Origin of the sequence: Conservatibacter flavescens, assembly GCF_002795425.1 — a bacterium.
GTDB classification, from domain to species: Bacteria; Pseudomonadota; Gammaproteobacteria; order Enterobacterales; family Pasteurellaceae; genus Conservatibacter; species Conservatibacter flavescens.
On record NZ_PHHA01000009.1, the window covers coordinates 1 to 107,832 of the forward strand.

General features: G+C 39.1%; 115 protein-coding genes, 2 tRNA genes, 2 pseudogenes and 1 CRISPR repeat array. Of the genes and pseudogenes, 59 read left to right on the top strand and 60 right to left on the bottom strand.

Translation table 11 applies throughout. The annotated features are described in order from the left end of the window. From CVP05_RS12600 to CVP05_RS05050, 3 genes are all read left to right on the top strand, one after another. The coding region (locus CVP05_RS12600) for a hypothetical protein (RefSeq protein ID WP_165773123.1) at positions 1 to 339 on the top strand (339 nt) is incomplete at its 5' end. Then, entirely contained in the window at positions 339 to 626 is a 288-nt protein-coding gene (locus CVP05_RS05045) for a hypothetical protein (RefSeq protein ID WP_100288491.1), read from the top strand. The genes CVP05_RS12600 and CVP05_RS05045, both read left to right, overlap by 1 nt. Then, a complete protein-coding gene (locus CVP05_RS05050; protein ID WP_133118703.1) occupies positions 589 to 1,038 on the top strand; it encodes a hypothetical protein in 450 nt (149 codons plus the stop codon). The genes CVP05_RS05045 and CVP05_RS05050 overlap by 38 nt, the downstream gene beginning before the upstream one ends. A gap of 27 nt (positions 1,039 to 1,065) precedes the next feature. Here the strand turns inward: CVP05_RS05050 and coaD are convergent, their stop codons facing one another. Both coaD and waaA read right to left on the bottom strand, forming a co-directional pair. After that, positions 1,066 to 1,548 (bottom strand): pantetheine-phosphate adenylyltransferase, encoded by a 483-nt coding sequence (gene coaD / locus CVP05_RS05055; protein ID WP_100288493.1) that lies wholly within the window; start codon positions 1,546 to 1,548, stop codon positions 1,066 to 1,068. A gap of 17 nt (positions 1,549 to 1,565) precedes the next feature. After that, complete coding sequence (gene waaA / locus CVP05_RS05060; RefSeq protein WP_100288494.1) at positions 1,566 to 2,840, bottom strand: lipid IV(A) 3-deoxy-D-manno-octulosonic acid transferase; 1,275 nt, start codon at positions 2,838 to 2,840, stop codon at positions 1,566 to 1,568. Between the two features lie 87 nt (positions 2,841 to 2,927). Here waaA and CVP05_RS05065 point away from each other — a divergent pair, with 87 nt between their 5' ends. The 5 genes from CVP05_RS05065 (at position 2,928) to CVP05_RS05085 (ending at position 8,284) form a co-directional block, all read left to right on the top strand. Then, complete coding sequence (locus tag CVP05_RS05065; protein ID WP_100288495.1) at positions 2,928 to 3,692, top strand: glycosyltransferase family 2 protein; 765 nt, start codon at positions 2,928 to 2,930, stop codon at positions 3,690 to 3,692. A gap of 206 nt (positions 3,693 to 3,898) precedes the next feature. Next, positions 3,899 to 4,894 (top strand): TRAP transporter substrate-binding protein, encoded by a 996-nt coding sequence (locus CVP05_RS05070; RefSeq protein WP_100288496.1) that lies wholly within the window; start codon positions 3,899 to 3,901, stop codon positions 4,892 to 4,894. A 79-nt stretch (positions 4,895 to 4,973) separates the two neighbouring features. Continuing rightward, a complete protein-coding gene (locus tag CVP05_RS05075; RefSeq protein ID WP_100288497.1) occupies positions 4,974 to 5,600 on the top strand; it encodes a TRAP transporter small permease in 627 nt (208 codons plus the stop codon). Then, positions 5,597 to 6,880: a C4-dicarboxylate TRAP transporter large permease protein DctM gene (gene dctM, locus CVP05_RS05080; RefSeq protein WP_100288498.1), complete on the top strand. Its 1,284-nt coding sequence runs from the start codon at positions 5,597 to 5,599 to the stop codon at positions 6,878 to 6,880. Before CVP05_RS05075 ends, dctM begins: the two co-directional genes overlap by 4 nt. Before the next feature lie 108 nt (positions 6,881 to 6,988). After that, the gene (locus CVP05_RS05085; RefSeq protein WP_100288499.1) at positions 6,989 to 8,284 is read left to right on the top strand and encodes an L-cysteine desulfidase family protein; all 1,296 of its coding nucleotides are present in this window, start codon (positions 6,989 to 6,991) and stop codon (positions 8,282 to 8,284) included. Positions 8,285 to 8,338: 54 nt separating this feature from the next. On the opposite strand, the gene CVP05_RS05090 is transcribed toward CVP05_RS05085, so the two are convergent. The 9 genes from CVP05_RS05090 to CVP05_RS05125 form a co-directional block, all read right to left on the bottom strand. After that, positions 8,339 to 9,754, bottom strand: coding sequence for a basic amino acid/polyamine antiporter (locus CVP05_RS05090; RefSeq protein WP_100288500.1), 1,416 nt, complete (start codon positions 9,752 to 9,754; stop codon positions 8,339 to 8,341). A gap of 29 nt (positions 9,755 to 9,783) precedes the next feature. Next, complete coding sequence (locus CVP05_RS05095; protein ID WP_100288501.1) at positions 9,784 to 10,671, bottom strand: homocysteine S-methyltransferase family protein; 888 nt, start codon at positions 10,669 to 10,671, stop codon at positions 9,784 to 9,786. Between the two features lie 122 nt (positions 10,672 to 10,793). Continuing rightward, the gene (locus tag CVP05_RS05100; protein ID WP_243389202.1) at positions 10,794 to 11,054 is read right to left on the bottom strand and encodes a DUF1294 domain-containing protein; all 261 of its coding nucleotides are present in this window, start codon (positions 11,052 to 11,054) and stop codon (positions 10,794 to 10,796) included. Between the two features lie 16 nt (positions 11,055 to 11,070). Next, complete coding sequence (gene glyA / locus CVP05_RS05105; RefSeq protein WP_100288502.1) at positions 11,071 to 12,333, bottom strand: serine hydroxymethyltransferase; 1,263 nt, start codon at positions 12,331 to 12,333, stop codon at positions 11,071 to 11,073. A 156-nt stretch (positions 12,334 to 12,489) separates the two neighbouring features. Next, on the bottom strand, positions 12,490 to 13,710 hold the full coding sequence (locus CVP05_RS05110) for a DUF711 family protein (protein WP_100288503.1): 1,221 nt from the start codon (positions 13,708 to 13,710) through the stop codon (positions 12,490 to 12,492). Positions 13,711 to 13,765: 55 nt separating this feature from the next. After that, positions 13,766 to 15,052, bottom strand: a complete 1,287-nt coding sequence (gene purD, locus CVP05_RS05115) for a phosphoribosylamine--glycine ligase (protein WP_100288504.1) — start codon at positions 15,050 to 15,052, stop codon at positions 13,766 to 13,768. A gap of 258 nt (positions 15,053 to 15,310) precedes the next feature. Further along, on the bottom strand, positions 15,311 to 15,487 hold the full coding sequence (locus tag CVP05_RS12885; protein WP_165773124.1) for an EexN family lipoprotein: 177 nt from the start codon (positions 15,485 to 15,487) through the stop codon (positions 15,311 to 15,313). 332 nt (positions 15,488 to 15,819) lie between these two features. Continuing rightward, positions 15,820 to 17,421 (bottom strand): bifunctional phosphoribosylaminoimidazolecarboxamide formyltransferase/IMP cyclohydrolase, encoded by a 1,602-nt coding sequence (gene purH, locus CVP05_RS05120; RefSeq protein ID WP_100288505.1) that lies wholly within the window; start codon positions 17,419 to 17,421, stop codon positions 15,820 to 15,822. Positions 17,422 to 17,571: 150 nt separating this feature from the next. After that, entirely contained in the window at positions 17,572 to 18,000 is a 429-nt protein-coding gene (locus CVP05_RS05125) for a PACE efflux transporter (protein WP_100288506.1), read from the bottom strand. Between the two features lie 106 nt (positions 18,001 to 18,106). Between CVP05_RS05125 and CVP05_RS05130 the strand changes: the two genes are divergently transcribed. Next, positions 18,107 to 18,988 (top strand): LysR family transcriptional regulator, encoded by an 882-nt coding sequence (locus CVP05_RS05130; RefSeq protein WP_100288507.1) that lies wholly within the window; start codon positions 18,107 to 18,109, stop codon positions 18,986 to 18,988. Positions 18,989 to 19,033: 45 nt separating this feature from the next. Here CVP05_RS05130 and CVP05_RS05135 read toward each other — a convergent pair whose 3' ends face one another. The 6 genes from CVP05_RS05135 to lptC all read right to left on the bottom strand — a co-directional run bounded on the left by CVP05_RS05135 (position 19,034) and on the right by lptC (position 22,735). Beyond that, positions 19,034 to 19,435, bottom strand: coding sequence for a DoxX family protein (locus CVP05_RS05135; protein WP_243389203.1), 402 nt, complete (start codon positions 19,433 to 19,435; stop codon positions 19,034 to 19,036). Positions 19,436 to 19,570: 135 nt separating this feature from the next. Further along, complete coding sequence (gene rapZ, locus CVP05_RS05140; RefSeq protein ID WP_100288508.1) at positions 19,571 to 20,425, bottom strand: RNase adapter RapZ; 855 nt, start codon at positions 20,423 to 20,425, stop codon at positions 19,571 to 19,573. 49 nt (positions 20,426 to 20,474) lie between these two features. Further along, on the bottom strand, positions 20,475 to 20,927 hold the full coding sequence (gene ptsN / locus CVP05_RS05145) for a PTS IIA-like nitrogen regulatory protein PtsN (RefSeq protein ID WP_100288509.1): 453 nt from the start codon (positions 20,925 to 20,927) through the stop codon (positions 20,475 to 20,477). 4 nt (positions 20,928 to 20,931) lie between these two features. Further along, on the bottom strand, positions 20,932 to 21,657 hold the full coding sequence (lptB, locus tag CVP05_RS05150) for an LPS export ABC transporter ATP-binding protein (protein ID WP_100288510.1): 726 nt from the start codon (positions 21,655 to 21,657) through the stop codon (positions 20,932 to 20,934). A gap of 9 nt (positions 21,658 to 21,666) precedes the next feature. After that, entirely contained in the window at positions 21,667 to 22,179 is a 513-nt protein-coding gene (gene lptA, locus CVP05_RS05155) for a lipopolysaccharide transport periplasmic protein LptA (RefSeq protein WP_100288511.1), read from the bottom strand. After that, positions 22,160 to 22,735: an LPS export ABC transporter periplasmic protein LptC gene (gene lptC, locus CVP05_RS05160; RefSeq protein WP_100288512.1), complete on the bottom strand. Its 576-nt coding sequence runs from the start codon at positions 22,733 to 22,735 to the stop codon at positions 22,160 to 22,162. The genes lptA and lptC overlap by 20 nt, the downstream gene beginning before the upstream one ends. Before the next feature lie 205 nt (positions 22,736 to 22,940). Between lptC and adk the strand changes: the two genes are divergently transcribed. Then, complete coding sequence (adk, locus tag CVP05_RS05165; RefSeq protein ID WP_100288513.1) at positions 22,941 to 23,585, top strand: adenylate kinase; 645 nt, start codon at positions 22,941 to 22,943, stop codon at positions 23,583 to 23,585. A gap of 46 nt (positions 23,586 to 23,631) precedes the next feature. Here the strand turns inward: adk and ubiD are convergent, their stop codons facing one another. The 19 genes from ubiD to CVP05_RS05260 form a co-directional block, all read right to left on the bottom strand. After that, positions 23,632 to 25,107, bottom strand: a complete 1,476-nt coding sequence (ubiD, locus tag CVP05_RS05170; RefSeq protein ID WP_100288514.1) for a 4-hydroxy-3-polyprenylbenzoate decarboxylase — start codon at positions 25,105 to 25,107, stop codon at positions 23,632 to 23,634. Between the two features lie 9 nt (positions 25,108 to 25,116). Next, positions 25,117 to 26,769, bottom strand: a complete 1,653-nt coding sequence (gene ushA / locus CVP05_RS05175) for a bifunctional UDP-sugar hydrolase/5'-nucleotidase UshA (RefSeq protein WP_100288515.1) — start codon at positions 26,767 to 26,769, stop codon at positions 25,117 to 25,119. A 69-nt stretch (positions 26,770 to 26,838) separates the two neighbouring features. Further along, the gene (lpxC, locus tag CVP05_RS05180; protein WP_100288516.1) at positions 26,839 to 27,756 is read right to left on the bottom strand and encodes a UDP-3-O-acyl-N-acetylglucosamine deacetylase; all 918 of its coding nucleotides are present in this window, start codon (positions 27,754 to 27,756) and stop codon (positions 26,839 to 26,841) included. Positions 27,757 to 27,790: 34 nt separating this feature from the next. After that, positions 27,791 to 29,086, bottom strand: coding sequence for a cell division protein FtsZ (ftsZ, locus tag CVP05_RS05185; RefSeq protein WP_100288517.1), 1,296 nt, complete (start codon positions 29,084 to 29,086; stop codon positions 27,791 to 27,793). 85 nt (positions 29,087 to 29,171) lie between these two features. Next, positions 29,172 to 30,449, bottom strand: coding sequence for a cell division protein FtsA (gene ftsA / locus CVP05_RS05190; RefSeq protein ID WP_100288518.1), 1,278 nt, complete (start codon positions 30,447 to 30,449; stop codon positions 29,172 to 29,174). A gap of 34 nt (positions 30,450 to 30,483) precedes the next feature. After that, positions 30,484 to 31,263: a cell division protein FtsQ/DivIB gene (locus tag CVP05_RS05195; protein ID WP_100288519.1), complete on the bottom strand. Its 780-nt coding sequence runs from the start codon at positions 31,261 to 31,263 to the stop codon at positions 30,484 to 30,486. Continuing rightward, entirely contained in the window at positions 31,263 to 32,186 is a 924-nt protein-coding gene (locus CVP05_RS05200) for a D-alanine--D-alanine ligase (protein ID WP_100288520.1), read from the bottom strand. The genes CVP05_RS05195 and CVP05_RS05200 overlap by 1 nt, the downstream gene beginning before the upstream one ends. 96 nt (positions 32,187 to 32,282) lie before the next feature. Beyond that, positions 32,283 to 33,719, bottom strand: a complete 1,437-nt coding sequence (gene murC, locus CVP05_RS05205) for a UDP-N-acetylmuramate--L-alanine ligase (RefSeq protein WP_100288521.1) — start codon at positions 33,717 to 33,719, stop codon at positions 32,283 to 32,285. A gap of 13 nt (positions 33,720 to 33,732) precedes the next feature. After that, the gene (murG, locus tag CVP05_RS05210; RefSeq protein WP_100288522.1) at positions 33,733 to 34,791 is read right to left on the bottom strand and encodes an undecaprenyldiphospho-muramoylpentapeptide beta-N-acetylglucosaminyltransferase; all 1,059 of its coding nucleotides are present in this window, start codon (positions 34,789 to 34,791) and stop codon (positions 33,733 to 33,735) included. Between the two features lies 1 nt (position 34,792). Next, positions 34,793 to 35,983 carry a putative lipid II flippase FtsW gene (gene ftsW / locus CVP05_RS05215; protein ID WP_100288523.1) on the bottom strand — a complete coding sequence of 397 codons (1,191 nt, stop codon included), beginning with the start codon at positions 35,981 to 35,983 and terminating at the stop codon, positions 34,793 to 34,795. A gap of 13 nt (positions 35,984 to 35,996) precedes the next feature. Further along, the gene (murD, locus tag CVP05_RS05220; protein WP_100288524.1) at positions 35,997 to 37,298 is read right to left on the bottom strand and encodes a UDP-N-acetylmuramoyl-L-alanine--D-glutamate ligase; all 1,302 of its coding nucleotides are present in this window, start codon (positions 37,296 to 37,298) and stop codon (positions 35,997 to 35,999) included. Between the two features lie 21 nt (positions 37,299 to 37,319). Continuing rightward, on the bottom strand, positions 37,320 to 38,405 hold the full coding sequence (gene mraY, locus CVP05_RS05225; RefSeq protein WP_100288525.1) for a phospho-N-acetylmuramoyl-pentapeptide-transferase: 1,086 nt from the start codon (positions 38,403 to 38,405) through the stop codon (positions 37,320 to 37,322). Further along, positions 38,399 to 39,784 carry a UDP-N-acetylmuramoyl-tripeptide--D-alanyl-D-alanine ligase gene (gene murF, locus CVP05_RS05230; protein WP_100288526.1) on the bottom strand — a complete coding sequence of 462 codons (1,386 nt, stop codon included), beginning with the start codon at positions 39,782 to 39,784 and terminating at the stop codon, positions 38,399 to 38,401. The genes mraY and murF overlap by 7 nt, the downstream gene beginning before the upstream one ends. 11 nt (positions 39,785 to 39,795) lie before the next feature. Continuing rightward, the gene (gene murE / locus CVP05_RS05235; protein ID WP_100288527.1) at positions 39,796 to 41,262 is read right to left on the bottom strand and encodes a UDP-N-acetylmuramoyl-L-alanyl-D-glutamate--2,6-diaminopimelate ligase; all 1,467 of its coding nucleotides are present in this window, start codon (positions 41,260 to 41,262) and stop codon (positions 39,796 to 39,798) included. Positions 41,263 to 41,285: 23 nt separating this feature from the next. Beyond that, positions 41,286 to 43,136, bottom strand: coding sequence for a peptidoglycan glycosyltransferase FtsI (gene ftsI / locus CVP05_RS05240; protein WP_100288528.1), 1,851 nt, complete (start codon positions 43,134 to 43,136; stop codon positions 41,286 to 41,288). Positions 43,137 to 43,145: 9 nt separating this feature from the next. After that, the gene (gene ftsL / locus CVP05_RS05245) at positions 43,146 to 43,463 is read right to left on the bottom strand and encodes a cell division protein FtsL (RefSeq protein ID WP_100288529.1); all 318 of its coding nucleotides are present in this window, start codon (positions 43,461 to 43,463) and stop codon (positions 43,146 to 43,148) included. Beyond that, a complete protein-coding gene (rsmH, locus tag CVP05_RS05250; RefSeq protein WP_100288530.1) occupies positions 43,456 to 44,433 on the bottom strand; it encodes a 16S rRNA (cytosine(1402)-N(4))-methyltransferase RsmH in 978 nt (325 codons plus the stop codon). Before rsmH ends, ftsL begins: the two co-directional genes overlap by 8 nt. Positions 44,434 to 44,562: 129 nt before the next feature. After that, complete coding sequence (mraZ, locus tag CVP05_RS05255; protein WP_100288531.1) at positions 44,563 to 45,021, bottom strand: division/cell wall cluster transcriptional repressor MraZ; 459 nt, start codon at positions 45,019 to 45,021, stop codon at positions 44,563 to 44,565. A gap of 298 nt (positions 45,022 to 45,319) precedes the next feature. Beyond that, positions 45,320 to 45,664: an efflux RND transporter periplasmic adaptor subunit gene (locus CVP05_RS05260; RefSeq protein ID WP_100288532.1), complete on the bottom strand. Its 345-nt coding sequence runs from the start codon at positions 45,662 to 45,664 to the stop codon at positions 45,320 to 45,322. Positions 45,665 to 45,809: 145 nt separating this feature from the next. Here CVP05_RS05260 and CVP05_RS05265 point away from each other — a divergent pair, with 145 nt between their 5' ends. The 5 genes from CVP05_RS05265 (at position 45,810) to purA (ending at position 49,690) form a co-directional block, all read left to right on the top strand. Next, on the top strand, positions 45,810 to 46,259 hold the full coding sequence (locus CVP05_RS05265) for a MarR family winged helix-turn-helix transcriptional regulator (protein WP_100288533.1): 450 nt from the start codon (positions 45,810 to 45,812) through the stop codon (positions 46,257 to 46,259). Next, complete coding sequence (locus CVP05_RS05270; protein ID WP_100288534.1) at positions 46,252 to 47,142, top strand: ABC transporter six-transmembrane domain-containing protein; 891 nt, start codon at positions 46,252 to 46,254, stop codon at positions 47,140 to 47,142. Before CVP05_RS05265 ends, CVP05_RS05270 begins: the two co-directional genes overlap by 8 nt. Positions 47,143 to 47,184: 42 nt before the next feature. After that, a complete protein-coding gene (locus tag CVP05_RS05275) occupies positions 47,185 to 48,030 on the top strand; it encodes a patatin-like phospholipase family protein (RefSeq protein ID WP_100288535.1) in 846 nt (281 codons plus the stop codon). A gap of 10 nt (positions 48,031 to 48,040) precedes the next feature. Next, positions 48,041 to 48,253, top strand: a complete 213-nt coding sequence (locus CVP05_RS05280) for a tautomerase family protein (RefSeq protein WP_100288536.1) — start codon at positions 48,041 to 48,043, stop codon at positions 48,251 to 48,253. Positions 48,254 to 48,394: 141 nt separating this feature from the next. Then, positions 48,395 to 49,690, top strand: coding sequence for an adenylosuccinate synthase (gene purA / locus CVP05_RS05285; protein ID WP_100288537.1), 1,296 nt, complete (start codon positions 48,395 to 48,397; stop codon positions 49,688 to 49,690). Positions 49,691 to 49,859: 169 nt separating this feature from the next. Here purA and rpsT read toward each other — a convergent pair whose 3' ends face one another. Beyond that, positions 49,860 to 50,123, bottom strand: a complete 264-nt coding sequence (rpsT, locus tag CVP05_RS05290; protein WP_100288538.1) for a 30S ribosomal protein S20 — start codon at positions 50,121 to 50,123, stop codon at positions 49,860 to 49,862. A 284-nt stretch (positions 50,124 to 50,407) separates the two neighbouring features. Here rpsT and murJ point away from each other — a divergent pair, with 284 nt between their 5' ends. After that, on the top strand, positions 50,408 to 51,979 hold the full coding sequence (murJ, locus tag CVP05_RS05295; RefSeq protein ID WP_100288539.1) for a murein biosynthesis integral membrane protein MurJ: 1,572 nt from the start codon (positions 50,408 to 50,410) through the stop codon (positions 51,977 to 51,979). A gap of 32 nt (positions 51,980 to 52,011) precedes the next feature. Next, a complete protein-coding gene (locus tag CVP05_RS05300) occupies positions 52,012 to 53,076 on the top strand; it encodes an NAD(P)-dependent alcohol dehydrogenase (protein WP_100288540.1) in 1,065 nt (354 codons plus the stop codon). Positions 53,077 to 53,151: 75 nt separating this feature from the next. Here the strand turns inward: CVP05_RS05300 and putP are convergent, their stop codons facing one another. From putP to CVP05_RS05365, 13 genes are all read right to left on the bottom strand, one after another. After that, on the bottom strand, positions 53,152 to 54,651 hold the full coding sequence (gene putP, locus CVP05_RS05305) for a sodium/proline symporter PutP (RefSeq protein WP_100288541.1): 1,500 nt from the start codon (positions 54,649 to 54,651) through the stop codon (positions 53,152 to 53,154). Positions 54,652 to 54,729: 78 nt separating this feature from the next. Further along, positions 54,730 to 56,097 (bottom strand): adenylosuccinate lyase, encoded by a 1,368-nt coding sequence (gene purB, locus CVP05_RS05310; protein WP_100288542.1) that lies wholly within the window; start codon positions 56,095 to 56,097, stop codon positions 54,730 to 54,732. A 17-nt stretch (positions 56,098 to 56,114) separates the two neighbouring features. Beyond that, positions 56,115 to 56,741 (bottom strand): high frequency lysogenization protein HflD, encoded by a 627-nt coding sequence (gene hflD, locus CVP05_RS05315; protein WP_100288543.1) that lies wholly within the window; start codon positions 56,739 to 56,741, stop codon positions 56,115 to 56,117. A 101-nt stretch (positions 56,742 to 56,842) separates the two neighbouring features. Continuing rightward, positions 56,843 to 57,997, bottom strand: coding sequence for a tRNA 2-thiouridine(34) synthase MnmA (mnmA, locus tag CVP05_RS05320; protein WP_100288544.1), 1,155 nt, complete (start codon positions 57,995 to 57,997; stop codon positions 56,843 to 56,845). An 11-nt stretch (positions 57,998 to 58,008) separates the two neighbouring features. Then, a complete protein-coding gene (gene nqrM, locus CVP05_RS05325; RefSeq protein ID WP_100288545.1) occupies positions 58,009 to 58,254 on the bottom strand; it encodes a (Na+)-NQR maturation NqrM in 246 nt (81 codons plus the stop codon). Between the two features lie 9 nt (positions 58,255 to 58,263). Next, positions 58,264 to 59,310 carry an FAD:protein FMN transferase gene (locus CVP05_RS05330; RefSeq protein WP_100288546.1) on the bottom strand — a complete coding sequence of 349 codons (1,047 nt, stop codon included), beginning with the start codon at positions 59,308 to 59,310 and terminating at the stop codon, positions 58,264 to 58,266. Positions 59,311 to 59,457: 147 nt separating this feature from the next. Further along, positions 59,458 to 60,687 (bottom strand): NADH:ubiquinone reductase (Na(+)-transporting) subunit F, encoded by a 1,230-nt coding sequence (nqrF, locus tag CVP05_RS05335; RefSeq protein WP_100288547.1) that lies wholly within the window; start codon positions 60,685 to 60,687, stop codon positions 59,458 to 59,460. Between the two features lie 11 nt (positions 60,688 to 60,698). Next, positions 60,699 to 61,295, bottom strand: coding sequence for an NADH:ubiquinone reductase (Na(+)-transporting) subunit E (gene nqrE, locus CVP05_RS05340; RefSeq protein WP_100288548.1), 597 nt, complete (start codon positions 61,293 to 61,295; stop codon positions 60,699 to 60,701). Between the two features lies 1 nt (position 61,296). After that, complete coding sequence (locus CVP05_RS05345; protein WP_100288549.1) at positions 61,297 to 61,923, bottom strand: NADH:ubiquinone reductase (Na(+)-transporting) subunit D; 627 nt, start codon at positions 61,921 to 61,923, stop codon at positions 61,297 to 61,299. Then, positions 61,923 to 62,702: a Na(+)-translocating NADH-quinone reductase subunit C gene (locus CVP05_RS05350; protein WP_100288550.1), complete on the bottom strand. Its 780-nt coding sequence runs from the start codon at positions 62,700 to 62,702 to the stop codon at positions 61,923 to 61,925. Before CVP05_RS05350 ends, CVP05_RS05345 begins: the two co-directional genes overlap by 1 nt. Beyond that, the gene (locus CVP05_RS05355; protein WP_100288551.1) at positions 62,695 to 63,930 is read right to left on the bottom strand and encodes an NADH:ubiquinone reductase (Na(+)-transporting) subunit B; all 1,236 of its coding nucleotides are present in this window, start codon (positions 63,928 to 63,930) and stop codon (positions 62,695 to 62,697) included. Before CVP05_RS05355 ends, CVP05_RS05350 begins: the two co-directional genes overlap by 8 nt. A 2-nt stretch (positions 63,931 to 63,932) precedes the next feature. After that, a complete protein-coding gene (locus CVP05_RS05360) occupies positions 63,933 to 65,273 on the bottom strand; it encodes a Na(+)-translocating NADH-quinone reductase subunit A (RefSeq protein WP_100288597.1) in 1,341 nt (446 codons plus the stop codon). 393 nt (positions 65,274 to 65,666) lie between these two features. Further along, complete coding sequence (locus CVP05_RS05365) at positions 65,667 to 65,978, bottom strand: BolA family protein (protein WP_100288552.1); 312 nt, start codon at positions 65,976 to 65,978, stop codon at positions 65,667 to 65,669. 98 nt (positions 65,979 to 66,076) lie between these two features. On the opposite strand from CVP05_RS05365, the gene CVP05_RS05370 reads away from it, so the two are divergent. Then, positions 66,077 to 66,682 (top strand): YajG family lipoprotein, encoded by a 606-nt coding sequence (locus CVP05_RS05370; protein WP_100288553.1) that lies wholly within the window; start codon positions 66,077 to 66,079, stop codon positions 66,680 to 66,682. Positions 66,683 to 66,804: 122 nt separating this feature from the next. Here the strand turns inward: CVP05_RS05370 and CVP05_RS05375 are convergent. The 5 genes from CVP05_RS05375 to mutY all read right to left on the bottom strand — a co-directional run bounded on the left by CVP05_RS05375 (position 66,805) and on the right by mutY (position 69,614). Next, positions 66,805 to 66,880 (bottom strand) — tRNA-Asn (locus CVP05_RS05375). Between the two features lie 4 nt (positions 66,881 to 66,884). After that, positions 66,885 to 66,960, bottom strand: a tRNA-Phe gene (locus CVP05_RS05380). 136 nt (positions 66,961 to 67,096) lie between these two features. Beyond that, complete coding sequence (mltC, locus tag CVP05_RS05385) at positions 67,097 to 68,170, bottom strand: membrane-bound lytic murein transglycosylase MltC (protein ID WP_100288554.1); 1,074 nt, start codon at positions 68,168 to 68,170, stop codon at positions 67,097 to 67,099. A gap of 6 nt (positions 68,171 to 68,176) precedes the next feature. Then, the gene (locus tag CVP05_RS05390; RefSeq protein ID WP_100288555.1) at positions 68,177 to 68,449 is read right to left on the bottom strand and encodes an oxidative damage protection protein; all 273 of its coding nucleotides are present in this window, start codon (positions 68,447 to 68,449) and stop codon (positions 68,177 to 68,179) included. A gap of 46 nt (positions 68,450 to 68,495) precedes the next feature. Further along, entirely contained in the window at positions 68,496 to 69,614 is a 1,119-nt protein-coding gene (gene mutY, locus CVP05_RS05395; protein WP_100288556.1) for an A/G-specific adenine glycosylase, read from the bottom strand. A gap of 139 nt (positions 69,615 to 69,753) precedes the next feature. Here mutY and trmB point away from each other — a divergent pair, with 139 nt between their 5' ends. After that, positions 69,754 to 70,503 carry a tRNA (guanosine(46)-N7)-methyltransferase TrmB gene (gene trmB, locus CVP05_RS05400; RefSeq protein WP_100288557.1) on the top strand — a complete coding sequence of 250 codons (750 nt, stop codon included), beginning with the start codon at positions 69,754 to 69,756 and terminating at the stop codon, positions 70,501 to 70,503. A gap of 19 nt (positions 70,504 to 70,522) precedes the next feature. Next, the gene (locus tag CVP05_RS05405) at positions 70,523 to 70,867 is read left to right on the top strand and encodes a YggL family protein (protein ID WP_100288558.1); all 345 of its coding nucleotides are present in this window, start codon (positions 70,523 to 70,525) and stop codon (positions 70,865 to 70,867) included. Between the two features lie 28 nt (positions 70,868 to 70,895). Here the strand turns inward: CVP05_RS05405 and hemW are convergent, their stop codons facing one another. The 3 genes from hemW to CVP05_RS05420 form a co-directional block, all read right to left on the bottom strand. After that, positions 70,896 to 72,068 (bottom strand): radical SAM family heme chaperone HemW, encoded by a 1,173-nt coding sequence (gene hemW / locus CVP05_RS05410; RefSeq protein WP_100288559.1) that lies wholly within the window; start codon positions 72,066 to 72,068, stop codon positions 70,896 to 70,898. Beyond that, entirely contained in the window at positions 72,069 to 72,665 is a 597-nt protein-coding gene (gene rdgB, locus CVP05_RS05415) for an RdgB/HAM1 family non-canonical purine NTP pyrophosphatase (RefSeq protein ID WP_100288560.1), read from the bottom strand. 124 nt (positions 72,666 to 72,789) lie between these two features. Continuing rightward, positions 72,790 to 73,119 (bottom strand): ComEA family DNA-binding protein, encoded by a 330-nt coding sequence (locus CVP05_RS05420; RefSeq protein WP_100288561.1) that lies wholly within the window; start codon positions 73,117 to 73,119, stop codon positions 72,790 to 72,792. Positions 73,120 to 73,341: 222 nt separating this feature from the next. Here CVP05_RS05420 and CVP05_RS05425 point away from each other — a divergent pair, with 222 nt between their 5' ends. From CVP05_RS05425 to CVP05_RS05540, 26 genes and pseudogenes are all read left to right on the top strand, one after another. Then, entirely contained in the window at positions 73,342 to 73,932 is a 591-nt protein-coding gene (locus CVP05_RS05425; protein ID WP_100288562.1) for a DNA glycosylase, read from the top strand. Positions 73,933 to 73,943: 11 nt separating this feature from the next. Then, a complete protein-coding gene (locus CVP05_RS05430; protein WP_100288563.1) occupies positions 73,944 to 74,996 on the top strand; it encodes an MmcQ/YjbR family DNA-binding protein in 1,053 nt (350 codons plus the stop codon). Positions 74,997 to 75,070: 74 nt separating this feature from the next. Next, positions 75,071 to 75,979, top strand: a complete 909-nt coding sequence (glyQ, locus tag CVP05_RS05435; RefSeq protein WP_100288564.1) for a glycine--tRNA ligase subunit alpha — start codon at positions 75,071 to 75,073, stop codon at positions 75,977 to 75,979. Between the two features lie 31 nt (positions 75,980 to 76,010). Next, complete coding sequence (locus tag CVP05_RS05440; protein ID WP_207761349.1) at positions 76,011 to 76,301, top strand: nucleotidyltransferase family protein; 291 nt, start codon at positions 76,011 to 76,013, stop codon at positions 76,299 to 76,301. Between the two features lie 90 nt (positions 76,302 to 76,391). Further along, on the top strand, positions 76,392 to 76,952 hold the full coding sequence (gene fic, locus CVP05_RS05445; protein WP_100288599.1) for a protein adenylyltransferase Fic: 561 nt from the start codon (positions 76,392 to 76,394) through the stop codon (positions 76,950 to 76,952). A 46-nt stretch (positions 76,953 to 76,998) separates the two neighbouring features. Continuing rightward, a complete protein-coding gene (locus tag CVP05_RS05450; protein WP_100288565.1) occupies positions 76,999 to 77,250 on the top strand; it encodes a hypothetical protein in 252 nt (83 codons plus the stop codon). Continuing rightward, a complete protein-coding gene (locus CVP05_RS05455) occupies positions 77,247 to 78,326 on the top strand; it encodes a PDDEXK nuclease domain-containing protein (protein WP_100288566.1) in 1,080 nt (359 codons plus the stop codon). The genes CVP05_RS05450 and CVP05_RS05455 overlap by 4 nt, the downstream gene beginning before the upstream one ends. 2 nt (positions 78,327 to 78,328) lie before the next feature. Then, positions 78,329 to 78,982 carry an FABP family protein gene (locus CVP05_RS05460; RefSeq protein WP_100288567.1) on the top strand — a complete coding sequence of 218 codons (654 nt, stop codon included), beginning with the start codon at positions 78,329 to 78,331 and terminating at the stop codon, positions 78,980 to 78,982. 160 nt (positions 78,983 to 79,142) lie between these two features. After that, positions 79,143 to 79,445 (top strand): annotated as a pseudogene (locus CVP05_RS05465) (LOG family protein); the annotation flags it as partial. Between the two features lie 187 nt (positions 79,446 to 79,632). After that, a complete protein-coding gene (cas10, locus tag CVP05_RS05470; protein WP_100288569.1) occupies positions 79,633 to 82,260 on the top strand; it encodes a type III-A CRISPR-associated protein Cas10/Csm1 in 2,628 nt (875 codons plus the stop codon). An 8-nt stretch (positions 82,261 to 82,268) separates the two neighbouring features. Beyond that, positions 82,269 to 82,709 (top strand): type III-A CRISPR-associated protein Csm2, encoded by a 441-nt coding sequence (gene csm2, locus CVP05_RS05475; RefSeq protein ID WP_100288570.1) that lies wholly within the window; start codon positions 82,269 to 82,271, stop codon positions 82,707 to 82,709. Between the two features lie 8 nt (positions 82,710 to 82,717). Next, a complete protein-coding gene (csm3, locus tag CVP05_RS05480) occupies positions 82,718 to 83,419 on the top strand; it encodes a type III-A CRISPR-associated RAMP protein Csm3 (RefSeq protein WP_243389204.1) in 702 nt (233 codons plus the stop codon). 11 nt (positions 83,420 to 83,430) lie between these two features. After that, positions 83,431 to 84,363, top strand: coding sequence for a type III-A CRISPR-associated RAMP protein Csm4 (gene csm4 / locus CVP05_RS05485; RefSeq protein ID WP_100288572.1), 933 nt, complete (start codon positions 83,431 to 83,433; stop codon positions 84,361 to 84,363). 4 nt (positions 84,364 to 84,367) lie between these two features. After that, a complete protein-coding gene (csm5, locus tag CVP05_RS05490) occupies positions 84,368 to 84,916 on the top strand; it encodes a type III-A CRISPR-associated RAMP protein Csm5 (RefSeq protein WP_100288573.1) in 549 nt (182 codons plus the stop codon). Positions 84,917 to 85,142: 226 nt separating this feature from the next. After that, entirely contained in the window at positions 85,143 to 85,943 is an 801-nt protein-coding gene (locus tag CVP05_RS05495) for a hypothetical protein (RefSeq protein WP_100288574.1), read from the top strand. Further along, positions 85,944 to 86,870 carry a CRISPR system precrRNA processing endoribonuclease RAMP protein Cas6 gene (gene cas6 / locus CVP05_RS05500; RefSeq protein WP_100288575.1) on the top strand — a complete coding sequence of 309 codons (927 nt, stop codon included), beginning with the start codon at positions 85,944 to 85,946 and terminating at the stop codon, positions 86,868 to 86,870. 75 nt (positions 86,871 to 86,945) lie between these two features. Continuing rightward, positions 86,946 to 87,236, top strand: a complete 291-nt coding sequence (gene csx16 / locus CVP05_RS05505; protein ID WP_100288576.1) for a CRISPR-associated protein Csx16 — start codon at positions 86,946 to 86,948, stop codon at positions 87,234 to 87,236. An 11-nt stretch (positions 87,237 to 87,247) separates the two neighbouring features. Continuing rightward, the gene (locus tag CVP05_RS12755) at positions 87,248 to 87,766 is read left to right on the top strand and encodes a PDDEXK family nuclease (RefSeq protein ID WP_243389205.1); all 519 of its coding nucleotides are present in this window, start codon (positions 87,248 to 87,250) and stop codon (positions 87,764 to 87,766) included. 207 nt (positions 87,767 to 87,973) lie between these two features. After that, entirely contained in the window at positions 87,974 to 88,426 is a 453-nt protein-coding gene (locus CVP05_RS12760; RefSeq protein WP_423739122.1) for a Card1-like endonuclease domain-containing protein, read from the top strand. Then, positions 88,426 to 89,478, top strand: coding sequence for a CRISPR-associated ring nuclease Csm6 (csm6, locus tag CVP05_RS05515; RefSeq protein ID WP_243389206.1), 1,053 nt, complete (start codon positions 88,426 to 88,428; stop codon positions 89,476 to 89,478). The genes CVP05_RS12760 and csm6 overlap by 1 nt, the downstream gene beginning before the upstream one ends. Positions 89,479 to 90,421: 943 nt before the next feature. After that, complete coding sequence (locus CVP05_RS12820; protein WP_279324779.1) at positions 90,422 to 90,550, top strand: hypothetical protein; 129 nt, start codon at positions 90,422 to 90,424, stop codon at positions 90,548 to 90,550. A gap of 20 nt (positions 90,551 to 90,570) precedes the next feature. Then, a complete protein-coding gene (locus tag CVP05_RS12765; RefSeq protein WP_243389207.1) occupies positions 90,571 to 90,696 on the top strand; it encodes a CRISPR-associated endonuclease Cas2 in 126 nt (41 codons plus the stop codon). A 167-nt stretch (positions 90,697 to 90,863) separates the two neighbouring features. After that, entirely contained in the window at positions 90,864 to 91,925 is a 1,062-nt protein-coding gene (gene cas1 / locus CVP05_RS05525; protein ID WP_100288577.1) for a CRISPR-associated endonuclease Cas1, read from the top strand. Between the two features lie 9 nt (positions 91,926 to 91,934). Continuing rightward, a complete protein-coding gene (gene cas2 / locus CVP05_RS05530) occupies positions 91,935 to 92,216 on the top strand; it encodes a CRISPR-associated endonuclease Cas2 (RefSeq protein WP_243389208.1) in 282 nt (93 codons plus the stop codon). A gap of 183 nt (positions 92,217 to 92,399) precedes the next feature. After that, positions 92,400 to 92,854: direct repeats of the CRISPR family, unit length 36 nt; unit sequence GTCGAAAGACCAGCCCTGTCATCAAAGGGATTGAGA. A gap of 234 nt (positions 92,855 to 93,088) precedes the next feature. Further along, positions 93,089 to 94,420 (top strand): type II toxin-antitoxin system HipA family toxin, encoded by a 1,332-nt coding sequence (locus CVP05_RS05535; RefSeq protein ID WP_100288579.1) that lies wholly within the window; start codon positions 93,089 to 93,091, stop codon positions 94,418 to 94,420. Continuing rightward, complete coding sequence (locus CVP05_RS05540; protein WP_100288580.1) at positions 94,417 to 94,755, top strand: helix-turn-helix domain-containing protein; 339 nt, start codon at positions 94,417 to 94,419, stop codon at positions 94,753 to 94,755. Before CVP05_RS05535 ends, CVP05_RS05540 begins: the two co-directional genes overlap by 4 nt. A gap of 47 nt (positions 94,756 to 94,802) precedes the next feature. Here CVP05_RS05540 and CVP05_RS05545 read toward each other — a convergent pair whose 3' ends face one another. Next, positions 94,803 to 95,648: a hypothetical protein gene (locus CVP05_RS05545; RefSeq protein WP_100288581.1), complete on the bottom strand. Its 846-nt coding sequence runs from the start codon at positions 95,646 to 95,648 to the stop codon at positions 94,803 to 94,805. Positions 95,649 to 95,791: 143 nt separating this feature from the next. Between CVP05_RS05545 and CVP05_RS05550 the strand changes: the two genes are divergently transcribed. The 6 genes and pseudogenes from CVP05_RS05550 (at position 95,792) to glyS (ending at position 101,628) form a co-directional block, all read left to right on the top strand. After that, a complete protein-coding gene (locus tag CVP05_RS05550; protein WP_100288582.1) occupies positions 95,792 to 96,160 on the top strand; it encodes an endonuclease domain-containing protein in 369 nt (122 codons plus the stop codon). Positions 96,161 to 96,418: 258 nt separating this feature from the next. After that, positions 96,419 to 96,535, top strand: a pseudogene (locus CVP05_RS12540) (DUF559 domain-containing protein); the annotation flags it as partial. Between the two features lie 229 nt (positions 96,536 to 96,764). Beyond that, entirely contained in the window at positions 96,765 to 96,989 is a 225-nt protein-coding gene (locus tag CVP05_RS05555) for a hypothetical protein (protein WP_100288583.1), read from the top strand. A gap of 268 nt (positions 96,990 to 97,257) precedes the next feature. After that, entirely contained in the window at positions 97,258 to 98,649 is a 1,392-nt protein-coding gene (locus CVP05_RS05565) for a DNA methyltransferase (RefSeq protein WP_100288584.1), read from the top strand. Next, positions 98,636 to 99,550: a CfrBI family restriction endonuclease gene (locus CVP05_RS05570; protein ID WP_100288585.1), complete on the top strand. Its 915-nt coding sequence runs from the start codon at positions 98,636 to 98,638 to the stop codon at positions 99,548 to 99,550. The genes CVP05_RS05565 and CVP05_RS05570 overlap by 14 nt, the downstream gene beginning before the upstream one ends. Before the next feature lie 11 nt (positions 99,551 to 99,561). Continuing rightward, positions 99,562 to 101,628 (top strand): glycine--tRNA ligase subunit beta, encoded by a 2,067-nt coding sequence (glyS, locus tag CVP05_RS05575; protein ID WP_100288586.1) that lies wholly within the window; start codon positions 99,562 to 99,564, stop codon positions 101,626 to 101,628. Between the two features lie 55 nt (positions 101,629 to 101,683). Here glyS and CVP05_RS05580 read toward each other — a convergent pair whose 3' ends face one another. After that, the gene (locus CVP05_RS05580) at positions 101,684 to 102,742 is read right to left on the bottom strand and encodes an AI-2E family transporter (protein ID WP_100288587.1); all 1,059 of its coding nucleotides are present in this window, start codon (positions 102,740 to 102,742) and stop codon (positions 101,684 to 101,686) included. Between the two features lie 112 nt (positions 102,743 to 102,854). On the opposite strand from CVP05_RS05580, the gene arsC reads away from it, so the two are divergent. The 7 genes from arsC to CVP05_RS05615 all read left to right on the top strand — a co-directional run bounded on the left by arsC (position 102,855) and on the right by CVP05_RS05615 (position 107,793). Then, positions 102,855 to 103,205: an arsenate reductase (glutaredoxin) gene (gene arsC, locus CVP05_RS05585; protein ID WP_100288588.1), complete on the top strand. Its 351-nt coding sequence runs from the start codon at positions 102,855 to 102,857 to the stop codon at positions 103,203 to 103,205. 54 nt (positions 103,206 to 103,259) lie between these two features. Continuing rightward, the gene (locus CVP05_RS05590) at positions 103,260 to 103,517 is read left to right on the top strand and encodes an alternative ribosome-rescue factor A (RefSeq protein ID WP_100288589.1); all 258 of its coding nucleotides are present in this window, start codon (positions 103,260 to 103,262) and stop codon (positions 103,515 to 103,517) included. Positions 103,518 to 103,535: 18 nt separating this feature from the next. Next, positions 103,536 to 103,826, top strand: coding sequence for a DUF5377 family protein (locus tag CVP05_RS05595; protein WP_100288590.1), 291 nt, complete (start codon positions 103,536 to 103,538; stop codon positions 103,824 to 103,826). Between the two features lie 177 nt (positions 103,827 to 104,003). Continuing rightward, the gene (locus CVP05_RS05600) at positions 104,004 to 104,690 is read left to right on the top strand and encodes a PAAR domain-containing protein (RefSeq protein WP_100288591.1); all 687 of its coding nucleotides are present in this window, start codon (positions 104,004 to 104,006) and stop codon (positions 104,688 to 104,690) included. A gap of 4 nt (positions 104,691 to 104,694) precedes the next feature. Then, positions 104,695 to 105,414 carry a hypothetical protein gene (locus CVP05_RS05605; RefSeq protein ID WP_100288592.1) on the top strand — a complete coding sequence of 240 codons (720 nt, stop codon included), beginning with the start codon at positions 104,695 to 104,697 and terminating at the stop codon, positions 105,412 to 105,414. A 50-nt stretch (positions 105,415 to 105,464) separates the two neighbouring features. Next, entirely contained in the window at positions 105,465 to 106,730 is a 1,266-nt protein-coding gene (locus tag CVP05_RS05610; protein WP_133118705.1) for a phospholipase D-like domain-containing protein, read from the top strand. Positions 106,731 to 106,734: 4 nt separating this feature from the next. After that, positions 106,735 to 107,793 carry an SEL1-like repeat protein gene (locus CVP05_RS05615; protein ID WP_100288594.1) on the top strand — a complete coding sequence of 353 codons (1,059 nt, stop codon included), beginning with the start codon at positions 106,735 to 106,737 and terminating at the stop codon, positions 107,791 to 107,793. Positions 107,794 to 107,832 lie beyond the last annotated feature (39 nt).

Below are 107,832 nucleotides of genomic sequence, written 5' to 3' on the forward strand. Positions count from 1 at the left end.
GAAAAAAACAGAGCAGAAATTATATCCGGTAGTAAATATTATAATGTGATTTTAAATAATACTTGTGCGGAAGAAGTGAGAAATGATGTGATAGGCGATGCAATTCCCGATTTACCCTATGGACGAAGTCTGGCGGTATTAACATCAATTAGTGCAATTAATCCCTATGCATTTTATGACCAAATGAAACAGTATGCCGCTAAAACCAGGTATATTGGGGAGTTTGTTGTGGATAAGGGCGATGAAGAAACAACAGAGTTATTTTGGAGAACATTTATGGATAAGATTCGTGAAGGAAAAAATCCTCGCGATGTGCTTTTGCCAGAGGAGAAAAAGTAATGAAAGCGCTTAAATTTTTAGGGATGAGTATATTATCCTTATTTTTCAGTACCCTATCTATTGCAGAAGTAACTAAAGCTGATAATCTTCAATCCGATTATATCAAAATTGATAGAATGACCGCCAAACAGGCCTATCAATTTACCCGTCAAGATGTGGAGGTGGTTAAAAAATTAATTTATAGCTCCTTAGCAATTCTGGAACAAAAATCAACTATTTATCGTGAGTTAGCCAAGCTAGGCAAACCTTTTGAGGGGGGGGGAACATGTACCGAAAAAATGGTTTGAACCAATAACCCGTGGTGATATTGTAATTAGATATATATTTAGAGAGGCGACGACAGAACAACCAGAAATTGCAGGGATGTATGGCAGCTATCTAAGAAAGCATTTAAGACAAAAGCGGTGGGATTATGCAAGTATTGGATTTTTAGTGGACGATTATGGACAAGCGACGGATTTTTTAGACAGTGATTTTGAGGAATTTGATTTAGTGTTTAAAGAAAAAATCGACCCGCAAAGTTTATCGGATTATGACCGACAAACATATACAAAGGGGCAATGTCATATGCTTTACCAGTTTGCTCGTTTTGTGGGTAAGGAAGAATACCACTTTTATTTTTGTGTGAATCAAGATAATTATGATGAAAATGCCAAATACCCCAATAAATGGGGCAGTTTGGTGATTGAATTATGGTAATCTCGGAAACGATGAAAAACCAAAATTTTAGCTAATCTTTGATCTAACCCTTAATGCCTCTAAAACCGGTTTCGGCACTAACTGGCTGACATCTCCTCCATGAAGGGTTATTTCACGAATCATCGTCGAAGAAACATAGGACCAACGATCGGACGGTGGAAAGAATAAACTTTCAACACCTTGAGTTAATAAGCGGTTTAAATGAGAAAGTTGCAACTCATATTCAAAATCCGCAACAGCACGCACGCCGCGTATAATGGCTTTTGCTTGTTTTTCTTTGATCAAATCGGCTAACAAACCAGAAAAACCCACAACGGTTACATTAGAAAGGTGTGACACCGATTTTTCCACTAACTCAACACGCGTGGCTAATTCAAACATCGGCTTTTTATTTGGGTTCGCAGCGACAGCAACAATCAAATGTGGAAATAATAATGCTGCGCGCGCTATAATATCTAAATGCCCATTAGTGATGGGATCAAAGGTGCCCGGATAAATTACTGTTGTCATGTTAATTCTCTATTTATTCATTTTTCTAAATAAGGGCGTAACAAAGCGAATAAACGCTGTAACGCGCCTTGATTTTCCACTAATACATCATATCCTGCATAACCATAGCGCTCACGCAAGGCCGGAGAACGTAAATATTTACTGACCGCACTTGAAATCGCTTTCGCATTTTCATTCACTAATAATACGCCATGTACTTGTAACAATTTATCAAATACATCAGGAAAATTGAACACATACTTACCGCTAATAACAGGTAGTTTGAATGCTAAAGGTTCAAGCGGATTATGCCCGCCATGCTTGACTAAACTTCCTCCCACAAAAGCAACATCAGAGACACCATACATAGTCATTAATTCCCCCATCGTGTCTCCTAATAACACATTTGTCTGCGCCGTAATGCTGTCATTCGTGCTTCGTCGACAATAGCAAAACTTCCGTTTATGTAACATATCTGCTACCGAATTAAAGCGCTCGGGGTGGCGTGGCGAAAGAATCAATAATAAATTAGGAAATGTCGCTAATAAAGTGCGGTGCGCTTCCAGAATAATTTCATCTTCACCTTCATGAGTGCTCCCAGCTACCCAAACAGGTCGACTTCCTATTTGTGCCTTGAGCTGTTTTACTTTACTCAATAATTCAGAACTCAGCACTAAATCATATTTAATATTCCCTGTCAGCTTTAAGTTTTTTTCATCATAACCTAAGGCCAAATAACGCTGTCCACTTGTACTATCTTGCGGTGCAATCAATGTGATCTCGTTGAGCATATTTTGCAATTTATGCTTTACCCAACCATAACGTTTCGCTGAACGAGGCGAAAGCCTCGCATTGGCAATAATAAATGGTGTTTGACGTTGATATAGTTGACGAATTAAATTGGGCCAAATTTCTGTCTCAATCACAATACAGGCTTTCGGTTGGACAAAATCCAAAAAACGATTTAACGCATCAGGTAAATCATAAGGCAAATACATATGGGTCACGCTCTGCCCAAAAGCTGAATTTACTCGCTCTGAGCCCGTCGGTGTCACTGTTGTGACAGTAATGGGTAAATGAGGATATTCCCGTTGAATTAGTCTGACTAGTGGTGTTGCTGCAATGACTTCCCCCACAGAAGCTGCATGAATAATCACGCCGTGAGGTACTGGTTTTCTCACTTGATAGCACAATCCATATCGCTCCCCCAATCGCTTACGATAATTGGGTGATTTTAAACTGCGAATTCCCATAAACAGCAAAATAAAGGGCTGCAATAGATACATGAGTGAAGTATAAAAAAAACGTGACATAACTATATTTAGATTTAAAATAGATCTCTCATAGTATAAGGCTTTCTTCCGAAGACATAAAGTACATCAAAACACAAAGGATAAAATATGCCGACCATTAGCGTTGCCATGATTGTTAAAAATGAAGCTCAAGATCTTGCTCAATGTTTAGACACCGTAAAAGATTGGGTTAACGAAATCGTAATTGTTGATTCAGGTAGCCAAGATGCTACTAAACAAATTGCGCTAAGCTATGGGGCAAAATTTTATGAACATACTGACTGGCAAGGCTTTGGAAAACAACGTCAAATTGCCCAACAATATGTTACCGGTGATTATATACTTTGGCTAGATGCTGACGAACGGGTTACACCGGAGTTACGCCAATCTATTCAACAAGCAATTGCACAAAATAAAACGGATACCGTCTATCAATTCTCTCGTTTAAGCGAAGTGTTTGGCCGAAAAATTCGCCATTCTGGTTGGTATCCTGATCCGGTTGTACGTCTTTATCCAACCCAATTAGCACAATATAACGATGCTCTCGTTCATGAAAAAGTCATTTATCCTAAAACAGCCAATATTCAACGGTTAGCAGGCGATTTATTACATTATACTTATAAAGATCTCCATCACTATCTTACAAAGTCTGCCAACTATGCTAAAGCATGGGCAACACAACGTGAGCAAGCCGGCAAACGGACTAATTTGCTACAAGCAGTGAGCCACGCTTTGAGCTGTTTCATTAAAATGTATCTGTTAAAACAAGGGTTTCGTGATGGCAAACAAGGTTTTTTATTAGCGGTGTTATCCGCACATTCTACTTTTGTAAAGTATGCCGATTTATGGATTCGCCAAGTCACTCGCCAATAACCCGCGAGATCGCCAAATATTGACAAGACTTTTATGACAAAAAACACACCGCACTTTTTTGCGCTAATTCACTTTTTTAGTAAAAAATAGGTATAAAATTGAGAGGTGTGTCAAACTTTTGTAAAAATATTATTTACAAGCGTTTCAATTTTGTTAATCATCTCCACTGAAGAGCGTTCAACTCAAATAAAACAGGGAGATTTCTTATGTTAAAACAATTGAAAAAAGTCACCACCGCTTTAGCGATTAGTGCGGCTTTCTCTTTCTCAGCCTTTGCTGCCGACCCTATCGTAATAAAATTCTCACACGTTGTTGCTAACGAAACACCGAAAGGTCAAGGCGCATTAATGTTCCAAAAACTCGTTGACGAACGTCTCGCAGGAAAAGTTAAAGTAGAAGTCTATCCAAACTCATCTTTATATGGTGACGGAAAAGAAATGGAAGCGCTATTATTAAATAACGTGCAAATGCTAGCGCCTTCCTTAGCAAAATTTGATAAATATACCCCTAAAATCCAGCTTTTTGATTTACCTTTCTTATTTGATGATATCAAAGCCGTTGAGCGCTTTGAACAAAGTGAAGCAGGAAAGTCTTTGTTGACTTCAATGGAAGACAAGGGCATCACAGGCTTAGGCTATTGGAATAATGATTTAAAACAACTTTCTGCTAACAAAGAATTAATTGAACCTAAAGATGCGCGTGGTTTGAAATTCCGCGTACAGGCCTCTGAAGTGTTAGATGCACAATTTAAAGCCTTACGAGCGGTACCACGTAAAATGGCATTTGGTGAAATGTATCAAGCGTTACAAACCGGGACTGTAAATGGTGCTGAGAATCCATATTCCAATATTTATTCACAAAAAGTACATGAGGTACAAAAATTTATCACGGAATCTAATCACGGTTTATTATCCTATATGGTTATTGTAAACACTAAATTCTGGAATAGTATCCCAGAAGATATTCGCGCAGAATTATCCGCGATTTTGGATGAGGTTTCAGTAGAAGTGAATAAAAAATCTCATGAACTCAACTTATCAGATAAACAAAAAATCATTGATGCGGGTACAACCAAAATCATTACACTAACCCCAGAACAACGTGAAGCGTGGCGTGAAGTTATGCGCCCAGTGTGGAAACAATTTGAAGGTCAAATTGGCGCTGACTTAATTCAAGCTGCAGAAGCTTCAAATAAACAATAATTATCGCCTTTTTATGGCGCAAAAGTGCGGTAATTTTTACCGCACTTTTTTAGTTGTAATCCTTCATAGGAGTAAAAATATGTCATACTTAAAATGGTTTTGGGAGCGCTTTGAAGAATGCTTCATTGCAATCTTACTTATGGTGATGACACTCGTCACATTCTTTTATGTTGTATTTAATAATCTTTATAATGTCTTTTTTGAACTTGCCGACACTTTTCCTAGCACTGCAGGATTCGCAGAACCTATCGGCGATTTCATCATGACCCTCGCTCAAGAAATGACTTGGAGCTTAGCCATTACAAAAGCCTGCTTTGGGTGGTTAATTTTCTTCGGTGCAGCCTATGGTGTGCGTATTGGTGGCCATATTGGTGTTGATGCTATCGTAAAAAAATTAACAAAACCATCACAACGCTTAGTCAGTATTTTAGCCGCTATCGCATGTATTGTTTATGCCGTTATGATTGCCATCGCGAGTTATGATTGGATTGAGGCCATGTATATCAGTAATATTGGTGCAGAAGATCTACATCATTTTGACATCAAACTTTGGCATATCGGCGTGATTATGCCCGTTGGTTTCAGCTTAATTGCCATTCGCTTTATCGAGGTGCTATACCGTATTCTAACTGGCAAACAAACCACTTTAGGCTTAGCTGATGAATCTGAAGATGCGCTAAAACTTGCACAAGGAGAAACAAAATGACCGTTATCGTATTATTTGTTCTGTTATTTGTGTTTATGTTTATGGGCGTCCCTATTGCCATTTCACTTGGGTTATCGGGGGCAATTGCCATTACTTTTTTCAGTCAAGATAGCTTAAGCTCATTGGCAATTAAACTCTTTGAAACCTCAGAACATTACACTTTATTGGCTATCCCATTTTTCTTATTAGCTGGCGCATTTATGACAACCGGTGGCGTTGCTAAACGTCTCATTGACTTCGCCAATGCCACTGTCGGACACATTCGTGGTGGTTTAGCCATTGCCTCTGTATTATCCTGTATGCTATTTGCCGCGCTTTCAGGCTCAAGCCCTGCAACCGTTGCGGCAGTTGGTTCAATCGCAATTGCGGGCATGGTTCGTTCTGGTTATCCCATTGGTTTCGGTACCGGAATTATTTGTAACGCTGGAACATTGGGTATCTTAATTCCACCCTCTGTCGTTATGGTCGTCTATGCGGCTGCAACAGAAACATCTGTGGGTCGTCTGTTTATGGCCGGCGTTGTACCAGGCTTATTACTCGGTACGGCATTAATGGTCGCTATTTATATTATTGCTCGTATCAAAAAACTCCCAGCCCAACCAAGAGCCAGTGTCAAAGAATGGTTTGCTGCTGCGCGCAAAGCCATTTGGGGCTTGCTCCTGATGGTGATCATTCTCGGGGGGATTTATAGCGGTATCTTCACGCCAACTGAAGCGGCGGCTGTTGCTGCGGTCTACTCCTTTATCGTCGCAGTCTTTATCTATAAAGATATTAAACTGAAAGATTGTCCGAAAGTATTATTGGAATCTGGCAAACTCAGTGTGATGCTAATGTTTATTATTGCAAATGCCATGTTATTTGCTCATGTTCTCACTACCGAGCAAATTCCACAGCTTATCACACAAGTCGTCACCGATATGAATTTACAACCTTGGACGTTCTTAATTGCGGTAAATATCGTGTTACTTATCGCTGGCGCCTTTATGGAACCTTCTGCGGTGATCTTGATTTTAGCGCCAATTTTATTCCCTATTGCGATGCAATTAGGCATTGATCCGATTCATTTAGGAATTATTATGGTTGTGAACATGGAAATTGGCTTAATTACACCGCCAATTGGATTAAATCTATTTGTATCATCAGCCATAACAGGCATGCCAATTACTGATGTCATTAAAGCGGCAATGCCATGGTTATTATTACTCATGTTCTTCCTGATTCTAATCACCTATATCCCAGCGATTTCATTAGCGCTACCAAACTGGATTGGTATTAATTAATCTCTAGGCGGACATTTGTCCGCCTTATTTTGCTATTTTTTTCATCATTGCTATATTAAAATACCCATTCGTCTTCATTTCTCTCAGATCAAACCTCATGAGGCATCTATGAATTTGCAGTTACAACAACTAGAAACCGCTATTTTAACAACCATTAAACAAGAAGTTGTGCCGGCTCTAGGGTGTACAGAACCGATTTCCCTTGCTTTAGCTGCAGCTGTCGCACGCCAATATTTAGGTGAGTTTCCTGAAAAAATTGAAGCTAAAGTCTCGCCTAATCTCATGAAAAATGGCATGGGCGTTACCGTACCTGGAACGGGTATGGTCGGCTTACCTATGGCTGCTGCAATTGGGGCGATTGGTGGCGATCCCCATGGCGGATTGGAAGTGTTAAAAAATATCAGTGAACAAGCCGTCAATCTTGCTAAACAAATGCTCCTAGAGAAAAAAATTACCGTCATCATCTTTAATACAGAACATATTCTCTATTCAGAAGCAACATTAATATCAGGTAAAAATAAAGTACGTGTTTGTATCGCTGAACATCATACTAATATCGTCACGATTGAAAAAAATGGCGAATTATTATTGCAGCGACCTTGTGTAAGCAGTACCGAAAATACTCAAAATATTTTCACCGCTCTTTCTGCTAAAGATATTTTTGATTTTGCTATGCAAGTTTCACTCGACAAAATTCATTTCATTGAAGAGGCTGCCACTCTCAATACGGCTCTCTCTCAAGAGGGATTACGTGCAGATTACGGCTTACATATTGGACGTACATTGCAAAAACAAATTGGACGGGGTTTACTCAGTGATGATTTACTTAATCGGATAGTCATTGAAACCACCTCTGCTTCTGATGCGCGCATGGGGGGCGCAAATCTCCCTGCCATGAGTAATTCAGGTTCAGGCAATCAAGGAATTACCGCGACCATGCCTGTCGTTGTCGTCGCTCGACATTTACAAGTAAGCCAAGAAAAACACATTCGAGCCTTATTTCTTTCTCATTTAATGGCTGTATTTATTCATAGCAAATTGCCAAAACTCTCCGCATTATGCGCGGTTACAACAGCCGCGATGGGAAGTACCGCCGGTGTGGCATGGTTACTCACCGAAAAATTTGAGGCAATTAGTATGGCCATTAGCAGTATGATCGGAGATATCAGCGGCATTATTTGCGATGGTGCTGCCAATAGCTGTGCGATGAAAGTTTCAACAAGTGTTACTTCCGGTTATAAATCCGTCTTAATGGCGATGGAGGATTCACATGTCACTGGTTGTGAAGGTATTGTAGAACATGATATTGATCGTTCAATTAACAATTTGTGTAATATTGCCTCACGCAGTATGCAATATACTGATCGTCAGGTGATTGAGATTATGATGAGTAAACCACAATAATTCATCGTAAAAGTGCGGTTAAAAAATCCAAATTTTTAACCGCGCTTTCTCTGATTATCCCCAATCTACATTGTTAAAACTGTTATAGACCGCCCAAACAAATAATATGGCAATAATGACTAACAATACTTTCTCACCATTATTTAACTCAAATCGTTTACCTTTAAATTGATAGCGCGAATATAAAAATAAACCTATACCCGGAACATACAACAAAACTGAGAGTAACAAATAATCCAAGCCTGCAGCATAAACGATCCACAATCCATAGAGGGCCGCCATAAAACCGGTTAATTTAATATACCAAGCAGCATTTTCCTGTAATGATAATTTAAACAAATACGCACCAATAAGAAAATATGGCACAAGGATCATAGAAGTCGAAATAAGGAGCAGTGCATTATAACTTTTTCCCGTTAGCAGCACTAATACAAGACAAAACTGAACAACCAGTCCTGTGAACCACAAAGAGTTAATCGGTGTACCATTAACATTCAATTTATCTAAAATGCGTGGGAATGCACCATTTTTTGCTCCACGATACGGTACTTCTGCAGAATACATCGTCCAACTAATATAAGAAGCAAGCACAGAGACAATTAAACATAAGGTAATTATCCATTTGCCTGCGCCACCCATCATATGTGCTAATAAACCTGCCATTGAGGGATTAGACATACTTGCAATGGTTTCACGCGGTAATACCCCTAACGATAGCACGGTAATTGCAACATATAACACTAATGCAATAACAATACCTAATACCGTTGCAACGCCCACATCACTACGTTTTTTCGCATGAGCAGATAATACCGCCGCACCTTCAACCCCAGTAAATACCCATAATGTAATCAGCATGGTGTTCTTAACCTGATCTGATACATTGTTATTTAACCCATTACCTTGCCAATCTTGTGCAAATTGTTCCGGTGAAAAATACCAAATTGCCAAACCAATAAATAAAACCAATGGGAAAACTTTTACAAACGTGGCAACAAGGTTTACGGAAGCCGCTTCCTTAACCCCTCCCGCAATCAACCAATGTACTAACCAAACAATAATGGATGCGCCAATAAAGGAAGCTATCGTATTACCTTGTCCAAATAACACATAATCCGCACTATCGGTAAAGGTTCCAATCCCTTCAAAAGCCACAACCAAATAGCCGACAATTCCAATTGTTGCACACAGCCAATATCCCCATGCAGACAAGAAACCGACTAAATCACCAAATCCTTCGCGTGCATAAGTATAAATCCCACCATCTAACTGCGGTTTCAAACGCGAAATAAAAAAGAAAGAAAGCCCCAAAAAGATAATCCCGACACCTGTAATTGCCCAACCAATAAGCAATGCTTCGGCGCCTGCCACTTCAGCCATATTTTGTGGGAGGCTAAAAATACCCGAACCGATCATCGAGCTTAAAACCAATGCGGTTAATGAAAGTAAACCAATTTTTCCTTTAGACATTGTTGTGTTTCCAAATAAAAATCATGCAGTTATTTAAGTTTCGCTGCTAATACCGAAATATGTTCAGGCCCAATTCCACAACAACCGCCAACAATCGTTGCCCCAGTGGCTTTCCATTTTTCAGCCCAACCTAAATAATCTAGTGGCGCCAAATCGGTACGGATTTCATCTAAACCGTCATTGGCTGTCGCCTCTTTAGGCTGTGGTGGAAAAGCATTCGCATATGCCCCAAATTCAATATGAGTAGCCTGCTTTTCTGTTAAGGTATCACGTGTTACCTCCAATGCTGCGCCAATTACCTCAGGCTGACAACAATTGAACAAGATAGCCTCCGCGCCCAATTCAATCATTTTTTCTACCGCACTTTTTACACTTTCTCCTGAACGTAAACAAGGTTCTGCCTGTGGGTTTTCATCTTCTAGAGTAAAAGACACCCAAAACCGACGTTTATCCTGAGGCAATAATGGCAGTACAGATACCGGTTCAATAATGGCACTTTGCGTTTCAAACAACCAAAAATCCACATAAGGCGCAAGGCCTTCAATAATAGGTTGCGCCAATTCTTTCACGCGTTCCTGTTGAATTAAATCCGGACGATATGAACCAAATAGCGGTGGTAATGACCCCGCAATACGCACCTGTTTTTGACTATTTTTGACCGCACTTTTGGCCAAACGTCCAGCTAAATCCGCTAAATCACGCCCTTTCAAAGCAAACCGTTGTTCACCAATATGAAAAGGCACAACCGCATAACTATTTGTCGTAATCACATCAGCGCCACTTTGAATAAACGCACTATGTACTTCCTCTATCGCACTAGGCTGCTCAATTAAAGCTAAAGCTGACCACTCTGGTTGCTGAAAAGGCGCGCCACGACGAGCTAACTCACGCCCCATTCCTCCATCTAAAATTTTCATTTTTTTCCTATTCACTTGCTAATCAAAATGTTAACGAATACAAAACGTCATCATTCAAAAAGAATAAACTCAAATCTATTTACGCTCTACAAACTTTTCGTTATAAATTATAACTTAGCTTGTTAGTTCACCATAAAAACCAAGTAGTACGGCACGCCAATCAGCCAGATCAATGCACTCATAATAACAACGATTTTAAAACTCATATGCTGTGTTTTATGGCGAAAATGTTGCATACCTAAATGCACGCCCATAAAACCGCCAAGCAAACTCAGGCTAAAAAACGTACGTTCCGAAATACGCCATTGCTGATTTTTCGCTTTCTGCTTATCTAAGTACATCAAAAAATAAGCGGCAATATTCATTGCCGCTATATAAATCATGATTGCAATCGTAAGATTAAGCATAAACCGGTAAGCGTTTGCAAATATCTAAGACTTTCGCTTTAGTTGCTGCAATTACTTGTTCATGGTTATCTTTACCGATAGATTCAATAACATCACACATCCAGCCTGCCAATGCTACTGCATCTTCTTCTTTGAAACCACGACGAGTAATAGACGGAGAACCAACACGGATACCAGAAGTGACAAACGGTTTTTGCGGATCGTTCGGTACGGAGTTTTTATTCACCGTAATATTAGCCGCACCCAGTGCTGCGTCTACAGCTTTACCAGTTAACCCTTGTTTAATGAAGCTAACAAGGAATAAATGGTTTTCTGTACCATTTGACACCACATCAAAACCACGATTTTTGAACACTTCCACCATAGCTTGTGCGTTTTTCAATACTTGTTTTTGATATTCTTTAAATTCAGGCTCTAAAGCTTCTTTGAAACATACTGCTTTAGCGGCAATCACGTGCATTAATGGGCCACCTTGACCCGCTGGGAACACGGCACTTTGCAATTTTTTATAGATATCTTCGTCGCCAGCAGCCGAAAGAATCAAGCCACCACGAGGACCTGCTAATGTTTTATGGGTTGTTGTAGTCACTACATGAGCATGAGGAACTGGATTCGGATAAATGCCTGCAGCGATAAGGCCCGCAACGTGCGCCATATCCACAAACAAGTATGCGCCCACTTCATCTGCAATTTTACGCATTTCCGCCCAATCGATCACTTGAGAATAGGCAGAAAAACCGGCAACCAACATTTTCGGTTTTACTTCATGAGCTTGTTTACGCAAAGCTTCATAATCAATCACACCATCTGCAGTAATACCATATTGTTCAGCATGATAAATTTTACCGGAGAAACTCACCGAAGCACCATGTGTTAAGTGACCACCGTGTGCCAAGCTCATACCTAAAATGGTATCACCCGGATTTAACAATGCCATATAAACCGCTGCATTAGCTTGAGAACCTGAATGCGGTTGAACGTTGGCATATTCTGCCCCAAATAATTCTTTCGCACGATCAATCGCCAATTGCTCAACAATATCCACATATTCGCAACCACCGTAATAGCGTTTGCCCGGATAACCTTCCGCATATTTATTGGTTAATTGTGAACCTTGTGCTTCCATTACACGTGGGCTGGTATAGTTTTCAGAGGCGATTAATTCGATATGCTCTTCCTGACGGCGATCTTCATCTTGCATAGCTTGCCATAATTGAGGATCATAATCTGCGATATTCATACTTCTTTTTAACATAGGTCTCGTCCTTATAAGAGTGGGGAATAAATTAACAATAATATTCTACCTGTTTATGCTACGATTTTTAACTAAAATCTCATGCTTATTTTTTGTTTCAATAATGAATTCAATTCATTTGAAAAATTTGGTAAAACCGACCGCACTTTGGTCGATTTAAGGTACGGCTAAAATTTTGCAATTACACAAATCTGCGCTATCAAACTCCGTCAACTCACCCGCTTTGCGGTTTGGAATGGGGAACAAACGTACTGTCAAAGGCTTGTTCAAACGAAATGCCATCGTACCGGTATCACGCATTAATGCCGCAATTTTTTCCACATCCGTATCACCCGGAATCGGCACAGTATCTAAACCGATACCACACACTGCACTATAAGTTAGCAGCGAACGAATATCAAATTGTGCATTTTGCGTACCTGCTGCCAAACCGAGATCTTCTGTTACTGCTAACATGAGGCCTGAAAAACCCACCAATGACACATTTTTCACAGATTTAAACACGCGAGTTAACAACGAAGAGGCTTCAACAGTACCCGCTGCTCCAAAATACGGTACACCCAATAATTCATAAACTTCCGTCATAGAGGCGCAATTTTTTGAGGGAGCAGCAGAACTGTCCATTCCCGCAAATTGAAAATTGCCCGATAATGTTACCGAATTCACCGCACTCAGTACCTCATCCACATGATACTGCAAGGCTTCTGACATAGCTTGATAACTTTGTTGGAAAAAATCATTGTGTGATGTCGCATTTAATTCTTTCAACACCGCAACGAATAGATCCGGTGTTTCCAAGCCAATCACAAAGCTATTCGGCACATCACTGCGATGATAACCGGCAGGAAAATAAGGAATAAAGGGGTTGCAGTTAAAATTCACGGTAAAATTAAAATTGCCTTCGCCCCTTGCTGTAATAGCTGCAATACGTTGCACTGCTTGAGCTGAATACATTATCAGTTCATTATTTAAAATGCCGTTTTCATCCAGCGGCACATTAACACAAGCGTTGCAAAGATCACCGAAATCCGCAATGAGATCGGGCAACATCGCAATTTCCTCTGCATTACGGGCTTCGCCTACCGCAAAACGAATGCGCAATCCGCTTTCGTTCATCTCTTGCAGTAATTGCTTCAAGTATGCGAAATCCCCTTTTGCTGCGGCTAAATCCGTTAAATCCAAATATTCGCCAAAAGGATTGGTGACAATGCGGATAGACTGCACTTCATAACCTTTAGCTTGAATCGCGGGAACTAAAAGAGCAAATTCTGCTTTGGCTTGATTTAATGCCTGCTGCCATTGGCTTTTATCTTGCGTTAAAGATAAAAATAAGGTGACAGTGCGCACACGGCAAAGAGATTTTTGTTGGTAAATCATAAAATTCCTTTTACATTAGAGGCTGTTGATCTTTGCATTAATCGCTTGCTATAAGCTAAGATTTTTGCTCTCTCGCTACTGCACGATAGCCAATATCTCGACGGTAAAAACGGCCTTGCCATTGGATTTTTTCAGCCAGTTCAAGAGCTTTTTGCTGAGCCTCATAAACGGAATGACCTAAAGCCGTCGCGCAAAGTACTCGCCCACCGTTCGTGAGTAATTTACCGTCTTTTTGTTCCACGCCCGCTAAGAAAACTTTTGAATTTGCTACCGCACTTTCAATGCCGGTGATTTCATCGCCTTTGCGGTAATCGCCCGGGTAGCCTTCCGCCGCCAACACGATACCTAGCGCCGCCTGTTCACACCATTGGGATTGCACAGTGTCCAGTTTTTCATCAATAGCCGCAAGGCAAAGTTCTACCAAATCCGATTGCAAACGTAGCATAATCGGTTGGGTTTCCGGATCACCGAAGCGACAGTTAAATTCGATGACTTTCGGCTGACCATTCGGCATAATCATTAAACCTGCGTACAAGAAACCGGTGTACGGATTATTTTCCGCCGCCATGCCTTGTACTGTCGGGTAAATCACTTCGTCCATAATACGTTTGTGAATTTCAGCAGTGACCACCGGCGCTGGAGAATAAGCACCCATTCCGCCCGTATTCAACCCTTTATCGCCTTCTCCCACACGTTTATGGTCTTGACTGGTTGCCATCGGTTCTACGTTTTTACCGTCTACCATTACAATGAAACTGGCTTCTTCACCGTCTAAAAATTCTTCAATCACCACACGGCTACCCGCTTCGCCAAAGGCATTGCCTGAAAGCATATCACGCACCGCATCTTCTGCTTCCGCTAAGGTCATAGCCACGATCACGCCTTTACCGGCCGCCAAGCCGTCTGCCTTGATCACAATTGGTGCGCCTTTTTCACGCAGATAAGCGAGAGCAGGTTCCACTTCGGTGAAGTTTTGATATTCCGCTGTCGGAATATTGTGACGGGCTAAGAAATCTTTGGTAAAGGCTTTTGAGCCCTCTAACTGTGCCGCAGCTTGGGTCGGTCCGAAAATTTTTAATCCTGCTGCACGGAATGCATCCACCACCCCGATAACAAGTGGCGCTTCAGGACCGACAATGGTCAAACCGATATCATTTTGTTTGGCAAAGTCCACAAGTGCGGTCACATCTGTGGCAGAAATGGCAACATTTTCAATGCCGTTTTCAAGTGCGGTGCCGGCATTACCCGGCGCAACGAAAACTTTATCCGCTAATGGAGATTGTTTTGCTTTCCAAGCAAGGGCGTGTTCACGCCCGCCGTTTCCGATGATGAGAATGTTCATGTTGTTTTTTTCCTCGTGGGCAACGCCCTTTGTTTAAATTGAAATCTGGTTTCGCCAATGGCAACTTCCTTTTCTTTGCTTCGCCAAAGAAAAGGAAGCAAAAGAAAGGCGACCCTGCTTTGCCTTGTTTCCTAAAAATCGCTTAATTTGTTTAACGGAAAATTTGTAACTCGCTTCGCTCAAACACGACAAATTTTCCTACAAATTAATCAATTTTTAGGCGGCAAAGAAGGGGAAAACTTCTTTTTTATGATGATGTTAATTAAAATTCAGATCAAAATTATCGTTGCTCGCTTTTTTTACATTTTGGCAATTCAAATCTTGCTCGTGTAATTCACCGTTATCACATTTTTTGAGAAATTCGGTGCGTAATTTCTCATCTTTTTTAAAATCATCAATTATCCCCCGCGCGCAAGCGTACAGGGTTACGAGCATTCGCAAGCAAATGCTATTGAGCCACGCTGTGGCTCTGAGTTACATAAATTATTAAATTTTTGACCGCACTTTAATAGTGGATCTTCCCCTTCTATTTTGCCTGAGCGTGATATGATTTTTAGGGAAAATTAGCCTGTTTGAGCGAGCTTGCGAGCGAGTTCTAATTTTTCCGTCAAGAAAATCATATCTAAGCGAAGAACAGCAAAATAGCAGGGTGTGCTTTCTTTGCTTACTTTCTTTGCACAAGCAAAGAAAGTAAGTCGCCATACGGCGAAAAAGGATATATGTAATACAGCAAAAAAGGCGTATGCAATACGCCCTACAAGCGATAACTAGTGTCTAAAATGACGCATCTTCGTCAACACCATCACCATATTATGCTCATCCGCCGCATCAATCACCTCCTGATCACGCATCGAACCGCCCGGGTGAATCACACATTCAATACCCACTTGAGCCGCCGCATCAATACCATCACGGAACGGGAAGAATGCATCAGAGGCCATCACACAGCCTGCAACGGTCAACCCCTCATCTTGCGCCTTAATACCCGCAATCTTCGCCGAATATACACGACTCATTTGTCCGGCACCGATACCGATAGTTTGATTATCTTTCGCATATACAATAGCGTTAGATTTCACAAATTTCGCCACTTTCCAGCAGAAAAGCAAATCTTGTAATTCTTTCTCGGTCGGCTTACGTTTGGAAACTACTTCCAAATCATCAATACCTACCATACCAAGATCCGCATCTTGCACCAACAAACCGCCATTCACACGTTTCACATCTAAACGAGGTTCTGCGTTGTTCCATTCGCCACACGCCAATACGCGCACATTTTTCTTCGCTTTGGTGATTGCAAGGGCTTCCGCCGAGACTTTCGGCGCAATGATCACTTCTACAAATTGACGATCCACGATTTCTTTCGCGGTTTTTGCATCTAATTCACGGTTGAAAGCAATAATCCCACCGAATGCAGAAGTTGGGTCAGTTTGGTAAGCACGGTTATAGGCCTCTAAAATATCGCCCCCTAACGCCACACCACAAGGATTGGCGTGTTTCACAATCACGCAAGCCGGCTCATCAAAAGATTTCACACATTCCAGCGCGGCATCAGTATCCGCAATATTGTTATAAGAAAGGACTTTGCCTTGTAATTGCTTGGCGGTGGAAACACTGGCTTCTTTCACATCGGTTTCCACATAAAACGCTGCATTTTGATGGCTGTTTTCGCCGTAACGCATGGTTTGCTTGCGTACAAAATTCAAGTTTAAAGTGCGTGGAAATTGACCGCACTTCGCGTCTTTGTCTTCCTCTTCTGCAGTGAAATAAGGTTTGACCAATTGACCGAAATAGTTGGCGATCATGGAATCATATTGTGCCGTATGCTCAAAGGCTTTAATGGCTAAATCAAAACGGGTTTCGAGGGTTAAGCTGTTGGCATTTTGATCCATTTCCGTAAGAATGGCGTTGAAATCGTTATTATTCACCACAATCGCCACATCTTTATGATTTTTCGCTGCAGAACGCACCATTGTCGGGCCACCAATATCAATGTTTTCTACCGCCTCTTCAAGAGTGCAATTAGGTTTTGCTACAGTCGCGGCAAAAGGATAAAGATTAACCACCACCATATCAATCGGCTCAATACCGTGTTGCGCCATCACTTCGCCATCTAAATCACGGCGACCCAAAATCCCGCCATGCACTTTCGGGTGTAAGGTTTTTACCCGTCCGTCCATCATTTCAGGGAAACCTGTGTAGTCTGATACTTCGGTAACAGGTAAGCCGCTATCTGCCAATAATTTTGCCGTACCGCCGGTTGATAATAATTTAACGCCACGTTGAACAAGCCCTTGCGCAAATTCAACAATACCTGTTTTGTCAGAAACACTTAACAACGCCTGACGAATAGGACGATTTGATTGCATGGAGAATTCCTTTGAATTAAATAAATGAATGGAAATTTAAAGATATATTATAGCGCAAACGTTTGCTTTTATGTAGGTTTAGCAATAAAAAATCTGTCGCTTAAAAGTGAAGTGAAACTTTTTAAGCGACAGATGGGAACATCTAATATATCAAGCCAAATGCAGTTTATACTTCGCAATCAATCTCGCACGAATTTGATCGTAGAGATAGTTATAGATAAAAGAATAAACCGTGATGAAGATTGTCATGGCAATATCCATCACAAAAGCTTCCCACAAACTCACATTTAACACAAATGCCACAAGCGGAATTGTCGCGATAAGTAAGCCCCCTTCAAATAATACAACATGAAGCACGCGGGTTAACAAGCTACGTTTTTCACGCGGCCCGGTATGGAATTTGTCGAATACCCAGTTAAATACCATATTCCACAGCATTGCAATCAAAGAGATGGCAATAATTGTGCCGGATAATAGTGCGGTACTATGATCAGTAAAATAAGCCATTAAAAGTACTGTTAACAACACCGCAAATACTTCAAATAAAATCGCATGAAAAATACGTTCTTTAAAACTCATTAATAATCCTTATTAAGATACATTGATTCACATCATTGCAAATTATACTCGAATTTTATGATGAAAAAAGTTAGACTCTATCACTAAAACTGATGGACTAAATGCAATGTATACTTTAGAACAATTAAAACTTTTTGTACTGGTAACCGAATTAGGTTCTTTTTCTGCCGTGGCGCGCCACTTAAACCGCGCACAATCGGGAATCAGCCAAGCTATCAGCAATCTCGAAATTGAATTTAATCAAACTTTATTTATCCGCGAAAAAGGGGCCTTAAGCCTAACAGAGCAAGGGAATGTCCTACTGCCTCAAATTAAGCTCTTGCTCCAGCAATCGCAATTTTTAGATCAAAAACTGACCGCACTTCAGCAAAAAGAAGAGCATCACATCACCCTTGCTTTTGAAGAAAGTTTATTGAACGAGGATTTTAGCCAGCAGCTCAAAATTTTCTCCGAACGATTCCCGATGACAATTATTGAACTTATTACGGCTTCAACATTTGATGTAGAAAACATGATAGCAACAGGGCAAGCGCAACTGGGAGTAGTTTATAAAAATTACACAACGCAAAATGAGTTTGATATGTTCTTTTTGGGTCATAATCGCTTTATTGCCGTTGCCTCACCTAAACACCCTTTAGCGACACAAACTGCCATTTCTCTCGATGATTTAACTCGCCATCGACATTTGGTTCATCGGAGTTTGCAACAAAAAGAACATCTTTTTAGTAATGCCTTATCCGCACTACCTTGGTATTCCAATAGTTATTATAATTTAATGAGCTTGGCAGAATATAATACCGGTTGGACGGATTTGCCTGAAAAGCTCGCTGAGCCCGCTTTAATGCAAGGGCGTTTGGTCAAATTAGATTTAGAAGCTGAGACGGAGGGAAATTTAGTACCTGTGGTGGGACTACGTTCACGGCAAGCTAACTATGGAAAAGCTATGCAATATTTAGTCGATTTATTGCAACAATACTGGCAAAAATAAAGGCACAATAAATGTGCCTTTTTTCGGGAATACTTAAAAGTGCGGTTATTTTTTACCAAGTTTATTATCTAAAGCAAACGCACCTGGACCAGAAAATACAAAGTATAAGAACACAAGGGAATATAATGCTGCTAATTCACCTTTATTCACGATAGGTAATAAAATATCTGCTGCTGTCGCATGAATTAAGAAATAGGCAACCGCCATTTGACCAGATAAAATAAAACCTGCTAAACGGGTAAATAAACCTAAAATAATTAAAATACCGCCAACAATTTCAATAATTCCACCAATACCGTACATAGAGAATAATGGCACACTACCGTTACCACCTGTCATTGATACTGGGAATTCAAAGAACTTCGCTGTACCATGAAGTAAAAACATATAACCTGCGATAATACGTAATAGCGCTAATACATATGGAGTATATTTATTCATTGTCATTTCACTTTCCTATAAAAAATTAAGTACCGACCTATTCGGAACAACGGGGGGCATTATAATCAAAAATATTAATTAAGCAATAAACGCCATTGGAAAATCACTTTTTCTTATAAGTTAACAATCTATCGATGAATCTTATTTTTTATTTCTCTCCAAAGACTTGTGCTGAATTTTGACTTTTTTTCCTCGAGATTGGAAATATTCTCCTAATTGCTGTGCAATGTACACTGAGCGATGCTTTCCTCCCGTACAACCAATCGCGATAGTTAAGTAACTACGATTATTTTGTTCTAACATCGGCAACCAAGTTTCTAAATAATTACGTGTTAAATAAATAAAATTATGTACCTCAACATGTTTATTCAAAAACTCGATAACCGGTTCATCTAAACCAGTCATCGGGCGTAAAGCTGCATTCCAATGCGGGTTAGGCAAAAAACGAACATCAAAAACATAGTCAGCATCAAGAGGAATACCGTATTTAAAACCAAAAGATTGCACAATTATTTTGAGTTCTTTATCTGTATTGCCACGCAAAAATTCGCGTAAACGCTCAGCAAGTTCATGAGTAGAAATTTCTGTCGTATCCACAATTAAATTCGCATGCTGAACCAATGGATCGAGATGCTCTCGCTCCATGTCAATCGCGTTTTCCAAAGAAATATCATTAATAGATAGAGGGTGTAAACGGCGAGAGTCGCTATAACGGCGAATTAATGCGCTCCGTTCAGCTTCGAGAAAAATAATTTTGACTTGGTGATATTCTGAAATTTGCAACAACAGATCATCGAGTATATTAGGTGAATGAGGTAAATTACGAATATCAAGGCTAATGGCTGCGGAGGTTTGATTTGGAGATAAGTTATCTACCAATTGAGGAAGTAAATCGAATGGTAAATTATCGACACAATAATATCCCATATCTTCAAGGGCGCGCAATGCTACGGATTTCCCGGCACCAGAACGACCGCTGACAATTATCAGTTCCATCTATTTAACCTCTTAATTTGTTAAATCTATATAGCTAACTAAGAGCATATCATATCTCAATATGCTCAAAAATTTCCCAAATTTCCTCCGCACTTTGCGCATTACGTAATTGCTTACACAAACTCTTATCTGTCAGACATTCTGCAAGTCGTGCAAGGTGTATTTTGAATGCATCGCAATAGTGTTCCGGAATGAGTAATGCAAAAAATAAATCCACATCTCGTCTATCTGCTGCAGAAAAATCAATCGCTGTATCTAATTGTAAAAATACTGCTACAGGCTTCTCTCCCCCTGCTAATTTTGCATGAGGGAGCGCAACGCCGCCACCTAAGCTAGTACAGCCCAGCTTCTCGCGGGCGCATAACTGCTCAAAACAAAGATGAGGCTCCAGATTCTGATGTTCGGCAGCAATATTTGCTATCACTTCAAGCACGCGTTTTTTACTGGAACACAAAATCCCTTGACGGATATTTTGTGTGGGTAATAGGTCTGTAATTTTCATCACGTTATAATTTAAATTGCTCACCTAAATAAACACGCTTAACTTGCTCATTATTCAGAATTTCCTCTGGTGTTCCATTGGCAATCATATGGCCCGCACTCACAATATAAGCACGTTCACAGACATCAAGGGTTTCTCGTACATTATGATCGGTGATCAGCACCCCTAATCCTCGATCACGTAAATCCACAATAATTTTCTTAATGTCTATGACGGAAATCGGATCAACACCCGCAAAAGGTTCATCTAACAAAATAAATTTTGGGTTCGCCGCCAACGCACGGGCAATTTCAACGCGGCGTCGTTCTCCCCCTGACAACGATTGCCCTAAACTGTCCCGAATATGGCCAATATTAAACTCTTCAATTAATTCGTCTGCCCGTTCTTGTCGCTGAAGTGCGGTCAGATCTTTGCGAATTTCTAATACTGCCATCAAATTATCATATACACTCAATCGGCGGAAGATCGAAGCTTCTTGCGGTAAATATCCCACACCACGTTGCGCGCGATTGTGCATAGGCAACAAACTAATATCTTCATCATCAATACAAATTTTACCTTGATCATGGCGCACTAAACCTACAACCATATAAAAAGTCGTTGTTTTGCCTGCACCATTTGGCCCTAATAGCCCGACAATTTCACCAGAATTGACCGTTAAGCTAACATCTTCCACCACTTTACGGCTTTTATAGCTTTTTGCTAAGTTTTCTGCATAAAGAATCGACATAACAAGACCTTATTTCTGATTATTTAACTGCGATGGAATCAAAATAGTTTTCACGCGCGATTTTGCCGAACCTGTCGCTTTTAATTGTTGTTTCTTCACATCATAGGTGATCACATTACCATTGATCTTACTATCTAATTGCTTAAGTTCCGCATTGCCCGTTAAGGTCAAAAATTCTTGCCCTAAATCATAGTGCACTTTTTGCGCACGGCCATCAACCGGCTTTCCATCATCTAGCATTTGATGAAAAGTCACAGGATTACCAAAAGCTTCCACTGTTTCTTTTTTCCCAGAATCTTTCTCAGGACGAGTGATCACCACTTTTTGTGCTTTAATCAAAATAGAGCCTTGTGTAATGACAACATTATCTGTAAATGTCACAACATTATTTTCTAAATCTAATGATTGATTATCTGATTCAATATTAATGGGTTGATTAGTATCATCTTTCAAAGCAAACGCGGGGAACGTACAACCCAACATAATCCCCATTAATATAAATTTATTGGTTATTGACTTCATAATATGTTTTAACCTGTTCCTTTAATGTTGCAATCTGCTGTTGCAAATTTCCTGTCAACTTCTGCCCTGTTGTAATAAAATTCTGCCCATTGATTTTCACCATTGTATCAGAACTAATATCGTGTGTCGTTAAATTGAATTGCGCCTTCTCTGTTTCCACTCGTTGCAAGCGTGAATCAGGCAACAAACTTTTAGCAACAACATTTCCCTCTAAATATAGCATACGATCTTTCGTCAATACTGCAGTGTCTGCACTTAGCATCCAACTTTGTTGTTCTGCATTTTTTCCTTCAATATCATATAAATATAATATTGGCTTTGTAAACTCTGTATGCCCATCATTATCATAATGCGAAACCGTCTCTGCTCGCCCTACATATTGTTTTTTTCCGGTGGGCGAATACAATATGGTTTCCATCTTTTGTCCAACATATTCTGGACTCTCGTCTTTTTTAATTAGCTCGCTCAAATCATGGTTACTTTGATTTAACGAATAAAACCAACCTAACAAGACGAGAACAATCAGCCCTAAAATTATGTTCCAACGAATATTCATAGCCTTATGCCAACTCAATCTTAATCAACTCTAGATGGTCAGATAATAGCATAATTTCTGTAAAAATGTATTTTTATTCAAAATATGGCTTGCGCATTTTCTTCAATTTTTTCGACAAAATAAATAAAAAAATCAGACCGCACTTGAGTTTATCTCTTAACAGCGGTATGGTATGCTAGATTGATTTAATTTACAGAGGTTAACAATGAAAATAATTTTATTAGGCGCTCCAGGAGCGGGTAAAGGCACACAAGCACAATTTATTATGAACAAATTTAATATCCCACAAATTTCAACTGGTGATATGTTACGTGCAGCAATTAAATCCGGTTCTGAATTAGGCCAACAAGCTAAAACACTGATGGATGCGGGTCAATTAGTTCCAGATGATTTAATTATTGCATTAGTAAAAGATCGCGTTTCCCAAGCAGATTGTAAAGATGGTTTCTTATTAGATGGCTTCCCTCGTACTATTCCACAAGCAGATGCATTGAAATCAGCGGGTATTAATATTGATTATGTACTGGAATTTGATGTGCCTGATGAAGTGATTGTCGAGCGTATGAGCGGCCGTCGTGTTCACCCTGCTTCAGGGCGATCTTATCATATTGTTTATAATCCTCCTAAAGTAGAAGGTAAAGACGACATCACCGGAGAAGATCTTGTTATTCGCGCTGATGACAAACCGGAGACCGTTCTTGATCGCTTAAAAGTTTACCATACCACCACAAAACCATTAGTGGATTATTATCAAGAAGAAGCTAAAACGGGCAATACTCAATATTTCCGTTTAGATGGTACACAAAAAGTTGAAAGTGTTAGCGCAGAATTAAATAAAATTCTAGCTTAAATCTTATAAGATAGGACGGGCTATGTTCTGTCCTATCTTTATTAGATTATGAATCCTCAAAAATACCCAAACTGTCCCAAATCTCATCAATACGTTTAACAATATTTGGATCTTTTTTAATTGGTATCCCCCATTCTCTTGAGGTTTCACCAGGCCATTTATTCGTGGCATCAATTCCCATTTTAGATCCCAATCCCGCAACCGGTGAGGCAAAATCTAAATAATCAATAGGCGTATTTTCAACCAATGTCAAATCTCGTCCCGGATCACAACGCGTCGTCATCGCCCAAATGACATCTTTCCAATCTCGTGCATTCACGTCTTCATCACATACAATAACAAACTTCGTATACATGAATTGGCGCAAAAAAGACCAAACGCCCATCATTACGCGTTTTGCATGCCCTGCATATTGCTTTTTCATTGTCACTACAGCTAAACGATAAGAACAGCCCTCAGGTGGCAAATAAAAATCCACAATTTCAGGGAATTGTTTTTGTAGAATAGGAATAAATACTTCATTCAACGCTTCTCCTAATACCGCAGGCTCATCAGGCGGACGCCCCGTATAAGTAGAATGGTAAATAGGATTTTGTCGCATGGTGATATGTGTGACTGTAAACACAGGAAAATATTCCTGCTCATTATAATATCCAGTATGATCGCCATAAGGCCCCTCTAAAGCCTTTTCCTCTGGATCGATATACCCTTCTAATACAATTTCTGCACTAGCCGGCACTTCGAGATCATTACTTACCGATTTAACGACTTCCGTTTTATTTCCCCGTAATAAACCTGCAAAGGCATATTCTGATAAGCTGTCAGGAATCGGTGTTACCGCACTTAAAATCGTCGCAGGATCTGCCCCTAGCGCCACAGAAACAGGGAAAGGTTGGCCAGGATTAGCCTCTTGCCATTCCTGAAAATCTAAAGCACCACCTCGATGAGACAGCCAACGCATGATTAGTTTGTTTTTGCCGATTAACTGTTGGCGATAAATACCCAAATTTTGTCGCTTTTTATAAGGCCCTTTCGTTACCGTTAATCCCCAAGTGACGAGAGGGGCAATATCATCTTTCCAGCACTGCATGATCGGCAACTGATATAAGTCAACCTTATCCCCTTGCCATATAATTTGCTGACAATCAGCCTTACCCAACACTTTTGTCGGCATATTTAAGACTTGTTTAAATTGTGGCAATGTTGAAAGTAAATCCTTAAAACCTTTCGGAGGCTCAGGCTCTTTTAAAAACGCAAGTAATTTACCTACTTCACGTAATGCTAAAACGTCTTCCTGCCCCATACCCAAAGCCACACGTTTGGGTGTGCCAAATAAATTACACAGCACTGGCATATTGAATCCCTTTGGATTTTCAAATAGCAAAGCCGGCCCACCAGCACGCAAAGTGCGGTCAGAAATTTCCGTCATTTCTAAATAGGGATCAATTTCCTGTTTAATCCGTTTCAACTCACCTTGTTGCTCTAATAACTCAAGGAAATCTCGTAAGTTTTTATATTTCATCAAAAAACCTTATTCTTGAAAAACAACTGCATTATTGGGTTCAAATTGATGGGCATCAATAGGGCTATTTTTGATAAAAAATTCTTTTAACACCTCAGCATCAACAAATCCTGTATTTACATAAGTTGGGTGGTTTGTTACTACCGGATAGCCATCACCTCCAGCAGCCCAATAACTCAAAATTGCAATACGATAAACTTTATTAGGATCAAAATCCTGATTTTGAATTTTAATGTCCTTCAATTGTTTATTTTTCAGATCAACGATCATGCTAATATCTCGGCTAAATTGTGGATAAGCACCTGAATCCACCTCTTTAAATGCGACAACATTAAGATAGTCCAATAAATCACGGCCTTTTAATTCAAAGTAAGTCAAAATATTTCCAAATGGTTGTACTTTCAAAATATCTTTATACGTGACATCGCCTTCTAAAATAGAGTCACGTATACCACCTGAACCGACAATCGCAAAATCCGCATTGACTCTTTCACGCTGTGCTTCACCAATTAAATGACCAAGATTCGTTTGATGGAAACGAACAACCTTGCGATCTCCCTCTAACTTTCCTTTGACTTCTCCGACTTTTACCCCTAATAACTCATCGCCTTTATCTTGATAGGCTTTAAGCTGCTCCATAAGTTGTGCATCTTGTGGAATCTCATTTTCATATAGCACATATTCTGATTTCCCCTCTGCATTTGTGGTCTTTTGTTTTAAATTTACAGGGATCAATGTATAATCAACTAGATTTAATTCACCATTTTTAAACTCGAAATCAGCACGCCCTACATATTTTCCCCATTCACCCGCTTGCATAATCCAAGTACCATTTTGAAAATCAGGTTTACAAGCTTGGGTAGGGGCATAATCTTCAACAATTTTCCCTTTTTCATCAACGCATACTGTGTCATGTGTATGCCCACCAATAACCATATCAAAAGCGTTTAGTGGCAAGTTTCGTACCATAGAAACATCACCAGGCGCATTTGAACCATGCTTTCCATCAGAATAATATCCCATATGGGTTAGTGCAATTTTGACATCTGGCTTTTCGTTTTTGTCTAGCTGTGCTAACACTTGCTTGGCAGTCTCAGTTGGATCATTGAATGTGACGGCCCCCATAAACTCTGGATTACCTAATTTTGCTGTATCCTCCGTTGTTAATCCTACAACCGCTATTTTAAGTCCCTGTTTATCCAGCACAGTATAAGGCTTCACTAAAAGTTCATTTGTTTTATTTAATCGCACATTTGCCGCAAGAAATGGGAATTTTGCCCACTTTTCTTGCATTTCTAACAATTGCAACGGATTATCAAACTCATGATTCCCCAACGTCATCGCGTCATACCCAATCACATTCATTCCCTCGATATCAGGTCTTGCATTTTGTAAATCTGATTCAGGCACGCCGGTATTAATATCTCCAGCATTTAATAACAGAACGGTACCACCTTTTGTTTCAACTTCTGTTCTAATTTTATCAATCAAGGTTTTTTGTGCGGCTAAGCCATATTCACCACGCTCATTTGGCCAGAAATGACCGTGTAAATCATTAGTATGTAATACGGTGAATTGATAAACCTTATCTGTTTCATAAGCAATTGCAGTCGCTGAACTCATTAATAATGAAAGAGCGGTCAATTTAACAAACGTTTTCATATAGTATTCCTCATATAAAAAAAGCTATATCGTTAAAATATAGCTTTTATTTGAATTAGTCTATTGCCATTAGATCAGCACTTGAGTTGGAACAGTATAACCTTGTGGAATGTCTGCCTTGTCATCAAAGCTCACAAACTCCCACGCTTCTTGATTATCCAGTAACGCGCGTAATAACATATTATTCAAACCATGTCCTGATTTATAGGCTTTAAAATCACCAATAATGTTATATCCACACATAAATAAATCACCGATCGCATCAAGCATTTTATGGCGCACAAGCTCATCTTGGAAACGCAAACCTTCTTCATTTAAGATACGATAATCATCTAGTACTATTGCATTATCCAAACTTCCGCCCAGCGCTAATCCTTGTGATTGCAAGTACTCAATATCTTTCATAAAGCCAAACGTACGCGCACGGCTAATTTGATGAACAAAAGCTTGAGCAGAGAAGTCCATCGTATAATGGCATACATTCTTGCTAATTGCAGGATGATTAAAATCAATAGTAAAATCTAAACGAAAACCATTATAAGGCGCAAACTCCGCCCATTTATCACCGTCTTCAACACGGATTTTTTGTTTTACACGAATAAACTTCTTCGCTGCATTTTGTTCTTCAATACCTGCATCTAATAACAAGTAAATAAATGGACTCGCACTGCCATCCATAATAGGTATTTCAGGCGCATCAACTTCAACAATGATATTATCAATACCTAAACCAGCTAATGCAGCATTGAGGTGCTCTACTGTAGAAATACGAACACCATCATCATTCACTAAACACGTACAAAGCATAGTGTCACGAATAGAATTTGCATCTGCGGGGAAAGATACCGGAGGATTAAGGTCTGTTCGACGATAAATCACACCTGTATTCACAGTGGCTGGACGCAATGTTAATGTCACTTTGCGACCACTATGTAATCCAACACCTGTTACTTTAATGCTTTGTTTTAATGTTCTTTGCTTAATCATATATGTACCTACTTATGCTATCACACATAAATAATTAATCTGCATTATTATTTTTACGCAAAAATGCAGCCACATTCAGCAATTTTTCATCTTCTGATTTTAAATTTCTTGCTGCAGGTGGAAGATCGAATTCATTTTTAGGCTCGACACGACCGGCCCCATACTGATGATGGCTTTGTGTTCCTTGTAACGGTTGATGAGCAGGTTCAAATCCATGTGCGGTCCCCTGTGTTGGAGTCGCAACACCCATCATACGTTGTTTTGGCATCATTGCCTCAGCTGAGGTATTTGCACCGATACCTGTCGCAACGATAGTCACACGAATTTCATCTTCTAATTCAGGCATTAAACTTGTACCGACAATTACTGTCGCATCTTCTGAAGCAAATGCACGTACAGTATCACCGACAGCACGAAACTCATCTAAGGTTAAATTCAGTCCAGCAGAAATATTCACCAATACGCCTTTTGCACCCGAAAGATCAATATCTTCCAACAATGGGCTAGCAACCGCTTCTTGAGCAGCCTTTTCTGCACGACCATCACCAACGTCTCCAGAACCAATTCCAGTTCCCATCATGGCATGTCCCATTTCAGACATAACTGTACGTACGTCAGCAAAGTCCACGTTAATCAAACCCGGAGAGGTAATCATGTCAGAGATACCGCGTACAGAATTATTTAAAATATCATTAGCCGCAGAGAATGCATCAATAAGTGAGATATTTTTGCCAAGTACTTTTAATAATTTTTCATTAGGAATAACAATCAAAGAATCAACGTGCTTAGACAGTTCTTGGATCCCCAATTCTGCATAATGCATACGTTTTTTCCCTTCAAAAACAAAGGGTTTCGTTACAACTGCAACGGTTAAAATACCTAATTCTTTGGCAATTTGCGCCACCACAGGGGCAGCCCCAGTTCCGGTTCCACCGCCCATACCAGCAGCAATAAATACCATATCCGCCCCTTCTAACATTGCACGAATGGCATCCTGATCTTCCTCTGCCGCTTCTCGGCCGATATTTGGATTTGCGCCAGCCCCTAATCCTTTGGTTCTTTCATTACCAATTTGAATTGTTTGAGTGACTTTGCTTTTGCGCAAAGCTTGGGCATCGGTATTCACCACAAAGAAGCCAATGCTAGCATGTTGGTCTGCCGCATCAAAACTGCCATAGCTTTGAATACCATTGACCATCTGGCTAATTTCAGCATGGTTTCCCATACTCTGAACCATATGGTTTAAGGCATTACCGCCACCACCACCTACGCCAATCACCTTGATGATGGCGCCTTCTTGATATGATTCGTACTCGACTGGCTCAAACATTTTTATTCTCCGTGTATGCCAACACCAACAGTTAGCATGATATTAAACCTAAATTATTCCTATTGTAGATGAAAAATCTCAATTCTCAAAACTCTGACTTCACTTTATTAAAGATTTTTTTCAAAATACCAAAAGTTTTTCCTCCAAAACCTTCTTCGTTTTGAAAACTATCACGCATTAAGCCATCATGATCATTATGGTGGCTATAGTGTAAAAGTCCTAATACTGTCGCATATTGTGGTTTATCTACATAATCCGTTAACCCTGTTAAATTCAACGGACTACCAATGCGAACTTGCGATCCAAATACATCTGCAGCACATTGCGCTGCATCTTCAATTTGCGAACCGCCACCAGTCAATACAATTCCAGCAATTAACTCGGACTTCATTTGACGTTCAGATAATTCAGCTCGCAATTTTGCCAATTCTTTTTTTACCAACTCAAATAATTCGGCATAACGCGCAGAGGTAATTTCAGAAAGGCTTTCTTTAGTTAAGGTACGTGGTGGTCTCCCGCCCACGCCTAAAACCTCGATTTTTTTCTCAGGGTGCAAACTTGGTGGTGTCATTGCACTACCATAATTGACTTTAATTTCTTCCGCTTTAGTACGTGATGTCGTAAACATGTAAGCAACATCATCAGTGACAATATTACCAGCATAAGGAATTACCTTACTGAATCGTAGTGCGCCGTTGGTATAAACCATAATATCCATTGTCCCACCACCGATATCAATCAGGCACACCCCTAACTCTTTTTCATCTTCAGTTAATACCGAATAGCCTGAAGCTAAACCTGAAAATACGACCTCATCGACTTTTAGTTTACAGCGTTCCACCGCTTTTTTCAGATTCTTTAACCAATCTTGGTGACAAGCGATTAAGTGTGCCTGTGCTTTGAGACGCATTCCCTGTAAACCTAATGGGTTTTTAATATTAAACTGTCTGTCTACTGCAAATTCTTGAGGAATAACATGTAATACCGACAGTCCTTCCGACATTTTAACTGAACTTGCCGTATACATAGCGGAATCAATTTCATCTTGTGTGACCTCGCCATCAACTATAGGTGCAAGACCGCTCTCATTGATGCTTTGAATGTGTTCACCGGTAATCGCCAACGTCACGCTCATTATTTGACAATCTGCTACAGATTCTGCTGCCTCAATGGCTCGTTGAATAGAATGCACAACCGCATCTAAATCTGTAATTCCACCTTTATCAATACCACGTGAAGGACAACTCCCCATACCCAATACGTTCACAACACCATCAGGTAACACTTCACCAACCACGGCCACTACTTTAGAAGTCCCCACTTCTAATCCCACAACTGTTTTTGATTCCACTATCTTTGCCATATTTACTTCACATATTTTTTGTTAATTTTTCTGATTATTCTACCGCATTAATATCGTCAACAAATCCGACGGCTGCCCCAACATTATAGCGCAAATCTACATAAGATAATTTTTTATGTTCAGGCACTTCAATTTGTGGATAAATTGTCACAAAACGCTCAATTTTTTTCGTCCACTCTCCACGCCCAAGCTTTAATAATACATCATTATCCAGCACAATTTGCCAAGAACCGCGTTCATCGACTCCTACAGATTTTAACGATAAATTTTTTGCTCTTAGTTCTCTAAAAATCTGGCTCCATGCAGCTAAAACAACTTGGCTTTGAAAATCCGGGCCTGATAGTTGAGGTAAATTCGGATTTTTTAACTTATCAAAAGGTAATTTAAAAATTTCCCCTTGAGGTGACACTAGCTGGGTGTCGTTCCAAATGGCTGCTGGCTGATATTCTGTTACCCAAATACTCAAACGGTCTGGCCAAATTTTTCGAACAATCGCGCCCTTAATCCATGGCAAAGACTCAATTTTTGCCCGAATTAAGTCCACATCTTGCCCAAAATACCCTTTTAAGTCTCCCATTTCGAGGATAACATCACGTACATCTGTGTAAGTCGTAAATTGTGGTGCCCCCGCCAAAGCAAAAGCACTAATTGGCTTATTATCTAATTTTTCTAACCAACCTTGCCAATTTGCATAAATAAAATACAACACGCCAACGCATAATAACACAAGCAATGGTTTTATCAGCATAAAAAAACCATGCCGCTGTTCACCATAACGGACATTCTGTGCCGTTTTGCGTTTTAATACATTCATTAAACGCTAAGCTCCAAAATTTTCGCGACTAATTGCTCAAAAGAATAACCAACTGTTTTGGCTGATTTAGGGAACAAACTATGGCTCGTCATACCCGGTGTCGTGTTTACCTCTACCAAGCGAAACTGTCCTTTACTATCCGCCATCACATCAATACGGCTCCAACCACGGCAACCCACAACATCATAAGCTTGTTTAACTAATCGACGAATCTCCTGTTCACGCTCATCACTTAAACCGGCTGGGCAAAAATATTGAGTATTATCCGAAACATACTTCGCCTCATAATCATAGAACTCTCCTTCTGGGACAATTCTAACCGCAGGCAATACTTCACCATCCAGTACCGGCACAGAAAACTCGTCGCCATCTAACCATTCTTCAATTAATACTGTATTGTCATATTTTAAGGCAAATTCCACCGCACTTTTTAACTGCTCTTCAGTTTTAACTTTCGTTAACCCTACGCTTGACCCTTCTTGAGAAGGTTTAACCATGAGTGGCAGACCTAATTTTTTGACAACTTCTGACGGGTTTAGTTCGCTAAATTGATGTTTATAAACAATTTCCATATCGGCAATAGGCAATCCAAATGCTTTCCATAACATCTTTGTGCGCATTTTATCCATCGTTAAGGCTGAGGTCATCACACCACATCCAGTGTAAGGAATACCTAATTGCTCTAATAACCCTTGCAATGTACCATCTTCACCACCGCGACCATGTAAAATATTAAATACCCGTTCAAAGCCTTCTTCTTTTAAATTTTCAACCGGAAAAGCTTTGGTATCAATACCATGTGCATTATAGCCTTGAGCTTGTAAGGCAGCTAACACAGCTACCCCTGAATTTAAAGACACTTCACGCTCAGCAGATGTACCACCGAATAACACCGCAATTTTTTGTTGTTTTAAAGGCTTCATATTATCTCATTCTCATCATTTATAGGGACAATCCCTTTTATATTCAACTAAATCTTATTCAGAATGCACGACACATCCCACAAAATAGATCGCACCTTAGTTTGTCGTCCACAGTTCAACTAAGTTACGAGACAAACGGCTGACATTCCCAGCACCTTGAGCCAAGATAAGATCGCCATCTTGTAATACTTGATCCATAATTTCAGGTAGCTGTGCATGATCGGCTACCAAAATAGGATCAACTTTGCCTAAATTTCGGATAGAACGACACAAAGACCGACTATCAGCTCCCGCAATTGGCGCTTCACCCGCCGCATAAACATCAAGCATAATTAAAATATCAACCTGTGACAGGACTTGTACAAAATCATCAAATAAATCACGGGTTCGAGAATAACGATGTGGCTGAAACACCATTACAATCCTTTTATTCTCCCACCCTTGACGAGCAGCTTGAATAGTCACATTGACTTCTGTTGGGTGATGACCATAATCATCTACTAACATAACTTTTCCATTTGGACGAATAAATTGCCCTAATTGGTCAAAACGACGTCCAGCCCCCTGAAAATCTGCTAATGCGGCTAAAATAGATTCATTATCAATCCCTTCTTCTTTTGCAACAGCTAACGCCGCCGTTGCATTTAGCGCATTATGCTTACCTGGCACATTCAACAGCACATCAATACGTTCACCATTCGGTGTAATCACTGCATAATGCCCCTGAAAGCCTGTTTGCTGATAATCTTCAATACGATAATCTGCGTCTTCGCTAAAACCATAGGTAATAACTTGTCGTCCTACCTGTGCTTCTAACTCTCGCAAAACAGGATCATCTGCACACATCACAGCTAAGCCATAAAATGGTAAGTTATGTAAGAAATTCACATAAGTCCGTTTCATCTCATCAAAATCACCATGATAAGTTTCCATGTGATCTGGCTCAATATTCGTCACCACTGAAACCATCGGTTGCAAATGTAAGAAAGACGCATCACTTTCGTCAGCTTCGGCAATTAAATAACGGCTCGCCCCAAGATGTGCATTTGTACCCGCTGATTTCACTAAACCACCGTTCACAAAAGTTGGATCCAGTCCTGCTTGAGCATAAATCATAGAAACCATCGCGGTTGTCGTGGTTTTTCCATGTGTTCCCGCAATTGCAATACCATGTCGAAAACGCATAATTTCAGCTAACATTTGTGCTCGCTGAATCACTGGAATGCGTTTATCTTTTGCTGCAACAACCTCAATATTATCCGCCTTAATCGCACTTGACACCACAACAACACTCGCATTTTCTATATTTTCGGCCTTATGCTCAAAGAAAATCGTTGCACCTAAAGAAATTAAACGTTGTGTAACCGCACTTTCTGCAATATCTGAACCTGTAATAATATAACCTTCGTTCAATAACACTTCAGCTATACCACCCATACCGGCTCCACCAATCCCAACAAAATGAATTTGGCTCACACGGCGCATTTCTGGTACAACACAACGAATACGTTGTTGTAAGTCTTGTTTTGTCATAATCTTCTCTTTTTTACTCATTGGCATTTTCAATAATTACATCCGCCACACGTTTTGCGGCTAAAGGTTTTGCCATTTCTTTTGCCTTGATAGCCATCGCTAACAATTTTTCACGATCAAGCTCTGTCAAATATTGAACTAACACTTCCGGTGTTAAATCTGCTTGCTGCACAATTTTCGCAGCACCCACATCAGCCAAATATTTTGCGTTTAGGTATTGTTGCTGATCCTTATGCTGGAAAGGCACGAATATCGCAGGCACGCCGATTGCTGCAATTTCGCTAACCGTTAACGCTCCCGAACGACAAATCACAATATCGGCCCATGCATAAGCTTCAGCCATATTATCAATAAACTCCATTACAGAAACTTGCGCATTTTGTGGATAAAGTGCGGTCACTTTTTCCAAAGATCCTTTACCCACTTGATGACGAACCTCTAATTTATCCGACAATTGCTCAACCATTTTCGGCACCGTCAGATTTAACACTCGAGCCCCTTGACTCCCGCCAACCACTAAAACACGTAATTTACCGCTACGTTCTGCAAAACGCGTTTGAGGACTTGGCATTGCGAATAAAGATTGGCGCACTGGATTCCCAACCACTTCTGCTGCCGGAAATGCGGTGGGAAAAGCTTGCAATACACGGGCTGCTAATTTTGATAGCCATTTATTTGTCAAACCCGCCACTGCATTTTGCTCATGTAAAATAACTGGCACATGACATAATTTTGCTGCAACACCGCCAGGCCCTGAGACATAGCCTCCCATACCAAGTACTGCATGAGGTTGATAATTTTTGATAATTTTTCGCGCTTGCCAAATTGCTCGAATAATCGCAAAGGGCGCGGTGAGTAGTGGCCTTATACCACGATCGCGTAAACCTTCAATTTGAATAAACTGAATTGGAATACCATGCTTCGGCACTAAGGTGGCCTCCATACGATCTTTCGTACCTAACCAACAAATCTCCCAACCTTGTTGTTGTAATTCTTGTGCTACCGCAATGGCAGGAAATACGTGTCCACCGGTTCCACCGGCCATCACTAATAATCGTTTATTCTGTGTCATGTTAATCATCTCGTAAATGCGCATGACCACTGCGCATCACACGGTTTTCATGGTCAATACGTAATAAAATAGCTATTGTGATAGACATCGTAATTAAACTCGAACCACCATAACTTACTAATGGAAAGGTTAAGCCTTTCGTTGGCAATAAGCCCAATGCCATACCTAAATTCACAAAGCCTTGAAAGAAAATCCAAAAGCTAATTCCAAAGGCAAAAAAACCACCGAAACGTTGTTCTAGTTGTAAAGATTCTCGCCCAATTTTCATTGCTCGGACAATTAATGCGCCCAATAAAAAGATCATCACGGTAATACCGAGTAGGCCAAATTCCTCTCCTACTACAGCCATCACAAAGTCAGTATGTGCTTCAGGTAAATATTCTAATTTTTGAATTGAGTTACCTAACCCCTCTCCCCAAAATTCACCCCGACCAAATGCCATTAAAGAGTTAGATAATTGGAAACCAGTCCCATAAGGGTCTTTAAACGGATCCATAAACGCAGTTATCCGTTTTAAACGATAAGCAGAGGAAAGCACCAGCACCACAAAAAGGAAGATAACTACGGCTATCAATCCAATAAATTGCCAAATTTTTGCGCCAACAATAAATAACAAACCAAAGGTAATCACAACTAATACTACCGCACTTCCTAAGTCCGGCTGCTGCAATAATAAAACCCCAAAAGCGGCAACAACAAGAAAAGGTTTGAATGCGCTTAATTGCTTACTACGAACTTCATCATATTTACGCACAAAATAACTCGATAAATAACAAGTTAGGGCTAATTTCGCAAATTCAGCAGGCTGAAAGTTCAATGGCCCAAGAGGAATCCAGCGCCTTGCCCCGTTCACTTCACGCCCAATACCCGGAATCATAACTAGCACAAGAAAAATTAATGCCGCAAAGAAAATATATACATGCCATTGCTGCCAACGATTCATAGGCACTTGCAAAAAGAAATAAGCGAGTCCAACAGATAAAAAGAGATAAATCCCATCACGCTTAGCAAAATAGAACGGATCATCAAATAAACGCGTACCGACCGGAATAGAAGCTGACGTTACCATCACTAAACCAATTAATAGTAAAATAAAAAATAACCATAGCAATGTGCGATCATAGAGCAAATTACTTGGTGTCATTTGCGTCCAGCGTTCATAACTTTGCTTAAAATCCTGTAAAAATCCCATTTTTTATCTCAAATTAACTACATTTTGCTAAATGCGTAAATATCTCACCACGTTGTTCAAAACTTGAAAATTGATCTAAACTTGCACAAGCGGGGGACAATAATACCATATCCCCCACTTCTAAGCGTGGGCGAATTGCATCTATGGCCTGTTCCATTGTGTCAAATAACTGACTTTGCGCGGATAATTCAGCTAATTGTTTACCATCACGCCCAAAACAATAACAATAAATATGAGACTCATTGATTAAGGCCGCAAGCTCAGAAAAATCCGCGCCTTTGCCATCGCCACCCAATAATAAATATAATTTACCTGCGACTTGTAAACCATTTAAAGCGGCAACTGTACTGCCCACATTCGTTGCCTTAGAATCATTAATCCAGCTTACACCATTCGCTTCGTGGGCTAATTGGAAGCGATGGGCTAAACCGCCAAATTCACGAAGTGCGGTCAAAATACCCGTATTTTTTATCCCCGCCCCTTGAGCAAGGGCAATAGCGGCAAGCATATTCATTTGATTATGTCGCCCTGTTAATCGAGCTTCAGAGCATGGCAGGAAAGGGCTATCATGGGCCATTAATAATTGCGAACCATCAGCCTCTGTTTTCAGCCAATAATCCCCATTATCTTCCCCAAAACTCACGGCATTTTTTATACTTTCAGCCATTGTGAGTGGGTCTTCACTATTAATCACTGCAGTTTGACAATTTTCATAAATACGTAATTTGGCTTGGCGGTAATCTTCTAAATCCACATAGCGATCCATATGATCCTCTGTCACGTTAAGTACCGTCGCAGAAATCGCTTTTAAACTATAAGTCGTTTCTAACTGAAAACTTGATAATTCAAGAACATAAATATCATAATCATCATTGAGCAAAGACAAGGCCGGAATGCCAATGTTACCGCCCATTCCGGTTTTCAATCCAGACGCTTTCGCCATTTCCGCCACAAGGCTCGTTACCGTGCTTTTACCATTTGAGCCTGTAATAGCAATAATAGGCTTATTCGCTTCACGACAAAATAACTCAATATCACCAATCACCTCAACACCGGCAGAAAGCGCGGTTTGAATTTCAGGCGTTTTTACAGCTAAACCTGGACTAATCACAATAATATCACTTTCTAATAACCATTGTTGATTGAGAGAGCCAGTGTGTAATGGCACATTTGCCGCGAGTTTATCTGTGCCTGTGGGATTCGCTCGCGTGTCAATTACTCGGACATTCGCTTGCTTAGTAAGTAAAAAATCGACTACTGACAAGCCTGTTTTGCCTAATCCGATAACCGTGATATTTTTATTCTGATAATGCATGTTATTTTCTTCAATCCAAGATTAACGCAATTTCAATGTCACCAAGCCAATTAGCACCAACATTAAAGATATAATCCAAAAGCGCACGATAACACGAGGCTCTGGCCAGCCTTTTTTCTCATAATGATGATGAATAGGCGCCATTAGGAAAATGCGTTGTTTATTGCGCAATTTGTAAGAGCCGACTTGTAAAATGACAGACAATGCTTCTACCACAAACACGCCACCCATAATCACAAGTAATAATTCTTGGCGCACCAATACGGCAACCACACCTAATGCTCCACCAAGAGAAAGAGAACCCACATCCCCCATAAATACTTGAGCGGGATAAGTATTAAACCATAAGAAACCTAAACCGGCCCCAACAATCGCGGTACAAAATACCACTAATTCAGAGCTATATTTTATATAAGGAATATGCAAATATTCTGCGAAATTGACATTTCCCGTTGCCCATGCAATTAACGCAAATGCGCCCGCAACTAAAACCGTCGGCATAATGGCGAGACCATCTAAACCGTCCGTCAAATTCACCGCATTACTGGTCCCCACAATCACAAAATAAGACAATACAATATAGAACAACCCTAATTGTGGCATAATTTCTTTAAAAAATGGCACAACTAAGCGCGTTGCATCTGTATCTTTGCCCAAGCAATACATACCGAACACCGCAACAAGCGCAATCGCAGATAACCAGAAATATTTCCAACGCGCAATCAAACCATCTGTATTCTTACGTACGACTTTATAATAATCATCTACAAACCCCACTATGCCATAACCAAATAAAATCAGCATACTGAACCAAATATAAGGGTTTGCAAGATTCGCCCATAACAACACACTTATACCAATAGCAATCAAAATCATGATGCCACCCATCGTTGGTGTGCCTTTTTTACTCAAATGACTTTCAGGGCCTTCTGCGCGAATAACTTGCCCGAATTTCAATACTTGTAAACGGCGAATAATCTTAGGCCCAATCCAAAGGGAAATTAACAACGCGGTTAATAACGCCATAACGCCACGTACAGTAATATAAGAAATCACATTAAAAATTGTGTGATATTGTACTAAATATTCAGCTAACCAAACTAACATGAAAAACGATCCTTTAACTTATCAATCACTGTTTCCATTTGCATACGACGTGATCCTTTTGCTAATACGACAACTTTTTGATTATGTTCTAATTTCTGTTGAATTATTGGCTCAAGATAAGCCACTAATTGTGATTTATCTGTAAAATGTTGACCTTGGCAAGAGGCGCTAATTACCGCACTTTCTTCCCCAAAGCTTACCACCATATCTAACGGATTATCTGCTGCAAAATTTGCAACCTCTTGGTGACAAAGTTTACTATTTTCACCTAATTCCGCCATATCGCCAACTACAAAAATACGAAATGCCGAATATTTTTGTAAAACACGAATGGCAGATAGTAAGGAATCCACATTAGCATTGTAAGTATCATCAAGTAAAAGCAAGTTTTCACAAGGTTCTATTGGAAATAAACGTCCCTTAACCTGAGACTTACGCTCTAATCCGGCTTTAATTTGTGGCAATGTTGCGCCCACATAGGTCGTCAATGCAGCGGCAGCCACAGCATTACTCACATTATGCTCCCCTAAATAAGGTAGATGAATTGCAATTTCCCCTTGTGGTGTACATAAAATGAAATTTGCACCTTGCTCGGTATAATGAATATCTTTAGCATAAAAATCAGCTTGAGAGTGCTTTGCAGAAAACGAGCGGACTTCATGTTGCCCGATGGGTGCCCGCCATTCGCTGTCTAAATAATGACAATCCCAATTGACTAAAGCCACACCATTCGGTTGTAAACCTAAATAAATTTCACCTTTTGCTTTCGCCACACCTTCAATAGAACCAAATCCCTCTAAATGTGCAGCAGCGACATTATTTACCAACGCAACATCTGGTTGCACCAAATTTGTGGTATACGCAATTTCTCCCTGATGATTTGCACCAAGTTCAATCACCGCGAATTTATGCTGTTGGGTTAAACGTAATAAAATAAGTGGCACACCAATATCATTATTAAAATTGCCATGAGTAAACAACACTAAATCTGGCTCACCCGCAGTATTTTGTAAAATAGCTGCCGCCATTTCTTTGACCGTCGTTTTCCCCGACGATCCCGTCATCGCGACAGTTAGTGGCTTAATCTGCTGTTTTAACCATTTAGCCAATAAACCCAAAGCAAGACGAGTGTCCGCCACCACAATTTGAGGAACAGACAATGACATATCTGCTTGTTGTACGACTACAGCGACCGCGCCTTGTTCTATTGCTTTATCTAAGTATTGATGAGCATCAAAATGCTCACCTTTTAAAGCGAAAAATAAACCATTTTCACAAGAATAGCGTGAGTCCGTACTCACTACTGAGATCGTCTTATTTTCGCCAATGAGTTCGCCATTAATTGCCTGAGCCACTGTATTTAAATCAAGAGTAATCATAACGTTATCATCTATTTTTCTTGTAATAATGTTTGTAAAATCTCACGATCGGAAAAAAACGATTTTTTTGTCCCGATAATTTGGTAATCTTCATGCCCTTTACCTGCGACTAAAACAACATCATTTTTGACCGCACTTTTCAACGCAAATTGTAATGCTTTTTCACGACCATGAATGACATGGGCTGACTGTGGCGACTGCAAGCCCGCCAAAATGTCTTCAATAATACGCTCTGGGTTTTCTGTTCGTGGATTATCATCAGTAATAATCACTTGATCAGCAAGACGCTCTGCAATAGCCCCCATTAGTGGTCGCTTACCCGCATCGCGATCTCCCCCACAACCAAACACACACCACAATTGTCCCGGACAATGTAAACGAGCGGCTTCAATTGCCTTTTCTAAGGCATCAGGCGTATGGGCATAATCCACAATAGCTGTCGGTTTATCACTTGCAGTAAACATCTCCATACGTCCACAAACACCGGTTAATTGATTAACCGTATTCAGCAAATCTTCTAGTCGATACCCCAGCGCCAGTAAAGTTGCCATAACCAATAACAAATTGCTCACATTAAATGCACCAATTAGAGGACTTTGTAATTCGCCATTCCCCCAATAGGAATCAAATTTAATATGCACCCCGCCTTGATTAAAGGTAAGTGCGGTCACTTTTAACCATTTTTTCTGCATAGGAATAAAGTCAGGCTGACAACTTACCGCTATGCCATCTGGTAATTCTTTAAGCCATTTTCGACCAATCTCATCATCAGCATTAATAATTTTGTGAATAGTTTCTAATTCACTAAACAATCGTTTTTTTGCTGCTGCATAAGCGTCCATTGTGCCATGATAATCCAAGTGATCACGACTTAAATTCGTAAAAATGCCTGCCGCAAAACGTAGCGCTTCAACGCGATGTTGTATTAATCCATGTGAAGACACTTCAATAGCTGCAAAATCTGCACCAAGCTTAACAAAATCAGATAAAGAAGACTGAATCTCAATAGCGGATCCAGTAGTATTTTGTGCTTCTTTTATTTGTCCGAATAGCCCATTACCAATGGTGCCCATGACTGCACTTTTATGGCCTAATAATTGTGTCCATTGCGCTAACAATTGAGAAATAGTCGTTTTTCCATTCGTACCAGTCACGCCCACTAATGTCAATTGATGAGAAGGCATGCCATAAAATAATCCGGCTATCTCTGATAATCGCTCAGCCAACTGGTAAAATGCAATAATCGGCACATTTTGACACATTTGGATCTGTCCATGTTGCTGAACATCATCTGTATCACTGAGTACAGCTGCCGCGCCTTTTTCTATTGCCTGAGGAATAAAACTACGACCATCGACTTGATGGCCTTTTATTGCAACGAAAAGACAGCCATGCGTTACGGCACGGCTGTCTAACGTCATCGAATGCAATGAAATATCAGGTAATTGACCTGCTAAAATTGATCTCAATCGACGCATAAAAGCACCTTAATAAAATTCTGTTAATTGCTTTGTGCGGCCTGTGGTTCATTTTTTTCTTTATTCAGACGCACGGTTCGTTTCGCCATTTTATCCAATGCTTCTTGCCCATCTGGTGTAATATTGTTGGCTCGTAATGTATATCCCATAATTTTTGAGAATAACGGAGCTGAAATCGCACCACCATAATATTGCCCAGCTTTAGGATCATTAATTAATACCACTAGAGCGAAACGAGGATCACTTGCAGGAGCAATGCCTGCGGTATAAGCTAAGTATTTATCAACATAGCGACCATTTTCTGTTTTTTTCGCGGTCCCGGTTTTAATTGCAACACGATACCCCTCAACAGCAGCCGCTTTACCACCGGCATCGGGCGCTGCAACAGCCTCCATCATTTTCACCACATCACGAGTAACTTTTTCAGGAAACACTCGGCTACCAATAATCGGCGGGTCAACTTTCGTAATCGACAACGGTCGCGCGATCCCAAAACTGCCTAACGTAGCGTAAGCGCGCGCTAACTGTAAAGGTGTAACAGTTAAACCATAACCATAAGAAAATGAAGCGCGCTCAATATTAGACCAACGTTTACGATCTTTCGGGAAAATACCATTCGTTTCCCCTTCTAAACCTAAATTTGTTCGTTGACCAAACCCTGCATTCGCATAATTTTCCACCAACGCCATAGGAGGCATTTTTAACGCCAATTTACTGACCCCAATATTACTGGAGTTTTTCAAAATTTGTTCTAAAGATTGGCTTTGACGGCGCGCAACATCAGTAATCATTTTACCATCTACTTTAAATGGAACAGTTTCAATCACCGTATTATGGTTCGCAACACCACGTTGAAGTGCGGTCAAAACAACAAAAGGTTTTACAGTTGATCCGGGTTCGAAGGTATCCGTGATAGCGCGATTACGGCGAAACTCAGCTTTAGACCCTTCACGATTATTCGGATTGTATGAGGGGGCATTTGCCATAGCTAAAATCTCACCCGTGCGAACATCAACTAACACGGCTGTACCTGATTCCGCTTTATTTTCCGCAACGGCTTTTTTCAACTCACGATAAACCATAGATTGCAGTTTTTCATCAATACTGAGGGTAACATCATGGGCATCATATTTTTTCACGTCCTCAATATTTTCGACCACATTACCATATTTGTCTTTACGATAAGTACGAGAACCCGATTGCCCTACTAGCAAAGAATTGAAACTTTTTTCAATCCCTTCAATCCCCTCACCATCAATATTTGTATAACCAATTAAATGGGCTGCTTCCTCTACTCTAGGATAAAAACGGCGAGGTTCAGTTTCTAAATAAACACCTTTGACTTTTAATTCTTTAACATACTGAGCCACTGTCGGAGACACTTGACGGGATAAGTATAAAAAACGGGATTTAGGATTTTTCTCAATGCGCTGTACTAGGGTTTTATAAGATACCCCCAAAGCTTCCGATAAAGCCTGCCAACGCTCCTTGTCTTTTAAGGTCTCTTTATCTAATCCGTCTTTGACATCAATATACACTGAATACATAGGCACGCTAACTGACAATAAATGCCCATTACGATCCAGTATTGAACCACGAAAAGAAGGGATTTCTTGTTTGCGTAAAGAGCGTTTATCCGCTTCTCCTGCAAGTTGATCAGACTCCAATACTTGTACATAAGTTGCTTTGGCCACCAATGAAAACAACCCTAACATAACAAAGCCTAATGCCCATCTATAACGACCTTTAAGAAAACTGTTCGTATAAACTTCTTTTTGCTTATTCAGTTTGACACTGCTGCCCCCTCCTGCAATCACTTTTTTAGCAGGACGGCTCAATTTATTTTTATTCATTGGTGCATTGAACTTAACCATATTATCCCTCTATTCCACAATCACCACTTCTTGATCATGGGCTACACGTTTCATGCCAAGTTTCGTCGCAATGGCTTCAATTCGTGTACTATCACCTTGCGTGGTTTCTTCTAGTTTTAAATTTAAATAATCACTCTCTAATACTTGATGTTCTAATACTAACTCGCCTTTTTCTGACACCAATTGTCGAGTTTTATGGGTTAACCAAATAGTTGATAGCATTGTTATCACTAATGCCAACACCAAACAAACAACCAATTTATTTGCCGAAAATAAATCTTCTACAATAATATTACGCAGTGGATAACGATCTTCATTACTAAACATAAGCAACCCTCTCCGCCACACGTAACACCGCACTACGAGAACGTGGATTCAATGAAATTTCTTGTTCCGTTGGCATGATAGCCTTACCAATTACGTTCAATTTTTGGTTACGCTGAATTTGATCTTCTCGCAGTGGCAAGCCTTTAGGTATATCATCTCCCTTACTTTGCTTACGCATAAAATGTTTGACCATACGATCTTCAAGAGAATGAAAGCTGATAATCGACAAGCGGCCTTTTGGAGCCAATACGTCCAATGCTGAATTCAAAATACTCTCTAATTCATCTAGTTCTGAATTAATAAAAATACGAATCGCCTGAAAACTACGAGTTGCTGGATGTTTATGTTTATCCTTAAATGGTACCGTTTCTGCAATAAGATTCGCGAGTTGCAGGGTTCGTGTTAAACCCTCCGTCGCATTTTCGCGAGCATTTTGGTTAAAACGCACAATTGCCTGAGCAATTTTTTTTGCAAAACGTTCTTCGCCGAAAGTTTTCAACACCCAAGCCAAATCTTCTACAGACACCTGTTTTAACCATTCTGCAGCAGATAAACCTTGCGTGGTATCCATGCGCATATCCAATGGCCCATCTTTCATAAAGCTGAAACCGCGCTCTGCATCATCTAATTGCGGTGAAGACACGCCAAGATCTAATAAAATACCATTGATTTTTCCCACTAATCCTAGCTTTTCACAAATTTGAGGAATAGCCGAAAAACTGTGGTGTTCAATATGAAAACGAGGATCTTCAATCGTCTGTGCTTCTGCTATCGCACGAGGATCCCGATCGATAGCAATCAAGCGTCCTTGTTCACCCAATTGAGATAAAATCAAGCGAGAATGTCCCCCTCGCCCAAATGTTCCATCAATATAAACACCTTTCTTATCTAACGCCAAACCGTCCACTGCTTCATGTAGCAAAACAGTGTGATGTTCTGAAAGCGACATAAGATGTTGATGTTTATTCATAAAAAATAACCAATGATAAAAATTTTAATGAAAATAATCTAAATTAGGAGAGATAATGCGGTGCATAATTGCACCGCTTACCTTTGCTAGTGCTGTTGCCTATTGTGTATCGGAAATTTGCTTTCTCTTTTACAATGACAACATTTTTAATTCTTCGGATAAGGCAAATTGTCCACTCATGCCTAATTCCATATCTTTTTCGATTTGAGCATGCCATTCGCTTTCGCTCCAAATCTCAAATTTATTAAGCTGTCCCACCAACATAATATTTTTTTCTAGTTTGGCATGTTGGCGTAAGGGTTGGCTTATCAAAATACGACCTGCGCTATCAAGCTCACATTCTGTGGCGTATCCCGTCATCACGCGCTGTAAACTACGCTGAGCCGGATCAAAATTTGATAAACTTAATAATTTTTTTTCAACTTCGATCCATTCTTGCTCTGGGTATAATAATAGGCAAGGTTGACGAATATCCACTGTACAAATCATATTTCCAGCATGCATTTCAAGGATCTCTGGACGATAGCGCGTTGGGATCGCCAACCGCCCTTTCGAATCCAAATTGATCGCTGATGCACCACGAAACATAATGTTGCTCTTGCCTTATTATTCAGAAAACACATTTTGTATATGATTTTGGGAATTTGATCCCTAATTCACCACAAAACTCCACTTTTCGCCACTTAGGTTGCCAGTTTATTATTTGTTTGCTCAGCTTGCAAGCAATTTATCGCTTTCTACTTAAAAAAGTGCGGTTATTTTTGTGGGAGTTTTTTAGAAGAGATAAGAACTGCTGATGCTATATTTGAAATTGTACTAAAAAGACTAAAACGATCAGATTTCAACGCCGATCCAAAAAGATCCTCAAAATCCGACCGCTTTTTTCTTACCGTTCAGCTTTTGCTCGAGTGAGTAACGCGTTATTTTGCTGTAACTGCGATTGAACATTATTGGGTTCTAGCACCGCTAATACTTGTCCTTGTTTAACATGGCTACCTACCTCTGCTTCCACCGATAAAATCTGCTGTCCTTGTAAAGCAGGGCTAATCGCAATATCTTCCTTCGCCACCCAGCTTCCAGCTAGTTGCAAAGTTCTAGCAAATTCAACCGCTTGCGGTTGTACCACGCTCACTTTCATTAAAGCCGCATTGGAGCTGCTGTCGTTATGTTGTTCTTGGCAAGCGGTTAAAATCAGGCTCATCAATCCTAAAGCCAGTATATTTCTCTTCATATTAAGTCCTAAAATTTACTAAATTTCACGGAATTATAGTTATATTTAGGACTAAATCAAGTAAATTTTAAGACTATTTTTGCTTGATTATTTTATTTTTTAGATTAAAATAAGCCACACTTTAGTCAATTTTAGGACTTTTATAATGAGCAATCTTGATAAATTTGAGAAACAAATCAATGAAATTGAAGTGGTTATGGACGCTTGGGTAGAAAAATTAGGCTTAGGTTATAACCATTATGCCGTTTTATATTCCCTCGCTACGGCAGAAAATGGACAATGTACCCAAAAGCAGATTTGTGAAGAATGGTGGGTACCGAAGCAAACGGTATTTAATATCTGTAAGGATTATAAAGAAAAAGGCTGGATTGAATTTAGCGAAAGCTCAACAGATAAACGAGAACGCATTATGCGCTTAACCGAGATGGGTAAAGCCCAAGCAGAGCCTATTCGGAAAAAAACGGAACAATTTGATGAACAAACCTTTGCCCGTTTTGGTAAGAAAAAAACGGCTCAAATGTTCGCTCTGTTAGCCGAGTTTTGCGACATTTGCCGTACGCAAGTTGAGAATATGGAAATAGAAAAGAATGACTGACATCTTAAATGTAAATGTAGCCCCAACCGCTGAACCAACGATGGCTCGCACCTTAAAAAACATTGCCATTCAGCATAAAAAACGCCTGTTGGCGACCTTTAGTTTGGTGGCATTAGAAAATCTATTATTGTTGCTTTATCCGTTAATCGGTAGTTTTGCCGTCAATGCGGTATTAAACGGACAACTGGTGTCTGCATTAGCCTATGCCTTTACGGTACTGATCATTTGGTCGGTTGGTTCGGCAAGGCGAGCAGTGGACACCCGAGCCTTTACGCGAATTTATACTGAATTAGTTGTGCCAGTGATCCTTAATCAGCGGGTTAAAGGGATTGATACTTCGACCACAACGGCACGAGTAGCACTTTCTCGTGAGTTTGTGAATTTCTTTGAGCATCATTTACCGACATTGATCACCTCTTTCTGCTCTATTTTAGGGGCAGTAGTGATGCTGCTCTTTATTGAGTTTTGGTCTGGCTTGGTCGCCTTGCTGATTGTAATTGGTTTTGGGCTGATGTTACCAAACTATGTGCAGGTAAATGATACGCTTTATTTCAAACTTAACAACCGCCTTGAAAAAGAAGTGGAGCGCATTGAGCGTTCTAAAAACAAGGAATTAGTGAAGCATTATCGTTTAGTAGAAAAACTGCGTGTGCTGATTTCCAACCGTGAAGCCTTTAGCTTTCTTGCAATTGGTGTGGCAATGAGTGTGTTATTTGGGGTAACGCTGACGGTGCTTACCTTCAAAGAAGGTGTAACCGCAGGGCATATTTATGCGGTAATTACCTACCTCTGGACCTTTGCGATTAGCCTCGATGATGCACCGGGACTGTTGGAAGAAATGTCTAAACTAAAAGATATTGGCAAGCGAGTGGAAGTGGAGTAATCTCTTCATTACAAGATAAACATAAAAAGCATAGGAAGTATGATGAAAGTAGGGCTTGTACTAGAAGGTGGCGCTATGCGCGGCATGTTTACCGCTGGCGTATTAGATGTATTTATGGATCATAATATCCACATTGATGGTATTGTTAGTGTCTCTGCTGGGGCTTTATTTGGAGTAAACTTACCTTCTCAACAACGTGGCAGAGTGCTACGTTATAATCTCCAATTATTGCATGATAAGCGCTATATGGGATTACATAGTTGGTTAACCACAGGCAATATCGTTAACAAAGACTTCACCTTTTATGAGGTTCCATATACGATTGATCCTTTTGATCAAACAACCTTTTCACAATCTCATATGGATTTTTATGCTACGCTGACCAATGTTGAAACCGGTTTACCCGAATACATTAAAATTACTGATGTTTTCAAACAAATGGAGGTATTTCGTGCTACTTCTGCGATGCCTCTCGTTTCTAAAATGGTCGAAATCAATGGACAGCGCTACTTAGACGGAGGGATTGCTGATAGCATTCCTCTAAAGCAATGCCAACAATTAGGTTATGATAAAATTATTGTTATTTTAACTCGCCCGCTTGATTATCGTAAAACGCCGAGTAATCTGTTTTTATTTAAGACTTTTTATAAACGCTATCCAAAACTCATTGAGTGTATGGCCAAACGACATCTAGACTATAACAACACTGTCGAAGACATTATTCGCCTTGAACAAGCGCAAAAAATCTTTGTGATTCGCCCTTCAATCACTTTGCCAATTAAGCGCATCGAAAAAGATTTAACAAAAATTCAAGCCATGTATGATCTTGGTGTCAGCGATTGTCAACAACTGATTCCCCAATTACAACACTATCTACATCAATCATAAGGAAAAAATAATGCCTTACGTTAACATTAAACTGACTGGAGATCATGAAGCACCAAGTCGTACCCAAAAATCTGAAATTATTGCCGGTGTAACCGAATTACTTAGCCGAGTGTTAAATAAAAATCCTGCTAGCACTGTTGTCATTATTGAAGAAATTCCAATGGATAATTATGGTTTAGGGGGGAAATCGATAACTGAGGTACGCAAAACAAACACAAAATAATCACTGTTAGTCGAGACATTCAAAGTGCGGTGGGTTTTCCTAAACTTTTTACGTTTTAACATTGAGATTAGAGGCAGAACATAGTAAAGTAAACAGCTGTTTGTTTTTGTATTTTTCAACCAATTTTGAAGGCAGGTTATCATGGGCAAAAGTGTTGCAATCCTAGGCGCACAGTGGGGCGACGAAGGAAAAGGGAAAATTGTTGATTTATTAACAGATCGTGTTAAATACGTTGTACGTTATCAAGGTGGCCACAATGCTGGTCATACTTTAATCATTAATGGTGAAAAAACCGTGCTTCGTTTAATCCCGTCCGGTATTTTGCGTGATAATGTAACCTGCTTAATTGGTAATGGTGTTGTGCTTTCACCAAGTGCTTTAATGCAAGAAATGGGAGAATTAGAAGCACGTGGTGTTAATGTCCGCGAGCGTTTAAAAATTTCTGAGGCCTGTCCATTAATTCTTCCTTACCATGTGGCAATGGATCATGCGCGTGAAGCTGCTCTCGGTAAAAATAAAATCGGTACAACTGGACGTGGTATTGGCCCAGCTTATGAAGATAAAGTTGCTCGTCGTGGTTTACGAGTGGGTGATTTATTTGATCGCGAAGCATTTGCAAAAAAATTAAAAGAAATTTTAGATTATTATAATTTCCAACTTGTTCACTACTATAAAGTGGAAGCTGTCGATTACCAAAAAACCTTAGATGATATCTTTGCTGTTGCCGATATTATTACTGGCATGACCGCAGATATTACCACTCTTTTACACAAAGCCCGTGAAAATGGCGATAATATTCTCTTTGAAGGCGCACAAGGCACCATGTTGGATATTGACCATGGTACTTATCCATTTGTAACAAGCTCAAATACTACCGCTGGTGGAGTTGCGACTGGATCTGGTTTTGGCCCACGCCATCTTGATTATGTACTCGGTATCATTAAAGCTTATTGTACCCGAGTAGGAAGTGGCCCATTCACCACCGAGCTTTTTGATGATATTGGCGCAGAAATTGCACGCAAAGGTAATGAGTTTGGCGCAGTAACGGGTCGACCACGTCGTTGTGGTTGGTTTGATGCTGTTGCAGTACGTCGCGCTGTACAAATCAACTCTATTTCTGGTTTTTGTATGACCAAACTTGATGTGTTAGATGGTTTTGATGAATTAAAAATTTGTGTCGGTTATAAAATGCCAAATGGTGAGATCGTAGAGTATTCACCTCTTGCAGCAAAAGACTGGGAAGGCGTGGAGCCTATTTATGAAACCATGCCAGGTTGGAAAGAAAACACTTTCCGCGTAACCAAACGTGAAGATCTTCCACAAGCCGCATTAAACTACATCAAACGTATTGAAGAAGTTGTTGGTGTACCGGTTGATATTTTATCAACAGGCCCAGATCGTGTAGAAACCATGATTTTACGTGATCCATTTGCATAACATTCTTGCAAACAAATACATTCACATAAATTAACTTTGGACGGTATCCCCGTCCAATTTTTTTAGTGAGCCTTGCTGAAATAAACAGTATTTTCCTTATAACAACAAAAAACCGCACCTATCTTCTTGATAAAGTGCGGTTTATTTTTTATGAGTTTTTAACTAGCAATTATGCTAATTTTTTAATTTGCGCAACTAATTTAGATTTGTGGTTAGCTGCTTTGTTCGCATGGATTAAACCTTTAGATGCCATACGATCGACAACTTTTTGCATTTCAACAAACGCAGCTTCTGCTGCTGCTTTTTCGCCTGCAGCGATTTGAGCATAAACTTTCTTAATGTAAGTACGCATCATTGAACGTTGACTTGCATTGTGTTGACGGCGTTTTTCAGATTGTACCGCGCGTTTTTTTGCTGACTTGATATTAGCCAAGGTAAACTCCTAAGAATCTCGTAATAAAATAGTGTACAGTAAAGGGCAATACTATGCCGAGCTTTTACTTTTATGTCAATACATTTTTTAATTCGGTGAGACACAACCGATAGATAAGCACCGTTTTTGACCTAACTACTTTGCTTAGCCGGAGCACAAGTAGCAACGATGAACGATGTGGACGAGATTTTAACAGTTTTTTTGCTTAGAATACAGGTTTTCTATACAATTAAACAAAATTTTCTCATTGTTTTTTTTAAACACTTTATCAAGAGCAATCAATTTTGAGCAAACGACTTTTAAAATCAGGCATTATTGTCAGTACCATGACATTACTATCTCGTATACTTGGTTTGATTCGGGATGTAGTTATTGCCAATATCATCGGTGCTGGAGCTGCTGCCGATGTTTTCCTTTTTGCAAACCGTATTCCCAATTTTTTACGCCGTTTATTTGCTGAAGGTGCATTTTCTCAAGCCTTTGTGCCAGTACTTGCTGAATATCAAAAACAAGGAGATTTAACCAAAACTCAAGCATTCATCGGCAAAGTTTCCGGCACGCTAGGCGGACTGGTTTCTATCGTCACTCTGCTTGCCATGATTGGCTCCCCTATTGTTGCTGCCATTTTCGGTACGGGGTGGTTTATAGATTGGTTAAATGATGGCCCAGATGCAAGCAAATTTGAACAAGCCTCACTCTTGCTCAAAATTACTTTTCCCTATTTATGGTTTATTACCTTTGTTGCCTTATCCGGCGCGATTTTAAACACACTAGGCAAGTTTGGGGTCATGTCATTTTCCCCCGTTTTACTAAATATTGCGATGATCGGTGCGGCTGTTTTTCTTTCGCCTCACACCTCTAGCCCCGATCTCGCCTTAGCTATTGGCATTTTCTTAGGTGGATTATTGCAATTTTTATTTCAAATTCCATTTCTAAAACGTGCAGGACTATTGGTAAAACCGAAATGGGCATGGAATGATGAAGGTGTAAAAAAAATTCGAACGCTAATGATACCTGCATTATTTGGTGTCTCGGTCAGTCAAATTAATTTGTTATTAGATACCTTTATTGCCTCATTTTTAATGACAGGTTCAATCAGCTGGCTCTACTACTCTGACCGCTTACTTGAGTTTCCATTAGGTTTATTTGGTATTGCTATTTCAACGGTGATTTTACCCGCTCTTGCCCGCCATCACGTCAATCGTAGTGATAATGAGGCACAAAGTGCGGTCGATTTTCGCAACACGATGGATTGGGGCGTGCGCATGATTTTATTACTCGGACTCCCTGCCATGTTTGGTATCGCCATTTTAGCCCAACCTATGTTGCTAACCCTATTTATGCGTGGAAATTTTACGCTCAATGATGTACAAGCCGCTTCCCTTTCACTATGGGCATTTAATTCCGGCTTACTTAGCTTTATGTTAATTAAAATTTTAGCCAACGGCTATTATGCACGCCAAGATACCAAAACCCCCGTAAAAATCGGTATTATCGCGATGATAAGTAATATGCTATTCAATATTTTAGCTATTTGGTTTAGCTATGTTGGTTTAGCGATAGCGTCTGCCATGTCTGCCACACTCAATGCCTATTTGCTTTATCGTGGCTTGGCTCAAAACAATATTTATCGTTTCACAAAACAAAGTGCGGTCTTTTTTGCCAAAGTTTTTATTTCCGCTTTCATTATGGGCGTTTTAATTTGGTATAACACACCAAGCCTAATGGAATGGTATGCCATGAGTTTTCTCATGCGTATTTATTGGCTAGTTTGGTTAATTACTTTTGCCGGATTTATTTATTTTGTTATGCTTATCTTACTCGGTATTCGTAAACGACACCTCGCAACGAGTTAACAAACAATCATTATTTAAAAAGGAACATAGTTATGGCTATTCAAGTTAAAGCTTATGCAGCACAAAGTCCAACCTCACCTCTTGCGCCAATGGATTTAACACGTCGCGAATTACGCTCAAATGATGTGGAAATCGATATTCTTTATTGCGGGGTATGTCATTCTGACTTACATACCGCCCGCGCTGACTGGGGCGAGGCGTTTTCCATTTATCCCGTAGTACCTGGTCATGAAATTGTCGGCCGTGTAAAAAATATTGGTAGCCAAGTTCGTCAATATAAAATTGGTGATTTAGTTGGCGTAGGATGTATGGTTGATTCATGCCAAAGCTGTTCACCTTGTAAACATGACTTAGAACAATTTTGTGAACACGGTATGACTGCTACTTATAGTAGCCATGATCGTATTGATGGTACAGTAACACAGGGCGGATACAGTACAGGAATCGTAGTACGCGAAGAGTTCGTATTACGTATCCCTGAAAACTTAGATACCAAAGCTGTTGCACCTTTATTATGTGCTGGTATTACGACCTATTCCCCATTACGCCATTGGAATGTGCAACCAGGCAGCAAAGTCGCAGTGATCGGATTAGGCGGTCTTGGTCACATGGCGATCAAACTCGCGAAAGCAATGGGGGCTGAAGTGAGTCTATTTACTCGTTCCAAAGGGAAAGAACAAGATGCTTATGCACTGGGTGCAAGCCATGTTATTTACTCTACTGATGAAGAAGCGATGAGCTCAGCCGCCAATCAATTCAACTTAATTATTGATACCGTGCCTTATACTCACGATCTAAATCCCTATATACCGACCCTCGCTTTAGATGGCACATTAGTTTTAGTCGGTTTAGTTGGAGATACTGAAAAAACTATCTCAACAGTACCAATGTTATTTGGTCGCCGTTCCATTTCAGCTTCGCTTATTGGTGGAATTAAAGAAACACAGGAAATGCTTGATTTTTGTGGCCAACACAACGTAGTGCCTGAAATTGAAATGATCAACATGCAAAACATTAATGAAGCTTATGAACGCATGTTAAAAAGCGATGTAAAATATCGCTTTGTCATTGATATGCAAAGTCTCAAAGATGAGTAATCACGCTATTCACTAACCATCAAAGCGCGGTTAGTTTGAAAAAACTTTTCTTAAACCAACCGCGCTTTTGAATGATTAGCTTCTCGCTTTAAACTCCGCTTCTGCTTGATCAAATTGTAGTGCAACTTGTGGATTGACCGGAGCAAAAATAGATGAAGTCAGAGTAATGACTGAACAGACAAAAAATCCAGGAATAATTTCATAAAGTTTGGATAAATCATGCCAGCCAAGCTCTTGCATCAATGGGCTCCATATCACAACGGTTAATGCGCCTGACAACATCCCTAATAATGCCGCTTTAGAACTAATATTGCGATTAAACAAAGATAAAATAACAACAGGGCCAAATGCAGCACCAAAACCAGCCCAAGCATAAGAGACTAAACTCATCACTTTAGATTCTGGGTTTTGCGCAATCATAATCGCAACGGCAGCGATCAATAATACCATTACACGACCAACCCAAACTAATTCTAAACTTGATGCCGTTTTGCGTAAAAAGCCTTTATAAAAATCTTCTGTAATCGCAGCTGAACACATTAATAATTGCGCAGAAAGCGTACTCATTACTGCTGCCAAAATAGCTGATAGCACAACGCCCACGATCCATGGATTAAACATTAATTTAGATAATTCAATAAAAATAGATTCTGCATTTGCAAGCTCAAGATTTTTTACTGAAAAATAGGCTAACCCAAAATATCCAACCGCAATTGCCCCACCTAAGCATAAAAACATCCAAGTAATTCCAATGGTTCTTGCTTTATTGAGGGAGGCAATCGAATCTGCCGCCATAAAACGAGCCAAAATGTGCGGTTGCCCAAAATATCCAAGTCCCCAAGCTAACGCAGAAATGACACCAATCCCTGAAACATTATATAACCAGCTATTATAAGGTACTTGGGTCAGTGCGGATTTAGCCTCTAAAGCAAGAGTAATACTATCCCAACTAATATGAATTAACACCATAACCGGCGCTAACAATAAAGCGAAAATCATTAATGTCGCTTGGATCGTATCGCTCCAAGATACTGCTAGATAGCCACCAATAAAGGTATAGCTGATAGTTGCCAACGCGCCTAACCAAAGTGCTGTACTATAATCTAGTCCTAGCAATCCTTGAAACAATTTCGCGCCTGCTACAACGCCAGAAGCGCAGTAAATGGTAAAGAAAAATAAAATGATGGACGATGAAATGATTTTAAGCGCCTTTTTCTGATATGGAAATCGTTGGGCAAAAAATTCAGGCAAGGTAAGCGCGTTATTATATTTTTCCGTAAAAATACGCAAACGCCCCGCAACAATGCGATAATTCAAATAAGCGCCAATGGTTAAACCAACCGCTATCCAAGCTTCAGAAAGGCCTGAGATGAAAATTGCACCTGGCAATCCCATCAATAACCATCCGGACATATCTGATGCCCCTGCTGACATAGCCGTAACAAAACCACCCATCTTACGGCCACCCAAAATATAATCATCAAAATTACGGGTAGAACGGTAAGCATACACCCCAATACCTAAAATAACGATCATATACAGGCCAAAAGTGATATAAATTTGATAATTTTGCATAAAATTCTCTTAATTTATTGTAGAAAAATAAGGGCTATACTTGCCCTTATTTTATGATATTGATTGATAAATCTTATCTTATAATTTTTCGACTAACTCCACTGCAGCACCAATATAAGTCGCTGGGGTCATCTCTTTTAAACGCGATTTTTCTGCTACCGGAATATCCAGCTTGTCAATAAATTCACGCATAGCCTGTTCGTCAACACGTTTACCTCGTGTTAACTCTTTGAGCTTTTCATAAGGTTTTTCAATACCATAACGGCGCATAACCGTTTGAATAGGTTCTGCTAAAACCTCCCAATTTTGGTTTAGTTCATCACGTAAATGTTGTTCATTGACTTCTAGTTTACTGATCCCTTTTCGAGTCGCCGCATAAGCAATTAAACAATAACCTAACCCAACCCCTAAATTACGCAATACAGTAGAATCTGTTAAATCACGCTGCCAACGGGAAATAGGTAATTTCTGCCCTAAATGGGTCATTACGGCATTGGCTAAACCTAAATTACCCTCTGAATTTTCAAAATCAATCGGATTGACTTTATGTGGCATTGTAGAAGATCCGATTTCGCCCGCTATTGTGCGTTGTTTAAAATGATTGAGGGCAATATATCCCCATAAATCACGGTCAAAATCAATAATAATCGTGTTAAAACGGACTACACAATCAAAAAACTCCGCAATATAATCATGGGGTTCGATTTGTGTAGTATAAGGATTCCATGTCACCCCCAATGAAGTGACAAACTCTTGGCTAAATTGGTGCCAATTCACATCGGGATAAGCTGATAAATGAGCATTATAATTTCCCACTGCACCATTAATTTTCCCTAATATTTCAATTTGGCTTAATTGCTTAAATTGGCGACGTAAACGATAAACCACATTAGCCATTTCTTTACCCACTGTAGATGGTGAAGCTGGCTGCCCATGAGTACGTGATAATAATGGAATCGCTTTGTATTCATTTGCTAAATGCGCAATTTCATCTATTAACTTCTGCCATTCTGGCAAAATCACTTCATCACGCGCTGTTTTCAGCATCAAAGCGTGAGATAAGTTATTAATATCTTCGGAAGTACAAGCAAAATGGATAAACTCCGACACTTTAGCAAGTTCCGGTAACGCTTCACTTTTCTCTTTAAGAAAATATTCTACCGCTTTAACATCATGGTTAGTTGTTCGCTCAATCTCTTTAATGCGTTCCGCATCAGAAAGGCTAAAGTTTGCCACAATATGATCAAGGTAATCGTTTGCTTCTTTAGATAAAACAGAAACTTCTTGAATTTCAGCAGTTGCGGCTAATTTTTGTAACCAGCGAACTTCAACTGTAACACGAAATTTTAATAAACCAAATTCACTAAAAATACTGCGTAAAGTCCCGACTTTATCTTGATAACGACCATCAATAGGAGAAAGTGCGGTTAATGCGTTAAGTTGCATAATTGCTCCATAATAACTTAAAAAGAAGAAAGAATCCGTTGCGCTTGCTCAGCTAGTTTACGGCGTGAAAACAAAAATTGCCATTTTGAACCACCCACTTGACGCCATAATACCGCCGAGCGAATACCCGCTAACAAGCTTGCACGAATACGGTGCTGAATAATGGGTTGTTGTAAAAGATCCGGTGCGCCTTTTACCTGAATTTTATTCCCTAAAGGGCTAATAATATCGACATAAATACCGGCTAAAGATTCTAAAACATTATCACTGGTTATCAAACCATAGTGACTTAATTGCGTAGGAAGGTATTGGATACGTTGACCTAATTTATTTTTAGTTTCCAGCGACTTATTTAATTTACCTTCCAAAGCTAATAAACTTAGCCAATAGCGACTGATTTCCAAATCGGTATTACCTTTTTGAGCATTTAATTGCTCCAATACCGTCTCTAATCCCAGCTTGAGATGACGAGGCTCATTGCCATATACCTCTAGAGTTGACTCAGGGGAGGTCACTAATAGGCTATTTAATGAGGTTTCAAAAGCAAGGGAATCACTTTCGTCACCATGTGCGAATTGATGAACAAGCTTGGCGGCTTGACAAACTCCCGCTAATGCTAAAGTAATATCATAATAATTTGCCATAGTGCTTTCTAAATCTGTTATACATGCTTATAAGCTTAACATAAAGTGCGGTTATTTTTTTCAAAATTTTTGCAAAATACCCGTTTTAATCGTCCCGAATATTATCGAATTTGTTGTTCGATAATGCCTCCGCCCAAACACACCTCACCCTGATAAAATACCGCAGACTGCCCAGGCGTTACTGCAATTTGTGGTTCCGCAAAACGCACTTCTACAGTCTGCTCATCAAGGGGAATAATTTCACAATCAATATCCACTTGGCGATAGCGCGTTTTTACCGTACAACGCAGTGGCGCTTTTAATGGCTGGCGCTCGACCCAATGCAATTGCTGCGCAATTAATCCTTTAGAAAATTGAGCAGGATGATCATGACCTTGTGCCACAATCAGCTCATTATTCACTAAATCCTTTTCCACAACAAACCAAGCATCTTCCGCCATGCCTTTCACACCACCAATGCCCAGCCCTCGACGCTGCCCTAAGGTGTGATACATTAAACCATCATGACGACCAATAATCTCCCCATCTAGGGTACGAATATTACCGGGCTTAGCGGGCAAATAACGAGCTAAAAAATCCTTAAATTTACGCTCACCGATAAAACAAATGCCTGTTGAATCTTTTTTCTTTGCGGTTATCAGCCCTAATTCATCTGCAATTTGTCGCACCACTGTTTTTTCTAAATCCCCAACAGGAAATAAACTTTGTGCGACCTGTTCCTGACTTAACGTATACAGAAAATAGCTTTGATCTTTGTTATTATCTAAACCACGCAATAATTGTGAATGGCCATTAACATCACGACGACGGACATAGTGACCCGTCGCAATATAATCAGCCCCTAAGTCTTCAGCCGCATATTCCAAGAAAGCTTTAAATTTAATCTCTTTATTACATAAAATATCAGGATTTGGGGTACGCCCAATTTTATATTCGCTCAAAAAATACTCAAAAACATTATCCCAATATTCCGCCGCAAAATTAATTTTGTGCAAATGAATCCCCAGCTTAGCACATACTGCTTGTGCATCAGCTAAATCAGCCGCAGCAGTACAATAGTCTGTATCATCATCTTCTTCCCAATTCTTCATAAACAGGCCTTCTACCTGATACCCTTGCTGCTGTAAAATATAAGCAGAAACTGAAGAATCTACCCCACCAGACATGCCCACAATGACTTTTTTAGTACGGTTTGCCGCTAATTGTCCTTCATTTAATGTCATTAGGCTCTGGTAAGTTGGTGAACTCACTGTCATTCTCTATTATCCTATTTCACTTCGTAGAATTGTGGGGTTTGGTTAAAGCGCGTTAAAGCCTCTTCCGACACCTCTCCATTTTCCACTTTTTTCTTTAAATTATCACAAGGACGATCACAATCACAGACTTTTTCCATACCTAGAGCCGAAATACCGCCACAACTCCCTTTAATTGCCTGACGTTTAAAAATATAGCCTAATGCCATACCTGCAATAATAACGATAAAAAAACCGAATGTGATGAGAATAAGTTTCATGATTTTTCCTTATGACTGAGTATTTAAGATTTTTGCAAAAGCGGTTGACATTTTAGTCGTAAACCCTTCTTTTGTCTTGATAATTAAAAGCACTGCGAGATTTTCCTGCTCTGCTATTTCAAGCGCTTTCTCTTCACCTAAAACATATAACCCTGTTGATAGTCCATCTGCCGTCATCGCACTTTCTGATAATACGGTAATTGAGGCTAAATGGTGTTGTATAGGCTTGCCTGTTTTAGGATCAATTTCATGGGCGAAACGCTGACCATTTTCTTCAAAATAAATACGATAATTACCTGATGTCGCCATTGCCATATTCTTCAAACCAATCACGTTTTCAATGGCTCGGGAGCCATCTTCTGTTGGTTTTTCTATAGCAATTTGCCAATCATTATTTTCAATGTTTTTTCCTTTGGCACGAATTTCACCGCCAATCTCTACCATATAGTTTTGAATACCATGTTTTTCAAGGTATTCCGCTACAACATCGACACCATAACCTTTAGCGATAGAAGATAAATCAATATAAACTTGTGGTAATGCTTTAGTGAGTAACCACTGATTATTTTGCTGTTCTAACTGGATTTTATCAATCCCTATCCAGCCTTGACGTTCGGCTAACTGTTCTTCTGTAGGTTGACGCTCAGGACGTTTTTCAGGGCCAAATCCCCATAGATTAACGACCGGTCCCACAGTCACATCTAACGCCCCATCTGTCACTTGGTTTAGACGAATCGCCTCTTTAATGACAGTGGCTAATTCTGGTGAAACCGCTACTGCACTGGTACTTGGATTCTGATTAAAGCGACTTAACTCAGAATCATTTTGATAAGTAGACATTTTATTATTGACTTCTTTTAATAAGCCATCAATGTCTGCTTGGAGCGTCTTTGCCATTTCCGATGTAACCGCAGGAAGCCCCTTATCAATATATTTAATGTGATAGGTTGTGCCCATTGTTTTGCCTTCTAACGTAACAACTTCTGTTTTAGGTTGCTCGTCACAGGCTGTTAGTAAACCCAATGATATTAGACAAAATAAAAATAATCGTTTCATTTTTTAAGCATTACAGAGACAGCATGTAGGCTGTCTGAGAAAATTATAAATTAAAACGGACAACAGTTACGTTGTCCTAGAAATTATCAATAATTTTTTTAAAATCGACCGCACTTTTAAAAGTGCGGTCAGTTTTTGGCGAGGTTATCAACCACCGAAATCATCTAATAAGATGTTCTCGTCTTCAACCCCAAGATTTTTTAACATGCCAATTACAGCAGCATTCATCATTGGAGGACCACACATATAGTATTCGCAATCTTCCGGTGCTTCATGGTTTTTCAAATAATTCTCATAAAGCACATTATGAATAAAGCCGGTATAGCCCGTCCAGTTATCTTCTGGTAACGCATCTGACAACGCAACATGCCATACAAAGTTATCATTTTCTGCAGCGAGTTGGTCAAAATCTTCTTGGTAGAAAATTTCGCGTTTAGAACGTGCACCATACCAGAATGACATTTTACGTTTTGATTTCAAGCGTTTTAATTGGTCGAAGATATGTGAACGCATTGGCGCCATACCTGCACCACCACCAACGAAGACCATTTCCGCATCCGTTTCTTTCGCGAAGAATTCACCAAATGGACCAGAAATAATCACTTTATCGCCTTCTTTCAAAGACCAAATATAGGAAGACATTTGACCCGGCGGCACATCTGGATTACGAGGTGGAGGCGTTGCAATACGCACGTTAAGCATAATAATGCCTTTTTCTTCCGGATAAGAAGCCATAGAGTATGCGCGGATAATATGTTCATCTACTTTTGACTCATAGCGCCATAAATTAAATTTATCCCAATCCTCATGATATTCTTCAGGAATATCAAAATCAGAATACTTAACATGATGTGGCTCAGCTTCAATTTGGATATAACCGCCAGCGCGGAATGGAACTTCTTCTCCCTCAGGAATCGCCAATTTCAGCTCTTTGATGAAAGTAGCTTTGTTATCGTTAGAAATAACAGTACATTCCCACTTTTTAACACCAAAAATTTCTTCCGGCAACTCAATATCCATTGAGTTTTTAACATTCACTTGACAAGATAAGCGATAGCCTTCTTTTGCTTCACGTTTAGTAATGTGTGAAAGTTCAGTCGGCAGGATATCACCACCACCACTTTTCACTTTTACAATACACTGACCACATGAGCCACCGCCACCACAAGCTGAAGAAACGAAAATGCCTTTACTCGCTAGCGCGCCCAATAATTTACCACCCGCAGGCAATGTAATCGCTTTGCTTGGGTCATCATTGATACTAATGGTAATATCACCTGAGTCTACTAATTTTGATTTAGCAAATAAAATAATCACCGCTAAGAATAAGACAAGGGCGGTAAATACACCGATACCTAGAATTAAATTACTATCCATCTAACGGCTCCTTATAATGAAATACCTGAGAATGACATAAAACCTAATGCCATTAAACCAACGCTAATAAAGGTAATCCCTAAACCACGCAAACCTGCAGGCACATCAGCATATTTCATTTTCTCAGTTAAACCAGCTAACGCAACAATTGCGAGCATCCAACCGGTTCCAGCACCAATACCATAAACGACTGATTCAGTGAAATTGTATTCACGTTGAACCATAAATGATACGCCACCAAAAATTGCACAGTTTACTGTAATTAATGGCAAGAAAATACCAAGTGCATTATAAAGCGCTGGGAAGAACTTATCCAAAATCATTTCTAAGATTTGAACTAAGGCCGCAATCACACCAATGAAAGTAATAAAATTCAAGAAGCTTAAATCTACCCCTTCAACTAATGCGCCATCTTTTAATACATGAGCATAAACTAACTGGTTAGCAGGAACTGCAATCGCAAGTACCACGATAACCGCAATACCTAAACCAAAAGCAGTAGATACTTTTTTAGATACCGCTAAGAATGTACACATCCCCAAGAAGAAAGAAAGTGCCATGTTCTCAATAAAGACGGACTTTACGAATAAACTTAAATAATGTTCCATTCTATTTCTCCACTTGTTCCGGTTTCCAAGTTCTTAACCCCCAGATTAATAATCCGATGATAAAGAATGCACTTGGTGCAAGCAAGAACAAGCCGTTTGCTTGATACCAACCACCATCTTGAATTGTTTGTAGCACAGTGACACCGAAGATTTTTCCGGAACCGATTAATTCACGGACAAAAGCCACGATTAATAAAATCGCACCATAACCTAAACCGTTCCCTAAACCATCTACAAAACTTTCTAATGGCGCTTCTTTCATTGCAAAAGCCTCTGCTCGTCCCATTACGATACAGTTTGTAATGATCAAACCAACAAAGACAGAAAGCTGTTTAGACAATTCGTAAGCATAAGCACGTAATACTTGGTCTACGACAATAACGAGTGATGCAATAATCGCCATTTGTACAATAATACGCACACTATTTGGGATATAGTGACGAATCATTGAAATAAACATGCTTGAAAAGCCTGTCACCAAACTTACCGCAATCGCCATAACGAACGCAGTTTCCAATTTTGTTGTTACCGCCAATGCAGAACAAATACCTAAAATTTGTAATGCAATAGGGTTGTTATCTAAAACAGGCGAGAACAACAAACTTTTTAAACGTTTAGTATCTGCCATTAGAATGCTCCTGCTTTAACTTTTGCTAAATATGGACCAAAACCATTTTTACCAAACCAATAATCAAACGAACCCTGCACACCATTAGTGGTTAATGTTGCGCCTGAAAGACCATCAATGCCATGTGCAGCATCTGCACTCGCGCCTTTACCAATATGCAAAGCAACTTGACCTTGGTCATTAAACAATTTTTTACCTACAAAGTTTTTCTGCCAAACAGGATTTGCAATTTCGCCACCCAATCCAGCGGTTTCACCTTGTTCATAATAGGTGATGCCTTTAATAGTATTCGCATCTGGTTCTACTGCGACAAAACCATACATCACAGACCATAAACCCGTACCATACATAGGCAAGACAATTTGAGTGACTTGATCATTAGCATCTTTGACTAAATAAACTTCAGCATATTTTGACCGCACTTTGATACCCGCTGGATCTTCATTTGCAGGAATCGTAATACTTTGTGCAGGATCTTTTGCTGATGATTTCGCATCAAAATTTTTGGTAACAGGATTATCTTCACTCACATAATCCCCTGTTGCTAAATCAACAAGGCGCGGTTCAATACGCTCAGCATAGACCTTTTTAATGTCAGTATTCGGTTCAAGCAAACCTGCTACACTCAAAATATTTTTTTGTTTATCCAATAATTTTTGCTCATCTTGGGTTGGTTTTAATACCACAGCAGAACCTGCTACGATAATTGAACAAACCAAGCTAAGCAGAACAACGACTAATATTGTTCCAAATGTACTGTCTTTATTAAACTTAGCCATTGCGCGCTCTCCTACGTTTAATATTCCCTTGAACAACGAGGTAGTCGAATATCGGTGCCCATAAGTTAGCAAATAAGATCGCTAACATCATACCTTCCGGATAAGCTGGGTTGACAACACGAATTAATACAGCCATCACACCAATCAACGCACCATACCACCATTTACCTGTGTTCGTAAACGACGCTGATACAGGATCAGTCGCCATAAAGATCATACCAATAGCAAAACCACCTAAAACTAAGTGCCAATGCCAAGGCATTGAGAACATAGCATTTGTCTCAGATCCGATAAGATTAAACAAGGTTGCTGTCGCGGCCATACCGATCATTACACCAGCAATAATACGCCATGATGCAATGCGTAAGAAAACGATAAATAAACCACCAATAATTAAAGCTAGCGTTGAAACCTCACCAATTGAACCTGGTAAGTTACCTAAAAACGCATCCATCCAAGTAATTGGTTGGCCTGTTGCAACGTGTTTTAATGCTGCTTCGCCACCAGTAGACCACTGTGAAAGCGCTGTTGCGCCAGAAAAACCATCTGCTGCAGTCCAAACTAAATCACCCGAAATTTGCGCAGGATAAGCAAAGAATAAGAATGCACGGCCAGCTAACGCAGGGTTCATAAAGTTTTTACCCACACCACCAAACACTTCTTTCGCTAACACAACACCAAAGGTAATACCCAATGCTGCTTGCCATAATGGTAAGGTTGGTGGCACAATCAACGCAAAGAGAATTGAAGTCACAAAGAAACCTTCATTAATCTCATGTTTGCGTACCATTGCAAAAACAACTTCCCAGAAACCACCAACACCAAAAGCAACCGCATAAATAGGCAAAAAGAAAATTGCACCAATACCAATTTTCCCTAAAACACCAGCATCTTGATTAAGCAAACCAAATGAATTAGCCAAAGCAAAATGCCAATCATTAGCGATACTGTTAGCGACGTTTTGCGCAAAATCTCCCATGCTTAACGCCATTAAAGATTGCGCCCCTACGTTATACATACCGTAAAACATTGCAGGGAATAATGCTAACCAAACTAGCACCATCATACGTTTTGAATCTAACGCGTCACGAACATGAACCCCTTTACTTACCGTACCCGGCGTATACAAAAAGGTATATGTCGCTTCAAATAGTGCATACCATTTCTCTAACTTACCGCCCGGTAAAAAATTAGGCTCAATTTTTTCAAAAAAATGTTTTAAACCCATTTTTAACCTTCCTTCTCAATCTTATCCAACACATTACGCAAGATTGAACCGTACTCGTATTTACCGGAACAAACAAAGCTACATAGTGCTAAATCTTCTTCATCTAACTCCAAACAACCTAGAGCTTGAGCGCTATCCGTATCACCAACGATTAAATCACGCAATAACAAAGTAGGAAGAATATCTAACGGCATTACGCGTTCATAGTTACCTGTTGGTACCATTGCACGATCACCACCGTTTAATGCCGTTGTGAAGTTAAACAATTTATTTTTCAAGAAATGTCCTACTGTTGCACGTGTAATAGAGAATTTATCAGCGCCAGGTGCAATCCACCCCATAAACTCTTTTTCACGACCTTCAAGCAACGCAGACACCTGTAAATGATAACGACCAAGATACGCATGCGGGCCTGCAGCAATAGTGCCTGATAATACAGAACCAGAAATTACGCGGTTTTCACCTGGCTGTAATTCATTTGCAGTCAACTGTTCAATATTAGCACCCAAAACTGTACGCACTAAACGAGGATTTTTAACTTGCGGTCCACCTAATGCAACAATACGGCCTACTGGTAGCTCACCCGTCGTAAACAACTGACCAAAAGCAATAACATCTTGGTAATTAATTGACCAAACAGATTTATTGATACTAACCGGATCAATAAAATGAATATGAGTGCCAACTAAACCAGCAGGATGGACGCCTGCAAATTCATGAACTTCAATATTGGCATCACTCAAGCTAGGTACATTTGCGCCTGCTGCTTTACAAAGATTCACCTTAATACCTAAACGGCTAATTACGGTTAATCCATTGATAAAGTCTGCTTGATGCGCTTCAAGAATGACAGCAGGATCTGCAGCTAACGGATTAGAGTCCATTGTATTGACAAAAATAGAGGACGGTAAGGCATCAATAGCTGGAATTTTACTAAACGGACGAGTACGAAATGCTGTCCATAAGCCTGACTCCACCAAGTTTTGACGTACTTGCTCCGCACTTAACGTTTTTAACTCATCTGCTGAATATTTCGCAAAAGCGACATACTCATTTCCTTCCACACGAATCACAACGGATTGTAAAACACGTTTTTCCCCACGATGAATTGCGGTTACAGTACCACTTGCTGGAGAAGTAAAGACAACGCCTGGATTCTTTTTATCTTCGAAAAGAACCTGCCCTTTCTTCACAATATCGCCTTCACGCACCTTCATTGAAGGGCGCATACCAACGTATTCTTCACCAAGCAAAGCAACTTCTGTAACGGCTACACCATCATGGATTACTTGTGCTGGCTTCCCTGCAATAGGAAGATCCAAGCCTTTCTTAATCGTAATCATATTTGCACTTACTTTCGTTAGATTAAACATTACAGCTACCGCAACATAGTGCTGCAATAACCTCGCCTTGAGTAATGATATTGAAACGGACTTCTTGTAACATGAAAACCCCACCACAAAAAATCGTGTCGCCACCACATAAAATTAAAACTCAAATTCTGAATTTTCCTCGCCTTCAATCTCTATTTCATGATTAAAGCCAAGAAATCAATTTTTAATTCGTAAAAACGTCTTATTTTAACTAAAGAAGCCTTTGGGTTCTACTTTATCGCCAATATTTTTCAAATTTTTTCGTAAAAAATAAGAATTGGATAGCACTTCTTTTAGTTTTTTTGATATAAATCATTCAATATACTCATAAAGAAGTATAATAAGCACGTGTAAGATAAATGTCTACTGACCGTGTCCTAAACAGTTTGGGGAATGAGGGAACTCTTCGCCAGCATTTTTCCACTCCTCCGGTGTATAAAGATGTAATGCTAAAGCATGAATGCCATTTTGCAGATCGGCTTCAAATAACTGGTAAAGCTTACGATGACGTGAGACTTTGTTCATTCCTTCAAAAAATTGACTTACCACAACCACCTTAAAATGTGAATCTGCCCCTCTACCTGAACTATGCATATGACTTTCATTCTCGACATTCACAAAGTGCGGTTCAAATTCCGCTAAAATTTTTTGGATTAATTCCTCTTTTTTGCTCATCAATTCCTACCTTGAAAATTAATTAAATTGGCGATATAGTCATCAATTCGATGGGTAAGAATACCACAATCTCATGCAAAATTAAATTTGGAGCCTTTATGTTAATCAAAAAAATGCAACGTTTTTCCCTTATTTCAATTGCGGCAGCAAGCCTATTTTTAACAGCTTGTCAAAGCCCAACGAGTAACACGATTACCTTTACTCCTCCTGCACCAACCGCACAATTTAATACCGCTAACCAAAATAGCGCTTTACTCAATGTCTTTGCTCGAGATCTTAGAGCACAGCCTGAAATCTCTAGCTATACGAGTGGAGGCTCAGTAATAAAGCTGACCGCTTCTCCTAGTGTAAGCCAATTATTTCAGCAAGTTGTACAACAAGATCTTAATAGTAAGGGCTTCCGCATTGCGCCACCATCAAATGCCAACGCAAATATCGCGGTCAATGTAAAAGATTTTTATGCAAAAGTAGAGCAAGGCGACTTACGTTACAAAATCAGTAGCAATATTCAACTAGAAATTCAAGTACAAGGCAGTGCAGGCCAATACACTAAAAATATTGGTGCGACCCGCACACAGGAAGGCGCATTTTCAGCGAAAAAACCTGAAATACAAAAAGTGTTAACTGAAACAGTCAATGAAGTGATTCAGGCCATTTATCAAGATCAAGAAATTAGCCAAGCTATTCATCAATATGCACGTTAATTGCTAAATCCTTGATAAAAATTAAGCTATATCAGCTTATCTAAAAAAGTGCGGACATAATTGTCCGCTTTTTTTTCGAGATAAGAAAAAAGCCACTAAATACTTAGTGGCTTCTTAGAATTTGGCTCCTCCTGCTGGACTTGAACCAGCGACATATGGATTAACAGTCCACCGTTCTACCGACTGAACTAAGGAGGAATAGTGGTGCCTCGAGGCGGAATCGAACCACCGACACGGGGATTTTCAATCCCCTGCTCTACCGACTGAGCTATCGAGGCAACTCATCAGTGGTGCGTATTAAACGTTTTTTTCGCTTTTAAGTCAACACCTAATTTTAAAAAAAACACACTTTTCTTGTTAATTGCATGCTTTCTATGCAAAAAGAACAGTTTTAATACGCTTTTCGCTTATAAATTAACGTCTCACCCGATAACTTTTTTGCGCTTTATCCACTTTGATCAAATAATTTCTCGCCTGTGAAGATGGATGCGCTGTCGTTAAAATACGATACACTTGTTCAGGATATAAGCGATTAATCGCATCAATTGCAGCAAAACGATCGGCATCAAAAACACGTAATACGGCTCCAGCACCACTATTATAAGCTGAAATCATCGCAAAACGCTTAGATGTCGGATTCGTGATACCATCTAGATATTTATTTTGCAAAATCCACAAATAATGGGCCCCAGCATCTATATTTTTCGCTGGGTCAAATAAATAACTTTTCGACGGTTGTCCTGCCATTCCTTTTTCGCGGAAAATATCACGTCCCGCAGTATGTGGCACAACTTGCATTAACCCCATTGCATTCGCATAACTAATTGCGTATGGGTTAAAACTCGATTCAGTTTCCATAATCCCTAAAATCAAGCTTTCATCTAATCCATAACGTCTCGCCGCTGTACGTATCATAGGTAAATATTTCTGTGCCCGTACTGCCACATGGTTTGCAATCATAGGAATAGAAACAAATTGCACCATATTCCCATTAGCTAAACGCCGAGTTTGTAGCTTATTCTGCACTAAGTAGGTCGCAAAATTACTTGCCACTGAGACATTCGGAATCGAAGCGCCAAGATGATCCACCACTTGTCCCATCAAGAACGGGCGTGAACTAATCGGCACATCGCCATCGGCAAACAAATCAATACCATTGGCATCAGATCCCATTAATAGTGTATGAACAATCGCATTATGCAAACGTGCCGTATCGGTTTGAGTTTCAATAGTGATTAACCCTTCATCAAAGCTTACATGGCTACGGGTATGATAACGGTCGGTATATTTCACATAATCTTTACGGCTAGCAACAAGTAACTCATTGACTCCCCAAATACGGTCAATATTATGAGAGAATTGCCCCGTTAAAATATCCAGCCCTCGTGTATCTTTTACAAAGGCTTCATCAAATTGGTTACTTGCTTTGTTAGAAGAACCACAAGCAAATAGAAAAGGGATAATAGCTAATACAAAATATTTTTTCATGGCGCATTATTCTGATGGTGGAACATAGCCTTCAATGTGTACATCTTTACCTTCAAACAAAAAATTCACCATTTCTTGTTCTAATAATTGGCGATGTTCTACATTCATCATATTCAGTTTCTTTTCATTAACTAGCATAGTTTGTTTTTTTATCCACTCCGCCCATGCTTGTTTACTTATAGAATCAAAAATACGTTTGCCTAATTCACCTGGATAAAGTTGAAAATCTAGCCCTTCAGCCTCTTTTTTTAAATATTCACAAAATACTATTCTCGCCATAACGTTTCCCTTTTATTTCATTTCAATAAAATTGGACATGCCAAATTTACGCAAGTTTCATTTTTTCAAATTGTAGTAACAAATTTTTTACTGGTGTTGCTAAACCAATTTGTTCTGTCGCTTGTGGATCATACCAATATTTAGCCACACTTGATACACTAGATTCATATTTCACCGCATTTTCTTGTACTTTTTTCCAATCCGTTTTATCCACATCCTGCCATTGCATATTCATATCTGCATAAATAGGATAAATATCCAAATGAAAATGGCTAAATGTATGACGAAAACTTGGCCATTCTTGATAAAGCGAAATATGTTGTGAGCTTAAATAAGCTAATAGCGCTTCCTGAGTTTCAAATTGAGGAAAACAATACAATCCTCCCCAAATGCCCGAATTTTCTCGTTTTTCTAAATACACTTTACTATTTTTAGATAGGATCAAGAAATAGCTTTGGCGTACCGGTAATACCTTTTTAGGTTTCTTCGCAGGATAAGCCTGCCAATTATTTTCAGCACAGGCCTGACATTGAAAACTCAACGGACATAATTCACATTTTGGCTTAGAACGCGTGCAGACCATCGCACCTAAATCCATCATCGCCTGATTAAAATCAGCCACTCTCTCTGTTGGTGTCACTTCCTCACTCAAGATCCAAAGCTGATTTTCGACTTTTTTCTCACCAGGCCAACCACTCACTGCAAAATAACGAGATAAAACCCGTTTTACATTCCCATCTAAAATAGGATACGGTGCGTTAAGACAAGAAGATAAAATTGCACCCGCTGTGCTTCGCCCAATACCGGTTAACCCCAACACATCATCGAATGTTGTTGGAAACTCCCCATGAAACTTATCACGAATTGTTTGAGCGGCTTTATGTAAATTACGCGCCCTAGCATAATAACCTAACCCCGTCCACAAATGTAATACTTCATCAAGAGGTGCATTAGCCAATGCCATCACATTAGGGAATGTACTGATAAATCTTTCAAAATAAGGTATCACCGTTGCCACTTGCGTTTGTTGCAGCATAACCTCAGATAACCATACCTTATACAGTGTTTTATGCTGTTGCCATGGTAAATGCTTACGACCAAATTTATCGTACCAAGCTAATACGGCTGAAGCAAAAGGTGCTGTGGGAGAAGATTGTGCAAGCATAACTATTCAAAACGGCGGTTAATTTTATCGTAGTTTAACATGAATAAATAACCGGATAAACCGCCCCAATTTTGTAATTTCTGCATAAAAATCGTATAATCAGCTTTTAATTTTTATCGTAATAATAAATGAAATTAATATGTCTGAAACTCAATCAACATTTGCAGAACATAAACGCAAAACGGTAGAAACAGCTGAATTTACTGAAGATGGCCGCTATAAACGCAAAATTCGCAGTTTTGTGTTACGTACAGGACGATTAAGTGATTTTCAAAAAAATGCAATGAATGAGAACTGGACGGAATATGGCTTAGAATACCAAAAAACACCCTTCGATTTTGTTGAAATTTTTGGCAACCATAATCCCGTTATTTTAGAAATTGGGTTTGGTATGGGGAAATCCCTAGTGGAAATGGCAAAGCAAAACCCAAATAAAAATTATGTGGGTATTGAAGTTCATACGCCTGGTGTTGGTGCTTGCATTGCCTATGCAGTAGAAAAAAATGTCAAAAACCTACGCGTAATATGCCATGATGCGACCGAAATTTTACGCGATTGTATCGCAGATAACGCCCTTAGTGGTTTACAACTATTTTTCCCTGATCCTTGGCACAAAGCCAAACATCATAAAAGACGGATTGTTCAACCGCACTTTATTGCAAATATTGTCAAACGCCTACAAGTAGGTGGCTTTATTCATATGGCTACAGATTGGGAAAATTATGCGGAACATATGTTAGAAGTATTAAAAAATACCCATGAATTACGCAATACTTCAGCAGACAACAATTATATTCCTCGTCCAGATTTTCGACCACTCACAAAATTTGAACAGCGCGGCCATCGTTTAGGTCACGGTGTTTGGGATTTATATTTTATTAAAAATTAACTAACAAGAGGATCATATTATGGCGATTAAACGTAACCAAAGACAACGCAAAAAAATGCATTTAGCCGAATTCCAAGAGCTTGGCTTCCTCGTGAATTGGCAATTTGCAGCAGGTACTGATATTGACACCATAGACGACGTTGTTGAGCGTTTTATCCGTGAAGTTATTCAGCCAAATGGTTTGGCTTACGAAGGTAGTGGCTATTTACACTGGGAAGGTTTAGTCTGCCTTGAAAAAGTAGGGAAATGTGATGAAAGCCACCGTGAGCTAGTCAAAAAATGGTTAGAAAACAACGGACTACAACAAATTGAAATTAGCGAATTATTTGATATTTGGTGGGATTATCCAACCAAATTTGAATAAGATTTTCTATGGGCGGGTATCCGCCCAATTAATCGACTAAAAACCGCTCAAGTAGCGTATTCAAAAATAACTTACCATGTTCTGTAATCTGCCAAGTGCGGTCGGTTTCAAGCAAATATTTTTGCCCTACGGCCCAATCAATATCTTGTCGAATAGCTGAAAGTGGTAAACCCGTTAAGCATTCAAATTCCATTTTGGGCACGGCTTCTAATAAGCGAAAGCGATTCATAAAAAACTCAAATGGCCGATCAGCAATTGTTACTTCTTTCTGCTCATATAAATATTCGCCTCGCATATAACCGCGTGGATGTTTAGTTTTACTATAACGAATGATCTTACCATTCTCAAAACTCAATTTACCATGAGCGCCACAACCGATAGCTAAATAATCACCAAAACGCCAATAATTTAAATTATGCTTACATTGATAACCAGGCTTTGCATAGGCGGAAGTCTCATACTGTATATAACCGGCCATCGTCAATAACTGATGTCCTTGCTCAAAAATATCCCATAAATCATCATCGTCCGGCAACTTAGGCGGACGAGAAGCAAATAAAGTATTCGGTTCGATAGTTAACTGGTACCAAGATAAATGGGGTGGTTCAAGTAAAATCGCCTGTTTTAAATCATCTAACGCTTGCTCAACGGTCTGATTTGGTAAACCGTGCATTAAATCAATATTAAAGCTAGTTAGATTATGGGGTGTCTTATTTTCCATTAAACTTCGTGCAAAACCAACCGCACTTTTGGCTTCTTGGCTATCATGAATACGACCTAATACGCGTAATTTCTCATTATCAAAGCTCTGAACCCCCATCGAAATTCGTGTGACTCCAGCTTTCGCAAAGCCTTTAAAACGCTCAGCCTCTACAGTTCCCGGATTGGCTTCCAACGTAATTTCAATATCCTCCGAAAAAGGGATAACCTGTTGAATCTGCTGTAATAAAAACTCAATACCTTGAGCGGAAAACAAACTCGGTGTACCACCACCAATAAAAATGGAGTGTAGTGGTCTCTGTTGAATACTCTCCCTGAAGTGTGTCAAATCTTGCAAGAGATCGGCTAATAAATGTTGCACATACTCTTGCTCGGGGATTTCCCCTCGTTGCCCATGAGAATTGAAATCGCAATATGGGCATTTTTGTACACACCATGGAATATGAATATAGAGGCTTAAAGGTGGTAATGTTAATTTCAATTATGCACCCAATTTTTGTTTTAACACCGCTAATGCTCGCGCACGATGAGAAATTTTCTTTTTCTCTCCGGTTTCTAATTCCGCAAAAGTACAATTCACTTCTGGGCTAAAAAATAAACTATCATAACCAAACCCATTTTCGCCTTTTTCGGCTAAACCAATCTCACCATAGCATTCTCCCTCTGCAATAATCGGAGATGGATCGGTTTCGTGTTGCAGTAGAACAATACAGCTGACAAACTTAGCTTGACGTTGCTCTCCTGAAAGTGCGGTCATTTTTTGTAATAATTTTTGACGATTACTTTCATCCGCATTTTCATCAACACCCGCATAACGAGCGGAATATAATCCAGGTTCACCTCCTAACGCCGGCACAACCAAGCCGGAATCATCAGCAATTGCCGGTAATCCTGACAATTTTGCCGCATAACGCGCTTTCAAAAGTGCATTTTCTACAAAGGTCAATCCTGTCTCTTCTGGACTTTCAATACCTAATTCTGTTTGCGCAACAACTTCAAAGCCAAAATTAGCCAACACATCGGCCATTTCTTTCACTTTACCTAGATTGCCTGTTGCCAATACGATTTTTTGCTTCATCAAAACCTCATCTATCACTGCTAAACGCTATTTAACCACTTTTTAAAAGCTTAATTAAATAACCTAGCACCATCGTGCTAGGTTGCACTATAACGTCAGTTTAACATACTCACGATAGATTCAACTAAAACAAAATGCGATCTTTATTTTTATCTAAAGTTGCCTTACCAAAACCTTGCACTTCGAGTAACTGTTCTGCTGCCGTGAATGGGCCATTTTTCTCACGATATTCTACTATCGTTTCCGCTTTTTTCTGGCCAATGCCAACCAGTACACGTTGTAATTCACTCGCTGTCGCAGTATTGATATTCACTTTATCACTCGCCAATACCACTTTGGTTGCTTCGCTCGCACTTTCTGCTTGTGTCGCAGGTTCATTTGCATACAGTATAGAACTTGAAAACAACAAACCTGCACAAAGCAACGCTTGAGACACTTTTTTGACTAATTTCATCATTTTTTCCTTCTCAAATAGAATAAACATTTGTTGATACCATACCAACGATTCCATTGTGAATACGGTATACTCATAACAGCAAAATATTTATTATTTGTTGCCTTTAATTCGCGATCGCCATCGCAAAATAACAAAAAACATAATGAAAATTAACAAAAAATATTTCAAAAATTTGACCGCACTTCGTTATAATCTCCACAATAGCCTTAAGGAGTATGTATGTCTGATATGATTGAAACGCACCCTTTCCCACCTGTTTTACCGCCTCACGCAACCGTAATGATGATGGGCACATTCCCCCCAAAATCAGAAAAACGCTGCATGGAATTCCACTATCCTAATTTCCAAAATGATATGTGGCGTATCTATGGATTAGTCTTTTTCAATGATGCACAATATTTTCAAATACCAAATGAGAAACGCTTTGATCCTGATAAAATCCGCCATTTTTTAATGGAACGAGGAATAGCTTCCTGCCCTACGGTAATAAAAGCCATTCGCGAACAAAACAATGCTTCTGACAAATTTTTAAAAATAGTCGAAGTTGTAGATTTAGAAAAAATTCTCGCCCAAGTGCCAAATTGCAAATGGATCTTTACAACAGGCGGAAAAGCAACAGAAGCCTTATTTAGCTTGTTGCCTGATATACCTCTAAAAGAACCAAAAACAAATGAATATATTGATTTTCCCTTTCCAAATCATCATTTAAAACTCTATCGAGTGCCGTCTACTTCTAGAGCTTACCCTCTCAGTTTAGCCAAAAAAGCCGAAGCCTATCGTCACTTCTTTCAATTAGCTGGCATATTGTGAGGAAAATTGACATGCTCACCGAACAACTCTTCCAGAAAGCTCATATGAATATTCAGAAGCTGCTCTCCTTTGGATTTGTCTCAACCCCTCAAGGCTATGAATATAGTCGACTCATTTTAGCTGGTGATTTTCGGGTTGATATTTCAATCTCCACTGATGGAAAAGTAGAAAGTCAAGTTTTCGATTTAATGACCGAAAATGAGTATGCAAATATTCATATCAAGGACCAACAGGGCGCGTTCGTTAACCAAGTTAGAGAAGCCTATTTCTCAGTATTAAAAGAAATATTAACCCATTGCTTTCACGTAGATTATTTTCATTCTGCACAAGCTAATCGGCTAGCCCAATCTTTTGCAAAACAATACGACAGTCGCCCATACTTCCCTTGGGAAAAACACCCTAATTTTGCTGTTTTCAAACATGAGAATAATCAAAAATGGTATGCGTTAATCATGAATTTAGATAGAAGTAAATTGATTCCGAAAAGCAAAGGCGAGGTCAATGTACTCAATTTGAAACTAAATTCGGCTCAAATTCCAACATACTTAAATGAAGTCGGTATTTACCCAGCCTACCACATGAATAAAAAAAATTGGATCAGTATTATTTTAGATGACACACTTTCAGACGAACATATTTTGCAGCTTGCTGAACAAAGTTACCAACTCACTGCCAATAAAACGAAAAAAACAGGCAAAATCACAGAATGGTTAATTCCGGCCAATCCAAAATATTTTGACGTAGAGCAGGCATTCAGTGAACAGACAGAATTAACTTGGAAACAAAGCACTCATATTCATATAGGTGATATTATTTATATGTATGTGGGCGCGCCCCGCTCGGCAATTATGTTTAAATGTGAGGTACTTGCCATCAATTTGCCAAATACGCACAAAAATCAACACGTCAACATTCAAAAACGCATGAAAATTCGTTTACTGCAAAGCTATTCACCGCACTTATTTCCATTTAGCAAGCTCAAAGAATTCCAAGTAAATGCCGTACGAGGCCCTCGTAGTATGCCTAGTGAATTAAGCCAATACATTGCCCAAACCGCCCCCTAAAAGGGCGGTACAAATTTTGATTTTTTTGCTATAATTAATCATATTTTCTTCCTTACACATCAAGTTAAATTATTATGGATACAAAATTCAATGTAAAAACCTTTCAAGGTATGATTTTAGCCCTACAAGACTACTGGGCAAATGTTGGCTGCACCATCGTACAACCCTTTGATATGGAAGTCGGGGCGGGTACAAGCCACCCGATGACCGCATTGCGTGCGTTAGGCCCTGAACCGATGGCATTCGCTTATGTGCAACCATCTCGCCGCCCGACAGACGGTCGCTACGGTGAGAACCCAAACCGCTTGCAACATTACTACCAGTTCCAAGTGGTGATTAAACCTTCACCCGACAACATCCAAGAACTCTATCTTGGCTCACTAAAAATGCTCGGTTTCGACCCAACCGTCCACGATATTCGCTTCGTGGAAGATAACTGGGAAAACCCAACATTAGGGGCGTGGGGCTTAGGTTGGGAAGTATGGCTCAACGGAATGGAAGTTACCCAATTCACCTATTTCCAACAAGTCGGTGGTTTAGAGTGTAAACCTGTTACGGGCGAAGTTACCTACGGTTTAGAACGTTTAGCGATGTATATTCAAGGTGTGGATAGCGTATATGACTTAGTTTGGTCTGACGGTCCATTAGGCAAAACCACCTATGGCGATGTATTCCATCAAAACGAAGTGGAACAATCTACCTACAATTTTGAATACGCCGATGTGGATTTCCTCTTTAAAGCCTTTGAACAATACGAAAAAGAGGCAACAGAATTACTGGCACTCGAAAAACCATTACCATTGCCGGCTTATGAACGCATCTTAAAAGCGGCTCACAGCTTCAATATGCTTGACGCTCGCAAAGCCATCTCGGTAACTGAACGCCAACGTTATATCCTGCGTATCCGCACCCTCACGAAAGGAGTAGCCGAAGCCTACTACGCCAGCCGTGAAGCGTTAGGGTTTCCGGGGTGTAAAAAATAACGAAAATTTGACCGCTCTTTGAGGAGGTATAATGAAACCATCAGAACAACTCATCCATCATCGACAACAGATTTTAGCGTTGGCTAATCGGTTTCATTTTACCAACCCTAAAGTGTTTGGGTCTGTGCTATTAGGCAAAGATACTGAACAAAGTGATTTAGATCTATTAGTCGAACCGTTAAAACATACAACGATGTTTGATCTATGTGGTTTGAAAGAAGAGCTTGAAATGTTATTCGGGCGAAAAGTAGATGTACTCACACCTCGTAGCTTGCCCGAAAAGTTTCGTGATGAAGTCCTTCAAAAGGTAAAATTGATATGAATGAACGGACATTGGATTATCTTCTTAAAATTCAGCAACTGTGCCAAGATACACCATCAATTCACGAACTTATTCAATCAATACACTGAAATGGATAATACTATCAAATACACCCAACAAATTGACCAATTAAGCAAACAAAACGCCTATCAACTCTATGATTCGGGTGATATTCATCAGCTGGAAGTGGGTACAGTAAAAGGATTACAAGCGATTCATCGCTACTTATTTGAAGGTTTGTACGATTTTGCTGGGCAAATTCGGGAACTCAATATTTCCAAAGGCTATTTTCGTTTTGCTAATGCCCTTTATTTAAAAGAGGTATTAGCCGTCATTGAAAAAATGCCAGAAAACAGTTTTGAGCAAATTATTGAAAAATATGTGGAAATGAATATTGCTCACCCATTCTTGGAAGGGAATGGGCGTTCTACCCGAATTTGGTTAGATCTTATATTTAAGAAAAATCTTAAAAAGGTTGTTGATTGGCAAAAAGTAGATAAGAAACGCTACTTGCAAGCGATGGAGCGTAGCCCCGTTAATGATTTAGAATTGCGGTTTTTACTGCAAAATGCGTTAACCGATCAGATTGATGATCGAGAAATTTTTATGAAAGGCATTGAGCAATCTTATTACTATGAGCAGGTAGAATAACAAGCGATCTTTTTTAAACAAGATCTTGCAAATACAGGAGGACGTAATGACAACACCGATTTTATATTTCAGCGACAAATGCCCCGATACCGCTCCATTTGTAGCGAAATTAAAGGCATTACAGATTGATTATCTTGAGGCAAATATCAGCGAAAATATGCCGAACCTCAAGGCTTTTTTAGCCTTGCGGGATAACCACTCAGCCTTTGCTGAACGCAAAGCAAAAGGCTATATTGGCATCCCTGCGTTAGTCTATGAAGACGGACGTATTGTGTTTGATGTGGGAGAGCTAAAATGAGTAACCTTACGTCATATCAAGAACCTCTTTTTCATCAAATTGCTCAAATTATTGAACAGGCTCGTCATCAAGTTAAACAGACCGTAAATGTAGCAATGGTGCAAAGCTATTGGGAAATCGGTCGCTTAATCGTGGAGGACGAACAACAAGGTGAAAAGCGAGCAGAATACGGAAAATTTGTTTTACAAGACTTGTCTAAACGCCTCACAGCACAGTTTGGTAAAGGGTTTGATGTAACCAATTTACGCAAAATGCGTCTGTTTTACCTCGCTTTTCCAATTCGAGACGCAGTGCGTCCCGAATTAAGTTGGACACATTACCGTCGGCTTATCCAATTAGAAAATCCGCAAGCTCGGCAATGGTATTTAAAAGAAGCTGTTGAACAAAATTGGTCAGCCCGCGCCTTAGGTCGCCAAATCAGCGTATTGTACTACGAACGCTTATTAGCCAGCCAAAATAAAGCGTTGGTCAAGGAAGAGGCGGAGCAAAAAACCGAGCCATTGCAAGAGACAATCCAAGATTACTTACGCGATCCCTATATTCTAGATTTCCTTAACTTGCAAGACAAAACCTATCAAGAAAGTGAAGTCGAGCAAGAAATTATCGGCAATTTGCAAAGTTTTCTGCTTGAATTAGGCAAAGGATTTGCTTTTGTGGAGCGACAAAAGCGAGTTCGCTTCGATGATGAAGACTTCTATATTGACTTAGTATTCTATAACTTTAAGCTCAAATGCTTCTTACTCATCGATCTTAAAATTGGCAAGCTCAGACACCAAGACATCGGGCAGATGGACACTTACGTTCGCCTTTATGATGATCAATTTAAAGGGGAAGATGATAATCCAACTATCGGCTTGGTATTGTGTAGCGAAAAAAGCGAGGCGATTGCCAAGTATTCCGTCTTAGCCGATCGCAAACAGATTTTCAGTAGCAAATACTTGCCATATTTACCGACCGAAAAAGAGTTGGAAGACAAGCTAACCCAAACCCGTTTACGGGTAGAAGAAACCGCAGGTATCTATCGTGTAAGTGGAATAAATAAAAGTGCGGTCAAACTTTCAATAACAAGGAAATAATAATGACAGATTACACATATCCCAACGATATTTACACTGAAGCGGAAGCTGATGTGGATACATTGAAAAATCTAGGTCCACTCGCGCCAATGGCGGGAATTTGGGAAGGCAAACGCGGTGTGGATATTAACCCGAAAGCGGAAGGGGCAGTCAAAGATCCTTATATTGAGCATATCGAACTACATCCGATTGATGCACAAGCAAATGGGCCACAACTCTTCTACGGTTTACGTTATCACTTACACATTATTCAGCCGGACGAAGTGGAAACGTTCCATGATCAAGTGGGCTATTGGTTGTGGGAACCGGCAACCGGTAATTTGATGCTAACACTCAGTATTCCACGCGGACAAACTCTTATAGCTACCGGTAATGCGAAAGCAGATGATAAAGAATTTACTTTAAAAGCGGTGCGTGGTTCACTCACTAACGGCATCATTTCTAATCCGTTCATCGAGCAAAATTTCAGAACGGAAAGCTATACCATCACAGTAAAAATCAATGATGACGGTACGTGGTCATACGATCAAAATACGGTAATGATTATCCCGAATTATAATGAACCGTTTGAACATCGAGATCGTAACCGTTTAACCAAAATCGGGGAAGCAAAACTGAATCCAACTGCACTTGCTGCCTTAAAAGATGTGTCATAATGGCTGCGCCGACATTATACTCCAGCGATAAATGCCCGATACTGCTCCATTTGTGGCGAGATTAAAGGCGTTAAACATCGATTATCTTGAGGCAAATATCAGCGAATATATGCAGAACCTCAAACATTTTTTAGCCTTGCGGGATAACCATCCTGACTTTGCTGAACGCAAAGCCAAAATGCTTGAGCTGGCAGATGTCTGTATTGCTCTACCCGGTGGACCTGGCACACTGGAAGAAATCAGCGAAGTCTATTCGTGGGCGAGAATTGGTAAGAACGATAGCCCTTGTGTATTTTGGAATGTAGGCGGATTTTACGAGCCGATCAAAGCGATGTTTCAAACGATGGTTGATAACGGCTTTCTCACCCAAGACCACTTTGATAAATTACTATTCACCGATAATTTGACAGAACTCGAACGGTTTATAGAAGCTTATCAACCAATGGGGATTAGGACTTATTAAGAGTAATCCTAGATCTATGTTGAAATTGTTCACGCATTGCGTACACAATTAAGCTAAACACTCTTGATACACCATAACTAAACGGTTTGGTCTATTGATATTTACAAATTTGTATTTTAAATTGGCAACCTAATTTCGTTGTATTATATTAAGCCTAATACAACCTCACTCTAATTAAGGATAGCCAATGAATACACTTTTATCCTCTTCTTGTAGAGTGGCATTTGCTGCATTGATTCACGACTTAGGTAAGTTGGCACAACGTGCTAAATTGCCCATTTCAGCCGATGTTTTAGATGCCCACAAAACGCTTTATTGTCCTTTCAATCAAGAAAAAGATTATCACTCACACCTCCACGCTGCTTACACAGGATTCGCAGTAGATTTAATTGAACGTTATTTGCCCGATTTAATTAAGAACGATGTTACTCCCTTTAAATCGCGTTCCATTACAGAAAGTTCAAATATCACTGATTCGCTTATCAATGCTGCTTCGGCACATCATAAACCCGATACCTTTTTGCAATGGATAATCGCAACGGCAGATCGTGTTGCATCTGGATTTGAACGTGATGAATTTGAAAAATATTATAATTTAGAAAATAGTACATCTAAGAGTGATAAAAACCATTATCAGGCTAGATTATTAACGTTATTTGAGGCTATTCGCTTAGGTGAAAATCGACCAAAACTTGAAGCTCACGCAGAGTATAAGTATGCCTACCCATTAGCACCACTTAACGCAAAGCAAATTTTCCCTGCTGAGCGGAAAGATATTGAGCCCACAAATGACAGTGATGCTCAAGCAGAATACCTAGCATTATGGGAACAATTTGTTGAGGGAATAAAAGCAATTCCTGAATCGCATAAACAGCGATGGGAATTATGGCTCGATCATTTTGACACCGCCTACCAATGTTTTACCTCAAACATTCCATCCGCTACTGCTTTTGGGGTAACACTAGATGTATCACTTTACGATCACAGCAAAACAACTGCTGTACTGGCTACAGCATTATGGCGTTGGTTTGAAGAACAAGGCAAAGCGGATAATAGCCAAGTTACCTATTTGCAAAATCGTGAAGCCAGTTGGAACGATAACAAATTCTTGCTTATTCAAGGTGATTTCTTTGGCATTCAAGATTTTATTTTCTCCGGTGGTAGTGAAACCAATAAACAGGCGGCAAAATTATTACGGGGTCGCTCATTTCAGGTTTCTCTATTTACAGAATTAGCGGCATTAAAAATCCTGCAAGCTTGCCAATTACCTGCTACTTCACAAATTATGAATGCTGCGGGTAAATTCTTGATTGTTGCACCAAATACGGAAGCTGTTAGACAAGCGATTGAAACAACACGAGAAGAATTAAACCAATGGGCGGTAGAACATACCTATGGCTTAATCGGTATTGGCATTGCGACAACAGAAGCTTGCTGTAATGACTTTATCGGAAAGAAATTCGAAGCGTTACAGACTACCTTATTCCAACAGTTAGAAGTAGCAAAACTACAACGGTTAGATTTAACCGACTCTACCGCTTCAATACAAGAGGTAAATTATCATAACGGAGTGTGTCGATTTAACCACTATTTCCCCGCAACAGATGAAAAAGGGCAATCAACCATTTCGGCTGATCAAATTAAGATTGGTGAATTATTAACGAAAAAAGACCGCTTGTTGATCTGTAATGAAAATAGCGAAATTTACCAAGGCAATAAAACCCAGACACTAAGTTTGCCGATTTTTGGCTATCGTGTTGTTTTTACCGATAACGAAGAAATAACTGGTAAATTTGGGGAGTTGGTGGCAAAAAATCAGCTTTATCGAGTATGGGATTTTTCTCTGCCTCAAAGCACCCAACACTCTATTTGGAATGGCTATGCACGACGTTATATCAATGCCTATATTCCTCTCTTTAAGGAGAATGATTATTACAATAGCTATAAATATAAAAATATCGAAGAAATACCAGAACAGGGAAAAATTAAAACATTAGACTTTATTGCCTGTGAAGATCGTATTGCTTGTGAAGATAGTCTATCTGACCAATCATCGCCAAAATTTATCGGGCAAACGGCTTTAATGACCCTCAAAGGCGATGTCGATAACCTTGGCACGATTTTCCAAAAAGGGTTAGAAAATCCAAGTTTTGCCAAAATAGCTTCACTTTCACGTCAAATGAACCAATTTTTTAGCTTATGGCTACCAGCTTATTGTGCTGAATCGTCTCAAGATATGTACACTGTCTTTGCTGGAGGAGATGACTTCTTCTTAATTGGTTCTTGGAAGCAGACACAACATCTGGCTTATGCTATGCAACAAAAATTTGCAGCTTATGTTGTAAATCCAGAAATTCATTTTTCTTCTGGTTTAACGATGACAAAAGTCGGGCATTCTGTGCCTCATTTAGGTGAATTAGCAGAAGAGGCATTAGAAAAAGCCAAAAAATTTGCTGGAAAAAATGCGGTAACTATTTATAACCGAACCATTGGTTGGGGTGAATGGCAACCTCTCGTTAAAGAGTTAGGTGATGAAATCGAGCGTTTAGCCCAAACATATCATATTTCAACATCTTATCTCTATTCCTTAATTCGGCTCAGTGAACAAGCTGAAAAAGAAGATAAAGATCTTGAAGCCACCTTATGGCGTAGCCGTTTTTATTATCGCACAGCACGTTATGTTACAGACAAACTAGCAAAAGAAGAACGCAGCCAAGCTTTAAACGACATTGCCACATCATTAGGTGAAGGCATTGCGAACTATAAAATCAATTTTGCTATTCCATTATTTAACTATTTTTATCAAAAACGTTAGGAGTATTTATGAATATACAAGACATAAAATTTGGGAATAATAAGCCAAATAATATTTTTTCTGAATTATCAAAGAATGCAGCAAAATATATTAAATTTGACGATAACGGAAAACCAACTAACAGTAATAAAAATACTCAAATTAGAAAATTTTATGATGAACTAATTATGTGGCACAACAAAGTTTTTACTAATCAAAATGCTGAACAACGCCAAATTAGTTTTGACAGTAATATTCCATTTATCAAAATGTTGAAAGCCAAAGTGGCATATGCTCAAGCAAGAAAAAGTGCAGGTACAACACTAGTAAATGAAAATTTCAGAAAAGTTTTCAATCAATGTATTGATGAGATTCAGTCTGTAGAAACATTACGAGACGCTAAACTTTTTATGGAAGCCACCATTGCTTACTGTAAATACTTTGAAGAAACCAAGAACCCTAATTTATAAAGGAACAGATGATGAAACTACAAAATATTATTGAAATTAAAGCAACCTTAGTATTAAAAACAGGCTTACATATCGGGGCAGGCGATACGGAAATGCACATTGGTGGCATTGATAATACCGTCATTAAACACCCGATTACCCAATCGCCTTATATACCAGGCTCAAGCCTAAAAGGTAAAATCCGTACTTTATTGGAATGGCGTTCAGGAGAAGTAAAAAAAGATCCGCTTTCACTTAAAGATTTAAGCGGAGCAAAAGATCCAAATGCGGTTAAAAATATCCTTAAATTATTTGGTATCAGTGGTGATACTAAAAATGATGAAAAAGCATTAAAAGACATCGGCGTATCACGTCTCGCTTTCTGGGATTGTGCCTTAAATGCAGAGTGGGAGAAAAATCTGCGTGAGGATAATTTCTCGCTTACCGAAGCAAAAAGTGAAAACACAATTGACCGTATTACCTCAACTGCGGACCATCCACGTCAAACAGAACGTGTACCAGCTGGAGCAGAATTTGATTTTAAACTGACAATGCGTCAATTTGAGGGCGATAGCGATGAGCTATTACAACTTGTGCTAAAAGGCTTACGTTTACTTGAATTAGATAGCCTTGGCGGTTCAGGATCACGCGGTTACGGGAAAGTAGAATTTGTTGGTTTAACTGTCAATAACCAAGCTCAAAACCTGAGTGATATTAAACCATTTGAATAAGAGGTGGCGGAATGAAAACCTACCGTTTCACGCTTAAGCTCAATAGTGCATTTGGCACGCCCCTCGTGGGAGATAGTTTATTTGGGCAGATTTGTTGGGAGATAGTTCATCAATTTGGTGAAAACAAACTCACCGAATTATTAGACGGCTACACCAACCAGCGACCATTTTTAGTGGTTTCCGATGCATTTCCAAACGGCTATCTACCGCTCCCCTGCTTACCGTCAAAATATTGGGTAACTGGGAAAGAAACTGATCGCAAGGTTTTAAAGAAAAAACAGTGGATCAGCCTAGAGGAGAGAAAACAAGCGGTTGAAAATTGGCAAACATTTGCCAAAGCAGAAAAAGATCTGTTTGAAAAAATCGTTGCAAACCAACCGCATAACACACTTGATCGTCAAACCAATACGACAGGTGAGGGACAGTTTGCACCTTATTCAACATCACAAATTTGGTATAGCCCCAATACTCAGCTAGATCTTTATTGTGTTATTGATGAAAGCCGTTTATCGATTTCTGATCTAAAACAGCTTTTAAACAACATTGGACAGCTCGGTTTTGGGCGTGATGCCTCTATCGGTTTAGGACGTTTTGAAATTGAAAATGTTGAGCCCTTTGAAGCGAATTTATCAGCCACATACAACGCCTATTTAACGCTAGCAAATTGTGCACCGCAAGGACTGGATTTACACAAAGACTACTGTTTTTATCAGCTCACTACCCGTTTTGGTCGGCACGGTGATATAAAAGCACTCAGTGAAAATCCATTTAAAAAGCCTATTATTTTGGCTAAAGCTGGAGCGGTATTCACCCCACACCAATGGCAAGCACGGTTATTCTTAGGAAATGGTCTAAGTGGTATTTCAAAAGCACAGCCGAATGCGGTACATCAGGGTTATGCCCCAATTATTCCAATTCATATCGATCTTGCACGATTAGGATAAAATTATGGATAAATTTCTACAACATCATCGTATTTATTTAACACCAATAACCCCTATTCATATTGGTTGTGGAGAAGATTTTGAACCGACTAATTATGTTATTGATGATGGGGTTTTGTACCATTTTAATTTATCAAAACTTATTTTTTCACCCGAAAAGAAAAAAGAATTATTATCTATCGCTAATAGTGAAGATAATAACAGCTTACTTCGCCTTCAAAAATTTTTTTCAAATCATAAAAATGAAGGTATTGCTGCTGCATATTATTATACGAGTGTACCAACCAATATTGAACGTGAATTATCTGAAAAACTGGGGAAAGTTAGTCATCAAGAGAAAAATGGAAATAAAGTTATTTCTGAATTAGCCATTGAACGAAATACTTATTTACCTTACCAAGGACTAGCTTATATTCCAGGAAGTAGCTTTAAAGGAGCTGTTGTAACTGCTTTTTTAGATTATTATCATAAAGAGAAATATAATAACAAAAAATATTTTGACGCTGTGTATACTATGACAACCAGATCGGGTAAAGAAAGACAGTTTATTTAGAACCGTAAAATTTACTGACTTTATTCCACAAAAAAATACACAAAGTCAAATATTATATTATCGTAATTTTACTAAGAAAAAAGGTATAGCAAAATCACTATATACCAGAAAAGAAAGTATTGTTGCAGGGCAATATAGGGCTTTTCAATCTGATCTTGCTTTAACAAAAAGAAAAGTTCCCGATGATCCAAGAACAACCCCAACAATCGATGAAATTTTTAAATATTTGAATGAATACTATAAACCAAATTTTGAACGAGAGTGTGAACAATTAGTTAATAATGAATTAATTGATCGTAATTGGTTTAAGACTATCATTAAGCTATTAGAGCAAGGTAACGTAGCCTTAATTCGATTAGGTAAAGGGGGTTCTGAAAGTAAGGTTTTCAGTGGTGGTATTGCACAAATTTTTCGCCCACAGCATAAGAATATTAAAAAAGATCCTAATAAAGATAAACAAGTTGATCTTAAATACATTCAAGGTGTCTATAGCGAAGCATCAACCATCTGGCTTGCAGCGAACTCAAAAGATGCTACGACCAATCTACTCCCCTTTGGTTGGGCATTATTAGAAGTCGATCCAAAAAGCGAAAATGAGGCATTAAAAACGTGGTGTGAGCAACAGCCAAAACCAGATTTTGATAAAGCCGCAATTATCGCTGAACGTGAAGCGAAAAAAGCAGCATTGCAGCAACAAGAAGCAGAGCGATTAGCAAAACTGCAAGCGGATCAAGAGGCAGAGCAGGCTAAACAAACATTACTTAACTCTGCGAGTGAAAACCAAAAAATGGTCTTATTGTTGGTTGAAAAATATCACGCTAGCCGAGAACGCCAAGTGGATACTAGCTCACCATTACTAAAAGAAACGAAAGATCTTATCAGTTATGCGATTGAACAGTGGGATCAACTAGATAAGCAATTTATTGCACAACATATCTCTGTCGAGCTGATTAAAACACGCATTGATCTGAAAAAGAAAAATGCCGAAAAAGATCTACAAAAGTTATTAAATAAATTGAGTGCCTAAATGGAATTAACCTCTTTACCTGTTGCCCGTTATCGGTTGATTTTTCAAATCACACAGGCGATCTCCTTGCCCGAATATGCAGGCTCAACACTGCGTGGTGCTTTCGGGCGAGCACTACGCAAAATTAGCTGTATGACCAAGCAAGAAGATTGCAAAAACTGCCCGCTTTATCGCTCTTGCCCTTATACACAGATTTTTGAAACCCCACCGCCAGCGGAGCATCAATTACAAAAATTTAGCCAAGTGCCAAATGGCTATGTCATTGAACCGCCACAATGGGGCGAAAAACAGTATTTAGCAGGCGAACAGCTATCATTTGAGCTGGTTTTATTTGGGCGACTACTGCACCAGTTGCCACTTATTACCTTTGCGTTTAAACGAGCGTTTGAATACCAAGTGGGCAAAGGCAAAGCGATATTGCTTGATTTGCAACTTTTTGATGAAAAATCACCGCTTGGCTACTACTCTATTTTAGAAAAAGGCAATATTATCGATCACCCAAATAGTCTCCATATTCCAGCTCATTTGCCTTCCGAGATGGAACTTGATATTCAAACGCCACTAAGAATACAAGAAAATGGTCAGCCACTTCGCCCTAATGCGATTAAGATCGAACGCCTACTACTTGGCTTAGCTAAACGTATTGCACTGTTGCACGAATTTCATCATCAACCCTTAGCCTTAGATTTTGAATTATTACGCTCACAACTAAGCAATATCAAGGATCAAAAAATATTGCACTGGCAAGACTGGACACGCTATTCTTCACGCCAAGATCAACGTATGAAATTGGGTGGAGTAATAGGCAAATGGCAACTTAACGGTATATCCGAAGAATGGCAACGCTTGCTTTATATTGGGCAATGGTTACATACGGGGAAAAATGCGACCTTTGGACTAGGAAAATATCGTATTACAAATTTGTAATTTACTTCTATTTGCTAAAAGTTGATTAAAATTAACCACTCTTTTTACAGAAAATAGCGAGGAAGAAAATATTATATGACAGTTTGGTTTATCTCTCGACATCAAGGTGCTATTGATTGGATCAAGCAACAAGAGATCCACATCGACCGCTTTGAACAACATTTAGATACAAACCAAATTCAAGCTGGTGATACGGTCATCGGCACATTACCGATCCACCTTGCAGCCGAAGTCTGCTCAAAAGGGGCAATGTTTTATTTTTTATCGCTCAATGTCCACTTTGAACAACGTGGTACAGAGCTTTCCGCAGAACAACTTACCGCACAGGGCTGTCAGCTCCAGCCTTATGCTATTCAAAAACTTTAGAGGAAAAAACAATGACTTATTTTGATATTCACGTTTGTTTAATTTCTGGTCAGGCTGCTCCTAATTTATTACCAATATTAGATAACAAATTTAAGCCTAAAAAAGCTATTTTCTTGGTATCTCCACAAATGAAAAATCAAGCAAATTATCTTGAAAAGGTATTTAAAGAAAAAGGCGTGAGTGTTAGTCAAGAACAGATTACAGATATTTTTAATTTTGGTGAAATGTCAGATTATTTGCTTTCTTTATTTGAAAAATATGAAGAACCGTCCATTTCTATTGCCTTAAATGTAACAGGCGGAACTAAATTATTAGCAATTGCTGCACAAAACACATTTGAATTAATTGGAAAACCTGTTTTTTATGTAGATACAGATGAAAATCGAATTGTTTTTATTTCTAAAAATGAAAAAAAAAATGAATGGATTAGCGATATAGAAATTCAAGCAAAGAATAACCTAGAACATTACCTATCTTCTTATGGGGCAAAGCTACTCCAAAGAGGAGAACCTATACTTAATCCTCAGTAACAGAATTACATTAATGACTTAGTTAACTATTATGAAAAATATAAAAACAATATTCCTCTCATCAATAAAAAAGCATCACTTTCTCAACAAACGGGTTATAAATCTCATCTAGAACAGAAAGATTTAAAAATCACAGATTTTATATCTTTCCTAAAGGATCTAGATCATCATGATCTTATAAAATTTGATGGAAACACCATCAATTTTATAGATAGAAAGCACAGAGATCTTGTTGGAGGCACATGGCTAGAGGAATATACATATAAGCAACTCAAAGATATCAACTCTATACAGGACATCGCTTTAAGCTGTAATGTAGCAAGTCATAAATATCGTCTAGATAAAAATCAATATAGCGATGAAAATAAAGGTAACATTAACGAATTTGATATTCTATTTTTAGCAAAAAATAAACTACATATTATAGAGTGTAAAACACAGATTCTAGATAAAAGTAATGGAATTAAGGCTGAAGATATTTTATATAAACTTGAAACACTTAAAGATTATGGTGGACTAATGACTAAAAAATGCCTAATTAGTTATTTCCCATTACCAGAAGCGATGAGGAATCGTGCTAAAACATATAATATATGCCTTATTGAAGGTACCGATATTCAACGTATTAAACAAAAAATTCAAGAGTGGATAGCTAAATAATGAATACCTATCATCAATACAACAAACGCATTTTACTTTCTGTTACGGGAATGTCGCCTGCGGTGGTAACGGAAACCTTATACGCTTTAGTGACTGAAAAAGGCTTTATCCCGACCGAAATCCGTGTGATTACCACCTTACAAGGCAAACGTAAACTTTTAGAAGGTTTATTAGGTATTACAGGCGGTCGAAAAGAAAAAGAAGGAGCATTAGCCGAATTTATTGCCGACTATGGAAAACAATATGGTATTGAACATATCCATTTCGATGAAAGCTGTATCAGCATTATTCAAGATAAAGAGGGTAATGAATTGGAAGATATACGCTCACCCGAAGAAAATATGTATTCTTCCGATCAAATCGTATCGCTTGTCGGTAAGCTTTGCCAAGACAAACAAACCGCCTTACACGTTTCCATTGCGGGCGGACGTAAAACAATGGGCTTCTTCTTAGGTTATGCGCTTTCTCTTTATGGGCGAGAGCAAGACTCGCTTTCACATGTGCTAGTTGAATCTGAATATGAAACTTTACCTCATTTCTTTTACCCAAAACCTCATCGCTATCTTATTAACGACCGAGAAGGTAAAGAATTAGATATTTCCCAAGCAAAAGTAATGCTTGCTGAAATCCCTTGGGTACGATTGGGATTGGGTGTATCGGAAGATCTATTGCATAATCGTATCACCTATAGTGGTTCAATATATAATGCTCAACAAATATTAGTATCCCCCTCACTCACTTTTTTAGATCCGATTGATGACAGAACGGTCTTATTTGGTGAAAAAAAAATTAAGCTAGCACCAAAAGAGTATGCGTTACTACTCTCTTTAGCTATTGCCAAATCAAAAAATATTGATTGTGGATATTATGATGAGACATACCTTAAAATTTATTTAAAGATTTATGCCTTACTCAAGGCAGATAGCTCTGTAATGACAAAAAATCTTGGCTTTATACAAGATAAATTTAGTTTAGAGCATTCGGATGGAAAACGCGTCCTCTCTGAATCAGCCAACAAATTAAAAGATAAAATTATAGTAGCATTTCATTAGGAAAAAATTCCCATAGCCCTTATGTTCCTACTTCAAAGAATGGAAAATATCGCTTAAATATCGAAGATATTGATTATTCTGCCGTTATTGATGCGATTTAATCCTTTCCTTATACCGCTGTAACAAGCGGTATTTTTCTGCTTATTTTTACAAACTTGTAGTTTCAATAAAATTTTCTTAACCCAAATATAATACACTCATTGCAGAACATAATAGCTAAACACATATAGGATATACAAGTTTGTAAAACTCACATAAACTGCCAACAACTTAAGTAATATATACGCACTTCAAAAAGTTAAGGTTGTAAGTGTAATTATAAATAACATACAAATTTGCAAAACTCACACAAGTTATGAACAAATTGAGTAATATACATCTCTTAAAAAGCTATATTACATCAACGCTTGATTTAGTAAAACAGGAGATCACTTAATGATTAAATACAACGATAACGTTTTTCTTCCTACATTTGGAAAAGGGCTAATCTAGCCCATAGGGTGAAAACCCCTATATTCTTATAAATTTATTTATATAATTTATCTTTTACAATTTTGTTAACAATAGGAGAATAATATGTTTTTTATCTTTCCACCAACAACATTTCCTCTACCATTTCCTTTTCCTAGGTTTTAATACCTAAGCCCCTTAAATGGGGCATATATAAACAGGACATATTTTTAGAAAAAGATATTTCTTATTAATATTCATTCAAAACTTAAACAAAAGAGGAGACTACTATGTGGATTAATATTGCTATTGCCGTTATTACTGTTGTCTTAAATGAGATATCAAAGGAGGATAAATAATCCCGTAGCATATTGCTATGCTAGCCCTGAAAAGGGCATTTTATAAAAGAAGGACTATGTCATTACCAATAATATAGCTTTCTTATTAATTAAGAGTAAATACTTACCAGTCATTTAAATCAAAAGGAGATACTATGTTTGATTCAATCATCAAAATTCTCGAAAAAACTGTAGAAAACTCACTAAGGGAAACTCTCGCAACAGTTCTCGTCCTTGCAGGTTTGGTTTTTATAGCCAATGAGGGGGATAAGAAAAATTCCTAATAATTACAAAGGAGAACAAAATGAGCACCCAACGCACCACCTACCTTATCGCCTATGATATTGCCGACCATAAACGGTTGGCTCGTGTACATAAAGTGGTTGAGGGATTTGCTATCGGTGGGCAAAAATCCTTATATGAATGCTAGGTTACGCCACACGAATTAGCCAATTTAAGAGAAAATTTGACCGCTTTAATTGAGAGTGAAGAAGATAGGATCTACTTTTTCCAACTGTTTGATCAACAAGAACGCCTGTTTTACGGCAAAGCCTACACTCAATCGACGCAACCTTTCTTATTCATCTAGGAGGATTTATGTCAAGTTTATATATTGATCGCAAAGGTGCGACACTTAAACTCAATGGTTCTGCATTAGTGTGCTATGAAAACGAAGAACGCACAGGCACTATTCCACTTGCCCCCATTGAACGAATGTATATAAAAGGAGATGTTACCCTGCAAGCCTCGCTCCTTGCTAAATTAGGTGAACAAGGCATTGGTATTATTTGCCTTTCAGGGAGAAAAAACACCCCAACACTTTTTATGCACCAACCTCATAACGATGCAGCGAAACGGGTTGCCCAATATCAACTTTCTCAACAAGAAGATTTTTGCCTAAGTTTTGCGAAAAAGCTTATACGATTTAAATTGATCACACAAAAAAATTGGCTATGGCAAGCGGCTAACAAACGAATGGATAAAAAAGTGTTGCTTGTTCCTAAAGCACAAGAAATAGATGAACTGCTTGCCAAAGTCAATCAACAGCCTCACTTAGCGGCGCTACGAGGCATTGAAGGGCGTGCAGCTTCTGCCTATTTTACCGCATTAAGCCTTTACCTTCCTGATAGTTTACGTTTTCAGGGGCGTAATCGCCGTCCGCCTCGAGATCCCTTTAATGCGGTTTTATCCCTCACTTATACCCTACTCCACGCAGAAGCCGTATTAGCCGCTTACGGTGCAGGGCTCGATCCTTATATCGGCTTCTACCATAGCCTTGATTTTGGGCGAGAGTCGCTCGCTTGCGATTTAATCGAACCACTTCGCCCCTTAGTCGATAACTGGTTACTCGGCTGTTTTCGCCAACGCATTTTAAGGGAAGAACATTTTTCCACCACTGAAAACGGCTGCTTACTCGGCAAAACAGGGCGTGTTCATTTTTATATGGAGTATGAAAAACAGATCGACATTTGGCGAAAAATGCTAACCCAAAACTGCCAAGATCTTGCTTTTATCTTAAAAACAAGTAGCTTGCTGACCAACCCACAACGGCGAGATATTGAGCCTAAAGTAGAAATTAAATCTGCTTGGGATAGCCCGCTTGAACGCTACTTTTTCAACCTTAGAACCCTGTTTGACAATCTCACATTTCATTTTTAGGGAGGTATTATGTATCTTATTGGTTACGATATTAGCAATCCCAAACGATTAGCAAAAGTCTATAAAACCTTATTGGATTACGCTGTGCCTATTCAATATAGTGTCTTTCTTTTTGAGGGAAGCAAAAACCATTTACAATCTTGCATTGAACGCTTATTAGAGATTATCCACACCAAAGAAGATGACCTGCGTATTTATCAACTACCGACCAATGGTAAACAGTGGCGATTAGGAAAATCTTTTCTACCAGAAGGTATCTTCTTAACGGGTATGCCAATGGGGATTTATTAAAGTGTTCTGAAAGGCTATCGCAAGCAGTCAATTTTTGCTAAAATATAGCACGTCTCACTTATAGGGAACGGTTTAAATTGTTTATATTTCAATCAAATCCAAGGTTAGCTTTGCAACCTCTCTCCAAAGTTGGCAACCCTATTGCTAACTTTTTGAAAAATAAACCTTTTTTACCCTACCGCAGTCGAAAGACCAGCCCTGTCATCAAAGGGATTGAGATACAATTTCCGAGTTATCTTTCAGATTGTTGACTGTCGAAAGACCAGCCCTGTCATCAAAGGGATTGAGATATGATATCGCTCACCTCTTTAACTGAGCTGTGAGGTCGAAAGACCAGCCCTGTCATCAAAGGGATTGAGATATACCACCGATAAGGATAGGTGCAACTTCACGGAGTCGAAAGACCAGCCCTGTCATCAAAGGGATTGAGACTGCTTTCTGTCTCTGATTAATCATGATTTGTGTCGAAAGACCAGCCCTGCCATCAAAGGGATTGAGACGTTGGATATAACAAATCTGTTACAATGAAAGTCGAAAGACCAGCCCTGTCATCAAAGGGATTGAGACGCCATAAGGTTTTGGGTAGTTACAGTATATTTCATGTCGAAAGACCAGCCCTGCTACTAAAGGGATAGAAGAAATAGTTAAAAAATAAGCAAAGGTTAGCCGCTCATAAAATCCTGCCTATATTTGGTTTGATAATCCAAAGCAGAAAAATAAAGCATTTTGACTGCCGTTTTCTCTCTCTACTTTCTCTAGGCTTCTCCCAAAAACAGAACAAGCTGAATTTGTTTTTTAAGGTAATTTTTACTTATTCTATCATGTAGTTTTTGTAAAATATATCAAACAAAAACTAGCTTAAAAACAAAATTATGCATGATATATCAATCAAAAAAAGTGTATTAACCTTACAAGTCTATATTGATTCTGTATGGCGTGATATGGCTGAACTTTACTTTAATAAAGATTATGAATTAGAAACAATGGAGTATTTAACTGATTACGTTGTGGATTTTTTTGAGCAAACTAACGCAAAAGCTATATCAATTAATTACCCAGTTAATGTGTTTATTGAAAATGCTGAACTGCTAATGACTACGCTCGGTGATATTATGCCTGCTGGTGCAAGTCGTCGTTATTGGTTAGAAGCACTTGATATTAAGCATCTACCGCTTTCTCATCAAAATTATTTGTTGTTAAAAAATGGTGCAATTTCACCGATAGGAAATCTTCGAATTAAAGAATCAATACCTAAAATACAAAATGAACGTTATTTTTCACTGCAGGTAGTAAAAAATAGACAAAGTGATTTCTTAGAGTATGCTAATCAGACAGGTGCTATCGTAGGTGGAGCAACTGGTGCAGGAGGGGAGGCACCCAAGCTATTACTAAAGCGTCGAGATGAACAAGTCTGGATTGATAATCTACAATTGGGGTTAGATTGTGATGTGGCTTATTTAGTAAAATATCCTCGAGGAAATTATTCAGATTTGGATTGTGATATTTTAAGAGCAGAATATCATTATTATCATGAATTACATACACTCGGTTTTTCTACAATAGATATTGAATTGATGAAATTAGAAGAAGGCGAACGTTATCCATCTTTGTGGCTACCTAGATTTGATATGAAATTCGAAAATGGAAAATGGAAGCGGTATGCAATGGAATCCGTTTATTCAATGCTTAAAAAATATGGTGGAAACCTTGATCATGAGCAGACTATCCGTCAATTACTCAATGTTATTTCAAATTCCCAATTTGCGAACCATTTCGATAGTCAACGTTTTGTGATTGAATGGGTAAAACGAGATTTACTGAATATTGCTTTTGGAAATAGTGATAATCATGGTCGGAATACTGCATTTTTACGTGATGATAAACAGATTTGGTTATCACCTATCTATGATTTTGCACCTATGCGAGCAGATCCAGAAGGTATTATTAGAACAGCCACATGGTCTAGGCGTGAAGAACCACCACAAGAATTAGCGGATGAATATCGTTTTGATAAAATAGCGGATAGTTTAGCGGATCTTATTGAACCCAATGCATTGTTACAGGAATTAAAAATGCTTGCTAATCAACTTATAGATTTAAAATCTCGCCTTTCTAAACGAGGAGTGCCAATCAGTATTTTAGATTTTCCTGCAATTGGCTTTGATTATTTACCCGAAAAATTACAGCGTTGGGGGTTAGTATGACAATTCAGCGTAAAAATGCCTCTCTCAAACGACCAAAAATAAATGGTCTTGAACGAAAACTTATTCGTGAAAATCTTATAAGGCTGTTATTAACAGGAGAAATTAGCCAAGGACAAGCATTACGCCGCCTACGAGTAGAAGCTTTGGGTATAAATCAGCAAGATTATCTGAAATTAGCAAAAGTGTCTCGACAAACACTTTCTAATATTGAAAATGATAAGGGAAACTACAGTATAGATACGATTAACCAAGTTTTTAAACCAATGGGCTTAAAGTTAGGGCTTGTACCAATTTCAAAAGAATTAATGACGACTTTCCTTAAAGAGTCGCTTTAGCGCTATTTCCCCAATACACAGCAAGCGGTTGGATTTAGACTAATCACCTAAAGCAACGGCTTTAACAATTCAAATTGTGGTTTTTGGCTGAAATTTGATAGGGCTTGATAGCCTAAGGTTTGGCGAGCGAGATTATCATTCACCAATTCCACACATTTATCAATCAGCTGATCGTAAGGCACTGCGGCAATGCTGTTCAAGAAACGCGGGTCAATGGTTGTGGTTGGGTTAATTTCACTGACAATCGGCACGCCGTTATTCATTAAATATGAACAACGTACCACCTCAAAAATCGATTGGGAAAACTGATGAATGTTAATCACCAATTTTGAACGAGCAATCCATTTATCACGCTCCTCGCCATACACACCAAATAGATGTTTAACCTTTAAACCACGCTCTATTAAACCATTCAAAATATGACGACGGCGATCGTTGATACTCCCATAGGACAGCACATCAATATCTTGTAAAACAGGTTCGGCTTGTGAAGGACGATAAATGCGATTTAACTCTTTTTGATAGCCAAATTCAAACAGCTTGGCTTGCACACCGATAGACTGCCAAAACGCCAAATTTTTCCCATTATAATCCCAAATTTCAAAGCGTTTACCTAGCTCCGCATACAGTTTCGTCCATTGCACAATGGCAGGCACGTTATCGTTGAGGTTAAGCTGTTCAAGGTTAAAGATAATCACATTATTTGGCAATTCTTTGGCTTTCTCGCCAAGCGTATGAGCAGCAAAGACAATGTTGATCGCATCGGTATAGATAGTGCGACTGCTGGTAAAAACCGTATAACCCAGCTCACGCAAGGCGTAACACAACAGTTCTTGTAGCTCATTAAAAACGCCGTCATAGAATGTTGTGATGTTGTATTTTGTAGTGTGCATAGTGTTGTTAGATTGCCAAATGTTCTGTGATAAAGCGAGGTCATTTTAACATAAATCTGCTTGCAGTATAATGAATTAAAAACTTGTAATATCGGGGGGTATTCAATAAACTATCTCTCTTAAATTGAATGATTTAGTTTAAAATGCAAGCATACTCAAAATCGTTAAAGAATTTTTCACAAAAATTACGTTGTGATCAAACCGATGCGGAACGTAAATTATGGCAACGGATAAATCGAGATCAACTATTAGGCTTCCGGTTTAATAGGCAAAAGCCCTTGTTAAATTACATTGTGGATTTTTATTGCTCGAAGGCGAAACTAATTATCGAACTTGACGGCAGTCAGCATTATGAACCTGATTATCAGGAAAAAGACCGCTTGCGTGATGTGGAATTAAATTCACTAGGTTTCACCGTAATGCGGTTTAGTAATGATGAAATATATTTTGAGATTGAAGCGGTTGTAGAGCAGATTTATCTGTTTTTAGAGCAAGTGAGAAAGGGCGAATAGGCTATTTTCTCCGTAATTTTCTACTGCCAAATCTCCCCTACCCCCTCTTTGCTAAAGAGGGGGATTGATCGAGCGTGCATTGAGTTCATCAAAAATTTTACGATATTTGGGAATAGCTTTGATTTTAAAATTTTCTCCGGGCTATTTCCCTCTTTAGCAAAGAGGGGGTAGGGGAGATTTGGCAGGAGTGATTTGCGAAGTGAGAGAGTAAATAAGCGGTCAGATTTCATAATAGCCTAGTACTCGTCCTGCGTGGGATTAAATTCGCTAGATTCCACTATAATGCGGTTTAGTAATGATGAAATATATTTTGAGATTGAAGCGGTTGTAGAGCAGATTTATCTGTTTTTAGAGCGCGTGAGAAAGGGTGAATAGGCTATTTTCTCCGTAATTTTCTACTTCCAAATCTCCCCTAACCCCTCTTTGCTAAAGAGGGGGATTGATCGAGCATGCATTGAGTTCATCAAAAATTTTACGATATTTGGGAATAGCTTTGATTTTAAAATTTTCTCCGGGCTATTCCCCTCTTTAGCAAAGAGGGGTTAGGGGAGATTTGGCAGGAGTGATTTGCGAAGTGATATAATAAGTATTATCGGGAGAATGAATGGATAATAAAATCAATAATTACCGTGCTCCAATGGTAACTGCGATTGGTTTCTTAATCGGCATTATTCTACTGATAATCGCATTATACCGTATTTTAAATAACCGTTTTCCTGAACACGATGAAGAGCATTATTATCATAATACCCTTAAAATCTTTATGCTTGGTATAATTTGTTCTTTTATCGGAACACTATTAGCGATTTTTCAGCAAATCTTTTTTTAATTTACTTAAATTAGTGCTGCTGTAATATAATTTAGTAATAATTGAGAATAATTAAAATGACCACACAAAACTTCCTCGCCGAGATCGGCACTGAAGAGTTACCATCGAAGGCTCTAAAAAAATTAGCGACAGCATTTGCACAAAATGTAGAAAATGAATTAACTCTAGAATGTTCAGCAATGAAAACAATACTTTATTGAAGTAGTGTAATAATATTCGTCAAAAATATTTCTAGCATTTATTAAAATAAAATAGACTTAGGTTTATTATGTTAACAAAAGAATATATTTTAAAACTTAAAAAATCTAATCCTAGTGAACTGTCTAATTTAATTAATGATAATTTTAATAATATCAAATCATTAATATTTATTTTAGAAAAATTAGGATTTTTGAATAAGCAGTTTGATCCTAATATTTTTATAGGGCTGATTTCACACCCAAATGAGCAAATTAGAGTTTTAACTATAAAAAACTTAGGTAAAATTAATAATATTGCCCTTATTCCTACTTTTATGAATATAGTTGAAAATGATGAGAGTAGTTTAGTTAGAAGAGAAGCGATATCTTCTATAGGAAGAACACGAAATGAAAACTCTATTCTATTCTTATGTAATATTCTATTGGATAAAGATCCTAAAATTGTGGGACAGGCTATTAGAGCCCTTTTAGTATTTAAAGGAAATAAGGAAGTCGATGAAAAATTAAAGAAGTTATCTAATCATAAAAATGAAATGATAAAATCAGTTATATATAAGGAATATTTTTCAAATAAAAAAACAAATAAAAGTATATTAAAACATACTGAAACTTATGATTTTCTAAAAAATGTAGTTGTAAATGGTGATGTGCAAGATATTTTAAAATTTGTTCCTGATGAGAGTATTCATTTAACTTTTACATCTCCACCTTATTATAATGCGAGAGATTATTCAATTTATTCTAGTTATGAGGACTATCTTGATTTTTTAGAGGATGTTTTTCTTGATACTTACCGAGTTACAAAAGAGGGTCGGTTTCTGGTTGTTAATACATCTCCAATCATTATCCCTAGAATAAGTCGAGCTCACTCTAGCAAACGTTATCCTATACCATTTGATTTACATACTAGATTAGTAAATATTGGCTGGGAATTTATTGATGATATTATTTGGTTAAAACCAGAATATAGTGTTAAAAATAGGATTGGTGGATTTCAACAGCACAGAAAGCCTCTTGCTTATAAACCTAATACAGTTACTGAATATTTAATGGTATATCGTAAAAATACTGATAAACTACTAGATTGGAATATGAAGCAATATGATTATAATACAATTAATGAAAGTAAAGTCCAAGAAGGATTTGAAACTACAAATGTATGGGAGATTAGCCCCAAATCAGATAAAGTGCACTCAGCTGTTTTTCCTATGGAGTTATGTAAAAGAGTCATTGAATATTACTCTTATAAAGGAGATCTAGTCTTCGATCCTTTTGCTGGAAGTGGCACCTTAGGAAGAACAGCTAAATTTTTAGATAGATATTTTTTTCTAACTGAAAAAGAAAAAAATTACTTTGAATATATGAAAACTTTTCAAGTAGAAACAGCACTGTTTGAAGAAAACAAAACAAAATTTATTTCATTAAATGAATTTAAAGGAATAGTTAATGAAAATAACTAATCAAGTCGTTAAAAATATTATTACTAGAGTTATACAATCTCAAGATTATAGAATTGAAATTGTTAATTTACTTAATGCCGAGTTTTTACAATTTTCTATTGATTTCTTTAAAAGAATTGTTGATGCTAAAATGTCTGCCAAAACTATTGATATGGAATGGTATAAACAAAATTTTTTAGCAGAAAATTTACCATCAAACGATATTATTATCCATTCTGGATTAAATAAAAAAACTATTAGTAATATGTATGGCTCTGCTAGAAAAAGTATTGTAATTGAGGCCTCAAATGAGCATTTTGACACATTATACAATAGCATTTGTCATTTAGTTGAGAATGAGCAAGAAAAAGTAGACTTAACGTTAACAATCAAATTTCAAGGTGTTAGTGTTGATTTAAGTATTAGTGAAAGTTTAATAGTCATTAATACATTAGCTGTAAAAAGAGCTGAGTTAAGAGGAGGACTATGGAGCACTGCGGGAAAACGCGTTGAAAAGTACCTTGTTCTTACTTTATGCCATCTTTTCCAGATCCCTAGCGAATACTATGATAGCTCTAATTTTGTAAAAGATAGAGAAAAAAATGTAGATAGAGAAGTGGATTTTTATTTTATTAAGGAAAATAAAAAGTATCTCTGTGAAGTAAAATTAATGGGAAAAGGTAATCCTGAAAGCGCAGATGCCATTTTTGCTCGTAATACTAATATTTTTATTGCCGATACCTTATCTGAACAAAATAAAAATCAATGTAATCAATTAGGCATTTATTGGATTACATTAAGAGAGCCCAATGGCTATTTAAAATTTGAACAAATCTTGAGAGATTTATCTATTCCTTATACAAAGTATAAAGGATATTTGCAAGATGATTTAAACAAGATTTTAGATTTATTATTAGATTAGAAATGAAGACTATGACCACACAAAACTTCCTCGCCGAGATCGGCACTGAAGAGTTGCCACCGAAGGCGCTCAAAAAATTAGCGACTGCATTTGCACAAAATGTAGAAAATGAATTAACTCAAGCAGGTTTAGCATTCGAGAAAGTCGAATGGTTTGCTGCCCCTCGCCGTTTGGCGGTGAAAGTGTTAGGTTTGGCAACCGCACAGCCGAGCAAAGAGATTGAAAAACGCGGCCCTGCGGTTTCTGCAGCGTTTGATGCAAAGGGCAAGCCGACCAAAGCGGCAGAAGGCTGGGCGAAAGGCTGTGGGATCACGGTCGAGCAAGCCGAACGCATTGCGACCGATAAAGGTGAATGGCTAGTACATCGTGCAGTGGTTGAGGGTAAGCCGACCAACGCCTTATTAGCGGATATTATTGCAACCGCACTCGCAAAATTACCTATTCCAAAACCAATGCGTTGGGCAGATAAAAGCGTCCAGTTTATCCGCCCTGTTCATACCGTAACAATGTTGTTCGGTGATGAGTTGATCGCAGGTGAAATCTTAGGTGTGCAAAGTGCTAAGACCCTTCGTGGACACCGTTTCTTAGGCGAAAGTGAATTTGAAATCAGCCACGCTGACCAATATCCACAGCTTTTGGCGGAAAAAGGAATGGTAATTGCCGACTTCAACGAGCGTAAAGCGATTATTCTTGCAAAATCACAAGAAAAAGCGACCGCTTTAGGTGGGGTGGCAGATATTGAAGAGGACTTGCTAGAAGAAGTTACCTCTCTTGTGGAATACCCGAATGTCTTAGCCGCAAAATTTGAAGAGCGTTTCCTTGAAGTACCCGCGGAAGCCTTGGTTTACACGATGAAAGGCGACCAAAAATACTTCCCGATCTACGATAAAAACGGCAAATTATTACCGCACTTTATCTTTGTATCGAACATCAATCCAGCTGATCCAACGGCGATTATTGAGGGTAACGAAAAAGTGGTTCGCCCACGTTTAACCGATGCAGAATTTTTCTTTAAAACCGATTTAAAACAGAAATTGATCGACCGTTTACCTCGTTTGGAAACCGTGTTATTCCAACAACAGCTTGGTACATTAAAAGATAAAGTTGAGCGTATCGAAGCGTTAAGCGGTGCGATTGCAGCTCAAATCGGTGCAGACGAAGCGAAAGCGAAACGTGCGAGCTTGCTCTCAAAATGTGATTTAATGACCAATATGGTGTTTGAATTTACCGATACACAAGGGGTAATGGGAATGCATTACGCCCGTGCAGACGGTGAAGATGAAGAAGTCGCTGTAGCATTAAACGAACAATATATGCCACGTTTTGCAGGCGATGAATTACCGAAATCATTGGTTGCTTGCTCGGTGGCGTTGGCGGATAAAATCGACACCCTCACAGGGATTTTTGGTATCGGTCAGCACCCGAAAGGCGATAAAGACCCCTTTGCTCTACGCCGTGCCGCACTAGGTGTATTGCGTATTATTGTGGAGAAAAAGCTTCCGCTCGATTTGGTCAATTTAATCGAAAAATCGACCGCTCTTTTCGGAGATAAACTCACAAATACCAATGTAGTTGCAGATGTGGTGGACTTTATGCTCGGTCGTTTCCGTGCGTGGTATCAAGATGAAGGCATTGCGGTGGATGTGATCCAAGCGGTGCTGGCTCGCCGTCCAACACGTCCATCAGACTTTGATGCGCGTGTGCGTGCCGTGGCACATTTCCGCACATTGGAAGCTGCCGAAGCCCTTGCCGCAGCCAATAAACGTGTTAGCAACATTCTGGCAAAAGCAGAGGGTGAAATCGGTGCGATTAACCTCACCGCTTGCGTAGAACCTGCGGAGAAAGCATTAGCCGAAGCGGTGTTAGCACTTGATAAAGCCGTGCAACCACTCTTTGCCCAAGGCGATTACCAAACCGCATTAGACAAACTCGCTAGCCTACGTCAGCCTGTTGATAACTTCTTCGACAATGTAATGGTGAATGCGGACGATCCTGCTCTCAAAGCAAACCGTTTAGCAATTCTAAACCACTTACAAGGCTTATTCCTACAAGTGGCGGATATTTCGTTATTGCAATAATCATTCATACTAAAGGCGAGTACCACTCGCCTTTAACATTGAATAAATCTATTAATTAAACCATTTCATCTGATGGCCACGCATTGATTACCGCCTTAACCAAGGTTGCCAGTGGAATAGCAAAAAATACGCCCCAAAAACCCCATAATCCACCAAAAATTAATACTGCGATAATGATAGTCAGCGGGTGTAAATTGACCGCTTCAGAAAATAAGAAAGGCACTAATAAATTTCCATCTAAAATTTGGCTAATAGTATAGGCAATCAAGATATACCAAAAAGTCGGTGTAATGCCAAATTGAAAAGCGGCAACTAGCACTACTGGAATGGTAATTAAAACGGCACCGATATACGGTACTAGAACAGATAATCCGACACCAACAGCCAATAGTAATGGATAACGCAAATCAAAATATAAGAAAATAATATAACTCACCACCGCCATGATCAAAATTTCAATAATTTTGCCACGAATGTAGTTCGCGATTTGTTGTTTCATTTCTATCCAAACTTTAGAGGCTAAATGACGATTACGCGGTAAAAATTTACTGACACTTTCAAGCAATTCCGTTTTATCTTTTAGCATGAAGAAAACCATCAATGGAACTAAAAATGCATAAATACCTAGCGTAACCAAACTCATAATTGAGGTTAAAGAAAACTTAAATACTGACTCAGCAAAACCTAAAATCTTATCCCTTGAGGCAGTAAAAATCGTATCAATCATGGCATAATCAATTAGCTCAGGGTAATTTTCTGGCAATGATAATACCCAAGCATGAAACTGATTAATCATATTCGGTAAATCACGCAGTAAATTTAGCGTTTGATTCCAAAGATTTGGGATTAAAAAAATCACCATGAAAAAAACAAGTGCGATGAAACCACCTAATACAAGAAATAATGAAAAAGCATAAGGTAATTTCATTTTGTCCGATAAAAAGCGAATGGGCCATTCTAATAAATAAGCCAATACAATAGCGATAAGTAAAGGCGCCATCAAATCACTAAAGAAATAAACAGCAATAAAGCCAAACAGCAAAATCGCCAATAATCCCATCGCTTGAGGATCACTGAATCGCCGTTGATACCACGCTTTTATCATTTCAAACATAATACTTTGTCTCCCAGCATTTTTTTACATGATTATAGCAAGTTATTTACTTGAGAAAAGTGAGAATTTATACTAACCACAACATTTCTCTTTTCACTATAAGGAACGCCCCATGACGATAGCCCTATACCATAACCCGCGCTGCTCAAAAAGCCGTGAAACACTCAATTTACTGACAGAAAAAGGTATCCAACCTAATATTATTTTATACTTAGATCACTCCTTCTCTTTAGCAGAATTACAAGCGTTATTCCAAAAATTAGCTCTGACTTCTCCCCGCGAAATGATGAGAAAAAAAGACGATTTATACCGCACTTTGCAACTCGATAACCCAGAATTGACAAATGACGATTTATTTCAGGCGATCATGGCGCATTCTGCATTATTAGAGCGCCCTATTGTTGTCAATGGTAATAAAGCGAAAATTGGGCGGCCACCAGAATCCGTTCTCAGTATTTTGTAATTTGACATAAATAAGCTAGAATAGTGGGCGATGTCATTCAATTAAGGAGTTAGTATGGCAAAAAAACTCAAAGCACAAACAACGTCCACTCAACTTGTTTACCAACATAATAAGGGCGTAATTCGTGATAATGCCATTTTTGCGTTATTAAGCGATCAACTTTTCCGTTCTCGAACAGAAAAAAAATTAAAAGGCAAAGGCAGTTATCAACGTAAAGCAAAACATGCTCAAAAATATATTGAAAAGCCCGATCATAAAGTTTCTCCTCACAGAAATATTATGAACGGGCTTTTTATTACATGTGTATTTTAATTGATGAGGAAAATAATGATGGCAAGCAAACGTGAACTTTTATTTGCTAACAATTGGACTGTGCGTATTAGCGACCCAGGAGAAGAAGGCGCACATAGTCATTTATTTGAGACAACTTATGTGACGTTAGAAGCAGAAATTAATCAGGCCGAAATCAATTATCTTTTCACGCGTAAAACGGAAGATAAAATTGAAATTCAACAAACATTCACGGATTTAAAAGAATTATTTAAATTTGTCGCAGACTACATGGATGCTGTCAGCTTAGGCTTATTAGGCGTCAAAATTGGCCAATTAACCCTACAATAACCCCATTTGGCGTAGTCGCCCTACGCCAAAATTATGAAATTATATTCCGTAAATGCACCTATTGCAATTTTTAAGGAAATCACTCGTTAATTCATTTGAAATTTTCACAGAAAAGTAATGAACTTAATTGACCTTAAGTTTATCTAAAGATTAGAAAACAAAAAGAGGAGTCACCCTATGTCAGAAAAACGAGTATTACGCTGGTCAATTACCCCAAAAGGGAAAAATCCTGCCCATATCGGCGCGTCGGTTATACACCCCGACGGCTCAATCGGCAAAGTGGTCGGCGGTAATAAAACCGTCAGCTTCGGCGGCAAGGCCGCAGCCTGTATTGGTGATGCGGTAGAATGCCCCGGCCATAGCGGAGTGATTCTGCAAGGGGCTAAAAGCGTTTCCATCGGCGGAAAATCTCTGGCTCGAGAAGGCGATAAAACCAGTTGCGGCGGGGTGATTATGAATGGCTTCCCGACCATTACCGTATCAGACCAAACCAAAACTGTGCATGGCAAAAGTGAGCAGGAAAACGCAAAAGAAATTCGGTTAAGCTTATTACAATCTGCCCATTCTCATGAAAGCGGTTATGCCGGTATGCCATATCTTCTTAAATTAGATGGCGCTGAGGCAGGACAAGGGATTATTGATGAAAACGGCGAGTTAGCATTAGAAATCAAAGAAAATGTTCAATCCGGAGAAATTATTTTACCTAATGGGCAATCTTTCCTGATTGAATTCATTGAGGATTTTAACAATACTCCTTCAGCGGAGGTTATCACTTCTCAAGGGTTCCCGGTCTATGAAGGGGACGATAACACGACCGCCCTTGAGCAGGCTGAGCAATATTCTGAACTCATCAAAAAAGGATAAATCTATGCCGGCTAGTCCTCTTATTTATGTATCAAAAAATGTGGGGAAGGCAATCGTTGCGCAACAATGGTTTTTGCCTCGAAAAGATCAAGACGGCAAGCCCCTATCCGCCGATCAAAATACCTATGTGCCTTCGACCATTCGCCCATTAATTAATGGTGAAGCCGCCTTTACCACGCTGTATGATTACATCAAACATGCAAATCGTTCCATTGATATTGCTATTTGGGGATTTCAACCGTCCATGTTTTTCAAACGAACGGGCGATGCGCAATGCATTGGTGATCTGTTAATTGAAAAAGCCCTCAATAACGTCCAGGTCAAAATCTTAGTTTGGAGTATGTGGTTTAATGTTCAAACCTTTCAAGAAGCCAATCTTGGCAATATGCCTGAATTAGTGCCCTGGTTAGGCATGAAACAGGCGGAAGACGGTGTCACTGAGGAACAACAAGATTATGATTATTGGTGGTATTACGCACTAAAAGGCGAAATATATGAAAATTCAAGCCCGCATTTCTATCCTGCCTTGCATCCCTTTGAGCCATTATCTATTGGCCATGAGGCCTATGCCAGATTGATGGAATTTGTCCGTTCGGATAAACGGGCCAATCTACAATTTAAAAAACGCAGCGTAGCATTTGGGCCACGCTTTGATAAGCCTTCCTCTCCTTTAAGAAATGCCGTTCAGTTTTTTTCCCGTCTCATCACCAAAAGACCATTCTGATTGATTATGAAGAGCCGAAAAACGCGGTGGGGTTTGTTTTTCAACATAATATGACTGACCCTTACTGGGACACCAATGATCATTTTATTGGGACAAAAAGACCTCACGAAGGGAAAAACTATACGGGCAATTTTCAGGATGTCTCCAGTATTGTTTCCGGACAAGTATTGTATGATATTAATCATAATTTCTGTCAATCCTGGGATCGTCCAAGCAATATTATGTATTCGTCGTCAACCGACAGCAACGTTCAATTGGCTTATGAGGAAAAATTATCAACAAACCTTAAACGCCAACAAGCACGCCAAGCATACAGCCCCAAAGACAAGCTGGGTGAAGAGGTGATGGCACAGATTTTGCGCACTTACGATACGCCGGAAGTGGAAGATATCCAGGCCATGTATCTGCAAAATATCACCAAAGTCAGCAGCTATATTTATACGGAAAATCAATATTTTCGTTGGGGCAAGTTAGTCCAAACCTTTATCGAACACTGGCAAAAAATGAAACAATACCACCGAACACAGCCAATTCATTGGTTTGTTGTCACCAATTCATCAGATAGTGGCATAGGCGGCGGAATAAAAAGCAGTTATGAGATGTTTAACTTATTAGGTCGTCGAGATGTGATGCCGGTGGTGGCAAAGGAATTTGATAAAGAATTGCCTCTGGACACGAGAGCATTTAAACAGCGCGATAAACAAATCAATCGGCTAGAAGCGAAAATCAAACGCTATGAAAAACATGGCTTACAGGGATTCGAACAAGCCGAAGATCTGAAACAGGAAATGGCGGAATTAAAGGCGCAGCAGGAAAAAGATGCCAAGGACATCATGCGAGAGGCCAAAAAATTAAAGCAAGATTTATCCGACGAAATCGGCATTAAAGTCCATATTTGCACCTTAGTTGCCCAAGTACCGCCCCATTTGGATAATCCTGACACACCGATTGAAGATTATTGGCGAGAGGTGTATGTGCATTCAAAATGCACCATGATGGATGATACCTTTTTGTTTATCGGTTCGGCGAATATTAATGAACGCAGTATGAAAACCGATACTGAGCTGGGCATTATTAGTGAATGTGCAAAAGTGACCAAGCAACTGCGCAAAGATTTATGGCAGTTACATCTCAAGGAGGTGAATACGGAGGCAAACCCCAATCAATTAAATAACCCTACTAATGCACAAAAGGCGTTTAAGATTTGGGAGGAATTATTAAAAATAAATACAGAACATAGAGATAAACAATTAACACCAATTAGACCATTATGTGAATTTCTACGTTTATCCCCAAAAATCACTAACCTGGATTAAGATTATGAAACAGAAAATCGTTATTATTGGATTAGCATTAGCCGGCATAACCGCTTGCACTGATCTCAACCCCGCTTTCACGGAGAAACCTTCTATGCAAACCAAAACAGACTCTATCACAGATTTAACCTTTACTTGCGTGCAAGAAACCCGCCCACCTCTTTCCCCCGAAACTCAACAGCTTTATCTGTATGCCTATTACCACGATTTACATAATATGTGGCTAGGCAAAAAGGGCGATGATGTTTGGAAAAGCACCGAACGATACTACCGAATCGCCGCCGCCAACGGCGATTATAAAGCCAATGTCAGACTACAATATTTAATTGAAAGCGGCAGAATTATAGTAAAAAAACCGCAAAAAACTGTTTATGAGTTAAATAAAGCCCTAGAAAAACAATTGCCTGCTACTGCCTATTATAATTTATATGGTTATTTAACTAACGGATACGGTGTCAAAACTGAAAAAGGCGGCCAGTTTGCTTATTTAAGAAAAGCCGCCGATTTAGGCAGTAGAGAAGCGCAGTATGAATTGGGTATTTTATTGAGACAGATCAAAGATAAGGAGACACTAAGTTTTCGTCTTCAACTTAGTGAGCAACTTTTTGAATGCGCCTCAAAGCAGGGAATGAAAGAAGCATCTGAGAAATTAGGTATTAGCTTTCAGGTAGATAAAAAATATAAATTATCTCTACAGGCATATCATCAAGGAGTAAAAGACGGTAGCGCCTTATCAGCAAGAAGATTAATGCGACCATTTAAGTCAAAAATAGATAAAAGCAATGAGATTGACTATTTAGCATTATCACCTGATCCAGAAAGAGCAAAGCGTTATGAAATGATTGAAGAATATCTTTATGACAATAGCTACCTTAACCCGACAGTCCCAGAGCTAGACGAAATCGTTCCCCTTCCGCCGGCCAAACTGCCGGCTTGGGACGGCAAAATCGCTTTTCAGCGTTGGTATGAAGGCGCTTCCCCACCGAAACCAAGCGAAGAATTAATGCAAAAACTGGCCGACCAAGCAGGGCTTGATGTGACTACAGGGCTACCGAAAAAATAATTAAAACATACCGCACTTTTGTTTTGGAGAAAGTGCGGT

Bases quoted from the DNA above. Each gene is read 5' to 3' on its own strand.
- CVP05_RS05130 (WP_100288507.1), top strand. From the start codon at position 18,107: ATGTATACTTTAGAACAATTAAAACTTTTTGTACTGGTAACCGAATTA.
- murF (WP_100288526.1), bottom strand. From the start codon at position 39,784: ATGATTACTCTTGATTTAAATACAGTGGCTCAGGCAATTAATGGCGAA.
- CVP05_RS05065 (WP_100288495.1), top strand. From the start codon at position 2,928: ATGCCGACCATTAGCGTTGCCATGATTGTTAAAAATGAAGCTCAAGAT.
- mutY (WP_100288556.1), bottom strand. From the start codon at position 69,614: ATGCTTGCACAATCTTCTCCCACAGCACCTTTTGCTTCAGCCGTATTA.
- CVP05_RS05460 (WP_100288567.1), top strand. From the start codon at position 78,329: ATGACAGATTACACATATCCCAACGATATTTACACTGAAGCGGAAGCT.
- CVP05_RS05605 (WP_100288592.1), top strand. From the start codon at position 104,695: ATGCCGGCTAGTCCTCTTATTTATGTATCAAAAAATGTGGGGAAGGCA.
- CVP05_RS05570 (WP_100288585.1), top strand. From the start codon at position 98,636: ATGAAAATAACTAATCAAGTCGTTAAAAATATTATTACTAGAGTTATA.
- murC (WP_100288521.1), bottom strand. From the start codon at position 33,719: ATGACAAAACAAGACTTACAACAACGTATTCGTTGTGTTGTACCAGAA.
- rapZ (WP_100288508.1), bottom strand. From the start codon at position 20,425: ATGGAACTGATAATTGTCAGCGGTCGTTCTGGTGCCGGGAAATCCGTA.
- CVP05_RS05090 (WP_100288500.1), bottom strand. From the start codon at position 9,754: ATGTCTAAAGGAAAAATTGGTTTACTTTCATTAACCGCATTGGTTTTA.
- CVP05_RS05355 (WP_100288551.1), bottom strand. From the start codon at position 63,930: ATGGGTTTAAAACATTTTTTTGAAAAAATTGAGCCTAATTTTTTACCG.
- CVP05_RS05545 (WP_100288581.1), bottom strand. From the start codon at position 95,648: ATGCACACTACAAAATACAACATCACAACATTCTATGACGGCGTTTTT.
- csm2 (WP_100288570.1), top strand. From the start codon at position 82,269: ATGAATATACAAGACATAAAATTTGGGAATAATAAGCCAAATAATATT.
- CVP05_RS05600 (WP_100288591.1), top strand. From the start codon at position 104,004: ATGTCAGAAAAACGAGTATTACGCTGGTCAATTACCCCAAAAGGGAAA.
- putP (WP_100288541.1), bottom strand. From the start codon at position 54,651: ATGCAAAATTATCAAATTTATATCACTTTTGGCCTGTATATGATCGTT.
- waaA (WP_100288494.1), bottom strand. From the start codon at position 2,840: ATGTCACGTTTTTTTTATACTTCACTCATGTATCTATTGCAGCCCTTT.
- ftsA (WP_100288518.1), bottom strand. From the start codon at position 30,449: ATGGCAAAGATAGTGGAATCAAAAACAGTTGTGGGATTAGAAGTGGGG.
- fic (WP_100288599.1), top strand. From the start codon at position 76,392: ATGGATAATACTATCAAATACACCCAACAAATTGACCAATTAAGCAAA.
- CVP05_RS12820 (WP_279324779.1), top strand. From the start codon at position 90,422: ATGTTTGATTCAATCATCAAAATTCTCGAAAAAACTGTAGAAAACTCA.
- mraY (WP_100288525.1), bottom strand. From the start codon at position 38,405: ATGTTAGTTTGGTTAGCTGAATATTTAGTACAATATCACACAATTTTT.
- CVP05_RS12885 (WP_165773124.1), bottom strand. From the start codon at position 15,487: ATGCTCGTAACCCTGTACGCTTGCGCGCGGGGGATAATTGATGATTTT.
- CVP05_RS05070 (WP_100288496.1), top strand. From the start codon at position 3,899: ATGTTAAAACAATTGAAAAAAGTCACCACCGCTTTAGCGATTAGTGCG.
- csm3 (WP_243389204.1), top strand. From the start codon at position 82,718: ATGATGAAACTACAAAATATTATTGAAATTAAAGCAACCTTAGTATTA.
- CVP05_RS05420 (WP_100288561.1), bottom strand. From the start codon at position 73,119: ATGAAATTAGTCAAAAAAGTGTCTCAAGCGTTGCTTTGTGCAGGTTTG.
- CVP05_RS05425 (WP_100288562.1), top strand. From the start codon at position 73,342: ATGTCTGATATGATTGAAACGCACCCTTTCCCACCTGTTTTACCGCCT.
- nqrM (WP_100288545.1), bottom strand. From the start codon at position 58,254: ATGAAACTTATTCTCATCACATTCGGTTTTTTTATCGTTATTATTGCA.
- CVP05_RS05085 (WP_100288499.1), top strand. From the start codon at position 6,989: ATGAATTTGCAGTTACAACAACTAGAAACCGCTATTTTAACAACCATT.
- purH (WP_100288505.1), bottom strand. From the start codon at position 17,421: ATGCAATCAAATCGTCCTATTCGTCAGGCGTTGTTAAGTGTTTCTGAC.
- lptB (WP_100288510.1), bottom strand. From the start codon at position 21,657: ATGTCGATTCTTTATGCAGAAAACTTAGCAAAAAGCTATAAAAGCCGT.
- CVP05_RS05555 (WP_100288583.1), top strand. From the start codon at position 96,765: ATGGATAATAAAATCAATAATTACCGTGCTCCAATGGTAACTGCGATT.
- cas10 (WP_100288569.1), top strand. From the start codon at position 79,633: ATGAATACACTTTTATCCTCTTCTTGTAGAGTGGCATTTGCTGCATTG.
- CVP05_RS05455 (WP_100288566.1), top strand. From the start codon at position 77,247: ATGAGTAACCTTACGTCATATCAAGAACCTCTTTTTCATCAAATTGCT.
- CVP05_RS12765 (WP_243389207.1), top strand. From the start codon at position 90,571: ATGAGCACCCAACGCACCACCTACCTTATCGCCTATGATATTGCCGAC.
- adk (WP_100288513.1), top strand. From the start codon at position 22,941: ATGAAAATAATTTTATTAGGCGCTCCAGGAGCGGGTAAAGGCACACAA.
- ushA (WP_100288515.1), bottom strand. From the start codon at position 26,769: ATGAAAACGTTTGTTAAATTGACCGCTCTTTCATTATTAATGAGTTCA.
- CVP05_RS05125 (WP_100288506.1), bottom strand. From the start codon at position 18,000: ATGAGTTTTAAAGAACGTATTTTTCATGCGATTTTATTTGAAGTATTT.
- CVP05_RS12755 (WP_243389205.1), top strand. From the start codon at position 87,248: ATGACTTATTTTGATATTCACGTTTGTTTAATTTCTGGTCAGGCTGCT.
- CVP05_RS05430 (WP_100288563.1), top strand. From the start codon at position 73,944: ATGCTCACCGAACAACTCTTCCAGAAAGCTCATATGAATATTCAGAAG.
- CVP05_RS05610 (WP_133118705.1), top strand. From the start codon at position 105,465: ATGACTGACCCTTACTGGGACACCAATGATCATTTTATTGGGACAAAA.
- CVP05_RS05275 (WP_100288535.1), top strand. From the start codon at position 47,185: ATGAAAGTAGGGCTTGTACTAGAAGGTGGCGCTATGCGCGGCATGTTT.
- csm6 (WP_243389206.1), top strand. From the start codon at position 88,426: ATGAATACCTATCATCAATACAACAAACGCATTTTACTTTCTGTTACG.
- CVP05_RS05095 (WP_100288501.1), bottom strand. From the start codon at position 10,671: ATGAAAATTTTAGATGGAGGAATGGGGCGTGAGTTAGCTCGTCGTGGC.
- purD (WP_100288504.1), bottom strand. From the start codon at position 15,052: ATGAACATTCTCATCATCGGAAACGGCGGGCGTGAACACGCCCTTGCT.
- CVP05_RS05075 (WP_100288497.1), top strand. From the start codon at position 4,974: ATGTCATACTTAAAATGGTTTTGGGAGCGCTTTGAAGAATGCTTCATT.
- CVP05_RS05580 (WP_100288587.1), bottom strand. From the start codon at position 102,742: ATGTTTGAAATGATAAAAGCGTGGTATCAACGGCGATTCAGTGATCCT.
- coaD (WP_100288493.1), bottom strand. From the start codon at position 1,548: ATGACAACAGTAATTTATCCGGGCACCTTTGATCCCATCACTAATGGG.
- mraZ (WP_100288531.1), bottom strand. From the start codon at position 45,021: ATGTTTCGTGGTGCATCAGCGATCAATTTGGATTCGAAAGGGCGGTTG.
- CVP05_RS05135 (WP_243389203.1), bottom strand. From the start codon at position 19,435: ATGACAATGAATAAATATACTCCATATGTATTAGCGCTATTACGTATT.
- purA (WP_100288537.1), top strand. From the start codon at position 48,395: ATGGGCAAAAGTGTTGCAATCCTAGGCGCACAGTGGGGCGACGAAGGA.
- CVP05_RS05330 (WP_100288546.1), bottom strand. From the start codon at position 59,310: ATGAAACGATTATTTTTATTTTGTCTAATATCATTGGGTTTACTAACA.
- ftsZ (WP_100288517.1), bottom strand. From the start codon at position 29,086: ATGTTTGAGCCAGTCGAGTACGAATCATATCAAGAAGGCGCCATCATC.
- CVP05_RS05450 (WP_100288565.1), top strand. From the start codon at position 76,999: ATGACAACACCGATTTTATATTTCAGCGACAAATGCCCCGATACCGCT.
- CVP05_RS05270 (WP_100288534.1), top strand. From the start codon at position 46,252: ATGACTGACATCTTAAATGTAAATGTAGCCCCAACCGCTGAACCAACG.
- CVP05_RS05595 (WP_100288590.1), top strand. From the start codon at position 103,536: ATGGCAAGCAAACGTGAACTTTTATTTGCTAACAATTGGACTGTGCGT.
- lptC (WP_100288512.1), bottom strand. From the start codon at position 22,735: ATGAATATTCGTTGGAACATAATTTTAGGGCTGATTGTTCTCGTCTTG.
- CVP05_RS05200 (WP_100288520.1), bottom strand. From the start codon at position 32,186: ATGAAGCCTTTAAAACAACAAAAAATTGCGGTGTTATTCGGTGGTACA.
- CVP05_RS05590 (WP_100288589.1), top strand. From the start codon at position 103,260: ATGGCAAAAAAACTCAAAGCACAAACAACGTCCACTCAACTTGTTTAC.
- nqrE (WP_100288548.1), bottom strand. From the start codon at position 61,295: ATGGAACATTATTTAAGTTTATTCGTAAAGTCCGTCTTTATTGAGAAC.
- ubiD (WP_100288514.1), bottom strand. From the start codon at position 25,107: ATGAAATATAAAAACTTACGAGATTTCCTTGAGTTATTAGAGCAACAA.
- CVP05_RS05300 (WP_100288540.1), top strand. From the start codon at position 52,012: ATGGCTATTCAAGTTAAAGCTTATGCAGCACAAAGTCCAACCTCACCT.
- cas1 (WP_100288577.1), top strand. From the start codon at position 90,864: ATGTCAAGTTTATATATTGATCGCAAAGGTGCGACACTTAAACTCAAT.
- rdgB (WP_100288560.1), bottom strand. From the start codon at position 72,665: ATGAAGCAAAAAATCGTATTGGCAACAGGCAATCTAGGTAAAGTGAAA.
- glyQ (WP_100288564.1), top strand. From the start codon at position 75,071: ATGGATACAAAATTCAATGTAAAAACCTTTCAAGGTATGATTTTAGCC.
- CVP05_RS05540 (WP_100288580.1), top strand. From the start codon at position 94,417: ATGACAATTCAGCGTAAAAATGCCTCTCTCAAACGACCAAAAATAAAT.
- lptA (WP_100288511.1), bottom strand. From the start codon at position 22,179: ATGAAGTCAATAACCAATAAATTTATATTAATGGGGATTATGTTGGGT.
- CVP05_RS05045 (WP_100288491.1), top strand. From the start codon at position 339: ATGAAAGCGCTTAAATTTTTAGGGATGAGTATATTATCCTTATTTTTC.
- csm4 (WP_100288572.1), top strand. From the start codon at position 83,431: ATGAAAACCTACCGTTTCACGCTTAAGCTCAATAGTGCATTTGGCACG.
- csm5 (WP_100288573.1), top strand. From the start codon at position 84,368: ATGGATAAATTTCTACAACATCATCGTATTTATTTAACACCAATAACC.
- CVP05_RS05550 (WP_100288582.1), top strand. From the start codon at position 95,792: ATGCAAGCATACTCAAAATCGTTAAAGAATTTTTCACAAAAATTACGT.
- CVP05_RS05360 (WP_100288597.1), bottom strand. From the start codon at position 65,273: ATGATTACGATTAAGAAAGGCTTGGATCTTCCTATTGCAGGGAAGCCA.
- glyS (WP_100288586.1), top strand. From the start codon at position 99,562: ATGACCACACAAAACTTCCTCGCCGAGATCGGCACTGAAGAGTTGCCA.
- murE (WP_100288527.1), bottom strand. From the start codon at position 41,262: ATGCGTCGATTGAGATCAATTTTAGCAGGTCAATTACCTGATATTTCA.
- ftsI (WP_100288528.1), bottom strand. From the start codon at position 43,136: ATGGTTAAGTTCAATGCACCAATGAATAAAAATAAATTGAGCCGTCCT.
- CVP05_RS05440 (WP_207761349.1), top strand. From the start codon at position 76,011: ATGAAACCATCAGAACAACTCATCCATCATCGACAACAGATTTTAGCG.
- CVP05_RS05615 (WP_100288594.1), top strand. From the start codon at position 106,735: ATGAAACAGAAAATCGTTATTATTGGATTAGCATTAGCCGGCATAACC.
- dctM (WP_100288498.1), top strand. From the start codon at position 5,597: ATGACCGTTATCGTATTATTTGTTCTGTTATTTGTGTTTATGTTTATG.
- hflD (WP_100288543.1), bottom strand. From the start codon at position 56,741: ATGGCAAATTATTATGATATTACTTTAGCATTAGCGGGAGTTTGTCAA.
- murD (WP_100288524.1), bottom strand. From the start codon at position 37,298: ATGCATTATCAGAATAAAAATATCACGGTTATCGGATTAGGCAAAACA.
- arsC (WP_100288588.1), top strand. From the start codon at position 102,855: ATGACGATAGCCCTATACCATAACCCGCGCTGCTCAAAAAGCCGTGAA.
- cas6 (WP_100288575.1), top strand. From the start codon at position 85,944: ATGGAATTAACCTCTTTACCTGTTGCCCGTTATCGGTTGATTTTTCAA.
- ptsN (WP_100288509.1), bottom strand. From the start codon at position 20,927: ATGAAAATTACAGACCTATTACCCACACAAAATATCCGTCAAGGGATT.
- ftsL (WP_100288529.1), bottom strand. From the start codon at position 43,463: ATGTTTAGTAATGAAGATCGTTATCCACTGCGTAATATTATTGTAGAA.
- nqrF (WP_100288547.1), bottom strand. From the start codon at position 60,687: ATGGATAGTAATTTAATTCTAGGTATCGGTGTATTTACCGCCCTTGTC.
- CVP05_RS05390 (WP_100288555.1), bottom strand. From the start codon at position 68,449: ATGGCGAGAATAGTATTTTGTGAATATTTAAAAAAAGAGGCTGAAGGG.
- CVP05_RS05100 (WP_243389202.1), bottom strand. From the start codon at position 11,054: ATGATTTATATAGCGGCAATGAATATTGCCGCTTATTTTTTGATGTAC.
- lpxC (WP_100288516.1), bottom strand. From the start codon at position 27,756: ATGATTAAGCAAAGAACATTAAAACAAAGCATTAAAGTAACAGGTGTT.
- murG (WP_100288522.1), bottom strand. From the start codon at position 34,791: ATGACACAGAATAAACGATTATTAGTGATGGCCGGTGGAACCGGTGGA.
- CVP05_RS05365 (WP_100288552.1), bottom strand. From the start codon at position 65,978: ATGAGCAAAAAAGAGGAATTAATCCAAAAAATTTTAGCGGAATTTGAA.
- mltC (WP_100288554.1), bottom strand. From the start codon at position 68,170: ATGAAAAAATATTTTGTATTAGCTATTATCCCTTTTCTATTTGCTTGT.
- CVP05_RS05260 (WP_100288532.1), bottom strand. From the start codon at position 45,664: ATGAAGAGAAATATACTGGCTTTAGGATTGATGAGCCTGATTTTAACC.
- glyA (WP_100288502.1), bottom strand. From the start codon at position 12,333: ATGTTAAAAAGAAGTATGAATATCGCAGATTATGATCCTCAATTATGG.
- CVP05_RS05535 (WP_100288579.1), top strand. From the start codon at position 93,089: ATGCATGATATATCAATCAAAAAAAGTGTATTAACCTTACAAGTCTAT.
- cas2 (WP_243389208.1), top strand. From the start codon at position 91,935: ATGTATCTTATTGGTTACGATATTAGCAATCCCAAACGATTAGCAAAA.
- CVP05_RS05110 (WP_100288503.1), bottom strand. From the start codon at position 13,710: ATGATTTACCAACAAAAATCTCTTTGCCGTGTGCGCACTGTCACCTTA.
- purB (WP_100288542.1), bottom strand. From the start codon at position 56,097: ATGCAACTTAACGCATTAACCGCACTTTCTCCTATTGATGGTCGTTAT.
- CVP05_RS05265 (WP_100288533.1), top strand. From the start codon at position 45,810: ATGAGCAATCTTGATAAATTTGAGAAACAAATCAATGAAATTGAAGTG.
- CVP05_RS05350 (WP_100288550.1), bottom strand. From the start codon at position 62,702: ATGGCTAAGTTTAATAAAGACAGTACATTTGGAACAATATTAGTCGTT.
- mnmA (WP_100288544.1), bottom strand. From the start codon at position 57,997: ATGACAGTGAGTTCACCAACTTACCAGAGCCTAATGACATTAAATGAA.
- trmB (WP_100288557.1), top strand. From the start codon at position 69,754: ATGTCTGAAACTCAATCAACATTTGCAGAACATAAACGCAAAACGGTA.
- rsmH (WP_100288530.1), bottom strand. From the start codon at position 44,433: ATGAATAAACATCAACATCTTATGTCGCTTTCAGAACATCACACTGTT.
- CVP05_RS05195 (WP_100288519.1), bottom strand. From the start codon at position 31,263: ATGAATGTATTAAAACGCAAAACGGCACAGAATGTCCGTTATGGTGAA.
- CVP05_RS05565 (WP_100288584.1), top strand. From the start codon at position 97,258: ATGTTAACAAAAGAATATATTTTAAAACTTAAAAAATCTAATCCTAGT.
- CVP05_RS05370 (WP_100288553.1), top strand. From the start codon at position 66,077: ATGTTAATCAAAAAAATGCAACGTTTTTCCCTTATTTCAATTGCGGCA.
- CVP05_RS05280 (WP_100288536.1), top strand. From the start codon at position 48,041: ATGCCTTACGTTAACATTAAACTGACTGGAGATCATGAAGCACCAAGT.
- CVP05_RS05345 (WP_100288549.1), bottom strand. From the start codon at position 61,923: ATGGCAGATACTAAACGTTTAAAAAGTTTGTTGTTCTCGCCTGTTTTA.
- ftsW (WP_100288523.1), bottom strand. From the start codon at position 35,983: ATGGGATTTTTACAGGATTTTAAGCAAAGTTATGAACGCTGGACGCAA.
- csx16 (WP_100288576.1), top strand. From the start codon at position 86,946: ATGACAGTTTGGTTTATCTCTCGACATCAAGGTGCTATTGATTGGATC.
- CVP05_RS05405 (WP_100288558.1), top strand. From the start codon at position 70,523: ATGGCGATTAAACGTAACCAAAGACAACGCAAAAAAATGCATTTAGCC.